We start from the raw sequence: 115343 nt of genomic DNA, 5'->3' as shown, positions 1-115343 counted from the left end.
AATCACACCAACTTTTGCATCAAACCCTTCGTGGGCCAACAATTTACCTACCAATTTTTCAAACGGAAAGCCGGATGGCCCCAATTCCATCAAGGCTTTTTTGAGCTTGTACTTTGAAGCACTAACCCTTGATTTATCCTTCAGCATCTTGAACGCCATTTGATAAATTTTTTTGGTGGAAATACCATCATATAATTGGTTTTCCACTTGCGCTACTATATGTTGAATCAATTCTTCACTTGCTTGGGAACGCCTTAAGGAATTAATAAGCTTGTCTACATTAAAAGCTACCACGTCGCCAGAATACTTCACTATGTTGATTGGGTGTTTCATTTTTTTATATGTATTGTCATTACTGGTAATGCTGAATGAATTGGTTATGACCTCGGCAATGATTTTTTAAAATAAGCTTAGAAATCCTAAAGGACTGATGTTTTAACCAAATACTTCACGCTATTGTAATTTTACCGTTCAAATAAACACTTTGGACCGCATTGATTAATTCTATCCCTTCAGCGAATGGTTTTTGAAATGCCTTTCTTCCCATAATCAATCCAGTTCCTCCTGCTCGTTTATTGACTACGGCCGTTATAACTGCTTCAACGAAATCAGACTCACCTTTGGATCCGCCTCCTGAATTGATCAATCCTATTTTGCCCATATAGCAATTGGCCGCCTGCAATCTGCATAAGTCAATAGGATGGTCTGTGGTAAGCGCTTTATACATAGCATCGTCATACTTTCCAAATCCTATTTCTCTAAATCCAAAATTGTTGGTCGGAATTTTTTGTTTGATTATATCAGCCTGAATGGTCACACCCAAATGATTGGCTTGTCCCGTTAAATCTGCAGACGTGTGATAATCTTCAGTTTCGGTTTTAAAAGCATCATTACGGGTATAGCACCATAAAATGGTTGCCATTCCCAAACTATGTGCTTCTTCGAAGGCTTCGGCTATTTCTTTAAGCTGTCTGTTACTTTCTTTTGAACCAAAATAAATGGTAGCACCCACAGCAACAGCTCCCATATCCCAAGCCGATTTAACCTTTCCAAATAGTGTTTGGTCATAGGAATTTGGATAGGTAAGCAGTTCATTGTGATTAATTTTTACAATAAATGGGATTTTGTGGGCATATTTTCGGGCGTTCAATCCCAGTACGCCAAACGTAGATGCCACAGCATTGCAACCAGCTTCAATGGCTAGTTTTATTATATTCTCGGGGTCAAAATAGTCACGGTTTTTATAGAACGAAAAAGCGGCACTATGCTCAATACCTTGATCGATAGGCAGGATGCTTAAGTAGCCTGTGCTTCCCAGATTCCCGTGTTTGTACAACTGGGAAAGACTTCGCAGTACTTGTGGATTTCTATTGCTATTTCCAAATACCTGGTCAAGACCATCCTTACCGGGGGTTTGTAATTCATCCTTCGTTATTTTTTCACAAACGTGATCCAAATAGAAGGATGCCTTTTTCCCTAATAGCTCTGCAATATTTTCGCTTATTTTCATTTTTTTAACTTTACTTAATTCATAAACTTCTATTTGTTTTGGAAAAGGACGTTGCCGTATCGGTTTCAATTCCGGAAAGTGCATAACTAGACCAACCCGTTGCTCTCAAAATCCTTTTGCTCAAGAACTTAACTGCTTCTTGTTTTTATGTGCCATTCCAAGTTGATTTTATTTATAGCTAACAGTAAAATAACCACCGTTCGCTTGTTTAAATTCCTGCTTCTGCAATAAACCCGAAAGCGTTAAATATTCCGTTACGTCATAATTAATTGTTCTTACCTGTATGCCCATTAGATAAGCTTTAATGGAAATTTTTTCTGTAATCTTCAGGTTGTTATTTTCTTTAATGAGCACACGATTGGTGACATCTACATTGTTTTTTGACCCAAGGAAATTGAGAATGCCTGTTTCCACATACATCGTCAAACTCATACTGCGTATCATTTCATCAGCCGCTAAAGCATAAAGTTTTTTAAAATCCCCGGATTTCACGGACACCCTGACCTTCCTCTTTTTGGGATTGATTGCAAAGACCGATAAAAGCACGTCAGCGTCTTCGGGACGGCACTCATAATTGGTCGTGTAGGTTGACTCTAACTTCTGTGCTTCGTCATAAAGTTCAGTTTTGATGTTTATAAAGAAAGTCCCGCCCCTTCGGGCCATTTTTCCGGCAGTAAATATTTGCTTCCCTGTAAGTTTTCCCTTTTTGTCAAAACTTTCTCTTGTTATCTTTTTGCCTTCTATTTGCTCAATCAACATTGCATTGTCCTGAGCTTTCAATGTCGCAAAAGGAAATAGGAACAGAGTGAAAAATAATATGCTATAAATTGATTTATTCATATCTCGTTTTTTTTCTTTAAGCCAGATTGATAGGCTTAGTTAACTTTTCTTTCCTGATAAGGCTTGTTGCACCAAAATCAATTCACTTATATTTTCTTTATCTACCATGCCAACCAGTACGCCTTTATCCTGTACTGGATAAACCTTATAACCCTTTGTTGTCATGTTTGAGAAAACGTCCTGCAGGCTCATCTCCGGTGAAAGTATTGTGAAGTCCGTCCGCATGCTGTTCCTTACAGGAGACGATTTTCCGAAAGCAGACAACCCCTGTATCAGTTCTTTCCGCGAAAGCACGCCCTGAACTTTGCCATCTGTAGCGACAAGAAAATCCTGCTCCTTCCCGTCGAGCAGTATCTGAACTGCTTTTTCAAGGCTGTCGTTTGGAAGCAGGGTAGTAAACCGTGTCATCAACACTTTTCGAACATCATAGCCTTCCAGTATGCTGTGTGTAGCTTCATAAGTAGCTTCGCTACTGGCTCCTAGGTATATAAACAATCCGATAAAAACAAGCCAGAAATTAAAGAAAAAGCCCAGGAAAACTAACAAAATTGCTAGAAATTGACCTACTTCGGCAGCAATTCGTGTGGCCTTGGATCTATCCATTTTGAAAGCAAGAAGCGCTCGCAATACCCTGCCACCGTCCATTGGAAAAGCCGGTATAAGGTTAAATACTGCCAAAATGATATTTGCTACAAAGAGATTGAAAACAAAAGACTCGGTTTGCATGTGATCCACGTTTTTTAGCACAGTCCAATCAGGCATCGTAGCAGAAAGCTGCATATATATCCACAGACCAGCAGCAATAACGATATTAACGGCGGGACCTGCAAATGCCACCATCAATTCCTGTTTTGGTTTTCTCGGCATGCTTTCAAGAGTAGCGACACCACCAATAGGGTAAACCGTAACATCTTTAGTCTGAATATTGTACCGCTTAGCTGTAAGAGCGTGTCCAAATTCATGAAATATCACACAAACAAACAAAGCAAGGATAAAAACTACTCCCCATATTGCTTCCGAAAAGCCATGACCCATTTGTGTGTGCATCAGGAATACCCAAGCCAGAAGTATCACAAACGTCCAATGAATAAACACCTTTATGCCTAAAATATTTCCGAGATACAAAGCCCATTTCTTTTTCATACTATTCCGTTTTAATTATATGATTGCTTATTTCTTTTGTTTTCCGACTAATAAAAACTTTGCTTTATGCCAAGGCTCGCGTTCGTCTTTATAATTGACTTTTCAGCATTAGGTTCTATTCCAGTCAATGCACGGATAGCATCTATGGTTTCGGGGATTACGATGGCCTGATTGTCCACTATGTAAGCATAAAACAATTCATCGCCCTGTACTTTCAGCATATCTTTCCATACAGCTACTTCATACATATCGCCATACGGACGACCCATTTCAAGCATCAGTTCTTTCACCGTATTGTTGGCTGGTAGCCCATCGCTGTAATTAATCATAGCTATTCTGGTGGAATTGGCGAATGCCTGCAATACTTCATCTTTTGCCGCCTGCCGGGAAAGCTGCACATTCCAGTAATGAAGGTGGCTTAGGGTTTGCGGCACTTTAATAGCGGTAGTAATTACATCCAAAGAAGGATCAATCGTTTGTGCATCCGGCCCCTGGTGGCTGGGTATATCTTTTTCAGGAACGAGGGTATTCATTATACCATTTAAATGACTTTCCCATGGGTCGGTTGCTCTTCGAAGCAATGTGCCTCTTGCTTTCTTTAGCAGTCCGGCATTTTTTAATGCCGTAAGCGTACGCACAATAGAAGTTGTATTGCAAGATACAACGCGAGTGCTTTCACGTCCGATGGCAGTTTCATAATTGTTTTCCGCGCTAAAAGAGTGCCCCGTGGTTTCATGTTTTTCTCCTCCGTGTACAATAAATTTTATACCCATTAGCCTATATTTTGGAAGGTTTTGGGACGCTATCTTTTTTGGTGTACAATCAATTACAATATCGGCTGCCTGCAACATATCATCCAAACTGCCTACTACCGGAATCCCGACTTCCTTCATTTGATTACTGACTGCTTGGTCAAAACCGTAAACAAGGTAACTTTTACTTACTGCCATTTTGATGCGCCAATCTGTAACAACATCACACACACCGATTAATTCCATGTCATCCTGAAGGCTGACAGCATCTGCTACCCGTTTCCCTATTACGCCATACCCATTGATGGCTACTTTGATCTTTTTCATAACTACAATTTGGTTTTTGAACTGATATTATAAATAGCTGCAATACACGAACCCACCAGCCAACCGATAATAAAAATTTCAACAATACCCATACATACTTCCCAAAAAGAAACATCCGTCCGGATAATTGACGTTGTGTCTATACCATGAAGAATACCGTTGAAAAATGAAACTGTGCCACTATGACCCACGGTGGCCATTACCAAAATACAACCAACATAAAGCAGTGTTGCAGTAAGCCCTGTTGCAAGGCCGAACCTTTTAACATTAATGGTGTCCATGTTTTTTTTCTGATTTAGTAGTTTCTGAATTTTGTTGCTTGTGATCGTGACTGCCATGAAGCATCGGCATTAATAAATGGCAGGCAAACATGAATACAATGAAAATAAACATTGAAACTTGTGAGCTCAGCCCTAATGCGGGAGCTAAAAAAATCAATAATAGTGGAAGGATACATCCAATAATCATCCATAGGTGTTTCATGATTTTTAGTTTAGAGTTAGAATTTCTCTTTTCTGTTTATTAATATAAAGATATTGAATCATTTACAGTGAGCTATTACATTTTTTCTTGCTTTTGTTATAACTTTTACTGATTTACTTTCTTTAAAATGTTTTTTTCTGAAGTTCTACTTAATCATATCTGGTCCATTATTTGTTTTACCTCTTTTGCCAATACATTACTCAAATCAATAGCATTTGAAGGGTGTGGAATGGTGTTACAGGTTACTATGTTGTTCACTCCGGTATCCATTAATTCCTGATAGGCATTACCCGAAAAAACAGCGTGTATGCCTATACATATCGGTGGTTTCATTCCAGCAATTTTCAAATGTTCCACAGTTTCAATCATTGTGCGTGCAGTTGAGATTATGTCATCCACTAAAACAGGGGTATGATCTTTGTATCTACCCACCTCGGGGACAGAAACCTCCACTTCACGGTCTCCATGACGCACCTTTTGCAGTACCGTAAATGGTGCTCCCGCATTCTTCGCAACTTCTGAAACCCATTGCTCGCTTTCAGAATCTGGACCTATAAGGACAGGGTTTTCGATGTTTTCAATTATCCATTCTGAAATAGCATCTGCTGCACGGACGACTTTATTTGGAATGTCATAAACTTCTTCCAAAGAACTTATTCGATGCAAGTGGGGATCAACTGTGATAATGCTATCGGCAAAACCAGAAACTAATTTTCCAAAAAAACCAGAGGTTACTCCTTCACCCTCATTAAAAACTTTGTCCTGTCGCATATATGCGAGGTATGGAACTACCAAACAGGTACATTTCGCACCTAGCGACTTTGCCGTATGGCTTAAAAAGTAAAGTGGCAACAATTTTTCATCAGGTTCATGTAAAGTACAGATTAGTACCACACGTTTGTCTTTAACATCAGATAAGATACGGGTATAGGTTTCTCCGTCTGGAAATTTGCGAAACGTCACATTGCCAATTTCCGCATTCATTTTTTTTGCCAAAAGCGCTGTGAGTTCTTCATTTCCCGGAAGACTAAATAATATCGTGTTCATAGTATGTTCTTTAAATTAAGGTTATAATATTGTCGTGATGGTTTTTATATTCCAAAGCATAATTAAGCTCGCCTTTGGATTCTGCATAAATAGTATATAGTAGCTGGCCCTTTTCAATATTTTCTCCCAGACGGACATTTAAATGAATCCCTGCGGATTTAGATTGAGGTGCACCCGAAAGTTTGGCGAGTTTTGCAATTTTTCTGTTATCAATTACTTGCAGAACTCCCGGCTTTTCGGCTCTAACTTCATTTTTATAGTGTGCTAAAACAGGTTGTGAGAAGCGACCTTGGGCTTTGCAGATGGAAATAAATTTTTTATAAGCTTTACCCGATTCTAACACTTGCTTCGCTGTTTGGTATCCGGTTCCCGAATCGACTTTTCCCGAAAGCTCCAATAGTTCTCCAGCTAAAAGCAATGATCTTTCTGTCAAGTCTTTAGGGGCATCGGCTTCATTTTTCAGCACTTTCAAGATATCAATGGCTTCAAGCGCTGGGCCAATTCCCCTCCCCACAGGTTGGGAACCGTCTGTAATTATTACTTTTACATTCAATCCCACTTCTTTGCCTATTGCTTCCATATGATCCTGTAATTCCTGCGCCATTTTTGTACTTCTCATTTTTGCAGTTTCACCTACAGGAATATCTATAACAACGTGCGTGGAACCCGCCGCTGCTTTTTTTGAGAGTACCGAAGCAATTAGCTGTCCCTCGCTATCTATATCGAGGGCTTTTTCGATTTTTATCAGCAGATCATCTGCCGGGCTTAACTGGGCTGTTCCACCCCAAACGATACACCCCCCTTCCTTATGAACCACTTCTTTTATTTTTTCAGGGGAAAGCGTTACATTGGTAAATACTTCCATGGTATCTGCAGTACCGGCAGGCGAGGTAATGGCACGGGAAGACGTTTTGGGCATTGTAAGGCCAAAGGCAGTAACAATGGCAACTACCAACGGTGTTGTTCTATTGCCTGGTAACCCTCCGATGCAATGCTTATCAACAACAATCTCCTTGTTCCAGTGCAATTGCATACCAGAAGCAATCATGGCTTTTGTAAGATAGGTGATTTCATCAAGATCCATTCTATTTCCGGCACAGGCGGTGATAAATGCTGTGAGGTCGATATTGGAATAATTGCCCTGAACTATATCCGTAATGATTTCATTGTACGCCAAGTAATCCAGTTTCTGATTGTAGATTTTTGCCCGTACGTGGCTTAAAGATTTAATAGGTTCCAAATGTGAAACATACAAAGTTTCATTTGGGGAAACATTCAGTTTTTTTGCTGCGGCGTCCGATAACCCAATTTCATCAGTCAATAGAAGATTGGATGAAATTACATTAAGACTTGCTACGATTGAGTCCGTTGCAGTGGATATTCTAATTCGGGTAAGTGCCTCAAAGCCTTCTGAAGCACAAACGTGGCAGTTTTCATGCATATATACTACATTCTCGTTTTGAGTGTAGATTCCGAGATGTTTGTATTTTAAGATATTAGATTGGTTTTCCACTTTTCCTGTTATTAAAATTTACGTTTTGAGTCTATTTCCGAAGGAACCGTCTGTACTATTAACACTCTAAACTTATTCATTATCCATCAACGAGTTAAAGTATTCAACTAACAGCTTCTTATCTTCCATGCTTAGACGAGCACCCCCATGCATCCACGTATATGAACTCAACGGCATTTTACCTTTCTCGATTTGCTCAATAATCTGGCTAAACTTTGAGTTTATCCTTCTCGGGCTGTAATTTGGCAAATCATCAAAGTTCAATTTCTCTTTTCCTTCGGTTATATGATCTGCCATGAACCAACCCAAAGGCTGAACATTAGTGTACCAAGGGTATTGGGTATTATTGCTATGGCAGTCATAGCATGATACCGACAGGATTGCATTAACTTTTGCATCGACCTTAAATGAATCAACAAAAACCTGGCCCGCAGGAACCGGGGATAGGTTCCTTTGGGGGGTTATAAATTGCATTAACACAAACACACTTAACAGAACTGTTAAAATTACTTTGTATGCTTTCGTTCGTTTTCCGTTTTTTTTCATGATCTAATATTAATCAAGTACCATTATCCCCGGTCATAGAGACAGCAACTCGGTAAGTCGTCATAAACCGCCTTGGGAGCCTTGTCCAGCTCTGTATCGTGACCAACATTAGCAATAGCTTTGCTTATGGCACTTTTTGAGGTTACTTTTGAATCGAAATCCAAATGGATAACTTTGGCATTAACATCCCAGTTTGCGGAAATCACCCCCTTGACACTTTTGGCCGCTTTCTCAATCCGGCTTTTGCACATTTCACAATTTCCTGATACTTTCAACATATCATGGGTCTTATTGACATTGGTTTGAGCATCGCCATGCTGATGTCCGGCAGCCGATGCTGCGCCATCGTTATTCATCATACTGATTTTACCTTCCAGCTGGGCACTTGCATCAACGGTGAAAGCTCCCTTGGTCACGATTTCCTCGCCATTTTCCAGCCCCGACATAACAACATATTGGTCGCCCAATGAGGGGCCCAAGACGATCTCCCGAAGTTTAAAAGCAGGCGTGGATGTATTTGGCTGTTTTACGTAAACTATGGAGCGCTTCCCTGTCCATAAAACCGCCGACTTGGGAATGACCAACTCATCGTTGTAGCCCTTTAAAGGAGCAGTGATCCTTGCTGTTGCATACATTTCAGGTTTGAGATTGCGATCCCGGTTATCGGCTTCGACCCTGATTTTTGCCGTTCTTGAATTGGCATCAAGGATAGGGTTAATAAAGGCAATCCGCCCATTATAGACTTTTCCGGGCAAACTCCGTAATGTATATTCCAGCTGATCTCCCACCTTTAGAAATGGCAGATCTGTTTCATACGCATCAAAAACCGCCCATAACTTGGAAAGGTTTGAAATGGTGTACAAGACGCTCCCTTGGCCGATATAATCGCCCGGGTTTACATTTTTTGCTATGACAACACCACTTGTATTCGCATATATATTGACGTAGGGTGAAACTTCGTTGGATGTCAATATTTTGCTTATCTGATCCTCTGACACCTTCCATAAACTCAGCTTCTCTTTCGCGGCATCCAATAGGAGGGGCTGCATATCCTGCAATTTTGCAGCTTCGAGCAATTCTTGCTGCGCCGTCAATAAATCAGGCGAATAGATTTTGGCTATCAGTTGTCCTTCTCTTACCGACTCGCCAGTAAAGGTTACGTAAAGATTTTCAATACGGCCATTGACATGCGATGTTTGGGATTGTTGTAAACGTTCGTCCACCTGAATAGTCCCATACAGTTGGACATCTTTAACAGCGTCTTGGTGGCCGACAATCGAAGTCTGGATATTCGCCAATGCTATGGCTTCTTCTGACATCTGGATGGCGTCATCGTCAATTACATCATCACCTCCCCCGGATGATTTCAAGGGAATTAGATCCATTGCACATATCGGGCATTTCCCCGGTTTATCCATTCTGATCTGGGGGTGCATGGAGCAAGTCCATACTGTTTCCCCGTCCTCGGTCACTTCCATTTCAAGGTCATGGCTGTGATCATGGGACGAATTCCCGCCAAATATCGCCCAGCCAAGCAGTAGTCCGGACAATAATATAACCCCGTAAGTTACCGCCTTATTTCTAAAAATATTTTTCAGTTTATTCATTGCTAAGAATTTCAAAATAATTGCATTATTTATGGTCTGCTAATAATTTTTTTATTGACACAACCATCGTATTATAGTTGGCAAGGGCCTCAGCTTTCCTAAGCTGATAATCCAATAATTGCCGCTGCACCTGAATAACGTTGGTCAAGTCACTTTTGCCTGTAACGAACTCTTTTACGATCAGGTTATATGTCGTTTGGGCGAGCGTAGTTTGTTTTTCGTACAGCTCGATGGCACGCTGAGCATCATCCAGTTGGCTTTTGAGACTGTAAAACTCGCTTTTCAAAGTGTTGAAGGTGTTTTTAAAGTTCTCTTCGCTTGATTTTCGCCATAGCCTGCTTTCGTTTTGCTGGGCATTGTATTTTTTACGGAAGAGTGGCAGGCTCACTGAAACCATAGGCATGACCATATCCTTACCGTTCATCCCGTCCATGGCCAGCATTGAATTATTCGTCCTTCCCACAACCATGTATTCCACACCGATACCAATCATGGGATAACTCATTTTCCGATCCATTTCCGCTTTTGCCTTAAATGCCAAGCCTTCTTCGGCAATCATTTCAAGCATGGGGTTGTTTGCCTCAATAACCCTTAGTGCCTCTTCCTCGCTATATAAAAAATTCAGCTTGTGGATCTCTTGTCCCAGCATGACCTTTTCAGTTGCTTCCCGATTCAACAATGCATTGAATTTTGCTTTTTCGGCTTTAATCTGAGCATGTAAACTTTCAATGTTATTTTCAATTTCGACAATTTCCAATTGGATACGAAGCACCTCTGACATACCCGATCCGGAGCCACCTTCCATTGCTCCCATGCCACCACCGGACGGCATACTCATATTCTGATTAGTAGCAGGAGCTGAATTGCCTCCTCCCATACTCATCCCTCCCATACCCGATGAAGCACTAGATCTGGTTGGTGAGGAAGGCGTATTACTGCTTACGACGGGTGCTACACTTGATTGTGAGGTGCTTGAGGGCGCAGAGAATTTCCGTATTGCCAATTGTTCCAATTGTTTTAGAAACACTTGGTTTTCCTGATTATTCTTGAGTTGCTCGTTCAATTTTTGCATCGTGTACCACTGTGTGCTGACCTGAAGGATCAGATTATTTATGGCTTCCCGATACTGTTGATCTTGCATATTGGCCATATGTGTAGCCTCTGTGCGAGCTGCTTTTCTCGTGCCGAACCATGGAAACATTTGCATCAAGCTCACATTTCCAATAGAACGCCCTCCTATAATTTCCATAGGCATCGTATATGCTTCCATGGACAATTCGGGGTCTTGGTATGCTCCGGCTTGCGGAATTTTTTCAAGGTATGCCTCATGCGCATACTTTTGTGATTTTACACCCGGATTATTTTCGATTGCGACTTGTATATAATAGGACAGCGAATCGGTGGGGTAGTCTTGGGCTAAAGCTTGCGAAAAAATGCTTAAGCTTGTTAATACAGCCACGGTTATATACCGATTTATCTTATTCGTTTTCATTCGCTATATTTTTATTATTTTTTCTATTTTCTTTTTTAGTGGCAGATTCCCTCCACCAGCACTGGAATACTGGAACCACAAACATGGTCATGGATTGGATCAGCATGCCGCCGAAAGTCGGGATGGCCATTGGTACCATGATTTCCGCACCTTTACCGGTAGAGGTCAGGACAGGCAGTAAGGCGATCAGTGCTGTAGCAGTGGTCATCGCTGCCGGTCTGACACGCTTTAAGCCTGCGTATATGACTGCTTCCCGTATTTCATCTTTTGTTCTGGGGTTCCGTGCTTCAAATGTATCGTGGATGTATGTTCCCATTAATACACCATCACTCGTCGCCAGTCCGAACAGGGCGATAAATCCTACCCAAACGGCAATGCTGAGATTGATGCTGTGCATCTGGAACAGATCCCTCATATTTGTCCCTCCGACAGAGAAATCCATAAACCAAGGCTGTCCGTAAAGCCACAACAAAATAAAACCTCCTGCAAGAGCTACAAAAACACCGGAAAAATGAATTAACGATGCTGTAACCGTTCGGAACTGAAAGTAGAGAATTACTAAAATGGCTAACAAACTCAGTGGTATAATAAGCATTAGCCTTTTTGCGGCACGTTCTTGCTGTTCATAATTTCCGGCAAACTTATACGTCACCCCGTTGGGTAAATCCAGTTCTCCAGACGCTATTTTTTCCTTTAGGAGTTGATCCGCTTCGTATACTACGTCGACTTCCGCTATGCCACTTTTTTTATCAAAGATTACATAACCCAACAAAAAGGTATTTTCACTTTGGATCATCTGAGCGCCCTTGGCATATTCAACATCCACCACATCCCCCAATGGAATCTGAGCTCCTGTAGCTGTCGGAATGATTATTTTTCGCAACGCATCCGGGTCATCCCGTAATTCTCGTGGGTAGCGCAGGCGAACGGGAAACCGTTCCCGGCCTTCGACTGTAGTGGTCAACGTCATACCGCCGACTGCCGCACTGATTACTTCCTGAAGCTCGGCAACGGTAATACCGTATCTGGCCATTCTATCCCGGTTCAGATGGATTTCGATATAGGGTGCGCCAACAGCCCTGTCGTAGAAAACGGTCGATGGCATAACAGATGGAACATCCTTTAAGGCTGCTTCCAAGGCCTTGCCACCGATTTCAATCGACTCCAGATCCGGACCCGAAACCTTTAGCCCCATCGGAGCCCTCATTCCCGTAGAAAGCATTACCATTCTCGCTTCTATCGGTTGCAACTTAGGAGCGGAAGTCAATCCGGGCAGATGGGAAACATTGACGATCTCTTGCCATATATCGTCGGCCTTTTTAATTTCAGGACGCCATCTGCGGAAAAATTTTCCGCTTTTATCTTCAATCAGACTGTCCCGTGGTATGGAACGGAAACCATCGGAAACAGCATAGGTCTTGTCACCTTTCAACACGAATTCTCCGGAACTGTTTACCTTGAACCTTTCACGATGCCCGTCTTCATCCAGATAAAATTCCGGGATATAATTGATCGTATTTTCAAACATCTGTGTAGGAGCCGGATCAAGTGCAGAATTCACACGGCCCCATTTTCCTACGATAAGTTCGACTTCCGGTATGTTTTGAATACGTTTATCAAGTGTTCTGATCAATTGCAGGTTTTGTTCAATCCCAGTATGCGGCATACTGGTGGGCATCAAAAGGAAAGAACCTTCATTGAGGCTTGGCATAAATTCCTCCCCGATACCGGGAAATGTTTCGGTGGATTTTTGCCAGAAGGCAGTCTCCCGAAATGATTTCCAACCTGTCTTTTCGAAGCCATTTGCAACAAAACCAAAACTCTTCTCTACGCCCATCCATGCTAACATTCCGAATAATAAAGTAATGATAGGGATGGCCATGAATTTCCACCGGTTGGAAAGTGACCATCGAAGAATCTGTTCATAATAGATCACCAATGCCCATAACATTCCCAGGATGGAACCAATGGCAAAGAATACGAACACAAAGTTAAGTGTGGTGCTTGCCTGCGTGCCGAGTGGCAGCCACTCAACCGTCAGGTAATACATCGCTACAAAAAGTGTGATAGCTACATTAACGTAGTTGGCAATTTTTTCTCCTTTCCATCTTGGTGTAAACAGGTTGTTGACTCCGATCAAAGTCAATGCGAACGCGACAAAAACACCTGTATAGATCCAAAGAGCGATACCGGCAACTACCAAAACGTAGTTGGCTATCCGGCGAACTTTACTCCCATTGATACGGATTGAAAATATATAATAAGCCAGTGTTGGCAAGATAATAATGCCTAACACAAAGGCTGAAACCAAAGCAAAGGTTTTGGTGTATGCCAAGGGACCGAACAACTTACCTTCTTGTGCTTCCATCATAAAAACAGGTAAAAAGCTGATGATCGTGGTGAGCATCGCCGTTGACAAAGCACCCGACACTTCCGCAACAGCGGTGGAAATCAAGTTTACAAAGGCTTTCCCCCGACTCTCAACACCCTTGGCTTTTTCTTCATCCATATGGCGTAGTATGCTTTCGATAAAGACAATCCCCACATCCACCATGACCCCAATGGCAATGGCGATTCCCGAAAGGGCAACGATATTCGCCTCGACCCCCATTTGTTTCATGATTATGAAGGTCGCCAGTACGCCAATGGGCAAGATACTGGATATAAGAATCGATGCTCGCAGGTTGATCACCAGCACGATCACAACGATAATACAGATCAGGATTTCGTGTGCTAAAGCATTTTCCAGCGTCCCGATGGTTTCCTGGATTAAACCCGAGCGGTCATAAAACGGAACGACGGTGACTTTTGAAATAGTCCCATCCTCTAATGTTTTTTGAGGGAAACCTGCCTCCATTTCTTTGATCTTCGCCTTGACATTATTGATGACTTCCATGGGGTTGGTTCCATGCCGGGCAACTACTACACCGCCAACTGCTTCCACGCCTTCCTTATCCAATCCACCGCGTCGTGTGGAGGGTCCCAAATTGACAAACCCAACGTCTTTTATCTTTACGGGAACATTATTGCGCACAGCCACTACGGCATCTTCAAGATCCTGGACACTTTTAAGGTAGCCCAATCCACGCACCAGATATTCCGCTTTGTTTATTTCGATCGTCTCTGCACCGATATCCAGGTTGCTGTTTTGGATAGCCGACATGATATCCATTACGGATACATTGTATGCGCGCATCGCATCTGGATTGATATCGACTTGGTATTCTTTTACGAAACCTCCGATGGAAGCCACTTCGGAAACCCCTTCCGATGCTGCCAAATTATATTTGGCATAGAAATCCTGAATCGTGCGCAGCTCATCGGGGTCCCAGCCTCCTGTAGGTTTTCCGGTTTCGGGATTGCGTCCCTCCAGTGTATACCAAAAGACCTGCCCCAAAGCAGTGGCATCCGGCCCGAGCGTGGGCGTTACATCGGATGGTAATGTGCCGGCAGGCAATGAATTCAGTTTTTCCAGAATACGGGAACGGCTCCAATAAAACTCAACATCCTCTTCAAAAATGACATAGAGGAAGGACATGCCGAACATCGAACTGCTCCGGATTGTTTTTACGCCGGGGATGCCCAGTAAGGAGGTCGTGAGTGGATAGGTAATCTGCTCCTGTATATCTTTGGGAGACCTCCCCATCCATTCGGTCGCAACAATTTGCTGGTTCTCCCCAATGTTCGGAATCGCATCGACCGGCACAGGATCGCTCGGCAACGCATTTTGATGCCAATTAAAGGGCGCTGTAATCAGCCCCCATATAAGGACAACCACAAGTAATAACAGTGTTATTACTCGGTTCTCCAAAAAATATTTGATAATTTTTTTAAGCATAACATATACATTGTTTACATTTTAATATCAGATACCAGCCTACAGAAATCGACCGGTACCTGATATTTGAATTTCAAATCTTAATCAGCGTTTTTACTTCAGTTCTTCCTGAACTTCACCACATGTTAGCATATCTTCACCATAGTAAGGGTTTTTGACCTCTTTGCTATCGCTTAACCAATATGCTCCTTTGTTGTCATCGTACATCGAGCAAAAAATCTTGTACATGGGCTTTTCGGTGCCGAATTCTTTTGTTATATCATAAAAATCCTTGCTCAAGATCACTAAATGTTCTCTTTGATGAGCGATATTGCCTATGTTATCACCTATGTGCTCCGAATGTTCCTGAATATCAGCAGCGATGTCATCGAAGGTGCTTTTCTGTTCTGCACTAAAGCCCTCGGTATTAATCTTGGGGAGTGCTTCCAGCATGCCTTTAGCTGCATTTGCGGCTTCTTTATCATTATCGGAAGACAAAGCAAAAGTCAGGTGCTGGTAATGGGAAAAAAGTTCCGAAAAAGTTCCCTGGTCGCTTGCAGCGTTGCTTTCGTTGGATACCGTTGTTTCAGTATGGACGTCGCTTTCTGATTTTTTTTCAGAAGCGCCATTGCATGCTGCCAAGGTCAATACGGATGAGGCTAGTAAGCCTACAAATAAATGTTTCATTGTCATGATTTCTGTTTTTAATAATTAAAATTGATTTATGTAATTTGTATATGTAGTATTATTTTCAAAATATGATACTTCCCCGTTGTTGCCCGTAATTGCTATTATAGCAGTCGCTTTATCTATCTGCTTTTTGGAAAATGGATCTATGGCAACGCGTGTAGAAGGATCTTTTGGAATACGTTCTTTACACATCTGGCAACATCCGTAATATATTTTTCCTTCAAAATTTACCTCAAATTGTTTTTTGCCCATGTATTCATTGTTGACCATGCATACCTCTTCCGACGGAACTACATCGCCCATTTCAAAGGCATTGTGGTCACGGGTATTTGTATTTGAGCTTTTTGAAGTATATGTATTGTCTTGCACCTTTAGTGTAGGGTTATTGTTGCATGAACTAAATATGACTACAATAGAAGTAACGATCCCAATCAATAGACATCTCATAATGGCTGACTAATTTAATTTTTCAATAGTACTACCGCAGGTCAGCATTTTTGAACCGTAATACGGGTTTTTGATATCCGTACTTTTACTTAACCAAGTTGCACCTTTGCCATCGTTGTACATCGGGCAGTTTTGGTAGTACATAGTTGTTTTTTGCTTTGATGCGTTTGCCAATTCATAGACATTCTTAGAAAGTAGGGCAAATGCCCTCCGTTGCTTTACGACGTCTTTCGATTTCGAGATGTTTTCTGTGTTTAAAGACAGTTCCTTCATGACCTTCATCCATACGGTATGCTCTTTGGGAGAAAGTTCACCCATATCCACTGTTTTAATAACTGTGGCTAATTCAGTAGCATTTGAAGATGCTATATTTACATCTGCGTTTACCAAAGCATCTTTTATGGAAAAATACTTGTCAAATACGGCATGTAATTGTGATAAATTTTGTGATGGAATATTCTTTGCTTGAGCTGTTCCACCATGGTTGTGATGTTGCTCGTTCTGGTTTTGCGCAAAGCTGTTTGCTGCGGATAGTAATACGGTGATTACCATCAATATTTTTGATATTGATTTCATTTGGAACCTTATTAAGTATTAAAAATGGTAAATAATCAAAAGCCAGATCTGGCTTTTAATAAAACATGTATTGCGGATAGGTGCAAAATCAACCGATTTCGCACACCTATGGCTATACAGTACTAATTTAACTTATTTTAGGCGGTTGCCAAATGGAAGATTCCCCTGTAGAATAAAAGGGTTCTTTGTATAAAGGGTATGATTTTTTACTTTTAGAAAAAACAGGATTTTGAGCGTTCCTAAAAAATGGGGGTGTTGCAGAAAAACTATTAGAAGAGCTGTGGCAGGACGTAGGTCCACAATTTCCAGAGCATTCATTGCTCGTGTCATCCTTAGACTTACAGCAGTCTTTCTCACATTGATCTTCTGAATGATGCTGCTTGTTGGCACTGCAACATGACTTCTCCTTGATAACAATTTCTTTGGAATGCGATTTACACGCATAGGATTGCATTGGGATTATAAAAAAGCCCAATAAGCATATAATCATTAATATGTTTATCCTTTTTAACATGTAAAAAACAAAAAAACTATTGCAAAGATAATGGTATTTTTCAAACCGGTTCGTTTTTTTTGAAATAAATGGCAGATAAGTTTCTCTTATCCGCCATTTATTTTTATTCCATGAGCATTATAGTGTCAGTTACATTTCCTGCTAGCGTTCTTTTAAATCTTTCACTCAATAATATCGAATCAGAAATTCATTATTAATTTAACACTGATATTTCGTCCCATATTGAATACACCCATACGCCCGGTTACGGGGTTTTCAGAAGCATACTTCAACCTACTTAAATGGTTCTGATAAGCTATATCAGCAAGGTTTTCGCCACTGATGTACAAAGACATAAAGTCGCTTCGGTTGAATGCCTTTATATTTGTCCCAATTCCTGCACTTAAAAGCGTGTAAGCTGGTGTTGCGGTTTCCGTTCCGTAAGCACTGAAAAATTTATCCTGCTTAAAGAAACGGTCAAGACCGAATTTGATATAGGCGTTAGAAAACGTATGATTAACCTCCTTTAATTCAGCTTTGATTTCTCCCCTGTATCGTGGGGCAGGAATAAACGGCAAATACTTTGAGCTTTCGGGCTGGTTGCTTTGGGTAGCCTGAACATAAGAAAATGAGTTTTCCAAATGCAGCCAATCCATCGGATGGGGATGTATATCCAGATAAATTTCGCCGCCAAGCAAGGTGGCATTTCCTGAAGTATAATGAAACCCAGGAGCCGGGTCTGTGGGGTCAGGAAATATCTCTGAACCATCATTCGCCGCCATTTTTTCCAAATAGATATAGTTTTGAATGAAGTTTACAAATGGGGTAAACTCTAACGTGATATGTTTGGAATTAAGGAAATATGCAACATCCACCTGATGGCTGATTTCTGATTTTAAATCAGGTCTTCCGATGATATACCGAAATGTTCCCTCGTGTCTTCCGTTGGCAGAAAGCTCTGTGCTGTTCGGTGCTCTGAAACCTCTTGATACGTTGAATTTGAATGTGGAATTTTTATCCGCTTTGTACGATAATCCCAAACTCCCCGAAATGCCATTGTAGTTCTTATCAAAGGCAGTAAATTTCAAGCTCGCATCGGAATTTGTACCGGAAACAGGATTGTCGTCTTCATCGAGGTAAAGTTCTTGGGAGTTCATATACCTGTTGTCGAACCTGATGCCTCCGGCTAAAGTGAGCCTGTCAAAAAAAGTTTTCTGTGTGAAAACAAATCCACCTGCATCAAACAGATAATAGGCAGGTATCATAAATTCCTCCCCTTTGTTGGTATTGGACTGCCACATACCACCGATACCGACCGAAGTTTCCCAATCGTTTGACTTTTCAAAATTATATCGCACATTATAATTCAGCGTGTTCAAGTCAAAGAACAAAGCCGGTTGGTCGGGAGCGGAAGGGTCTTCGTGCTCTCTTCGCTTGTTATTTTGAAAACCGAAGTCGGCATTAAGTGTTCCTTTATCCAATATGAAATAACTGTTTGAAGCTACTCCAATATGATTTATCTTCTGATGCGGAAAACCTGTTTTATACCCTTTCAAATCTTCGTCCGTTGCAACCATTTCATCACCATTGGCATTTTCGTAGATAAATCTTCCTAATTCATCTCTTTCTCCCTCTACAAGGTTAAGGGTGTTGTTATAAGAGCTTACGGTCAGGTGCGAGTGTCCCCAGCTTTTGTTTATTCCCAAAAACAAGCTGCCGTTGAGTTCCTTAAAGCCCGAATTAAACACTTTACCGTCATAGGCGTTCTGATAATTGCCCGCAAATTTGTTGCTGAACCTGCCGAGCCATTGGAAGCCGTCTTTATTCCCCGCATTGGAAACGGAGTAGCCTATGAGGTTGTTATTACTTTGGTAATTGGTAGAAACCTGTGTTTTTACCTGTCCCAACGGCAAAGCTTTCGGAGCAAGGAAATTAAGTACTCCCGCAATACCGTCCGAACCGTACATCAGGCTTCCGGGACCTTTGACAACTTCCACCCTGTCCACCGCATTCTCGTCTATCTCGATACCGTGTTCATCGCCCCATTGCTGTCCTTCTTGCCGAATACCATTGTTCAATGTGATTACTCTGTTAAATCCCAAACCCCGAATGGTCGGCTTTGAAATTCCTGCACCGGTAGTTATCTGGTTTACGCCGGGTATGTTCCGCAAGCCGTCTATCAAATTGGTGGCAGTATTCTGTTTCAAGGTATGACCGTCCACCGCTTTAACAATAACAGGGCTTAGCTTTAGCTCTGTTGAGCGGGCTACACCTGTAATAATCAATTCGTTCAGCTCTGTAACAGCTGGGCTTAACAGAAAGTCCATAACCGTATCTTTTTCAATGGTTATTTTTTCGATTATCGACTGATATCCTATAATGCTTACTTCTAAAAGATAAATTCCCCGTTTGAGATTTCTGATTTCATAATTACCGTCTGTGTTGGTTGATGTTCCTGTTTTAAGGTCGGCAATATAAATCGATACTCCTGCTAAGCTATGATTTATGTCTTTGGCTTTGATCGTACCCGAAATTTTGTTTTGTGCAAATATGTTTTCAGTTGATAGTAATATGGCGATTGCCATCAAAATTTTTGATATTGATTTCATTTGGAAACTTAAAAAGTATTAATAAGGATTCTATAAAAGCCAGACCTGGCTTTATAAAACGTGTATTGTGAATAGGCGGTAAATCAACCGACTTTGCACATCTATGGCTATACAGTATTAATTTAAGCTATTTTAGGCGGTTGCCAAATGGAAGATTCCCTTGAAGAATAAGCGCGTTGCTGGTATAGAGGATAAGATTTCTTACTTTCAAAAATTAAAGTATTTTGAACATATTTAGAAATCTGGGGTGTTGCAGAAAAACTATTAGGAGAGCTGTGGCACGACGTAGGCCCACAATTTCCGGAACATTCATTGCTTGTGGCGTCTTTAGATTTACAGCAGTCTTTCTCGCAATGATCTTCTGAATGATCTTGCTTTTTGTCACTACAATATGATTTATTCCTGGTGACAATTTCTTTGGAATGAGAATTACAGGCATATGACTGCGCTGGGATTAAGAATAACCCAAATACGCATATAATCATTAAAATGTTAATCCTTTTTAACATACAAAAATCAAAATACGTTACAAAGATAATGGTATAATTCGAATTATTTTTGCTTTAGTTCAGGCATTTATTACTGTACCATATTGAAATTAGTATCATCTGCTGTTCGCGATGAATTAATAGAATATACTTCAATTTAAATTTTAGCGTGTAGGATATAAAAGAAACTATTCTTTTTTTTCATGCAAATGCTGTAATTCAGGATCATTGTTAATCCGCTCCGTTTCCCTGTTTATAATATGAACAATGTCTGATTTTATCTGACGGTAATTACGCTCAATATCCCGTTTCATATTATCCATTCCATTTTCATCAATAAAAGATAAGATGTTCGGTATCTTCTGATACGCTTTGGTTTCGGCAGCTACCTTTTCATTATCTACAACAATTTCAGCGTGAAATATCTTTTGTTCGATGCGCTCATCGAAGTTGTCAGATACAGAGCCGACAAACAGACCCTGTGTAAGCGTTGAAATTTTGGAAGCAGGGATAAGGCTGTCTAATTGTGTGGATATAGAGGTCGATTTATCGTTACGGTTGATGGTCATGCTCTGGCGTTTCTGCAATACTTTTCCGAAGCGTTCCGAAAGGCTTTTTGCTGTTTCGCCAACCACCTGACCGCTGAAAATATTACCTACCGTATTTTGAATTACTTTGCTTTCCTTATCGCCATAATCTCGGGTTAATTGCGAAAAATCCTGAAAGCCCAAACACACAGCAACCTTATTACTACGGGCAGTGGCTATCAGGTTGTCCAAGCCCCTGAAATATATCGTCGGCAATTCGTCTATGATAACCGAACTCTTTAACTGCCCTTTCTTATTAATGAGTTTGACAATTCTCGAATTGTAGAGTCCTAAAGCTGCGGAGTAAATATTTTGTCTGTCGGGGTTATTACCTACACAAAGTATCTTAGGTTCTTTGGGGTTGTTGATGTCCAATGAAAAATCATCGCCTGTCATTACCCAATACAACTGCGGTGATATCATTCGTGACAAAGGGATTTTAGCCGATGCAATTTGTCCCTGCAACTGGTCTTGTGCTCCGCCTTGCCAAGCATCCATAAATGGTGAAAGATAGTTTTCCAAATCAGGATACGAAGTTAAAATGGTAAATACATCCGAATACTTTTTATTCAGCAATTCAATGGCGTGTGGAAAGGTGCAATACTTACCATTCTCGTAAATTTTTAAAAACCAGATGATAGCCGCTAAAAGAATAATTGGAGATTCGACAAAGAAATCTCCTTGTTTTTGTATCCAGCTTCTGTTGAGGTTCAACATAATCGTGTAAGCGGCTTCGTAAGCATCGGATATGTCAGTCATAAAATCTGGATTGAGCGGATTGCAACGATGGCTCTTGCGTGGATCGTCAAAGTTGATGACGTAGAACTTTGGTTTTATTTCGTACTTATCCTGATGTTTCAATAAATGATTATAAGCAATAGTAGAAAGGTCGTCAAACTTGAAATCGTAGATATACATCGAAAAACCTTTTTCAATTTGTTGCTTGATATAATTGTTAACGACGGCATCCGATTTACCAGAACCCGGAGTCCCCAAAACAATCGTTGCTCTGAAAGGATTTACGATATTGATCCAGCCCTTGTGTTCCTTTTTATTGTACCAAAATTTAGTAGGCAGGTTTACGGAATATTCATTTTCCATCAATTTGGTTTCCTGCATAAAACTTTCGTTCTCCATATTGAAAACATCATCCATCAGGTTGTTTTTCAATAACCTGCTTATCCAAACCCCAGCCATCAGCAAAGCAATATAACCTAGTCCGATAGTCAGTATATAAAAGAATGTGCCAATGATGGGCGACAACTTTAACAGTGGTGTATTCAGAAAGAACAGCAAAAAACCAATTCCCAAAGCCACGTAAATCTTTGACCAGGTTATCTTCTCGTTCTTCACGCCTTTGGTTCCCAAACAGCTTAAAGCCAATAACACGATTGCAAATACTTTGGTATATAAAGTATGCGAAAACAAACCGGCTGTTCGGTCAAAATTCCCTAATATTTTATTGATTACTTCTAGTGTCCAGCCACGTTCCATAAAGAAACCATAACAAAACCAATAAAGATGCATCAGTACTAATAGAATACTAACTGCTCTCATAAAAGCCATTATTTTGGCTAAACCTCTTAAATCGTCTTCTCCTTGCATTATTTTTAATTTTAATGTTCGGGCGTGAATTTAAAGACTATAAAGATTGGCTTTGGAAAAGTGGTAGTGGATGGCGGTGAGTGGCAGGGTTCGGCTGGGTCATAAGAGGTATAGCTTCTATACCCCTTTTATATAGTAATATTTATAGGTAGTAAAATAAAAATACTTTAGTTATATCGACCTTCTTTTGTTTTATACCCGTTAGCAACATTTTTTGTTTTGCTGAATAGGTGGACAAGGAACATTTCCATAACTACAATAAACACAACAGTCGCCTTGCTTTGGTTTAAGAACATGTTTGCACTTTTCACATTCGTAAAAATATTGGCAAGCATCTGTCGGCATTGTTTCTTCTTTCTTGTGTCCGCAGTTGGGGCAAGTGATTATTGATTGCAATTTGATTTCCATTTTAATTTTAATTTTTCGCGGTTACAGAATACCCTGTTGAGTTTATTGCTTTTTCAATTTCAGAAATATTTGTTTTCGAGTTGTCAAACTCTACGATTGTATTTCCATTTTCATAAGAAGCTTTTAGATTGACAATCCCTATCAATTTATTCACTTCGTGATTTATGTGTTCTTCACAACTTGCACAAGTCATTCCGCTAATCGTAAATTCTACTTTTTCAATATTGGATTTGTCCACTATTATGATTTGCTTTTCTGTCTTTGGGTAGAAAACACTTGAATAATATGGAAAAGCAAGCATTACTATTGCAAATGATGTTACAATTCCTAAAAACGTTTTCGACTGAATGAATTTTGGTTTTTCTGCTGTTTCACAATTGCAATCAATTTGCTTTTTAGGCTTTAACTTTTGATACCAAGCAAAACCAAGAACCAAAATTGTCAAACCGATAAAATACGGTCTGAAAGATTCAAGCCAAGAAAAAGTGGAGGCAAGTCCGCTTGTTCCTGCAATGAGAGCCAAAACTGGTGTAACGCAACAAAGTGAAGCTGCAATTGCAGTCAAAAGTCCTGCGCCGATAAGTTTGTTGTTTGTTTTCATATTGCTTCTATGACTTTGTTTTCATCAAGTATTTTAAAAAACGGTTTTAGCAATTTTTCATATTCCTTGGTCAATGAATAAAAAATAGTTTGGGCCTCCCTGTCTGTTTCTACTAGATTACGGTCTTTAAGTTTTCGTAAATGTTGTGAAACTGCCGAGATTGTCATTCCAAGAACGTCGCTTATATCGCAAACACAAAGTCGTTTTTCTTCGTAAAGTAGGAAGAGAATTTTAAGTCTTACGGTATTTCCTGCCAATTCAAGCCCATTCGATAAATAATCAAACGAATCGTTAAGCTCTAAAACCCGGTCTTTACAGCGGTTTATTTGTTCAATGTCTGCTTGTTGACGTATACAAGAATTATTACCCATAGTGCAAATATAGTTAATTCGTTTATTTAAGCAAATGCTAAAATACAATTTAACAAATCGTTTTAAAAGCAGATTTTAATTCCAAAAGATGACTTACTATAGTCTTCTTTTCTTTTTCTTCATCCTATTAGCAAAATCCTGTTCCTCGTAATCTTCCCCCTGTGCTTCAGGTATGAGCAAACCTCCAAAGGCTTCTATCAAACCGTCTTCGTGTTTTTCAGTATTTAAGAAGTCGAACAAATGATGTGGTTCTTCCGCAGGTAAATCCTCCGTATCAGTTGGTTTGGACAATTTTGGTAGGGGTGCAACTGGCTCTTTAATCTCCGCTTTGATATTATTGTTCCAATAATCATTAAAGGTATTGGCAGAAAGTTCTTTTGCCAATCGTGAACCGTTCCAAACGCTTTTAGAGTTGTGGTCAATGAACGACATACCGTAAATTCGTCCGGTATCGTTTCTGCGTATCACTACATTGATACCTTGCTCGCCTAACTGTTTTTTAAAGCTCAATTCGTCAACCGTTGATTGCAGGGCAATGGTAACGGCTGATTTTAAAGTCTGTTTGGTTGCGGTATCTTTCAGGGTTGTTTTGCATTTCGCAAAATGCAATTCCAAAGCCGGAAGCCCTGCGTTCTTTCCGAAAAACGAAGCCTTGAACGGATGTCCTGCTTTTTCGCCTTTCTCATTCAATGGAATGTACAATAAACCCTGCTGTGCCTTTCCGTGTAATTCTCCCTCCACTTTCTCGGTGGTAATATTGAACAGGGAAAGCAAAGCATTGTATTCTCCCAAAGTTTGGTATTGATAATAGTTCGGCAAGTGGCGAATGACCGAAGCAATCTGACTTTTTATATCACTTGCCCGATAATCCACCGGACGAAAAACCTTATCATTGTGATTACGTTCTTTGTCCGTTGCGGGTATCAGACCGTGTTTTCTTTCCAGTTCACGGCATACACTCATAGACCGCATTTTCTCAAAACTATCCGAAATTTTCACGCCCTGTTCGTCCACGCAGACCGATACGATATGGATATGACTACGGTCAATATCGGTATGTTTGAAGACCACAAAAGGCTGTTCGCCGTAACCCATTTCACGCATATATTCTTCCGCCATTTCCCTAAACTTATCATCATCTACATTATCCTTGGGATCAGGATTGAGCGAAATATGCAACGTATGTTTCTCGGTATTGCGGTTGGCGATGAGATAAGGAGCAAAAGATTGGGCTAATTGTGCTACGGAATAATGTCCGTTAGCAGTTTCAATTATCTTATTGGCGAACAAAATTTGTCCATTTTCGTTCTCCACTTTGAGCTGATTATATGCCAAGGCTCCGTATAAATTTGCGCTTCTACCAATTTTCGCAATCATTTCTGCTGTTATTTTTTCAGATATTTTACATCAAATTCTTCCGTTATCTGGACAATTTCTTTAAACAAGGCGGTCATTTCAGCCGTATGTTTTTCCAATTTATAGAGATATGCTGCTGCCTTTTTCTCCGAAAAGTTCTTATACAATAGCTTTACGACCTGATTATAATTCACGCCAATAGATCGAAATTGACTGTGAAACGAAGTCAATCGCATATAAAAATCAATTGTTCCTTTGTCTATTTTAACAGATTTTATCGTCTTATCGAAGATGCAAGAGGTTATAAAATGTGCCTTAACCTGCATACCGGACTTTTCAAATAAGTCAAGAAAACGGGCATGCTCTTCCTCATTAAAGGAAATCGTGTACCGGATTTTAGCGGGATCGTTTTTTAGAGGACGCCCGCCCTTTTTTAACTGCTTTCTGCTGTTTTCATTCATCACTAATCCATTTTTAATTCATACAAAACGCCGACTTCGGAGGACGTTTTCTGCCCCCGGCAGGGCAAGTTGTTTTGAGCATCGGAAATCTTTTCGAGATGCTCAAAACACAACTTGCCGTGTTCTGGTGAACACAAAAATCCGCCCTTCGGGACGGATTAAATGTAGCAGGGATAAACGGCTTGATGCCGTTCTGCTTTTGTCCAGTTCCTCAAGATGCCTTTGCATAAATCTGTTAATAAAATTCTATATACAAAGTAAGACACTACTTATGAGAGCATCACAATCAGACACATAGCCAAACACTGCCTTTGGGTGCCAAAGACTACCACCCATCAATAACGAGCCGATTCAATCGCTTTATTTGCCGTATAGTTTTAGTGCAGGTAATAAAAAATGTAATGAGGATAAAAAATAAATTGGGTTTTAGTACAGAAATTTTGGAATAAAAGCATAGGGTTTTAAAAACATAAAACTGTAAAAGCATAAAAGCGGTAAAGCAATTTACAAGTTGTAAGGTTTTCCAGTTGCTAAAAATGATTACCCACCAAGCGGTAATAAAAGCAAATAACAATCAAGAAAATTTCCAAAAGGGGAATACAGGCATATAGGAAATAGGTACTATTTAAATAAACCAATATTCAAACCTGCCAAACAAATAAAATGTGTAACAATAAATCTTTAAATAATGGAAACAAAAAAGAAAACTTTAAAAATTAGTTTTTCAACGCCTAAAGGCGGTGTTGGAAAATCTACTATGACCGCATTACTTTCAAGTGTATTGCATTATCGTTTAGGTTTTAATGTCCTTGTAATGGATTGTGATTTCCCACAACACAGCTTAGCCAATATGAGGGAAAGGGATTTGAAAACTATTATGCAGAATGATTACCACAAAAGAGCTGCAATGAAGTTGTATCAAAGTATCAATAAAAAAGCATATCCGATTATCAGTTGTAAACCGGAGGATGCCTTGTCAAAGGCTTTAGAATACGTAAATCAATCTGCAATAGAGCCTGATATAACTTTTTTTGATCTTCCCGGAACAGCTAATACAAAAGGTGTGCTCACGACCTTAAGAACAATGGATTTTATTTTTTCTCCAATTAGTGCTGACCGTCTAGTTATGGAAAGTACACTGAGCTTTACTAAAGCATTCCTTGGCTTGCCCGAAACGGAGGAGAGTAATGAAGATCAGAAAATGTGGATGTTTTGGAATCAGGTAGATGGTCGAGAGAAAACAGGAATATACGAGGCTTATCAAAGCGTTATTAACGAACTCGATTTATCTGTGATGAATTCTCGGATAATGGATAGTAAACGTTTCAGAAAAGAGACGGACGATACACCGAACAGTGTATTTCGGTCAAGTCTGTTACCTGCCGAACCTCAACTAATGAAAGTAACGAGACTGGATTTATTTATTGAAGAATTTTTAAAAATTGTTAATCTCTAAAATAGTTAAGTATGTCAACAGATAAGAGAAGAAAAGATTTTGATAAGCCCGATGTTGATGAAGAATTAATCATGAATATCATGAGTGGTAATCAATCTGTTACTATACCCGAAGTTATTCAACAACAGAAAATACAGAAGGAAACAAAACCAAAAGCCCGCAATAGCTCCCTAAAGAAGGTGGATTATGAGGAGACATTTCTGGTCAATCGTTTTCCTTCAGGTCGAAACGGAAAGGTCGTTTACATTCGTCCAGAATATCACGAAAGGTTGTTACGTATAGTACAATTAACAAGAGAAGAAAAGACTACACTCTATTCTTATATCGACAACATTCTTGAACACCATTTTAGAGAGTACGGGGACGATATTACAGATTATTTCAACGAACGTTTTAAACCAATTTTATAGTTATGGAAATTGTAATAGTAATATGCCTGCTGATCGTCATTGTCCTGCTTTTGCAGGATAAGATTATCATTAAGAAAAGGTCAAAACAAAAACCTCCGCAAAAGAAAGTCAATCCGGATCTGCCCGATATTATGGGACAGCCCAAACCCGTAGAACGCCTTTCAGTGCCAAACACTGCCAATGAACGCCAGATTGAGGAACCAGAGGTAAATCCCGATAATTTAGACATTGAATACGACGAAAATGAAAACAGGAGTATTCAGATTCCGCAGGAAGAGCTGGATGAAGTTTTTAGCAATCAACCTGATTTTGAAGAAGAGGAAGAAGAATGGAACAGGTACGGAATATCTGGTGGCGATAATGGTTTTGCCCAAGGGGTTACCTTTGAAGAACTAAGCTCCGTGGGGATGTTGCTTCAGCAAGAAAAACTGGAGTCATCTCAAAAGGAAACAGCGATAGCAATCGTTCAGAAAATACAGGGAACCGAATTATTTAGTCTGCTGGAAAATTCTATAGCGGGTGCATCCAGTAAAATTGCCAAGCTATTGGATAGCTCACTCTCATCTGAAACGGAAATCAGTTCTTCCACTTTGCGGAACAATGATTTAGATGATTTTGATATTGGGGAGTTTGTCTGAAACGGAATTATTTTAATTGAGCCTGAAAAACTAAATTTCAGGCTCAACTTATTTTTACATTTACTTTGCCAACTTCAATATTCTGTAAGCCCCTCTTGCTACAATTACAAATACAATAGCTCCAATAATCAAATCTGGATAACTTGAATTGAGCCAATTAACTAAAAGACCAGCAACAATAACTCCCGAATTGATAATGACATCATTTGATGTGAATATCATCGAAGCCTGCATATGCGCTTCTTTACTTTTGTTCTTTTGTAAAAGATAAAGGCAAAATACGTTTGCAATCAATGCTAAAACTGAAACGACAATCATTGTCTTGAAATCGGGCATAGCTTCAATTCCCATACAACGTCTGATTACTTCAACGAAACCTATAATAGCCAGTAAGACTTGGAAGTATCCTGCAAATCTGGCGATGTTGTTTTTTAAAGCGATTGTTCCACCCACGGCGATTAATGCCAATGCGTAAACGACACTGTCGGCAAGCATATCCAAACTATCGGCTACCAACCCCATTGAGCCTGAAAAAACACCGAATAACATTTCCAATCCAAAGAACAGGAAGTTGATAATCAATACGATCCAAAGTAATTTCCGTTGCTTGTTGCTTGTATCTGTTTCAACAACGAAATTACTTTTTTCGGTTGAAACCAATGTCGTATTTAGATTCAGTGTTCCCAGAGCCAAAAAAATTGGCTCTGGGTTTCCATCGTGATAAACGTCTAATTTTCTATTGGCTATATCGAATTCCAATCCTTTTACCGTATCAAAGTCTTGCAGTTTCATACGGATTAATTGCTCCTCGCTTGGGCAATCCATTTTAGTTATATTGAATATGGTTTTTTCCATTTATTTTAAAGCTTAAATTTTATTCCTCCGTTAATCACAAATCCGTCCAAAGGTGCATAAATGTCTTTAAAAACTGGATTGGTTATTGTTCCTGTATAAATGCTGTCAAAGCGTGTTTGTCGGGTGTCGAGGAAGTTTTCAAAGTTGATGTACAGAGAAAATCTTTCCCAAATCTTTTCAGCCATAAATCCAGTAATAAAGTAATCTTTGCCCGTAGTTCCATTATTCAGTTTTTGGCGACTGAAATAATAGGCTTCCAGACCAATTTTCCATTTGTCTTCTATTTCATACATCAGGATGGAATTAATGCGGTGTTTTGGTGTTAAAGGGCTTTCTACAGTCGTTCCATTATGGTGTAATCGGGCATCTGTATAGGTATAACCCAAAAACAATTTCAGGTCATCATAACCAATTTTAATATTGGTTTCTGTTCCTTTGGTATGGATGTAGCCAGGAGAATTAACAAACTGATACAGATTTGCCGAGGAGTTTTCAAGTAACAAGGGATTATCCAAATAGGTGTAAAAGAACAATTGATTTATGCTAAATGACCAATCTTCCCCAATGTAGGTGCGGTAATTGATGTCTGCATTTGCTCCATAACTTTTTTCCAATTTATTGGTCTTGTCGTCAATGGGCATTACATTTTGATATTGTAGGCGTTCGCTTTCTTCCGTAAAAATGGTAGGTGTTTTATAGCCAAATCCACCACCAACTCGTGAAGTTAAGCCCTCGGCAATGTGGAATAGAGCCGAAACTCTCGGTAAGAATACCACCCCATAATCCACAACATAATCCGTTCTAAAACCTGTTTCCAATTGAAACCAATCCGTAGCATTAAAAGAATTTTGTACAAAAGCACCGAATGTAGTCTGATTATAATCTCTCAACGGAGATGCCATAATCTGCTTTTCTTTGAAATTATCCGTCCAAATATTAATACCTGTGACCCATTCCGATTTTTCAGTACTGTTGGTGTAGTTGGCTTCGGTAAAACTTGCTGTTTGTGTTCCCTCAAACTGATAGTTTGGAATGGTAGTATTTCGGTTAAAATAACTTACACTATTTTTGACTTGAACAGTACTGTTTTCATTGATGATATGGTCGAAAATAAATTGTGTGGAATAGCGTTGTGTTTTATTTTCCTCAAAATATTGGTTTGTATTATCTCCATTTCCTTTGATGTAAAGCATATCACCTCCCAAACGGCTCTCGATCGTTGTGTTGATACCGAAGTTCAGTTTCGTCTTTTCATTGAAATAAACGAAGAGCTTCGGATTCAGTACATAGCGTTCGAATTGTGGAATAGCGGATAGTGGAGTTGCTACCTTTAGTGCGAGACAGATTTAATCAGTAATTTTAAATTTGATGATATGCATAGAAAATTTGATGATTCGTTTAAGATAATGGCTGTTGAGCTGAGTATTGTGAAAGGCTCAGTTTCGGAAGTGGCCAAGGAGCTGGATATCGATCCCAGTTTGCTCAGTAAATGGCGCAGGAACCCACGTTTCAATGGCAACAAAGTTCTTCCGGACAACCCCAAGATAAGCCCCCAGGAGCAGGAGTTGAGGGTTTTGCGCAAAAAACTAAAAGATGCGGAGCTAGAGCGCGACATCTTAAAAAAGGCCATCGCCATCTTCTCCAAGGGAGACGGTCCATATACCGGTTCATAGCAGCGAATCGAGAGGTATATTCCGTAGAGAAGATGTGCGATGTATTTAGTGTTAGCGCTAGTTGTTTTTACCGCTGGTTGGTTTCTCCAGAGTCCCCTGGTGAACAGCGGGTTAAAATACTTGTTGAGAAAATACAAAAAATACACAAGGAGAGTGATTGTATATATGGCAGCCCAAGAATAACAGCTGAACTGCATAAAGCTGGAGACCCGGTTTCCAGATCCTATGTAGCAAGGTTGATGAAGAAACATGGTATACGCAGTAAAGTGAAAAAGAAGTATAAGGTGACAACAGATTCCAGCCATGGCTATCGGATAGCTGAAAATCTCCTCCAAAGAGATTTTTCAGCGGATACCCTGTCGCAAAAGTGGGTCGGCGATATCACCTATATCCATACCAGCAAGGGCTGGCTTTATTTGACAACCGTTATTGATCTGGCGGACAGAAAAGTGATCGGGTGGTCTTTGAGCACCGATATGACAGCTGAAAACACCTCGGTAGCCGCCATGAACATGGCTGTTGGGAACAGAGCTCCCAAGAATGGACTGATCTTTCACTCCGACAGAGGGGTTCAGTATGCCTGTGACGAATTTAAATCGATACTCAGGGATAATAATATAACCCAGAGTATGAGTAGGAAGGCAAACTGTTGGGATAATGCGGTGGCTGAGAGCTTCTTCAAATCACTAAAAGCTGAAATGGTCTACCACAGAAGATTTATTGATCAGCAGTCCGCTAAATTAGAGGTATTCGGATATATTGAAGGCTTTTACAATACCAGAAGAACACATTCGGCATTAGGGTATAAAACACCTAAGCAAATGGAAGAAATGCTGCTGAACAAAGAAAAACTAGCAGCGTAAAAAAAGTCTCTCATTTTTAGTTGCAGTTCCATAGTCCGTTCTTAGCAGGATCATAAGCTGCGTTACGGTTATGGGAAGCAAATATAGTTGTTCCAATTTTATTAAACCTTTGTCCATAAAAGCCGTTTATATCCAAACCCCTGCCGGATGTTCCATTGAGGTGAAAACCTAAATCTCTCTCATAGGTCGGCGTTTTGGAAATCAGATTGACCAGTCCAGCTATTGCTCCGCCTCCATATAGTGTAGATGTAGAGCCTTTGATGACTTCTACTTGTTTGAGGTCAAGTGGTGGTATCTGTAACAAACCCAATCCACTTGAAGCACCTGAATAAATGGGGAAACCGTCTTTCAGGATTTGTGTATATCTTCCATCAAGTCCCTGAATACGAATACTTGCATTGGCACTGGTAGGCGAAGTGGTTTGTACGTGAATACCTGTGCTTTCCGCTAAAAGCATACGAATATCTCCCGGTTTCATGTTCCCTTTTTCGCCCAGTTCTTCACTTCCAATAAATTCAATACGGGTAGGGATATTTTGTATACTCCTTGTGCTTCTTGTGGATGAAATGACAACTTCCTCTAACTCCTCTGAACTTTCTTTGAGTAAGATTTCAATAGGACTGTTGTCAGCTAATGGAAATTCCAATGTATCTATATAGTCGTTAAAACCGATATAGCTAAAATGTATTTCCTGTATCCCATCAGGAATATTTTCTATTATGATGAGACCGTTTTCGTTTGATGTAGCGGCAAGCGAGGTTCCTTTTATAGATGCTGTCACTCCAATCAAAAGATTTTTGTTTTCACTGTTTCTAATAACAGCATTTAAAGTGTTTTGTGCAAATACACAGAGATTTAGTGTCATAAAAAATGACACAAAGACTATTTTTTTCATTGTATAAAAAAACATTAATGTTTGAAAAATGAGAATTGACGGTTTGTAGCACCGTAATCTGTTATTGTGCCGAAGACACTAAAAACATTAATTAATCTTAGGGGGTTGCCAAATGGAAGAGAGGAAGTCTGAAACAGCTGACGCTGTTATTACACCTAATTTCTTTTTAGGTTGTTGGACATAATTGGATGTTAAAGCATAAAAGGAAGTAATTACAAATCCAGTACAGGTATTGCATTTAGAAAAAGGCGAGCAACATTCCATACCGCAATCGTCGCTATCTTGTTCTTGACTATTTGTTGTTTGATTCACTAGGTCAAAACATTTATCTTCCATAAAGCTTGGCAAGGTCGATAAGACCAAAACCATTAATGCTAATATGTACGACAAGGATTTCATTTTACGAAGATAGTAAAAACCTCTCTCTTCCTGTCAACACCTCTCTATTTTCTTTAGCAATTCAGCCACCCACAGCCAAACAATTCCTCTCACTGCCACTTTGTTAGAACGCTTTGATTTCTGAAACACCTTTGTCACGAAGCTCGCAAGAAGCGGGAAGACAATAACAATTTAATGTGTTTCAATTATGAAAAAACAAAGAAAAAAAGTTTTGATGGCAGTCGTTGCAATGCTATCAGGAATGGGTGCATTCGCACAAGGAAACGGTACAGCAGGTATCACCGAAGCTACCCAAATGGTCACCTCTTATTTCGACCCTGCAACTCAATTAATTTATGCCATCGGTGCCGTTGTTGGGCTAATTGGAGGTGTTAAGGTGTACAACAAATTTAGTTCGGGCGACCCAGACACAAGTAAAACGGCAGCATCGTGGTTTGGAGCTTGTATCTTTTTAATCGTTGCGGCTACCATCCTTCGTTCATTCTTCCTGTAATCCTTTGTCCTATGAGTATTTATAACATCAATAAAGGGATTGGAAGAACAGTAGAGTTTAAAGGACTGAAAGCACAATACCTCTTCATTTTCGCAGGTGGATTGCTAGGTACGCTCATCTTCGTGATGATACTGTATATGGCTGGGGTCAATTCCTACATCTGCTTGTTTCTGGGAGCAGGCGGTGCATCACTGATTGTGTGGCAAACCTTTTCATTGAACAGGAAATACGGCGAACACGGATTAATGAAAGTGGGAGCAAGAAAAAGGCATCCTCGCTACATCATCTGTCGCAAGCCTGTACACCGCTATTTAAAATTCACTCCTAAATCGAATGCCGTATGAGAAATGTATCAAAAACGACCACATTGGAAAATAAATTTCCTTTGCTGGCTGTAGAAAACAATTGCATTCTTTCCAAAGATGCAGACATTACCGCCTGTTTTGAAGTGCGTTTACCCGAACTGTTCACGGTCGCATCTGCGGAATATGAAGCCATTCATTCTGCTTGGCATAAAGCGATCAAGACCTTGCCAGATTTTACGGTTATCCACAAACAGGATTGGTACATCAAAGAGAACTACGCACCTGATTTAGCAAAGGAAGATCAAAGTTTTTTAGCTAAATCCTATCAACGCCATTTCAACGAGCGACCGTTTCTAAACCATTACTGCTACCTCTTCCTAACCAAAACCACCAAAGATCGGATGCGGATGCAGAGTAACTTTAGTTCGCTTTGCAAAGGCACGTTGATCCCGAAAGAAATCAGGGATAAGGAAGCGATCCACCATTTTATGGAAACCGTGGCGCAGTTTGAGCGTATCGTGAACGATAGTGGTTTTGTAAGCCTAAAACGCCTCACCGAAGATGACATTATCGGCACGGATGAAAAGCAAGGATTGCTGGAACAATACCTTACCCTTTCTAGAGAAGTCGGTACACCGATGCAAGACATTGCGCTTGGGGCTGAGGAAGTCCGTATTGGAAACAAAAGATTAAGTCTGCACACCTTGTCCGATACAGATGACTTGCCTACAGCGGTTTCAGCAGATACCCGTTTTGAGAAACTATCGACCGACCGAAGCGATTGCCGTTTGTCTTTCGCTGCTCCTGTGGGATTGTTGTTAAGCTGTAATCATATTTACAACCAATATTTATTTTTGGATAATAGCGAAGCTAATCTCCAAAAGTTTGAGAAGTCCGCACGGAATATGCACTCTTTGGCTCGGTACAGTCGTGCCAACCAAATCAACAAAGAGTGGATCGAAAAGTATCTGAACGAAGCACATTCGTTCGGACTTTCTTCTATTCGAGCACATTTCAACATTATGGCCTGGTCGGAAGATCCAGCAGAGCTTAAACAATTGAAGAACGATTGCGGTAGTGCATTGGCATTAATGGAATGCAAACCTCGTCATAACACGACCGACGTAGCTACTTTGTATTGGGCAGGAATGCCGGGTAATGCCGCTGATTTTCCAAGTGAAGAAAGTTTCTATACGTTTATAGAGCCTGCCTTGTGCTTTTTTACGGAAGAAACCAATTACCACAATTCGCCTTCTCCGTTCGGTATCAAAATGGCGGATCGTTTGACAGGAAAGCCCATCCATTTGGATATTTCGGATTTACCGATGAAACGTGGGATTATCACCAATCGGAACAAATTTATATTGGGACCATCGGGTTCAGGAAAATCGTTCTTCACCAACCACATGGTGCGTCAATATTATGAGCAAGGTGCACACGTGTTGCTTGTCGATACAGGTAATTCTTATCAAGGATTATGCGAGCTGATTAAGGGTAAGACCAAAGGCGAAGACGGTGTGTATTTTACTTATACCGAAGACAACCCGATTGCTTTTAATCCATTCTATACCGACGACGGTGTGTTCGATATTGAAAAAAGGGAAAGTGTCAAAACGTTGATACTTACGCTTTGGAAACGTGATGATGAACCGCCGACCCGTTCGGAAGAAGTGGCACTTTCCAATGCCGTGTCCGGTTATATCGAACGTATCAAAAACGAGGATGTTTTTCCGTCATTTAATGGTTTTTATGAATATGTAAAAGGCGATTACCGTACGGTATTGGAAGAAAAACAGGTTCGTGAAAAAGACTTTGATATTGCCAATTTTCTTAATGTATTGGAACCGTACTACAAAGGCGGAGAATACGACTATCTGCTGAATTCGGACAAGCAATTAGACCTATTGTCAAAACGGTTTATTGTATTCGAGATAGATGCCATAAAAGACCACAAAATCCTGTTTCCGATAGTCACAATCATCATTATGGAGGTGTTCATCAACAAGATGCGGAGGCTGAAAGGTATCCGCAAGCTGATACTGATTGAGGAGGCTTGGAAAGCGATTGCAAAAGAAGGAATGGCAGAATACATCAAGTATTTATTTAAAACCGTCAGGAAGTTTTTCGGAGAAGCCATAGTCGTAACCCAAGAGGTCGATGATATTATCCAATCCCCGATTGTGAAAGAAAGTATCATCAACAATTCTGATTGTAAAATCCTCTTAGACCAACGCAAGTATATGAACAAGTTCGATGATATACAGGCGATGCTTGGATTGACTGAAAAGGAAAAGGCACAGGTGCTTTCCATCAATATGAACAACGATGCCGGTCGCTTGTACAAAGAGGTTTGGATAGGATTGGGCGGAACACATTCGGCAGTGTACGCAACGGAAGTGAGCCTTGAAGAATATTTGGTGCGCCCATAAGGGCATATAGTGAATGTGGTTTGGCAACCACTGGGCAAGTGTTTATAACGCCCATCAACAGCCGACTTATCCGAACGGGAAACCCGACGGGGAGTGTAGCATGTCGGAAAAGCCATAAGTCAACTAATTGTCGTGTTGCGACTGAATGGCGAGTTGAAAAGTTAGATATAAGGATGAAGTCTTGATTGATTGAACGACAGTCCGAACGGTCAGTTCTTAGGCAGTGACGGAAGACAGTTACCAACGTCACTTTGTGGTAATATCCTATTGACAGGTAGTAGTGATAGCATAAACAGACCACAACGTAACTGCAATAAGCAGAAAAGGGCGAACATCGCATCCGACAATCTAACGTGCCAATAGTTGCTATATGTCTAAATGGGGATTGCCTAAGTCGGAATGCCACAGGCGTGGCTATGGAAAAAGCTCCTGAATATCCGATACGGCAACGGAGTCTCCGTAGTAGTCCGAGCAGGGGAAAGCCCTGTACATGGCGAAGGGAGACAGTCAATTTAGTTTAATACGATTAACGGAAAATGTGAGAGACATTATGAGAAATCCAGAAAAAGTATTGAAAAGTCTAATAAGGCACAGCAGAAACACGGACTATAAGTTCGAAAGGCTGTACAAGGTTCTGTTCAATGAAGAGATGTACTTTATCGCCTATCAGAAAATCTACAGTAAAGTAGGCAATATGACAGCAGGAGTTGATGGAAAGACCATCGACGGAATGAGTATATCCCGCATTGAAAGGCTGATTGCATCGTTGCGAAACGAGACCTATCAGCCAAACCCATCCAAGAGGACATACATTCCGAAAAAGAACGGAAAGAAACGTCCGCTTGGTATACCATCTTTTGATGACAAATTAGTGCAGGAGGTTATCAGAATGATATTGGAAGCAATTTATGAGGGTAGCTTTGAGCATACTTCACATGGGTTCCGACCCAATAGAAGCTGTCACACAGCCCTATTAAGCGTCCAACAGTCATTCACTGCTGTACGGTGGTTCATCGAGGGCGATATAAAAGGCTTCTTCGACAATATCAATCACGAAATATTGATTGGTATCCTAAAGGAGCGTATCGCTGACGACAGGCTCATTCGGTTGATACGAAAGTTCCTCAATGCAGGGTATATTGAAGATTGGGTGTACCACAAAACATACAGTGGCACACCGCAAGGTGGGATTGTAAGCCCCATCCTTGCCAACATTTACCTTGATAAACTCGATAAATATGTCAAGGATTATATCAAGGACTTCGATAAGGGTAAAAGAACTACGGCAACACGCCAGTACAGGGTACACGAACAGAGACGATACCGCTTGGCCAAGAAACTCAAATGTGAGACAGACGAAACTGTCAGAGAGCAGATGATTAAGTACATCAAAGAGTTGAGACAGGAAAGAAACAAATATCCAGCTTATGACAAGATGGATGGCAGTTTCAGAAAGTTAAAATACGTTAGATATGCGGACGATTTTCTTATCGGGGTCATAGGTAGCAAAGAAGACTGCAAAAAGATAAAGGAAGACATCAAGGTTTACCTTGATGAAAAGCTGAAACTTGAACTGTCTGATGAAAAAACCTTGGTGACTAATGCTAAGAAACCAGCCAAATTCTTAGGCTTTGATGTCTCCGTGCGAAACTCCGATGAATCCAAGAGAGATAAGCACGGTAGAACCGTAAGATGTTTCGGAGATAAGATTGTACTCCGTGTCACAGCAGACGTGATGAAGAAAAAGCTACTGAGCTATAATGCCATGAAACTGGTAAATGAAAAAGGCACAGAAGTTTGGAAACCACGCTCACGCTATTTCATGAAAGACTTGGATGACTTAGAAATCATCAGTCAGTACAACGCTGAAATACGGGGCTTTTACAATTATTACTCAATTGCCAACAACAGCTCGTTTGTCCAGTCATTTTCTTACATCTTGGAGTACAGTATGTACAAAACGTATGCACTGAAATACCAAACTTCAATCAGTCAGGAAAAGACTAAAAGATGTATCAACGGAGTGTTTTCCATTCCCTACAAAAACAGGAAAGGAGATATAATGTACAGACGCTTTTACAAAGAGGGTTTCAAACGCCAAAAAGCTGCCCGTGGTGCTTACGTGGATAGTTTACCTGTCACGGTTACCATTACAGGAGGAAGAAACAGCCTTATAACAAGGTTGCAAAACCAGAAATGCGAATTATGCGGTACCAACGAGAAACTGGAAATGCACCATATACGCAAATTGAAAGACCTGAAAGGTAAGCAAGACTGGGAAAAACGAATGAGCGCAAGGAGAAGAAAAACCTTGGCAGTATGCTCAAAATGCCACGATAAGATACACGCAGGCAAGTTAGACTGAATAAATTGATGGAGAGCCGTATACCTGGAGACAGGTACGTACGGTTCGGGGGAGAGTTCTTGGAAACCTACCATAGTCAATATGGCAAGGCGCCGGGTCCTTATCCTACGCTTACACGACAGAAGAAACCGAAAAAATGGAAGTGATGCAACTCGCTTCCGAACTCGACGGTAACGTCGAACTCGCCATAAAGCATATCGCTATGCAACGGCGTGACAATGCAAATCAAACTACCTAACGGTAGTCAAGTAGGAATTAATCAAAATTTTAAGACAATGAAAAGAATGTTTTTAATGGCGCTTACGGCAATGATGTTTGCCGTTGCACCGTCCGCAAAGGCTCAATTTGTGGTTACCGACCCTGCAAATCTGGCATCGGGTATTCTAAACTCTGCGAACGAGATCATACAGACTTCTTCGACCGTGAGCAATGTGATCAAGAACTTCAAGGAGGTAGAAAAAGTCTATAAGCAAGGCAAGGAATACTACGATAAGCTACAGGCTGTAAACAATCTTGTGAAAGATGCCCGCAAGGTACAACAGACGGTACTCTTGGTAGGCGATGTTTCCGAAATGTATGTGCAGAATTTCGGCAAGATGATGAATGACCCCAATTTCTCCGCACAGGAACTGACGGCAATAGCAAACGGCTACTCGGCATTGCTCAACGAAAGCACCGAACTACTCAAAGAGCTGAAACAGATTATAACCTCTTCCAGCCTTTCGCTGAACGACAAAGAGCGTATGGATATTATCGACCGTGTGTACAAAGAGGTCAAAGAGTACCACAGCCTTGTCAGATATTACACGAATAAAAATATCTCCGTAAGTATCCTGAGAGCAAAGAAACAGAACAATACCAAACGAGTGCTTGACTTGTACGGAACTCCTAACCAAAAATATTGGTAATTATGGAATTTCAAAATCTGCACGAAGTCCTGCGCTCATTGTATGATGAAATGATGCCACTGTCCGCCGATATGGCGGCGGTGGCTAAAGGAGTAGCGGGCTTGGGAGCATTGTTCTATGTTGCCATAAAAGTATGGCAGGCATTGAGCAGAGCCGAACCCATTGATATGTACCCCTTGCTCCGTCCGTTCGCATTGGGTATCTGCATAATGTTCTTTCCAACTATTGTATTGGGAACTATCAACACGGTGTTAAGTCCGGTAGTACAGGGGACGCACGCCATACTCGAAAATCAGGTACTCGACCTCAATGATTTACAGGTTAAAAAAGATTTGCTGGAAAAGGAAGCGATGCTCCGCAATCCTGAAACGGCTTACCTCGTCAATAACGAGGAATTTGATAAGAAACTCGATGAATTAGGTTGGTCGCCCTCTGACTTGATGACGATGTCGGGAATGTATATGGATAGGTTCGCTTATCAAACCGAGCAAGCCATTAAGAATTGGTTTCGCAATCTGTTAGAAGTGCTGTTCCAAGCGGCTGCGTTGGTGGTCGATACGATACGAACATTCTTCCTGATAGTCCTGTCCATACTCGGACCGATTGCCTTTGCTATTTCCGTGTGGGACGGTTTTCAGTCCACGCTTACGCAATGGCTCATGGAGTTGCTACCTTTAGTGCGAGACAGATTTAATCAGTAATTTTAAATTTGATGATATGCATAGAAAATTTGATGATTCGTTTAAGATAATGGCTGTTGAGCTGAGTATTGTGAAAGGCTCAGTTTCGGAAGTGGCCAAGGAGCTGGATATCGATCCCAGTTTGCTCAGTAAATGGCGCAGGAACCCACGTTTCAATGGCAACAAAGTTCTTCCGGACAACCCCAAGATAAGCCCCCAGGAGCAGGAGTTGAGGGTTTTGCGCAAAAAACTAAAAGATGCGGAGCTAGAGCGCGACATCTTAAAAAAGGCCATCGCCATCTTCTCCAAGGGAGACGGTCCATATACCGGTTCATAGCAGCGAATCGAGAGGTATATTCCGTAGAGAAGATGTGCGATGTATTTAGTGTTAGCGCTAGTTGTTTTTACCGCTGGTTGGTTTCTCCAGAGTCCCCTGGTGAACAGCGGGTTAAAATACTTGTTGAGAAAATACAAAAAATACACAAGGAGAGTGATTGTATATATGGCAGCCCAAGAATAACAGCTGAACTGCATAAAGCTGGAGACCCGGTTTCCAGATCCTATGTAGCAAGGTTGATGAAGAAACATGGTATACGCAGTAAAGTGAAAAAGAAGTATAAGGTGACAACAGATTCCAGCCATGGCTATCGGATAGCTGAAAATCTCCTCCAAAGAGATTTTTCAGCGGATACCCTGTCGCAAAAGTGGGTCGGCGATATCACCTATATCCATACCAGCAAGGGCTGGCTTTATTTGACAACCGTTATTGATCTGGCGGACAGAAAAGTGATCGGGTGGTCTTTGAGCACCGATATGACAGCTGAAAACACCTCGGTAGCCGCCATGAACATGGCTGTTGGGAACAGAGCTCCCAAGAATGGACTGATCTTTCACTCCGACAGAGGGGTTCAGTATGCCTGTGACGAATTTAAATCGATACTCAGGGATAATAATATAACCCAGAGTATGAGTAGGAAGGCAAACTGTTGGGATAATGCGGTGGCTGAGAGCTTCTTCAAATCACTAAAAGCTGAAATGGTCTACCACAGAAGATTTATTGATCAGCAGTCCGCTAAATTAGAGGTATTCGGATATATTGAAGGCTTTTACAATACCAGAAGAACACATTCGGCATTAGGGTATAAAACACCTAAGCAAATGGAAGAAATGCTGCTGAACAAAGAAAAACTAGCAGCGTAAAAAAAGTCTCTCATTTTTAGTTGCAGTTCCATCACGAGGTATGTCAGCGTTTACCTGTGGTTGCCCGTAGCTGACCTGTTCAGCTCTATGCTCGCCAAAATCCAAGTTCTGATTATCGAAAAGGATATAGCAATGCTTGCCGACCCGACCTACATACCCGATACGGGCAATACGGTGTACATCATCTTTATGATTATCGGCATCGTGGGCTACTTCACGGTTCCGACCGTTACAGGCTGGGTAATTCAGGCAGGAGGTGCCGGAAACTTTACCCGAAATGTAAACCAAGCTGCTATGAAAGCCGGAAACGTGGCGAGTGCCGGAGCCGGTTCGGCTGCTGGAAACATCGGAGGTCAGCTACTCAAAAAATAATGTCAAACGAATAATCATTTAAAAATGGAATTTAAAACACTAAGAAATATCGAAAATAGCTTTAAGCAGATACGCCTGTATGCGATTGTGTTTGCTGTTCTCTGCACAGGAGTAGTAGGATTTGCCGTATGGAAATCCTATAGCTTTGCAGACGAGCAACGTCAAAAAATCTATGTATTGGACAATGGCAAATCCTTGATGCTTGCATTGTCGCAAGATGCAAGTATCAACCGACCTGTGGAAGCAAGGGAACACGTCAGACGTTTTCACGAGCTGTTCTTTACACTCGCACCCGATAAGAGGGCTATCGAAAGCAATATGAGCCGGGCATTTAATCTTGCCGATAAATCAGCCTTTGACTATTACAAAGATCTATCGGAAAAAGGGTATTACAGCCGCATTATATCGGGTAACGTGCAGCAACGCATCGAGGTGGATAGTGTCGTGTGCAATTTCGACAATTATCCCTATTCGGTGCGGACGTATGCAAAACAGTTTATCATCCGTTCGAGCAATGTGACCCGACGTAACCTGATCACTTCGGGCTACCTCGTAAACTCCGTTCGTTCCGATAACAATCCCCAGGGCTTTAACCTCGAAAAATTTGCCGTGGTAGAAAACAGGGATATCGAAGTTATCGAACGCTAAAAATTAAGGATATGAAACAGTTATATGATTTGGAAATGTTCGCAAAAACCCTGACGGATAAAGGCTATGACGGTTACTTCCACACGGAAGCTGCCTATGCAGATAAGTTGAAAGACAGTATCAATGGATTTTTGGAGGCTTGTGAGAAAGGTACCGACAAACCGATGCTGCCCAACATCTTATTGTTAAAGACTTACCTCCAATGGAATGGCGATGACAAGCCAAAAGTCGAATGCAACATGTGGGTAAAATACGAGAACGGCAGTTTCGATGTACAGGAAATGGATATTGAAAGAACAGACCGATACGGGCAGTTATTGAAGCAATCCAAACTGACCAACCTGACAACAGGTTCGGTTCCGACGGTAAAGGAAGCCATTGCCCAAGTATCCGAAAAACCTAAAGAACAGACGGTTTCCCGAAAACGAGGGTTCAGAATGTAATAACCCATAATCATTATGGAACTGCAACTAAAAATGAGAGACTTTTTTTACGCTGCTAGTTTTTCTTTGTTCAGCAGCATTTCTTCCATTTGCTTAGGTGTTTTATACCCTAATGCCGAATGTGTTCTTCTGGTATTGTAAAAGCCTTCAATATATCCGAATACCTCTAATTTAGCGGACTGCTGATCAATAAATCTTCTGTGGTAGACCATTTCAGCTTTTAGTGATTTGAAGAAGCTCTCAGCCACCGCATTATCCCAACAGTTTGCCTTCCTACTCATACTCTGGGTTATATTATTATCCCTGAGTATCGATTTAAATTCGTCACAGGCATACTGAACCCCTCTGTCGGAGTGAAAGATCAGTCCATTCTTGGGAGCTCTGTTCCCAACAGCCATGTTCATGGCGGCTACCGAGGTGTTTTCAGCTGTCATATCGGTGCTCAAAGACCACCCGATCACTTTTCTGTCCGCCAGATCAATAACGGTTGTCAAATAAAGCCAGCCCTTGCTGGTATGGATATAGGTGATATCGCCGACCCACTTTTGCGACAGGGTATCCGCTGAAAAATCTCTTTGGAGGAGATTTTCAGCTATCCGATAGCCATGGCTGGAATCTGTTGTCACCTTATACTTCTTTTTCACTTTACTGCGTATACCATGTTTCTTCATCAACCTTGCTACATAGGATCTGGAAACCGGGTCTCCAGCTTTATGCAGTTCAGCTGTTATTCTTGGGCTGCCATATATACAATCACTCTCCTTGTGTATTTTTTGTATTTTCTCAACAAGTATTTTAACCCGCTGTTCACCAGGGGACTCTGGAGAAACCAACCAGCGGTAAAAACAACTAGCGCTAACACTAAATACATCGCACATCTTCTCTACGGAATATACCTCTCGATTCGCTGCTATGAACCGGTATATGGACCGTCTCCCTTGGAGAAGATGGCGATGGCCTTTTTTAAGATGTCGCGCTCTAGCTCCGCATCTTTTAGTTTTTTGCGCAAAACCCTCAACTCCTGCTCCTGGGGGCTTATCTTGGGGTTGTCCGGAAGAACTTTGTTGCCATTGAAACGTGGGTTCCTGCGCCATTTACTGAGCAAACTGGGATCGATATCCAGCTCCTTGGCCACTTCCGAAACTGAGCCTTTCACAATACTCAGCTCAACAGCCATTATCTTAAACGAATCATCAAATTTTCTATGCATATCATCAAATTTAAAATTACTGATTAAATCTGTCTCGCACTAAAGGTAGCAACTCCATTAAAGCATGAAAAAGTTAAGAACAACTATGGACAGTTTTTTTGACAGGATGGACCAAAGGTGGCGGGCTTTGCCCACAGGCAAACAGCACCGATATACACTATACTTCTTTGTCGGCTATCTGCTATTGACCGCAGGGGTCGTTGCCAAAGTATGGTACGATACAGGAAAGTCAAAAAACGATATGCACATCGAGCATATCGAAAACCCTGTCCTCAAAAAAAACGAAAGCCCTACAAGATTGCAGGATACATTGACAACAATTTTAAAAAATCAGATTTATGAAAGAAAATGAGCATAAAAAGTCGGTTGTCCGGGTAACCGAAGGTAACCCGAACGAAACCGCCGATGTACTGCAAGACGGTACAGAGAACAAAACGGAAAAACTCAAAAAGCCATTGATTTTTGGTTTAATGGGTATTGTTTTCGTGGGCTGTATGTATTTGATTTTTAAGCCATCCGAAGACAAAAAGGAAATCGAAAACGTTGGTTTGAACGATGCTGTTCCCGAAGCTACCGGAGCCGGAATGCCTGAAAACAAAGGCAAAGCGTATGAATTGGAAATGCTGGAACGCAAAGAACAGGAAAAGCGTAACGCTTTGGCAACACTTTCAGATTACTGGAACACGGAAGAACCGACAGACGAATTTCCCGAAGAAGAGGAAAGCTATGGTTATGGTGGTTCTCGTAATTCTGGACAATATGGTGACAATCCTGCCGTAAACAGCTACCGCAATATGCAAAGTACATTGGGGTCATTTTATCAGGATGATAACTCGGAAACGCTGGAACTCCGCAGACAGTTGGACGAGCTAAAAGAACAATTGGCGGAACAAAATGTACCCAAGCCTGTAACGGTTGATGACCAACTTGCCCTAATGGAGAAGTCCTACGAAATGGCCGCAAAGTATCTTCCTGCGGGTACGACTGTAAATACTGCAGAACAACCTGTAACTGCAAACGGTACGACAACAGGAGCTAATCAAAAAGAGTATTTCGTGGCATTTACTTCAGCAAGAAAAAACACGGTATCTGCCTTATATGGAGATTTCGCTGAAACTGACCACCCGATTTCGGTTTAAACTGACCACCTATTCCGCTTGAAATTGACCACCCGATTTCGGGGGAAATTGACCAGTTCGAATAATGCGTGAATGCTATAGCGGCCAGCCTACTTTTGATGGATATATAATCCATCGAAATGGCCAATTCCACTATAAGCATGAGCAAGATCAGACAGATACTCAGAATGTATTCCCAAGGGCGTAGCAAGCTTTCCATCGCTACCCATACTGGTGTTTCCCGTAATACGGTCAAAGTTTATTTAAGGGCCTTCAGTTCCAGCGGCTGTAGTTTTGAGCAGATTGATTCACTTAACGATAAGGAACTGGATGATTTCTTTGGCAAGAGCCGTGAACAAGCTCCCAATAACCGGTTAATATCGCTTCAACGTTGTTTTCCCCGCATTGACCGTGAACTAAAGCGGACCGGGGTTAGTCGTATGATGCTATGGGAGGCCTATATGAAGGAGTTTCCGGATGGCTTCCAATATACCCAGTTCTGTTTCTACTACAACCAGTGGAAGAACAGGGTGAACCCCGTGATGCACTTGGACCATAAAGCGGGCGATAAACTTTTTATCGATTTTGCGGGACAGAAACTCGCCATCGTAGACAAGAATACGGGCGAGGTAACCCAGGTGGAGGTCTTCGTTGCCATCTTGGCCGCCAGCCAGCTCACCTATGTTGAAGCGGTCATGAGCCAACAGAAAGAGGACTTTATCTCGGCCTGCGAGAACACGCTCCATTATCTTGGCGGTGTTCCGGCAGCCATCGTACCTGATAACCTCAGGGCAGCGGTTACCAAGAGCAACCGCTACGAGCCTACCCTAAACGATACCTTTGCCGATTTCGCAGACCACTATGGAACAACGATCCTGCCGGCCAGGGCATACCGCCCAAGGGATAAGGCACTGGTGGAGGGAGCGGTAAAGATAGCCTATAGCCGCATCTATGCCCCGTTGAACAAAAAGGTATTCCATTCGCTGTCCGAGCTCAATTCGGCCATACTGGAGGCGCTGGAATCCCATAACACACAACTTTTGAAAGGTCGCAACTACAGCAGGAGGCTGCAGTTCGAAGAGATCGAAAAAGAGGCACTGAATCCTCTTCCGGTACTGCGCTATGCCTTCAAAAAGCAGCACTATGCCACCGTTATGAAGAACGGGCACGTGAACCTAGGAGTGGACAAACATTATTACAGCGTACCATTCCGCTTTATCGGTAAAAAGGTCAAGATAATGTACAGCAGCTCAAATGTGGAGGTATTCTATCATTATGAACGCATCGCCATGCACAAGCGGATGAAAAGCCCCTACAACTATACCACCGACAGGGAGCATATGGCCACCACCCATAGGTTCGTTACTGATTGGACACCAGAGCGTTTTCTGGAATGGGCCACCAGCATCCATGACGACGTGAGGCTCTATATCTTAAAGGTACTGGAGCGCAAGCAACATCCAGAGCAGGCCTACAGATCATGCGTGGGTATCCTTGGCTTTGCCAAAAAAGCCGGCAACGAACGTTTGATCAATGCCTGTAGAAGGGCGCTGGGCTTTGGTATCTACTCCTATAAGACCATACAGATGATATTGGAGAAGAATATGGACCAGTACCCCGAAAGCCTCTTTGCCGATGAACTCCCTATGCCCAGCCATGACAATATCCGTGGCGAAGACTATTACCAATAACCCTTAAAATAGATAAAAAATGAACACGAGCACACTTGACAAATTACAGAAACTGAAGTTCTACGGCATGTTCCATGCCTTTAAGAGCAGCATCGAAACCGGACAGACCGACCAGTACACCTCCGATGAGCTATTGGCGCACCTTATCGATTCCGAATGGGATTACCGCCAGAACCGGCGGATCGAACGCCAGATACTGTATGCCAGATTCCGTTATAAAGCTTCCATAGAGGAGCTCCACTACCATGTGGATCGGAGCATTGATAGAAACCAGGTGATGAGGTTGGCAGACTGTACTTTTATCGACAGGTTTGAAAACCTGCTCATTACCGGAAGTACGGGGATCGGAAAAAGCTACCTCGCCTCGGCAATCGGACATCAGGCATGTATGCTGGGCTACAGGGTATTATATGCCAGTACGCCAAAGCTTTTTGCCAAACTGAAAATGGCCAAGGCCGATGGCTCCTATATCAAAGAGGTTGCAAAAATTGAAAAACAGCAGCTATTGATCCTAGATGATTTCGGCATACAGCCCTTCGATGCCCAGAGCAGGGCGGCTTTGATGGAGATCATCGAGGATCGCCATTCAAAGACCTCACTTATCATTACCTCACAGCTGCCGGTAAGCAAATGGCATGAAGTGATCGGTGAAAAAACCATTGCTGACGCAATATTGGATAGGATTGTTCATGATGCACACCGTATTGAACTCAAGGGAGAATCAATGCGAAAGAAAAGGATGCCTGTGCAAGAAAATAGCTTCCAATAAAACACAACTTTTAAATCACTACTTTTGTTAACGCCTCTATAGCATTTGCAACGTTCGTTCGCCAGCGAATTAGGTGGTCAATTTGCCACGGAATTACATGGTCAGTTTCTCCGAAATCTACATACAATCCTGTTTCGCTTTCAAAAAAACGCTGTCTGCCTAAATTGGCGGTCGTGATAATATCGTCATCCCACAACCTTACGGAAAGTCCTGCGTGTCCTAAAGCTATCAGACTTTCATTTATCTCTAACAAGGCGGTCAATACTTTTGAGCCAGTGCCACCTGCCCCGATAAGGTTTACCGTTATCGGATTGGTCGGGTTTAACAGGTAGTTATCTGTAAAATGTACTTTTGTTTTTTCGGTATTCATCTGAGTAGGTTTTTAAGGATTTTATTGTTCTTTTTTAAAGCTTCTTTCGGAAAGGGTTTGCCCGTATTAACAAGGTCTTTCCATAGGTTTACAATGTTTTGGCGTGTCAGATTTGCAACCAATGAATGGCTGAAATAGGAATTGAAAAAATAATGTTCCCACGCCTGTATAAATTCCTCGACCGAAGCCGAATTTTTAATATCTATGCTTACCGATCCCATACATACGTTGCCCTTTTCGTAGATGTTGAAAAATGGGGCGTAATGCAATGGCGTTTTTTCGGTGGGTCGCCTGTCGCTTGCCAAAGCGAATACGGTAAGACTGCTTTTGTTAGCTATCCAAAGCATTGCAGGTACTTGTGCCTTTCCGTTGGTTATGCCCAGACCGTCCACAAAATACAGTTGCCTTTGCTGTGCTTTTGTGTACCATAGCACCGTGCCTTTATCGTTACTCGGGTTGATATGCAGAACATTTGTCGGCAAAATTCCCTTTGGCTTTAAAAAAGCTTGGCTCTTTTCTTCATCGGTCTGTAAAGACTTCGCCAAAACATTGGCTTCCTTTACGCTCAAGGGATGGGCGTTGATAGGGTTGCCGCCCCTGTCCATATCGAAATGCTCTACATACATTGATTTTTCTGTTCCTTTGGCTTCGTAAAAAACCAAAGCGGATTTTGGGTGGTATAATGTCCCGAAATCTTCGGTTATATCTGTTGCATCGTTCATTTTTCTACTGTTTTATAGTTGTGCAATAGTGTACATAGGTCATCCAATAACACAAAAAGACGATTTTCAAAATCAAGATTGTTTGTGGTTATTTCAATTCCGTCAAATTGTTTGGTAATGGTCGGTTCTTCTATCGCTCCGTACTCGTTAAATTCGTTGTTGATACTGTCCGAAAGACTTTCATATAGCCAACCTTTGGTATCAGCGATAAAGGAAATATACTTTTGCATTCCTATGACCTCATTTTCGTAATCATCGTCATAAGGGTCTTGCTCGGGAATGGGTGCGTTTCTGAAAACGGATGCTGTAGGGTATTCCGTATAGAGGTCAAACGCATTACAGGCTATCTGCCAACATTCCCTGTCGAATGTGTCACGGCTTTTAAAAAGGTTTAAACGCTGTTCAAATACCGTTAAATTGATACGGTTGAATAGCCTTTGTTCTACGCTGTCGCCAATATATTCAGCAATCGAAAATTCACGTTTGTAGGTTTCCATTTCTTCTGTTTCATCGTCCTGTTCTACCCAATCTTTGTGCATCTCATATAGCCAATACAGATAGCTTTCTTCTTGCCTGTAATACGGAATATCCGCAATGTGGTACAGATAACTGTAAACCGAAATAAGTAATTGGGCATTCTTCTTATGCTTCGGGTCGTGAAGCATTTTAAAGAGTGGAACAATGGGGATATAATACAGGGTCGTACCTGTATCATACTTTTCCTCACTCACAAAAAAGGTTTTCTGACTGTCCTGTATCAGTTTTAAACTATCCCAATTTGCAACGGTTCGTTTCAATTGGTTATCCATATCCCACATAGCCAATACCATATTGTAGGGATAGCTGTAATCCTGTCGGGTCTGCATCGGTTCAATGCTGTAATGCCTGGCAAGTTTGGAAAGGGACTGATAAAAATCCCTTTCCGTTTTCTGACAAACCTGTACGGATTGTGCCGTTTTCAGTTTCGGCAGAAACGTACACTTTAGAAAACCATTGGTAGCATTGCTATCGGTACGGATTTCCCTTTGTCTTCCCGAACTTCGTTTGCATCTTTTGGTCTTTGCATCCAGTCTGCGAACTCGCCCAACTGTCGGTGTAATTGCCGTTGCCTTTTCTGTTCGGGTATGCTGATTGTTCCCAATATTTTGTTGCGTTGCATAATTCATTGCTTTTAAATTTTGGTTTAACCTTTCGTACTCATTACGCTTTCAAACCTGTACTCGACTGCATCGTCTTTTATCTTGGGTGCCGATACCTTTGCAGTCGTCAGTATCGGATACAAATTGGCGTAATAATTCATCACGGCTTCCACGCTCCAACGTGGTTCGGGGTCAGTCAATGGAATATCCTGTCCTTTATCTTTGAGTATGAAAACTCTCGGTAATACTGTTGCTAATAACATAATGTTCGTTTTTAATTGTTAATATTCTACTTCTTCGTTTGTTGTATTTATTGGGCAATAGGTAGCAACCTCCTCCGTTTTTGGTGGTTCGGGTTGCTCCTCCGTTACTCCACCAAAAAGGCTCGGTGTCCCGAACTTGTCGGACAATGACGTTTTGCGTTTGCGTATCTCGTCCGCTTTTTCGGGAAACTCCGTAATGTCGGGTACTTTCATCCACGCTTCACGGAACTTGCCCTCTTTCTCCAACTCGTCCACCTTTGCCATACCGTCTTTGTACTTCTTGTCTTTGGTTTCTTTTTCCTTTTTGGCTTTCTCGGTTTTCTGCTTCTCCATTTCGGATTGCAGTTTGACGGTTTCCATTTGCTTCATAAAGGCTTCCATATCCACCATTAAACCCGATATGGCTTTAATTGGTGCGTTTATCTGCTCAAAAAATCCCTCGTCAAACTCCTGCGGAGTGGCGTTAAAAATCAATGGGGGAATGAGGTTTTTCGCACTATCTCCGCATTGCTCATTGTTGAGCAATACTGTTACGATTAGTTTGTTTTCTATCCCCTTAGAAATGTTCAGTTGCAATATTCCTGTAAAATCCAACTGCTGTACTTGATTGAAAAAATTTGTGTTCATTACTGTGAGTTTTAATGTGTTGTTACTTGTTCTTTGATGGCTGTAAGTTTCTCGTACATATCCGCCCAATAGGCTTTTTGCCTCTTGTCGAACTCGGAAAAACGCTCGTCCTCGTGGCGGTATTCTTTGTACCGCCCTGCTATTTTTATGGCTTCCTTTAAATCCGTTACTTCGATTTGGCAACCGTTTAAATCTGTTACGTACATCATTAATCGTCTTTTAGGATTACCATCGTGTTATGATTAAAGGCATAGTCAAACGCACCGTTTGATACCCTATGCCTTCTTCGCAGTTCCACGCCCTCATCATCCCAACCAAAATCGGGAAGACCGTTTACCCTTGCCACAAGCTGTGCATTGGTCAAGTGCTTAAATCGCTCCCTGCAAAACTTTTCAAGGTCTGTTTCTTTGGTAATTCTATCTGTTGTTTCCATCTTTGATTGCTTTAAGTGTTAATGACTGATTTCTGCTATTTGGTCAATCCTGCCATAGATTATACTCCGTAGGCTCGTTTTGTCGGGTGCGCTGTATTCCTGCCAACTGTCGTACTGCTTCACTACATAGGTTTTTAGAATATCATCAAACCCAAACCGATAACCCATTAGGGGAACTGCCCTGTTAAAAAAGGCGTTTCGGTTTACCGCTTCCGCAATCCAATTTTTCTCGGCTCGGCTTAGCTTCTCGCCCTTGTTCAGTTTTTCCCTTAGCTGATAGACCTTTGAGGTTTTCAGCGTTTCCAATTCGGGTACTTCGTGGCTGACAAATTTTATCGCTATGGCGTTCGTTTCCATTGTAACTGCTTTTGAATGTTATGCGTTAATCTTCGGTGGCATAAACCCCATTTACATAGTAGCCGTATAATTTTTCCCAAAGGCGTACTAAACCGTTCGTGTCTATATAGAAATGCTCTGTACGATTGCAGTAAATGATAAATACGCTTTCGCCTTTGTGCTTCTTTTCAAGGCTCTTGGCTCTCGCCAAATTTTTGGCTTCCTCTATTGTTATCGCTTTCATAAAACTTATTTTTAACAGGCTACCACCGATTGTGGCGGTAGCCTGTGATTATCTAATTGAGGTTTAGGATTTCCGCACCGTCTTTCGCAAAGGCTGTACATAGGTCAAATGCTTTTTGTCCTTTCATTTGAGCCGTTCCACCCAATACAATACTCTGTAACTTGGCTTCGTCATCCCTGTAATTGCGTACATTTTGGAAGTAGCCTGTAACAGCATTGTATGCTCCGAACAATGTGCCTTTTGTCGTGTCCATTTGTTGCGTATCACTCGTCATTGCATAGGCAAACGCATCGTTCACGGTATTTTTAAACATTGTTGATATTTCGTCTTCAGCACCTTTTTTGATGAGCTCAAGGGTTTCTTTGTTCGGGCATAGTGCCAATTGGATTAGCTTTCTGACCTCTTGGTCTGTTGCCCTTATCGTTGTCCAGTCATTGAAAATACCCTGTAGCTGGTCGCTCAATGTGTTGGCTAACCCCATTATCCTGTGTGCATTCTCGATACGCTGTTTTGCTCCCGATGTGTGCTTGATACGGACTACATTGGTCATATTCCGCAATGAAGCGTTAAGGGTGTTTTGGCAAACGATACGGATAGGCGTAAACGCTGCGGTAATACTTCCGCTTCCGTCGTGGCTTGTGGTAAGGAAGATGTATTTTTCCGTTACATCATCGCCATTGCCGACACGGATATAGTCGGGCAATTTGGCTGTGATAAAAATGCGTTCGCCTTTGCCCAATGCCCCTGCGGTTTCGTACAGAATACCCTCGCCACCGCCTACAATGGCATCAAAGAAATTGAATGCTTCACGGTTCTGTACGATATGGTAATCTTTACCAACTACGCCCAATACGGCATTGTTATCGGTGCGTATGTTGGCGAAATAGTTGGGTACTTCCAATTCGCTACTGCCTATCTCGATACCTCCTGCGGTTTCGATAATGCCCGAACCTTTGGTAAACAGTGGGGATTTTATGACTTCGTAATCCAGTCCTGCGTGTCTGATTGCTTCCTCGCTTGTGGGGTACTGCTCCACGATTTGCCCCAAACCGTGCCACGCTTTTTGCTGTACGGTAAAGAAACTGTACTTTCCTGTTCTCTCGTTGAAATTGATATTATGTGCCATAATGCTTAAAATTTTGATGTTTGAAAAATGATTGAATATTCGTTGTTAAAATGGGAGGTCGTCCTCGGTTGATATTCCTGCAATACTGTTGTTTTCTACTTTTGCAGTAGGCTGTACGGTTTCGGCTCTCTTGCTACCTCCGTGCAATTTGATTTGTGAGGTATGGAAATTAAGTCCTGCCCTTGGTTCTCCGTCTTTGTTTACCCACGCTCTCGGGCTTACACGCCCTGTGAGTTCTACCAAAGTTCCTTTGGTCAGTAGCCTTGCCACATTTGGAGTTATCCAATAGGCACAATCGAAGTAGGTGGTTTGCTCTACCCGTTCGCCCTGTTTGTTACGGTAGCCGTCGTTTACCGCTACTGAAAAGTTTACTACCTGTTTTTCGTTCGACAATGTGCGTACTTCCGCATTTCTTGTCAGTCTGCCTGTGATGTTCATTTTTGCTAATTTTTAGTGATTGATATTTGATTTAATTTTTCTGATTTATTCGGTAATGAGAGGAGGTGCTGTTTCGTTTCATTACCATTTTCAATGCTTATAATTTTCATAACTGACATTTTTTTTATTCGTCCAAAGAGCCGGAGTATGCTATGTTTCGTTTCACGAGCATAAAAGGTTCGTGTTTAGCCGACACAAGGTTTTGAAAAATAAATACTACCCAACGGGTGGAGATTTTTTTTTCAAACTTGCTTGACCTTTTGGCGGTGTTAAGAACACGGAAATACCTTTGCTCTTGAAATGGGACAATAGTGCATACAGGCTTCTTTGAATAAAAGAAATGTGGAAGCCGAGAAAATTGCATTAGAAAATGGTCTGTTTTGAATTGAAATAATACTTCCAATTCGTCGGATTGATAAATGTTTTCTTAAGGTGTGGTTCTCAAAACCACAGAACAGGGATTTTAAAAATATCTGAAAATGGGAATAGCGGAGAGGTTTTTTTTAAAAATTTCTGTTTCAGAAATAGCCGGAAAGCTCTTTTACTGCGAGGATATTGCTATGGGAGGTAAATGTGCTTTGGCTGCAAAAAGTACGGGCAAAAAAAAAGCAGGATCGTCAAATCCTGCTTGCTATCATTTATTTTTTAATATTTTAATCCCTAACTCCCATCAACACCATCCATTAGTTTCCGGATATCTTCATACCGATAATACATCAATCCACCGATTTTCGTGAAGGGTAACGTTCCGTTTAGCCGAAGGTTTTGGAGTGTCCCCGCTGAAATCCCCAATAATTCTCGGATCTCGTAACTCTTGAGCCATTCCCGAGGCTCCTTTTCGGTTTTTCTCGGATGTGGTCTATTTCTCCTGATTTCTTCAAGAAGTTCCTTTTTAAAGCTATCTAAGTCTTCTTTAGTGATAAGTTCTACTTTCATTTGCGCTGCTTTTTAATGTTTCTAAATTCTCTCCTCTAGAACAGAATTGATTTATGGTCTTTTCTGTCTTTACGGATACAAATGAACCAAAAGTATCTACGAATTTGATCAACATGGCAGTCAGTGGTTGCATTTGGCGTCCAAAGGCACTCATATAGTATTGCATCCATTAAAATTACAACCTTACCTCGTTTCATTTCAATAATGACCTAGAAGTATCTATTCCTGGGAAGCCATTCTAACCTCTAACTTGTGCATATCCTCACTTAGCTTATGTTCCAACACCTTAGCATAAATTTGGGTGGTACGTATAGATGTATGGCCAAGCATTTTACTCACCGATTCAATTGGCACACCATTGCTTAATGTCACCGTTGTAGCAAAAGTATGCCTTGCGAGATGGAACGTTAAATTTTTATTGATGCCGCAAATTTCTGCGATCTCTTTTAAATAACCGTTCATTCGCTGGTTGGATATGACAGGGAAGATCGTTCCATTCGCCTCAGCTACCGGATGCCCTCTGTACTTCTTAAGAAGATCTGAAGCCTCGGGCAGCAAAGGAACTCGAACCGTTGTATCGGTCTTTTGTCTTTTTGTCGTCAACCAATCTTTTCCGTCGATTCCTTTTGAAATATTTTCAGGGGTCAGGTTAAAAATGTCGATGTAAGCAAGACCTGTATAGCAACTAAAAATGAACATGTCCGACACGGATTGCAGACGCTCTATTGAAAAGGATTTATTAAGCAAAACAGTTAGCTCCTCTTTTGACAAATGGCCTCTTTCTACCTTTTCAAACCGAAGTTTGTATTTGGCAAATGGATCCCTAACCAGCCAATCCATCGTAACAGCCAAATTGACCATCTTCCGCAAACGTTCCATATGTTTCATCACCCCATTATTATTTATGGGCTTATGATGATCTTTAGGTTTGTAGTCATTAAGGAAGTTTTCAAAATCCAAAATGAACCGATAGTTCAGTTCATCCAACGGTATGTCTTTTTTTCCATATTTTTGTTTTATAAATTTTTGAATATAGGTTTCGGTGGTATAATAATTTTTCATGGTACCGGGGGCAAGCTTACTTACTGCCACTTGTTTATGGTATTCCACTAGCTTTAGAAGAGTCATTGTTTCCTCTATGTCCTCGCCTAGGTAGACAGATTTAACCGCTTCAATGGTAACGGTTTTATTTTGCTGCACCAACTGGTGATAACAATCGAAAATAAGGGAGCGTACCTGCTCCATGTGGCTGTTCAGCTTTACGATTTCTTGGCGTTTTCCTTTTGCTCTTCCTTTTACTTCGTCCCAATTGTTGATCGATACTTTGCTTTTTAAGGAAATTTCAGTTCTACGGCCGTTTACTGTAATCCTTGCATAAACAGTGGCCATTTCATCTTTCTTGTTCTTGGGCAACCGTAACACGAATTGAATCCCAAAAGTGTTTTTACTCTTCATATCCATTTATTTTATGTTCAACTGATACACTTTAGTGCAGTTCTCTCAATCCAACTATTGGATATGATGCAGTAAAGAAGTCAAACAATAATAAATAGCATCAAAATAAATGTTGTAAATAAATGATTTACAGTTATTTATAAGCTATCCGGTGAGTAAATATAAAACTTAAAAAGACTCACCGTTTAACTCACATTTAGATTGATATTTATTGGGGTTTCCTGATATAATATAAAACAAAAAACCCTCAAATTCATAGAATTTGAGGGTTTTTGACCTTACTTAGTGTAAGTGTTGTCGGGGTGGCAGGATTCGAACCTACGACCTCCTGCTCCCAAAGCAGGCGCGATACCGGGCTACGCTACACCCCGAAAACGAATCTTTCTTCGTTTGTGTGGCACAAAGATACAACCATTTTCATTCTTGTCAATACCTAACACAAAAGAATCTACTAATTCACTGATTTAATGGCTATTATTTTTTCAGCCCACTAAATCATGGCTATCTGATCTCATTTGTACACATATGTATCCTATGAATAGGAAACATCCTTATACATTTTCAAAATTAATTTCAAAATGTAAGAAATTGTCCGTAATATTGCATTCCGATTTTCACAGGACAAAATCGTAATATAATTACTCGAAATCATGGATTTAGTAAAATTTGTAGAAGAACAAGCGGTAGCGAAAAATGACATCCCCGCTTTCAAAGCCGGAGATACCATTAGCGTTCATTATAAAATCCGCGAAGGAAATAAAGAGCGTGTACAGGTGTACCAAGGCGTCGTTATTCAATTGAACAGCGAAGGTGCTAACGCAACATTCACAGTACGTAAGATATCTAACAGTATTGGTGTAGAGCGTATTTTCCCTATAAACTCGCCTAACATCGACAAAATTGTTGTAAACAGCTACGGTAAAGTGCGTAGAGCCAAATTGTTCTACTTACGTGGACTTACTGGTAAAGCGGCTCGTATCAAATCAAGACGTGTATAATTAATTGTATCTTTTACCTGTCTTTGGGCAGGACTGCTACAATATGCGAATATATTCAAAAGGCTGATTTCTACCGGAATCAGCCTTTTTTTCATGGCACTTACTAGTAGTTACTACCTTTAGTTATTACCTTCTGTTAGGCGAACGATTTCCCCCGTCTTTACCGACTCATCGCACGCCATTGCAATGCGCAAGCTATTGAAGGCATCTTGCATCTCTCTGGTCAAGTCTAAGTTCTCTTGTATAGCGCGCAAAAAGTATTGCTGCTCGCGGTTACACAATTCTTGATGATCTGGCTCATCTTGTAAATCGATGTACTCATCTTCGTGTAGAAATTTATTCTCAGAATTGATCGCTGCGTGATGTACGCGAATCGATTCGGTTTTGGTATGTGCATCTATGGAATGTGATTTCCCCGTAGCAGATGCTTCTTTGGCTACGATAGACACACTGCCTTTGGGTCCAAACACGTCTTTCACGAAGAAAGCCGTCTCGCTAATCATTGGCCCCCAACCCGCTTCGTACCAACCTACGCTACCATCATCAAATCGGATCTGTAATTGTCCGTAGTTGTAATTATCTGGCGAAACGTCATCCGTCAATCGTGCACCAATAGCAGATACTTGCAGCGGCTTAGCATCAGTCATCTGACACATGACATCAATATAATGCACCCCACAGTCCACAATCGGACTGATAGTTTTCATTAAGTTACGATGCACATCCCACATGTAGCCTTGGCTTTGCTGATTTAAATTCATCCGCATCACCAGCGGCGTACCCATTCCGCGTGCTTGCGAAATAAACTGAATCCACGAAGGATGATAACGTAATATATAACCAATCACGAGCTTCTTATCGGCTTTGATTGCCGCATCCATCACGCGCTGTGCACCAGTAATGGTGTCTGCCATGGGTTTCTCCAAAAATACGTGTGCGCCTGCTTCGAATGCTGCAATGGCAAAGGGCTCGTGTGTATCCGGATAAGTAGAGATACACACCGCATCGGGCTTCGTTTCGGACAATGCCCAATAATAATCACCAAATAGCGGATAATCCGCTCCCAAGCTAGCATTCAATGCTTCTTTACTCTGACCTTTGGATACTAACCCGACAATCTCAAAGTCGTCCATGTGGTGATAAGCATGCGCATGAGAAGCTCCCATATTGCCACAGCCCACCACTAACACTCTCAATTTAGATTTCATAGTATATGTTTGTTCAAAAATTCGACCAATTGGATACAAAAAAAGCTACTTTGCTAGTTCTAGCCCTGCCAGGCTGTCTAACAAAGTAGCTCCGATATTTTTCCTAAAGCAATTGCTTAGATATCTATTCGCGCGTAGCGCGCGTTCTTCTCAATAAATTCACGTCGAGGGGCTACTTCATCACCCATTAGCATAGAGAATACACGATCACACTCTGCCGCATTATCGATTGTAACTTGGCGTAGTGTTCTCAATTCGGGATTCATCGTTGTTTCCCAAAGTTGCTCTGCATTCATCTCACCAAGACCTTTGTAGCGTTGTACATGCACGCTATCTTCACGACCTCCGCCCTTCAAACGCTGAATTGCGGCAAGACGTTGCTCTTCGGTCCAGGCATACTCGCCTTCTTTTCCTTTTTTCACTAAATATAAAGGCGGCGTGGCGATGTAAATATATCCTTGCTCGACCAACTCACGCATATAGCGGAAATAGAACGTAAGGATCAAGGTAGCGATGTGGCTACCATCGACGTCCGCATCCGTCATGATAATAATCTTGTGGTAACGCAGTTTGGCTGTATTCAACGCTTTCGGATCATCTTCTGTTCCGATACTCACACCCAAGGCGGTAAACATATTCTTGATCTCTTCGTTTTCGTAGATCTTATGTTCCATGGCTTTCTCTACGTTCAAGATCTTACCACGCAATGGCATGATGGCTTGGAATTTACGATCACGACCTTGTTTGGCAGTTCCACCCGCCGAGTCTCCCTCAACGAAAAAGATCTCACAAAGTGCTGGATCGCTGCTCGAACAATCGGCCAACTTACCGGGAAGGCCAGATCCGCTCATCACGGTTTTGCGCTGCACCAACTCGCGCGCTTTACGCGCTGCTGCACGAGCCTGCGCTGCGATAACGACTTTTTGCACAATCGTTCTAGCTTCTTTTGGATTCTCCTCTAGGTAAGTATTCAAGATTTCGCCAACGGCCATATCTACCGCACCCATTACCTCGTTGTTTCCTAATTTGGTCTTGGTTTGTCCCTCAAATTGAGGTTCAGCCACCTTCACGGAGATCACGGCCGACAAACCTTCGCGAAAGTCATCTCCAGTGATTTCTACTTTTAGGTTTTTCAATAACCCAGACTCATCCGCGTACTTTTTCAAGGTACGGGTCAGTCCACGACGGAATCCCGCCACGTGAGAACCCCCTTCTACTGTGTTGATATTATTTACATAGGAATGTACATTCTCCGAAAAGGTATCATTGTATTGTAGCGCCAGCTCGACCGGGATACCTTGCTTGATTCCTTCTATGTGAATAGGTTCTGGAATCAAAGGCTGCCGTGTACCATCTAGGTATTTCACAAACTCACTCAATCCACCTTCGGACAGAAAAACATCCTGACGGAATGAGCCATCTTCTATTGTTTCCCGCTCATCAACAAGGCTCAATTCGATGCCTTTATTCAAAAAAGACAATTCGCGAAGCCGATTGGCTAGCGTATCGTAATTATAGACGGTCGTCATCGTAAAGATTTCAGCATCTGGCTGGAAGGTAACCGTTGTACCTGTCAAATCACTCTCACCAATTTCTTTTACCTCAAATTGAGGTTTACCTTGCCGATATTCTTGCACAAACACTTTACCGTCGCGCTGAATCTCTGCGCGTAAATGGATAGATAGGGCGTTCACACAGGATACACCTACACCGTGTAATCCACCGGATACTTTGTACGTGTCTTTATCAAATTTACCACCGGCATGCAGTACAGTCATTACAAGCTCTAATGCAGAACGATTTTCTTTCTTATTTATACCGGTTGGGATACCGCGGCCGTTATCACGTACGGATATAGAATTGTTTTCATGAATAGTAACATGAATATTAGTACAATATCCAGCTACTGCCTCATCAATAGAGTTATCTACAACCTCATAAACCAAGTGGTGCAAACCTTTAACTCCGGTATCACCGATATACATGGATGGACGCTTACGTACCGCTTCCAACCCTTCCAACACCTGGATATTATCTGCCGAATACGTAGACACATTTTTATTTTCTTCGCTCATGAAATATAGTTAAAGACTTCTTGAAATTATCTATCAAAAATACAAAAAATCAGCCATATTTGCAAGGCAAAAACACGTCTCCCAAGGCGGTTTTCGGCATCAAACTACGAGATGGATTAGCGTTTTATCATTTTTTATGTTAGGTTTGCTTGTTGATTTGAAAATTGAACTGAGCATGAACACATGGACAAAATTGGCCACGACCGTTGTCGCAGCCGCATTACTTGCCTCTTGTAACCAAAATGGAGATAATAAGGCCACCACTTCTACCAATGACTCTACCGCAGTAGCTAGCTCAACTAGCGCTACCACGGAGAAAATTGTATACGTTAACTCCGACACTTTGGCGGAGAAATACGAATATTACAAAGAGATCAGAACAAAACTAGAAGCGAAGGTAAAGAAAGCGCAAACCGACTTGCAGTCTAAAGGACAGGCATTCCAACGTGAGGTAGCCGATTACCAACAAAAAATGAATACGATGAGTGCATCTGAGCGTCAGGCTACAGAAGAGCGCTTAGCGCGCAAGCAAGATGAGCTAGGTAGACTAGATCAAAATGCATCTTCTTCATTAGCGCAAGATGAGGCGACTGAATTCGGAAATGTGTACACTGCCATCACAGAATACTTGAAAAAACACGCTAGCGAGCATGGTTATACTTTGGTATTAACGTATTCGCAGAAAAACCCTAGTGTACTTTATGCGGATTCAAAATTAGACATCACCAAACAAGTGGTAGATGGTCTAAACGCGGATTACAAAAAGAAGAATACAGATAAGAAATAACCGAAATAATCTTTGGTGATATAGAACCGGCAAGAGCACTTCCTTGCCGGTTTTTTATTGTTGTATCCCTGCAGATAACTTTGTAACTTCCAAAAAACAATTGCCTCATGATACAACATGTCTTAGCTATTGAAGTGAATGGGTTTGATTGGTATGACATCACTCACCCTAGCGAAGGCGATTTCAACGAACTAGCCACACGTTACAACCTGCACGAATCTACGATCAAAAACTGCTTGGAAGTCGGTCATCTACCCAAGATTGAGGTGTATCCCGATTATCAATTTCTGATCCTCCGGTCGATCGCGGCAAAATATCCTGAACATTCGGATGTACTCATAGAACTTACCGAAAGAATCTCGATTTTCTATGGCGACAAATTTATCATCACGGTACATAGAGCGCAGATCGAGTGGCTTGATAAGATCAAACAAACTCCCGCAGACAACACGAAACTTAAGGGCACTAAACACGTCGTCAACCTGTTGGTATCGCAAGCGTTGAAGACATTTGAACATGAAGTGATCCATACTTTTTCAGAAAAAATCGACCAATACGAAGAGTTTGTGTTCTTGCATAGCCGGCGCAAACCATTCATGAAGAAGCTGTATTACCTCAAGCGCCAAATCGATCTGATCCGGATCATACTCACCTTATATCAGGATCTGGTAGAATATTTCCATATTCCAGAACGCGTCAGCACGTACCATCGCAACTTGCACGATCTTTATAAACGTACAGATACTTTGTATCGCAATCTGGCTGAAAATACGTCGCAGCTGCTATCGATGTACTTCAACATCGAATCGAATCATACCAATGAGATCATGCGCACCCTCACGATCATTTCGGTATTCTTTATGCCACTCACTTTCGTGGTCGGGGTATATGGGATGAACTTTGTAGATATGCCAGAGTTAGGTTGGAAATATGGTTATCCGGCCATTTTGATTTTTATGCTGCTGCTATCGTTAGCGATCTATGTTTGGTTTAAAAAGAAACGCTGGTTGTAGACCATTTCCCTGTGGACACAGGTTATTAAAACATCTTTTTGGGCATGGTAGCCACAAAATCCTTCAGATAAAAAGGTTCAAAATAAGCCACATCCTCAAAAGATTGATCTTTGTATTTTTGCCAAGCCAATGGAATACAATGTGCTGCCGAGTTTTGAAAGCCAAGCACCACCTCGACCCTATCATGCTCCTCAAACAGTTTCTGCAACTTATCCGCGCCTGTACCAAAGAGTATGGCATGTTTCCCTTTATCAGCCCAATGATCGAACGATAAACTATCTACAATCAATGCTTTGGTTTCTTCCAATTCTTTCAGATGCGTATCAAAGGTAGCCACATAAACCTCCATTCGTCGCGCATCGATCATCGGACAAAGCACACTATTTTTTGACAATTCGCTGTTATCCTTCACATAACCTTGCGCCATAGCGAGAAGCGAATTGACCGATATCAAAGGAATATCCAATGCATAACACAATCCTTTCGCCACGGAAACACCAATCCGCAATCCGGTATACGATCCCGGGCCTTTGCTTACTGCTATGGCTGAGAGCGAATCGAATGCAATACCACAATCGGCGACTAACTCCTGAATAAAAACGGTGAGCGCCGAAGCATGCATATTAGGCTCGCGCGCTTCTCGTAAACCCAACAGCTCTTGCCCATTACTCAACGCGACGGAACAGGTAGATGTAGCAGTTTCTATACAAAGAATATAATGTTGATCTGACATGCTGGAATTAATTTATCAAAACGGATTAAGGCACCGCATCTGGACCATGACCTCCCCAAGGATGGCAGCGAGCAATTCTTTTGGCCGCTAACCAACCGCCTTTGAAAGGGCCGTATTTCAAGATGGCTTCTTTGCCATATTGCGAACAGGTTGGTGTGTACCTACAATTGGCACCTAAAAATGGAGAGATAAAAATTTGGTAAAAGCGAATGATGCCGATAAAGATAAACTGTAACGGAATCTTAATCAGATAGGTGCTGATCCAAGCGATCACTCTCATGTTGGAGTCTTTTAAATACCGTAATCATCTTTTCGCGCAGTGTGGGCACGATGGCTTCTTCCTGCTTACCGATATACTGGATAGCAAATGCTAGATACAGTTTACGCTCTTCCAAAAGGGGAAGCAGCTTTTCTCCTTTTTCCAATCGGTACGCCTCACGCAATCGTCGCTTGATACTATTTCGAGTAACAGCCAACTTGAAACGCCGCTTGGACACAGAGATTAGCACTTGTGCAGCGCCAACATCTCGTTTTTCCAAACGGTATACTACCCGAAAAGGATATACAACAAAAGAAGAACCACTGTGAAACAGACTTTGAATAAGTCTGACGCTACACAATCGTTCTTCTTTATTAAAAGTATTCATCTGCATCCGAACAATGTATCTGTTAGATCACCGAGCACGGACACAAACCGGCTACAGAAGCCCTTATCCTTTGTGACGGTACTCGTCAGATACAGTAAGGCGTTTTCTTCCTTTAGCTCTACGAGATGCCAATACTCTTTTGCCATTGGCTGTACTCATACGCTCTTTGAAACCATGTTTGTTTCTTCTCTTCCGCTGCGATGGCTGAAATGTTCTTTTCATGACGCTTTATATATGCTTAATTATTTCGACTTAAACTCTATGTTCCTCTAAAACAGGAATGCAAAAGTAAAGCTTAAATCGAAATAATACAAATTAATCCTATACTTTTTTCCGTTAAAGATAGATTATCTTTATTCCTACAATCCCCTACTTGTTTTTTAGGATATCGCGAATCTCTGCAAGAAGCACTTCCTCCTTCGTAGGTACTGGTAATACATTGTCTTCTTTGACCTCTTCTTTCTTTTTCATTGAATTGATACCCTTAATAACCATAAAGATACAGAAAGCGATGATCGTGAACTGAATAACTACATTGACAAAATTACCGTAGGTAATCGCCACCTGCGCTATACCCTCTGCTTCATTCGCTTCGCGAATTATATATTTGAGTTGCGAAAAATCAACTCCTCCGGTCAGAAAACCTATTGGCGGCATGATAATATCATCAACCAATGAAGTCACAATCTTACCGAAAGCGCCACCGATGACCACACCGACTGCTAAGTCGATCACGTTGCCTCGTAAGGCGAATTCCTTAAATTCTTTTAAAATCCCCATGAGTAGAATGATTTAGATTGTAAATAAATTTTATTACTACAAAGTTGTACATTATTTCGACATTACAAAGCCCTTTAGGCGAAAAACATCGTACCATCATATTTTTTACCTACATGACGAGTATTTTGCAAATAGCCACAGCAACTTATAAAGATTTCACTAAATTGCAGTGATTTAACCGCTTCCTTGTATTATACGCTGAATGAACAATATTTTAATTGCAGACGACCACAGTATTGTGAGGCTAGGAGCCTCTGTTATTATTTCAGGATTGATAAAAAACGCTGTCATTGTACAGGCAGAAACGTATGACGAAGTCTATTAAAAACTTACAGATCAAAGTTTTGACTTGCTTCTATTGGATATCAATATGCCTGGGGGAAATAATATTCGAGTAATTAAGGAAATCTTACAGATACAACCAGCGCTGAAAATATTGGTCTTTTCTTCCTATGATGAACACCTTTACGCACTACGTTATATCCAAGAAGGAGCTTGCGGTTATTTAAATAAAAACACCGCGATGGACGAGCTCAAAGTAGCCATTCAAAGCGTACAGGAATTGGGCAAATACATGTCTGACACTGTTCGAGACTTGTACATTCAAAAACTCATCTCTAACAAAAACGAGGTACAAAAGACAAACCCGTTGCTCAAACTATCTAACCGCGAGATGGACGTGGCTAAGCACCTAATAGACGGCTTGGGCATTTTAGAGGTGTCAAATATATTGCAGCTCAGCTCTTCGACAGTATCTACTTACAAAAGCAGAGTTTTCGAAAAGCTGAACGTAAACAATATCCCAGAACTCATCGAATTGTTTAAATTAAATGAGGATTAACTACAACAAATCTTTCATTTGTACAATCGGCACGTGATGCTGTCTAGTTACTGGATTTAGCGACTGATGAACAGGTCGTACATAACCTGCCTCACTCAAAGGCCATAGCAAGGGAGAAAGGTAATTCACACAGGATTTAATCCCTTGATCGACGGCTGCTGGCACGCCGGTATCTTTCGAATTTTTAGCTTCGTTTTCAATTTCAAATGCTCCTACATACCCCCGCTCACGCAAGGTCGTGGTGAATGCATTCCAATCCATATTATCCGTACCACCAAATCCAGGTAGCATGGCTTCGTAATGATGCCTATCCCAATCATTTTGTGGAATCGACACGCCTGCTTTTTCTGCCAAAGAAGCATCTACCTGTTGCATCGGGTACATGCCTCCCCATTGAATGCGAGCCGCATTTTTCAAGTTTCTGGTGGTTTTCACGTGTACGCGTTTCAAACGCGAAATATCGGTTTGCTGAATGACGGCCACCGGATCGGTGTTTTGCCAGATATCGTGCGAAGGATCATAAATCTCGCCATGTGCCTTGCTCTCTACCATGGCATACATCAATTGGCGAGCCGCCAATACACCGGGCAAATTATTGTATGTCGTGGTATATCGCGCGGAGCGCCAACCTTCCATCGGGCAATTCTCATACGCAATCGTAACACCTAGATCTTCTGCATAGCGTACGATCGGTCCAAATATGCGCTTGTATTCATCTAAGTTACGCTGAAATCCATCTTCCATATTGCCCAGATCATGATTGTATCCGACGAAAGTACCGACGATGACATCATTCGCATCACCGCCCAACAGATGGGCAATACGAATTAAGCGTAGCAAATGATTCTGGTTCTTCACACGTTCGCTTTCATCGCCACCAATCATATTATCAAAAGCACCAAGCGACATGCGCAACTCGTTTTTATTAAACAGTTCGATTAGCTTCGCAGCATCATCGGCCTCAAAGGATTCATAGGCCAAATGTGTTGCCGTGTGGTCTGCACGATCACTATCGGTACGAAACACGCAAAGATCAATTCCTTGCACACCCAACGTCACAGCCTTATCCACCAATTGCTGCTGGTTTAATTTATCATACGCTGAACTCATCAGCCAAATCGCATTTTCCTGCTTCATAAGTAGTTATTATTATGCTCCAAATTCTTATCCCATTCGGATTTGCTTTATTTGCTTAGCGGTTTTGCTACCGCGAATAGTTTACACCCATATAGATACCAGTTTTAACGTACAAAAGCAAGAAAGCCTGCTGAAAATTATTCAGCAGGCTTTCTATCATTGGGAATTAACGCCCTATTCTCCGTACAAATATTTATAGGTTTCGAATAGCTTATCGGCTTCCGCAATTAATTCTTTTTGATTGGTAGTCTTCAATAGATTTTGATAGCGTTGAATCGAGGCCAATCCGAATCGCATATTGCGGTATTCAAGATTTGGTTTGGTTTCGGCCACCGCCATATAATAGTGGAGATTCTCCCGAATGTACTGCAAATTGCGCTTTACAATCGCATTCGCTTTCGTAGATTCTCCTACTTTATACATCACATCTACCAAAGGCACATAACTCAATACTTCGCCCATTGTATATACGCGATTTGGTAAATTCGCATAAGCGTTGTTCACCACATCTTTTGCTTTCTTTTGCTCACCCATCATCAACAAATCTTGCGCCGTCTCTCCAAAAATACTACCCGCATACATACTAATATAGCGGTACGAATCTGGATCTAGGTAAGAGGAACCAGCAATATTACCCCAAGTGTATTTGTTCATGATATTGTCGTACACTTGTTCTGCATTAGCCACTGGTCCGCCCATTTCTTCCGACTCAGACAAAGCGACAGGCATTAGCCGTAAGGCAAAACCTTCGGAAACCAAGAAGCGATCCAAACCAATGTAATTATCGGATGGCGTGGTAGTGGTGAAGTAAATCGGGCGTTCCCAGTTATTGTTCTCCAAGATCGATAAAATGGATAGCTCAGCACGGCTGACGTACTCCATACTATAATCCCATTGCATAGTATCTACAATAGCACCTTGCCATTGCTTGGGCACGACATTATTCGCTAACACCGCATCACGATTTACCTGCAATTGCATCTTTTTCGTTGGCAATAGATTTACGTATTCGCCGCTTTGCAATTGCACCATATTTTGTTGGTTATCTGACAACATAATAGCCAGTATGTTCTGAATGTCGATGTATTCTGCAATTTGATGATCTTGGTAATAAATAACATCGCGCACACCGTCTTTTACTTTGTCTGGATCAATATTGATCGGCAAGGCTGCTGCATCGTTGACCGGATGCATCATCTGCTTCATATACCAATCCGAGCTCAGTAAACTGAGGTTGACTACGCGTACATCCGTACGGAAACCTTCTACTTCCTGCATATACCAAAGCGGATAGGTATCATTATCACCATAGGTAAATAGGATCGCATTTGGCGCACAGGATTCCAAATAATTTTTGGCCATGTCTCTTGCCAAATATTTGCCCGAACGATCGTGATCGTCCCAGTTCTGGCTCGCTAATAAAACCGGCGCTCCTAATAGAGCAACACCCACTGCGATATAACCCGCCGTTTTTGGATTGACCTTTTTAGAAAGGAATTCGGCAATACCGATCACACCAAAACCAATCCAGATACAGAAAGCGTAGAATGAACCCGCATACGCATAGTCACGCTCACGTGGTTGCAATGGCGTCTGATTCAGGTAAAGAACAATCGCTAATCCGGTAAAGAAGAACAATAAGCCCACCACACCAGCATCGCGCTGTTTGTATTTAAAATGCCATATAGCACCGATTAAACCTAAAATAAGCGGTAAAAAGAAATAGGTATTGCGTGCTGAATTTTCTACTTCGGAAGTCGGCAACTCATATTGTCCGCCTAAACGCATATTGTCGATTGGTTTGATACCGGAGATCCAATTTCCTTCGGTGAACGAAGTATGGCCTTGAATATCATTTTGGCGACCGACAAAATTCCACATAAAATAGCGGCTATACATGTGACCGATCTGATAACCGAAAAAGAATTTCAAGTTGTCGACCATGGTTGGTTGCTCATCGGGACCTAAGCCCAAAAAGTCTCTATATACCTGCACATGTGGCCCTCGCTCAGAGTAGATACGTGGAAACAAAGTCTCTCTATCGTAGCTGTATTTCATTTTGGTGCGCGCTACTACGTAGCGATCGCCATCTTTGCGGTATACTTTACCTGCTTCGAACACATCTGTTGGTTTGGCATCAAAATACTTGCCTTTCAACAATGGCTCATCGCCATATTGCTCCCGATTTAGGTAGCTCAAAAATGTAAATGCATTATCAGGATCACTGTTATTGAGTGAAGGATTGGCTTTAGCACGAATCACGATCATCGCGAAAGAGCTGTACCCGAATAGGATAAATCCTAAAGATACTAATGCAATATTCAAGATCGGTTTGGCAGCTTTTACCGAATGCCAAATACCGTAAACCAAAGCGCCAACAACCAATATAGCAAAAAATGCAGCACCAGTACCGAAGCCCATACCTAAACTATTTACAAAAAACAGATCGAAATAAGCGGCAAATTTGATCGAGAATTGAATAACGCCCCACAGCACAAAGGCTAAGATCAGTACGCCGATCGACAACGCTTTGACCACACCTTTGGTGGTGACTTGTTGGGTTCTTCTAAAATAGATGACCAATGCGATGGCGGGTATAACCAATAAATTCAGTAAATGCACCGCAATAGAAAGTCCCATCATGTAGGCGATCAGGATCAACCAACGATCTGCACCCGATTCGTCTGCGACGGCTTCCCATTTCAAAATAGCCCAGAATACGACTGCCGTACACAAAGAAGACATGGCGTATACCTCTGATTCTACAGCGGAAAACCAAAATGTATCGGAGAAAGTATAGGCCAGCGCACCAACAACACCAGCGCCCATAATACGCACTAACGCTATAGTGGAAATTTCTTGATCCTGATATGAACGCGTGTAAATTTTGCGAGCTAATGCGGTGATACTCCAGAAAAGGAATAGGATCGTCAATCCACTACATACGGCCGAACCGATGTTCATCCAGAATGCGATACGTGTGGTAACGCCCATAGCAAGATTGGAAAAAAGGTTTTGGATCATCAAAAACAATGGTGCTCCAGGTTGGTGTACAATCTGCATTTTGTAAGCAGATGCGATAAACTCGCCTGTATCCCACCAGCTCGTTGTGCGCTCGGCAGTCAATACATAGGTAAGCGTCGCTATGGCTGCACATAACCAACCCAACCAATTATTAATTTTACTATAGTTCATATCCTATGATGAGATTATTTTGCGTTTTCGCTTCGAAAATAAGGATTAGTCCTTTATAAAAGAATTTATATAGCATTTTTTAACTGTTTAGCGGCTGATGAGCCCATATCGGCATTATGCTATTGCTGATATGAAAATTTATTCATTTGGTAATCAAGGCATATACAAAAAATTAGAAAGAATAATTTTGGATAAAACAAAAACCGCCTTATATTTGCATCGTCAAACAAGGGAAACACATCCTTTATGATAACAAGCTTGCCCGATAGTATAAGGGTAGTACGACAGTTTTTGGTACTGTTTGTCTTGGTTCGAATCCAGGTCGGGCAACAAAAAGTTGAGTTTTCATAAACTCAACTTTTTGTTTTTTACACCATTTTATCCTTCCATTTCCTTTGAGTTTTATGTGACTATTAAAAAACATTTATCTAACTTTGACCCTCGATAACTTTCAAGCGCAAGACAGATAAAACATACTATACCATGCCTTTGCAATTCAATACCGTAAAATTATTCGCTGGTTCGGGATCTCTCGAACTTGCCAACAAAATTTCTAAAAGCTACGGTAAACCTCTCGGAGACGTAACCGTATCCGAATTCTCGGATGGCGAAATACAGCCATTTTACAATGAATCTGTACGTGGTAGCGACGTATTTATCGTGCAATCCACCAATCAGCCTAATGACAATCTAGTAGAGCTTCTATTGATGATCGACGCTGCGAAACGCGCTTCTGCTCATTACATCACGGCCGTAGTGCCTTATTTTGGCTACGCCAGACAAGACCGTAAAGACAAGCCACGTGTAGCTATCGGCGCCAAATTGATGGCTAACTTAGTCACGGCAGCTGGTGCGCATCGGATCATGACAATGGATTTGCACGCTGCACAGATTCAAGGATTTTTTGACATCCCGGTGGATCACCTCGATGGCGCAATCATCTTTGTGCCGTACATCAAATCGCTCAACTTACCGAATCTGACGATTGCTTCTCCAGATATGGGAGGCTCTTACCGAGCACGTACTTTTGCAAAATACTTTAATGCAGAGGTCATCATCTGTGACAAACGCCGTAAGCGAGCCAATGAGATCGAATCTATGTCTATCATTGGTGATGTAAAAGGACAAGATGTCGTATTGATGGACGATATCTGCGACACGGCAGGCACTTTATCTAAAGCTGCTGCCTTGATCATGGAAAATGGCGCGAAGTCCGTTCGAGCAGTATGTACGCATGCTGTATTGTCTGGCAAAGCCTACGAAACGATTCAAAATTCGGCATTATCAGAGATAATTGTGAGCGACACCATTCAATTGCACCCAGAAAAAAAGCACTTGTGCACCAAAATTAGGGTTCTTTCTACGGACAAACTCTTTGCTGGAGCGATTAGAAATGTGAACGAACACGGATCTATTTCCGGATTGTTCGATATTTAATCTTCGATTATAAAGACAAATCAAAAGCGATGCAAAGATATTCCTTGCATCGCTTTTGATTTGTATAGGGGATTGTGTGATATTCTTTCAATGAATTAGGTGGGTATATTGCAGATTATAAAATAATTAGATATCTTTGCACCTCAAATTTTAACAAATTAAACATGAAATCAATTGCTATTAGCGGTTCTGTAAGACAGAACGTAGGGAAAAGAGATGCAAAGGAATTGCGTTACGAGGGAAATATCCCTGCAGTTCTTTATGGAGGTAAAGAGCAAACTCACCTTTCTGTATCCGCAGCTGATTTGAAATCTGCTCTTTATACTGCTGATGTGGTATTCATTGAATTGGATATCGAAGGTAAAAAAACGAGAGCGATCATTCAAGACGCACAATTCCATCCGTTGACAGACCTAGTTACTCACGTAGACTTCTTGGAACTATCTGACGACAAAGAGGTAACTGTAAATATCCCTGTAACATTGACTGGTACTTCTCCAGGCGTGAAAATGGGTGGTAAATTAGTTCAAAAATTGCGCAACCTTCGCGTAAAAGCATTGCCTAACAACCTTCCTCAAACGATTGAAGTTCCTATGGACGGTCTAGAAGTAGGTAAATCTTACCGCGTAAGACAGGTAGAAGTGAAAGATGCGAAAGTATTAAACAATTCTGACGATACTATCGTATCTGTAATCATGTCTCGTGCATTGCGTCAAGCAGAGCAAGAAGCAGCGAAAGCAGCTGTAAAAGGCAAAAAATAAGTTTAGCACACACTAAGCTTCAAAAGGCATCGAATATCGATGCCTTTTGTATTTTAGCATATTTTGCTACAATCTGAGTTTATTTATAATTTTAAGACATGAACTATCTTATCGTCGGTCTGGGAAACATCGGACGGGAATATGCAGACACAAGGCACAATATTGGATTTATGGTAGCCGATGAGTTAGCCAATCAAGCAGGCACTACGTGGTCTACATTGAAATATGCTTACTACACCGAATTCAAACAACGTGGACATAATGTGTACGTGATCAAGCCGACCACATTTATGAACCTCAGCGGCAAAGCAGTCAATTACTGGATGCATGCACTGAAAATCCCGAAGCAGAATATTCTGGTGATCGTGGATGATTTGGCTATTCCATTCGGATCACTTCGTATAAAACCAAAAGGTAGTGCTGCTGGACACAATGGACTCAAGTCCATCGAACAGCTTTGTGGTGGGCAGGATTACCCACGTTTGAAATTTGGTATTAGCGACAATTATCCAAAAGGTCGTCAAGTAGATTATGTACTCGGCCCATTTGATAATGAGGAATCCAGAACGCTACCTGCATTGATCGAACATAGTGTCAAGATGGTGCATAGCTTTGTCAATATCGGCATCGAGCTCACCATGACCAACCTCAATACGAAGTAATAAAAAAATCCGCTGGAGTAGCGGATTTTTTTATGCAGTGTTATTTCTTGTTCTTAACGTATTTTTCTAACCACTGATCCATCTCCCACAAGGTGTGCATGATGGATTCTTTGGCGCGATAGCCATGAAATTCTTTTGGCAGGAATACCAAACGCGTGGTACCTCCATGTCCTTTGATCGCATTGTAGAATCGCTCAGACTGAATGGGAAACGTGCCAGAATTTTCATCGTCCATCCCGTGGATGAAAAGAATTGGCGTTTTGATTTTATCAGCATAGCTGAATGGCGACATGGTTTTGTAAACCTCTGGCGCTTGCCAATACGTACGCTCTTCTGCCTGAAATCCAAATGGCGTAAACGTACGATTGTACGCGCCACTGCGCGCTAAGCCTGCCGCAAACAAATCGGTATGTGCAAGCAAATTAGCCGTCATGAAGGCGCCGTAAGAATGGCCACCAACACCAACACGTTTGCGATCTACATATCCTGCCTCCGAAAGGTAATTGATCGCAGCTTCGGCATTGGCTTGTAATTGCGGCACAAAGGTATCATTCGGCTCTGCCGCCCCTTCGCCTACGATCGGCATATCGGCATTGTCCAAAATAGCATAACCCCTATTTACCCAATAAATCGGCGATCCCCAAGAAATACGGGTGAAACGATACGGCGAACCTTTTACTTGGCTGGCAGCATCGGCCGTTTTAAATTCTCTAGGATAAGCCCACATTAGCAATGGCAATGGTCCATCTGACTTCTGATAACCTTTTGGCAAATACAAGGTTCCTGTCAGATTCAAACCATCGTTACGTGGATACGAAAGCTGTTGCTTCTGCACACCATCAAAGGACGGATAAGGATTTGTAAAGTTCGTAATAGGCGTCATCTTACGCGACTTCAATGCCACACGCTGATAATTGGGCACTTCTGTTTGCGATTCACGAGAAATAATCAATGTGCCATCATTCTTAAACGAAACCGGACTTTCGTACCATTCGCCACGTGAACGGAACAAGGTGTCTTTTTGTCCGCTCATCAAGTTCCACTTCAACAAGAATGGACGATCGCCTTCGGGCGATGCTCCGTCGGAGGTGGTGAAAACGGTTGGGTTTTTCCCTTTATCAGTGAGAATGACGGAACGGTGAAAATCATTGTCCGTAAGGACAAAACGCCCCGGATCTGCATACGCATCTTCGGATGAACGTTCTTCAATTACTTTAATCTCTTGGCCATCTTTGCTAGAGATCAAACTGTTTTTCACCCGTCTATTCGCGCGCCAGCGCTCGGAAAGCACGGCGTAATCGTTAGCAAACCATGTGATTCCACCGTAACGCAATGTTGTTTTAGCAAACTGAACTGGCGCATCCGTGAATGGCGCAGCTAATTGCAACACTTCGTCACGGAAAGGCACTTCGGTGCGGCTATTTCCTTCATCCAGCGCGTTTGCCCAATAAACCGTGGCTGGCTGATCGGCTCGCCACGCAAAACTCCGATAACCGGGTACGGTAGAGTCGAAACCCAGTGGGACGCTCTCTGCTAATGGCGCAGTATATAATGCTTTTACCACAGCACCCGATTGATCCAAAACATCGATCTGATAGGGAAACGAGCCAACCGATACCAAATATGAGTAGGGTTTCTTGATCGTCGTGGCCATCAGGTATTTTCCATCTGGAGATTTAGACACATTTCTATAAATGGCAGGCGCACCAATATCTTTTACTTGACCGTCCAACTGCACTTCAGAAAGTTGTGCGTTGAGATAATAATCGAATAGGCGAACATCGGATTCATTACGCAGCAAGTTTTGGTAGGTACGTGATGGCGCTGCTTTGCCTAGATTCTCCTGCACCACTGGACCTGTTGGCGTCAAGCTAGCCGAAGGAGCTGCACCTCGCTCTGGAATGCGAAGAACATATAATGAGGTATTATCTTTCCAGAATGCACTAGCGCCCATAATATCGTTGACCAATAAATTACCAACGCGCTGCGCTTGATAAGTAGCTATGTCAAGAACCCAAAGGCTAACGCCATCCACTGCGGCATTCAAAAAGGCTAGCTTAGTTTCATCGGCATTAAACTGCAGATTGCTGATGCGCAGATTGGCCGGAAGTCCACCAATATCGTGCACTTCATTGGATTTTAGATCTTGTAATTGAATTCCAGCGTAGCTCACTCCACCGATAGCGGTGGAATTGCTTGGGTTGATCCTCAATCCAGCTAGACCTATAATCGGCTGTGCGGCATCCTCAATCGTGATAAAGTCGGGGCGTTCCAACAGAAGCATTTTGTCGCCTTGGCGATTGAATTGCACTGCTGGTGTATTCTTTGCTTCCAGCAATTCAAGGATTTCGGCTGGCGGTTTCTGGTAGCTAAGGTTCTCTTGTGCCTGGCTCTGGAATACGCCCGACACCAAAAGAAACAAGGGTAGTAAAGGAAATTTGTTCATAGTCACTCTGATCGTGTTGTTAGTCTCTGCAATCTATCAAAAAAATACCGATCTATCCGTTTGCAACCAATTCTTTACTTGACGTCACTACAGCAATATCTTATTATATTTTCCCATAATTTAGTAAATTGTTAATATATTTTCCAGTATTCAACTTTCGCACGGCACTTACAAAACTCATTTGGGCTCATTGTTTATGAAAGATACCTTTAAAATAATATCGACGCTCTTCTTTGCATGCACTTTAATATCTAGCTGTCAGAAAGAGCAAGAACTCGTTGATGACGAAAGCAAGATGAATATCGTATTTTTTGAAGATGACAATCCCGTCCGAGGTATGGTGAAATATAACCACAACCAAGATCATTGCGGACAATTGCGCATCGTCACGGCAATACAGGAAAACCAGAATAGCTCTGCCGAACTTGAAATCACCATATTGACCAACGGTGAAATAGTTAATGTGGTATATAAAACTTCGCATTCATCCAACTTCCAGCGCTATCAAGCGCCAAACATGGAAGCTGGAAAATACTTCGATATAAAAAATTTCGACTATAATCAGTCAACTAAAAACTTATCTTTCGATTTTGAGGGAACCGTTTACGTAGATAGCACAGATACAAAGAGAATTCGTGGGAAAGTCAATGTAGCCTCGGTGAAGCAAACGGATTGTACCAGTCTTATCTTCGAGGCGCGCAGTATTAGTGAAGATTTTGAATTTTCTACGCTATCATCTAATGCCACACGGTTTAATTCTGGACCAGTACTACCAATACCTTATGATAATTTTATATATCACAGTAGATCGGCCAAGGGCCAATATCTAAGTTTGCGGTTGGCGAAAGAGATCTCCGAATTTATAGGAAAACAAATCGAGTTCGATGAAGAAAATGTAGATTATCGGGTGATCTACGGAGAATATTATGGTCCAATGATGTTTGGAAACGATACCTATAGATCAATGGATCGCTACTGGAAATATTACCAAACAGAGGGAACGATAGAAGTATTTGGAAAGTATACTGGTGCCAAGGAGGATAAGATTTACCAAGGTAAAATCACCATGGATATCCTAAATGATGGTATTGTGTATAAGAAAGGAGTCGAGATACCTTTTACAGCATCATCGTGGTAAAAACATCATCCGTTTTGCCGCGGTGAAAACACGGAAGCTTTCAAAACTTTTTATGCCACACTGGTACTGAGTTTTTTGTCAACTTGCTCCGGAATACTAGGTTGCTTTATCAGCTTACGGCCTAAAGTCGCGGCCGCCATACGCGGCATGAGCTTTTGGAACAGATAATAGATCGCCGCGCATATACCTATGCAAAGTAAAGGAATGATTATATAACAGATAATCTTCACCCATCCATTTTCGTAGATCTCCAGATCATAGAAAAAACCTTTCAAGAAATTGATGATGTAAATTTCGTGTGTCACGTAGATCAAGTATGTGAGCGAACAAAAGCCCAATAAATTTCTTCGCAACTTGTTTCTCTCTTCCAAATAAGCAAACAAGTTGATGCATGAAACTACACCGGTTATCAAAAATACACGAAGAAAATATTCATGATTGGGTTGTCCGTTTGCCAAAACCGCTAGTACCAGAAAAGCAATTGCCAATAACAACGCAATGACCTTAACCCCATCCAACACATACAGCAGATCTTTTTTGTGAATGGTAAAGTAGGCACCAGCGCTGAAAAAGAATATGGCGGTCGTGCTGAGTCCTGGTATATTGGACTCTATGTTTGTAAGATAGAGTGCCGCCAAACATAGAATCCCATAATGCTTCGATAGTTTAACGAAGCAAAAAAGGATTGGAAATAAAGCAATCATACACATCAAATCTCTGACATACCATAAGGGGAAGTTAATGGGATTTGTCCAAAAATAGTGCAAAAGCGATGAGTTGGACATGTGCAGGTATTCTACGTCATTAGTAAATCCGACAAGCTCAAAAATGATATTCTTCACCGCTATAACCAATAGCGTGATGATATTCCAAGCTAAAAAGGAAATCAATAGCACGGAAAACCTGCTTTTCCATTGCAAAGCAGCGAACTGGAATAGATTGCCTGCATATTTCTGAAAGAAGAAATAGCCAAAAACAAAAAAGAAACATCGCACTGAAATTTTGGCAAGATAATGGGAAAATAGTTCAGAGATTAATGTATATAGCTCATTCCTAGCATCTGGCAGGGTCACTTCCTGGAGTGTAAACGGAATTAAATGTGCCACTACGACGAGATAAATTAATGGGAATCGCATACCATCAACTACTCGAGACAACCTTGCATCATTCATAATTATAGAATTAATAATTGGTAGATAACTGAAAAATCAACTCACCACACAGTTTAGATATACGAGGATCACTCAAAACTACCTACTGGACAACGACTTCGTATTTGCTAAAAATCATCCTGTAGTATCATAACGACAGTTATGAAACGTAAGATCGTTCTAAAGCGTCGCCAACCACATAACGAACTGATAATGTGCCCTTTTATCGATCGCAAAACTTCAGACATTTGTTTGAATATACTTTGGGAGTAATTACTTAATTTCGTGGCCATGCAAAAGAACTCCAATGCTGCGCTGATTTTTATTTTCATTACTGTCGTACTGGATTCCACTGGTTTAGGAATTATCATACCGGTCATGCCGGCCTTGATTCGAGAACTAATCCATGGTGATATTAGTCAAGCGTCCAGCTATGGAGGCTGGCTTACGTTTTGCTACGCTTGTATGCAATTTTTGTTTGCAGCGGTACTAGGGAATTTGAGTGATCGGTATGGAAGACGACCCGTGTTACTCTTCTCGCTATTGGGCTTTGGTATCAACTATATTTTAATTGGTTTTGCGCCAAGCATATTTTGGCTATTCATGGGGCGGCTTGTCGCTGGAATCACCGGAGCTAGTCACACCGTGGCCGCGGCTTATATTGCGGATGTATCGCCGGCAGATAAGAAAGCGCAAAACTTCGGTTTGGTTGGCGCCGCATTTGGTTTGGGATTTGTAATCGGCCCGGTATTGGGCGGAATATTAGGTCATTATGGTGCTCGTGTGCCTTTTTTCGCTGCTGCTGGACTGACTTTTATCAATCTTGTTTACGGGTATTTTGTTGTGCCCGAATCCTTAAAACACGAACTACGGCGTCCATTTTCTTGGCGAAATGCCAACCCAGTGGGCACTTTTAAGCACATTGCACGTTATCCAAGCATCATTCCATTAAGCATCTGTATTTTTCTCATCAACGTAGCTGCACATGCCGTGCAAAGCACTTGGTCGTATTTTACGATGGAAAAATTCGCTTGGACAGAACGCATGGTGGGTTATTCATTGGGATTTATCGGGATTTTATTAACGATTATTCAAGCTGGTTTGTTGCGTGTCATCATTCCCCGCGTAGGTATTCCCGGCAGTATTATTGGCGGCATAATCTTGTACTGCATCTCGCTGCCCTTATTCGGATTTGCGAATGCTTCGTGGATGTTATTTGCGATTTCTGTGATTTATGTATTTGGTGGAATAAGTGGGCCGGCGCTTCAAAGTGCCGTATCCAACGAAGTGCCCGACAATGAGCAAGGACAAATTCAAGGTGGCTTAACCTGTATCATTAGCCTTACGGCGATTATTGGTCCACCCGTGATGACTTCCTTATTTTCACATTACACCAAGAAAAATGCAGCCATTTACTTACCGGAAGCACCTTTTTATTTAGGTACTATATTGGTGCTGATAGCGGCAATAATTGCTTTGCTATACTTCCGAAAAAAACCGGCAAAGAGTGCCGGTTAATTCGTATTTCGATATTAATCTTTCTGGATCAGGCAAACGGCATAGGCCACCACCCCTTCCTCACGCCCGATAAAGCCCAGCTTTTCATTAGTGGTCGCTTTGATCGAGATATCTTCTACCGGCAAGCCACTATATTGGGAGATGGCGGCCTTCATTTGTGGAATATAGGGTTTGATTTTCGGTGCTTCTAGGCACAACATAGCATCGATATTTTCGATGCGCCAACCTTTCTCTTGAATCAGAGCGACAGATTTCTCCAAAAGCACCAAACTAGAAATTCCTTTCCATTGATCGTCTGTATTTGGAAAATGATAACCAATATCTTCCAGATTGGCTGCGCCAAGCAGCGCATCACAAATCGCATGAAGTAGGACATCGGCATCCGAATGACCAAATGCACCAGCATGATGATCCAATTGTACACCACCCACCCAAAAAGGATGTTGATCCTTCATCTGATGCACATCAAACCCAAATCCAACTCTTGTTTTCCCCATGTTATCTTATCTTTCGAACATCATCTCTAGGATGATCTTCCACTGGTAATCATTTTTTAATTGCCAAACTCGCACGTAATTGAATTTGACTACTTTGTCTTTCAGCCCAACGGTAGCTGTACCGGAGGTATAGGCAAACTCGCCGCTGTAAGCGCGGCCTACATCTTCTGGCTCTGTATCGATCTCGATGCGCTCTTTGGTAAACATCGCAATCACATTCTTCCGACCGATGATTTCTGGTTGCCAAGGAAAGTAATACCGCACATCGTCTGCCAAGAACTCTTCATAGCCGGTACGTGTATCTGCCTTCAACACGTGCGAAAATAACTTATCAGTCTGAAAAACGACTTCTTCTCGTTGATTTAGACGCACCATCGAGCGGTGTTTTAAGTAGTCTTTGTCGTCTGGTTCAAAGTATTCCAACGAGGCAGCTTTCTGCTTACCGTAATTCTCTACCTCCGCACGTACGTGTACGCGCCATTTTCCTTTTTTATCTCTACGCCATACCGTCACGTATTGACCATATCTTTTGATCGCTCCCGTGCGCTGATATTGCAATGGGCCAGAGGTGACTCCCCAATCCATACTGCGTGAAACTAAGGCGAAATTTGGATCCCAACTCAACACGTCCGGTAAATTTGGACGATTATTCAAATAATTAAGTGCATTCACAGATGAAGGCACAAAAAAGGAAGATTCCTTGTCTACCACGGACATCAATCCTGCATGCGGATTTTCTCTACTAGATAAGTTGGCAGCATTACGATCTACCGTAATTAGTCCTCCCACTTTATTGGGTAACTGTCCGTACACAGCACCAGCGATCAATATATTAATGACGAACGCTACTGCACTTAAAAATCTCATATACTATTTAATTAACAGCTGCTTAATATCAAATCTTATTCCAAAGTGTGCCGTCTTTACTATCCTTCAACTGAATACCCAGAGCATTGAGTTCATCGCGAATACGATCTGACGTCGCAAAATCCTTATTCGTCTTGGCTTCATTACGTATTTGAATGATCAATTGCATCAGTCCATCAGCACTGCCATCGTCCGCGCCAGATTGATCATCTTTTAGTCCTAAGACGTCGAAGACGAATGCTTGGATGTATGATTTCAGCTTGCTGTGATCTGTCTCTGAGATCGTCAGTTTTCCGTCGTACACCGAATTGATAATCCGGACGACTTCAAATAATTCTGCAATCAATACCGGACTATTGAAATCATCATCTAAAGCTGCATAGCTTCGCGATTGGATTTCATCCAAATTAGGAATAGTAGATTTTTTGCTTGGCGCAATTTTATCTAAGAGATTGATGGCCGCTAATAGCCTTTTAAAGCCTTTATCGGCCGCATCCAACGCCTCGTTAGAAAAATCTAATGTACTACGGTAATGCGCTTGCAGCATAAAGAAACGCACCGACATCGGGGAATATCCACGATCTAATAAGGGATGATCTCCGGTGAATAGTTGACCCGGCAAAAAGCCGTTGCCCGCAGATTTGGACATCCGCGCTCCATTAACCGTCAGCATATTGGTATGCATCCAGTATTTTGACGGCGTGGTGTGATTACACGCTTGTGACTGCGCAATCTCATTGGTATGATGTGTGGCCGCCAAATCCATCCCTCCGCCATGAATATCAAATAGATCTCCCAAATATTTGCGGCTCATCGCCGAACATTCGATGTGCCAACCCGGAAAACCTACACTCCAAGGTGCTGGCCAACGCATAATATGCTCTGGCTTGGCTTTGATCCACAGCGCAAAATCTAAGCGATTACGCTTCTCATCTTGTCCGCCGAGTTCACGTGTATTGTTCAACAAATCGTCCAGATTACGATTGGTTAAGATCGTGTAGTTGTGCTCTTTGGTATAGCGATCTACGTCGAAGTACACCGTTCCATTCACCTCATAAGCATATCCATTGTCGATAATTTGCTGTACCATTTCGATCTGCTCAGAAATATGGCCTGTTGCAGTCGGTTCGATGCTTGGCGGAATGGTATTGAACAGGCGTAGCATATCATGAAATCCGATCGTGTATTTTTGTACGATCTCCATCGGCTCCAATTGTTCTAACTTCGCTTTTTTTGCAAATTTATCATCCCCTTCATCATTATCACCTTCCAAATGGCCAGCATCGGTGATGTTACGTACATAACGCACTTTGTAACCAAGATGGCGCAGGTAGCGAAAGATTAAATCGAATGATACAAACGTGCGGCAATTGCCTAGATGCACGTCACCATATACGGTAGGACCACATACATACATCCCAACTAAATTCGGGTGTATGGGTTCAAACTTTTCTTTCTTACGGGTAAGCGTATTGTAGAGCGATAGATTATGCTGTAACATAAAGTGGAGAAAGTCTTCGTTATTTTTGTCTAAAATAAACCTGAATAGGCACACCAGAAAACTCAAAGTTCTCACGCAATTTGTTTTCTACAAAGCGTTTGTACGGATCTTTGATGTACTGTGGCAAGTTACAGAAGAAAGCAAACATAGGCGATCTGCCCGGTAGCTGCGTAATATATTTGATCTTGATATATTTACCTTTAGTTGCCGGAGGCGGGTAATTAGCAATAATCTCCAACATTACTTCATTCAGCTTGGAGGTAGGGATTCTTCTGACTTTGTTTTGGTATACCTCCATCGCAGTTTCAACCGTTTTGAAGATACGTTGCTTTTCCGTTACGGAAGTAAACAATACCGGCACATCACTGAAAGGTGCGAGCTTCTCTAAAATACGCTGTTTGAATTCGACGGCTGTTTTATGATCTTTCTCGATGGTATCCCATTTGTTTACCAAGATCATGATGCCTTTTTTGTTCTTTTCTGCCAAATGGAAAATATTGACATCCTGCGCTTCGATACCATCATTGGCATCCAACATCAAAATAACAACATCCGAATCTTCCAACGCTTTGATCGTACGCATCACCGAATAAAACTCGATATCTTCATTCACTTTCGATTTACGACGTAGTCCAGCCGTATCGATCATCAAAAACTCATGACCAAATTGGTTGTAGTGAATACGGATCGAGTCACGCGTGGTACCCGCAATCGGTGTTACAATGTTACGATCAACGCCTAATAGGGCATTCGTCAATGAAGATTTACCCACGTTTGGACGACCCACAATGGTGAATTTTGGCAATTCATCTTCTTCCACTTCCTCTTCTTCGGGAAAGTGTGAAACTACCGCATCCAATAGCTCGCCTGTACCAGAACCTGTAGCTGCAGATACGTTATATATTTCGCCCAATCCGAACGCGTAAAACTCGGCTGAATCATGATGCAGTTTAGCGTGGTCGACTTTGTTGGCCACCACGTATACTGGTTTCGAACTTCTTCTCAACAAGTCAGCAATTTCATCATCTAAATCGGTAATACCCGTAGTCACGTCGACCATAAAGATAATCACCGTAGCCTCTTCGATGGCGATGTGCACTTGATCGCGGATCGCTTCTTCGAAGATATCATCCGAACCATGTACGAAACCGCCAGTATCAATAGCGGTAAATTTTTTACCGATCCATTCGGCGACTTCGTAATGTCGATCTCTCGTAACACCACTAAAATCATCCACAATCGCTTTCCGACTTTCCGTCAGACGATTAAACAGAGTAGATTTACCGACATTCGGCCTTCCAACGATTGCAACAATATTTGCCATACTATTTTATTTTATTAGGGGATCGCTCCTCACAATACCCACTAAAGATATACATATTTTTAAGGAGGGCAAAGTTACGGATAATTAACAGATTATTGGGTATACTATACTATCTTACCAACAACCGCCTTCCCATCCAACGGGTCTTAAGATAAGGATACATAAATACAGCCATGAGCACCAATACGGCACCAGCATAAAAACCGGTACTCATCGCTTCTTTCTGACCAAAGATGATCAAGGCTAAGATAATACCGTAAACAGGTTCTAAATTGGTCGCTAAAGCTACCGTAAATGCCGACAACTCACGCATCACTGATACGGCCAATACATAAGCCACCGCGGTACAACCTACTCCAAGAATAAGTAAGTAAACGATATCTGATTGATTGAGCATCATTTGCGCATCAAAACCACCAAATACACCTAACAGCACACTGACACCAATCACTGCACCAACCATTTCATAAAAACTGATAATTGTGGGATCCGCCGTTTTTACCATCCGCGCATTAAAGGTGGCGAAAATGCTAGCGCACAAGGCCGCTAATAAACCGTAAACAATTCCCCAGAAATACTGAAATTCAAAGGTGAAAATGAGGTAAATTCCAAAAATAATCAACAGACCAATCAGCACGTCTGAAACTTCAATACGCTTGCGATTAATGAGAGGTTCTAACACAGCAGTAAACAGCGTGACAGAAGACAAGCTCACCAGCGTGACGGAGACAGTAGAAATCTTTATAGAGTGAAAGAAAAGCACCCAATGCAAACCCACAACCAAACCAACACCTAAAAATTGCAGCATCTGCCTGAGCGGTACTATCACCGGTTTCTTGGACCAGCATAAATAGATGAATAAGGAGATCGCAGCAATCAGCACGCGGTACCACACCAAGTGCAAAGCCGATACGGATATTAACTCGCCCAGCACACCTGTAAAACCCCAGATCAACACCGTGAAGTGCAGAATCAGCACATTGCGACTAGCGCCAGATTTAGTCATTATTAAAAAACAGAAAACAGAAAAAAAATTACTTGGGAGCCTTGAACATTAAGTAAATACTCAAGACGAGGAATAGCACATTGGGAATGAGGACAGAGATCAAGGGATCTAATCCTCCCTTTACGGAAAACATGGTAGAAAATCGTTCTAAAACTACATAAATACAGCTCAAACCAATACCCACACCTAGACTGACCCCAATACCACCACGCACCTTTTTAGAAGATAGTGATACGCCAATAAGCGTAAGGATGAAAGCAGAAAAAGGGTTGATAAAACGTTTGTACTTTTCGAGCAACAATTCGTTCATCATACCGGTACCACGCGTTTCTTCTTTTAAGATACGCTCATTGAGATCTGCCTGACTCATGGTCGTAAATACGTTCTCATAAATCTCAAAATCTTTCGGTCGCATATCTAGTGTCGTATCTCGCTGCTCGCCAGCTTCCATGCGCTCACGAAGTCCATCTATGTGTCGTACGGTATAATTATGAATGGACCATTTGCTGGCAACAGAATCCCACGTGATCCGATCGGCCATAAGTTTTTCCGTCAGGATATCGCCATCAAATTTTTCGATCGTAAAGTTATATCCTACTGCCGTTTTCGTTTCGAACGTACCCATATACACATAGGTATTCGAATCCAGTTGCATGTGCGTGGAGGTAGATGTGGTGCTCACCTTTTGCGGTTTTACGTACACATTCTCGAAATCCACTTTCACCTTGTTGGTAAATGGGATAACATACAGGTTAGACAGCAAGATCATGCCGCAGATCAATCCTGCACAGAACATATACGGGCGAAGGAGACGGTAAAAGCTCATACCGCCGTTCAGAATAGGAACGATCTCCGTCTGATCGGCCATCTTCGACGTGAAAAATATCACCGCAATAAAATTAAGCAGTGGAGTGAGCATATTGATGAAAAAAGGCAAACTACCTACCGCATAATACAGCGTAAAAACCTGCGTCATGGTGGCGCGGTTCTTATTAAAATCGTCTACCTTCTCCGAAAAATCGAAAATAACAATCACCAAACAGAAGATGCATACCGTAAACACAAACGTGGTTAGGTACTTCCCAATGATATAGCGATCAATAATTTTCATCTTGAGCTTACAAACGTTGATCTAATACTTTGACCATTTTTTCTTTCCAAGCATAGAAGGTACCGTCAATAATCTTTTCACGTGCTTGTTTTACCAACCATAGGTAGAAATGCAGGTTGTGCAAAGATGCGATCTGCGCACCCAATATCTCCTGTGAGCGAATCAAATGACGTAAATAGGCTTTGCTATGCACCTGATCCACCAAAAGATCACTATTAGCTTCGATCGGACTGAAATCATCCGCCCATTTTTTATTCTTGATATTGATAATGCCTTCTTTGGTAAATAGCATACCATTACGTGCATTGCGCGTCGGCATCACACAGTCAAACATGTCGATTCCCAAGGCGATATTTTCCAAAATATTAACCGGTGTACCCACACCCATCAAATAGCGAGGTTTGTGCTCCGGCAAGATCTTGGTGACCACCTCGGTCATCGCGTACATCTCATGTGCCGGCTCCCCGACAGACAATCCGCCAATCGCATTGCCTTCTCTTTCGAAGGAGGCAATCACCTCTGCCGACTTTTCGCGCAAGTCTTTGTATACAGATCCTTGCACGATAGGGAACAGCGTCTGATCATAGCCATACAGCGGCGTAGTAGAATCAAAACGATCGCAACAGCGTTTCAGCCAACGATGCGTCATGTCTATTGAACGGCGCGCATAGTTGTAATCACAAGGATACGGCGTACACTCATCAAAAGCCATGATGATATCTGCGCCGATAATCCGCTGGGTATCCATCACGTTTTCTGGTGTAAACAAATGCTTGGAGCCATCAATGTGCGAGCGAAAGGTAACTCCTTCCTCTTTGATTTTGCGCACCTCGGTAAGAGAATATACTTGATAGCCGCCAGAATCGGTCAAAATTGGACCTGTCCAATTATTGAATTTGTGCAATCCACCAGCCTTTTGCAAGACATCCAAACCCGGACGTAAATACAAATGGTAGGTATTGCCTAAAATAATCTGAGCTTGTATATCGTTCACCAATTCGTGCATGTGCACGGCTTTTACCGTAGCAGCAGTGCCGACTGGCATAAATATAGGTGTCTGTATCGTACCGTGTGCGGTCTCCATCTCTCCGGCTCGAGCCTTGGAGAGTTTGTCTTGTGCTTGAAGCGTAAATTTCATCTATTCCCTCTAAACGAGTGCAAAACTACGATTATTTTCGGCAGAAAACTGGCTTGCTACAGCAATCTTAAGAATTATTAACAGCGGGAAAAACAAGCTCCCCGCATGCAGTTACGGCTTTACCGTTTAGTGAGGCTTTTCAACAAATCGTTATCGATCGTGATGTAACCTGGGTAGAAGATATTCGTTCCGCCAAGAGACATAGAAGGTTTGATTTTTAGAACAACGGCTCCTTGGCCTTCTTTCGTTAGTAAATCGGATAACAAACCTTCAATACCACGGTTCTCATCGACCACGCCAAACAAGTTTGCATTAAAAGATAGTGGCACAACAGCGCTCTCTCCTTGGTTCAGGCGTACCACGCGATCCACGGTCCCTTCGAAAAAGGGTTTGCCTTTAATTTCGATCAGGTATTTAAAAGCATTTATGCCGGTCACGTTAGTCGTCGGATTACTCACCTTCATATTCACGACCGCAGCCAAAGGCAGATCCTTGCGTAGGATACCCAAAGCCAATCCGGGAAGTGCATTCATATTTAAGGACGTGCCATTACCTTCTAACAAGCCTTGCGCTGAGCGACCTGCAATCGTCAGTCCGCTAATCGATTCTACATCATAATTATAGCTTTTTAGCATGTCCACCTGCTTGGCAGGATTCAAAGATCCACAGGCAGAAAGCAATACCGAGATCATCAATAATACCAATAGAAGTGGCGTGTGTTTGTGTGTCATGAGTTGTGTGTTTTTATAGCCATCTAATATAGCAATTTTATGCTTAGACAAAGTCAAGGCAACTTGGTTTACGCACACCAAAGGTGTATTACAAACTTTTCTTACGGATAGGAGCCGTACAGCAGTAAATAGCATTATCTTTGCAGCTTATGTTTTTTCCAACCGACGCGATCTATTCTTACTGGCCGTATGCCGCATACCTATTTCTCGGGATATTTTTTTGTATTCAGCTATATTATACCCTTTTTGTATATGGTAAGCTGGCCGCTCATCGCATCGTAGAAAATGCAAACAATCAAGCTTTGCCACCGGTATCGGTGATTATCAGCGCATACAACGAACAGGATAATCTCACCAAGTTCTTACCACTTATTCTTGAGCAAGAATACGCAACCTTTGAGGTCGTCGTAGTGAATGATTGCTCCGACGACGAAACACAGTGGTTGCTCCGAGAAATGGCTTCTAGGTATTCACACCTTAAAGTCGTGGACATTGGCGAACACATCCGACTCAAGCATACCAAAAAATTCACCCTCACTATTGGAATAAAAGCGGCAAAATACGAACATTTAGTTTTTACCGATGCCGACTGCGAACCTGCCTCTCTACATTGGCTACGCGCTATGGTAGCACCATTTGCCGAAGGCAAAGAAATTATATTGGGCTATTCTCCTTACTTCAAACATCAAGGTTTGCTCAACAAATTGATTCGCTTCGAAACCACGCACACCGCTCTGGCCTACCTATCGTACGCGCTAAAAGGCGATGCATATATGGGTGTCGGAAGAAACTTGGCATACACTAAATCTCTTTTCTACAAAGGCAAAGGGTTCAATGCGCATATGCACATCAAATCGGGCGATGACGACCTTTTTGTCAATCAAAATAGTAATTTGGTCAACACGGGCATTGCTATTTCGGCAGATGCACATATGTATTCTGTACCCAAACTTACCTGGAAAAGTTATTATAAGCAAAAAGCCCGACACGCCGGTGCTTCGGTGATGTACAAAACACGTCACAAGTGGATGCTAGCGACCCAGTTAGTATCTGCCATACTATTTTACATTTCTTTAGGCGTTTCAGTAGCTTTACTACCCACTATGTGGTACGTGCCCTTATCGGTGTATTTGTTGCGCCTAATTGCACAATACAGCGTGTATAGCTATACTTTTCGTAAGCTAGCCGTGCGAGATTTGTTAGTTTGGCTGCCGCTTCTCGACCTACTCTTTTACTTTTTCATTTGCCTGAATGGCTTATTTAATAGAAACAGGAAACAAACATCTTGGAAATAATATGAATCCATCCGTAGACATTATCTTCACTTATTTCCCGCACTTGAGCGAGATACAAAAAAAGCAATTCACACAATTAGCCGAGCTCTATCCTTTTTGGAATGACCAGATCAACGTCATCTCCAGAAAAGACATGGATTCCCTTTATCTAAAACATGTGCTCCATTCTTTAGGCATTGCCGCCTATGTACACGTGTTTGCTGCTGGCACACGTATTTTAGATGTGGGCACAGGTGGCGGTTTCCCAGGTATCCCTTTGGCGATCTTGTTTCCAGAGGTACAATTTCATCTCGTCGATTCGATTGGCAAGAAAATAAAAGTCGTTCGCGAGGTAGCTCAAGCGTTGGGCTTGACCAATGTAGAAGCGGATCACATACGGGCAGAGCAATTGGATTATAAATATGATTTTGTGGTTTCCAGAGCGGTTACACGTCTCAAGGATTTTCTTCCTTGGGTAAGAAACAAGATACAAGCGCAAGATAAAAATGGTATCCCTAACGGAATATTATACCTAAAAGGAGGCGATCTGCGCGAAGAAATAAAAGAAGCCAAAGTTACTTCAGATCTGATTCCACTTACAGATTATTTCAAAGAGGAGTTCTTCGAAACGAAATACGTGCTGTATATCCCGATGTAAGAACGATTTTTGAAGCTAAAACACCATCCCTATCTATCGAAAAGTGGTGGTGTTTTGCTTATTATTGGCAAGGCCAAATATTCGCGGATATACATCGTCGAATCTTGGAAATTCTTCAATCGTTTAAATAAGTAATCTAATTGATCGTACTCTTCTGCGCTTACCCACCAGCTATAATCAGGCTGATAATACCGTCGAAAATCCTCCAGTTGCTGACCTTCTAGTTTACTAAGTTGTTGCGTTAAAGGGTACCAACTTTGCTTCACTTTATCACTTTCAAACCTGTCTTTCAGCACTTTTTGCAGGCTTCGCGCTTGCTTTCCTGTTTTGGAGAAATGATTATAAAGCTTATTAATATTAATCAGCAGTACTGGCGGAAATATATTCACAATAAACATATCCTTATTATCTCCATTAAAATAGATAATTCTGTACTTACTGCTATCACGCTTAAATTGCTCTTCGGGAGTAAGCACCTCATGCTTAATGACGACTTCTTCAATGCCAATTGTATCCTGCAGCAGCACAACTGTAGCGTTAGCAGCCACTTCTTTATTTGTAGGCGCTGCAGCAGGCGGATTCCAGTTAATCCCCAAAATGACAGGAAACATAAGAAAGAGAAGCGAACGCAACATGTCACAATCGAATTAGGCCAACCCCATCAACAAACGGCCCCGTATACTACGCTTCCTGCGCAGTAATCTCTCGGCCGATCAACAGCACTTCTTCATCCATCCCAAATAAAGGCAATCCCGTCTCTGGGTGAAGTTTCAACCAAGCAGTCTCCGTATCACGTATGATCTGAACGTACTCTTTACCGTCTTTAAAGATGGTGTAGGTATCTTTCTCATCTGGAAAAACCGAGTAATCTACTCCATTAATCGCTATGTCGAAAGGTTCTGGCGTATTCATTTCCATGGTAATCGTATTTTTTGAATAGATTTATTTTACAGTCAAAGATAAGATAAATCGATTGTTGAGTATATTTTACATATAAACTTTGATATTTCTTTAAATAAACTATATTTATCTTTAAAAGAAACTAAATGGGTTTGGTACATAAAATAGCTTTAGGCATGATTCCGGGAGTGGGCCCTCGGTTGGCAAAAAATCTCTTACAATACTTGGGCAGTGCTGAAGATATATTTAGCGCTTCAGCTCAAGATTTAATGGCAGTAGCAGGCATCGGACCAGTATTGGTAAATACCATCTTACAACGCGATTTCATGCAGCGAGCAGAGCGGGAAAACGATTTTATCGAACGTCATGATATACAACCGCTCTGGATTGGTGATCGCAACTACCCACATCGATTACAAACCTGTGATGATGCGCCCCCACTCCTGTATTATAAAGGAAATACCAATCTCAATAATCGTTATATCGTAAGCATTGTGGGTACGCGCAATGCCACCACCTATGGAAAACGACTTTGTGAAGATTTGATTCGGGAGATGACGGATCTGGAGCCGCTCATCGTAAGCGGACTCGCCTACGGCATCGATGTGATAGCACATCGTGCTGCGCTGTCTTGCGGATTACCGACAATTGGATTACTCGGACACGGACTGGATCGCATCTACCCGGCGGCGCATCGCGACGTAGCAACAAGCATGCTAGAAAACGGTGGTTTATTAACAGAATTTCCCTCGGAAACAAAACCGGAAAGGGCGCACTTCCCGATGCGCAACCGCTTAATTGCTGGATTAGCAGATGTAACCATCGTAATAGAGGCTGGCATTAAAGGTGGCGCATTAATCACTGCCGAAATGGCAAATAGTTACAATCGCGATGTTTGCGCTTTTCCAGGCGCCATTCATCATACGTATTCTGAAGGATGCAACTATTTGATCAAAACACATCGCGCTCACCTGATTCGCCATGCAGAGGATCTTCGATATCTGATGAATTGGGAAAAATTCAGTCCACATAGTCAAGCAAAACAGCTATCTCTCCTTCCACCTTCGCTTAATAAAGACGAGCAAAAAGTATTTGCGTATTTGCAGCAAATGGAGCAAGCCACTGTCGATGAAATCGCGATGCATCTGGATTGGCCGCAGAGCAAATTGGCCATCGTATTGTTAGAAATGGAAATGAATGATATCATCCTTTCGCTACCCGGAAAAATATACAGGAGCATAATCACCTAACCACCGACAGCAAACCACACAATTTTCTAACTGTAAATCAAGCAGCTAGCGACAAAGCACATTTTTAATTTCATTGCTATCATTTTTTTCCTACTTTTGCCGTGGGTAAGTCCTTTACGACCAGCTCCTGTTGACTCCCCCAGGTTGGGAACAAAGCAAGGGTATATGGTTGAGCGGTGCGATAAAGGTAGCTTACCCATTTTTTATTTTCTTTTTTGTAGCGCTTATTTCTAGCTACAGGTATCTTTTCCAGAGATTTTCTTCCCACATTGTAATTCGTACTTTTTGACGTATCCTACGCTTGGAAAGCAATATTTTTCGTTTCTTTGTAGTTCGTTTAAAAAATTGCTATGAGTTGGTTTAAAAGAAATACGGCGGGAATCGTCACTGCTACAGAAAATAAGAAGGAAGCGCCAGATGGGATGTGGAACAAATGTCCAAACTGCAAAAAAGCACTTTTGAATGTCGAGCAGGTCGAAAACAGCTATGTTTGTCAATACTGTGATTACCACATTCGGATTGGTTCAGCCGCTTATTTCTCCATACTTTTTGACAACAACGACTTCCAGGAGCTATTTGCCAATATGCAAGCAGGTGACCCGCTTAACTTTGTAGATAGCAAACCATACAAAGAAAGATTGTTGGAAAGCCAAGCAAAAACTGGCTTAAAAGACGCTATACGCTGCGGACACGGAAAGCTCGAAGGGCAAGACATCGTCATTGCTTGTATGGACTTTAACTTTATTGGCGGATCAATGGGTTCGGTCGTAGGCGAAAAGATTGCACGCTCGATTGACTATGCTTTAGAACACAAAATTCCATTTATGCTTATTTCTAAGTCTGGTGGTGCGCGCATGATGGAAGCAGCTTTTTCACTCATGCAGATGGCAAAAACATCCGCCAAATTGGCTTTATTAAGCAAAGCTAAATTACCGTATATCTGTTTATTGACCGATCCGACTACTGGCGGTGTCACTGCTTCTTACGCCATGTTGGGCGATATCAATATCGCAGAACCCGGTGCATTGATCGGCTTTGCCGGCCCACGGGTAATTAAAGAAACTATTAAAAAAGATTTGCCGAAAGGCTTCCAAACGTCTGAATTCGTATTAGAACATGGCTTCTTGGATTTCATTGTCGATCGCAGACAGTTGAAAACCAAATTGGCTACTTTCTTACGTCATGTGAACTAGGGGAAATCTATATTACATAGAAAAGGGCACTCGGTGAAGTGCCCTTTTCTATGTAATATTTACCCGCTATTCTGCTACTTGAATATATAGACAACTTTCATTAAGTTTGTTATTGATAGAAACACCGGCAATGCCATACAAAGAACGCGAAATAAACAAATTGTATTATACTATGGGTGAAGTGACCAGCATGTTTGCTGTGAATGCTTCCCAAATTCGTTTTTATGAGCGGGAGTTTGACATCATCCAACCCAAAAAAAACAAAAAAGGCAATCGGCTATTTACACAAGAAGATATCTCCAATTTGAAGATCATCTTCAATCTGGTAAAAGACAAGGGCTACACCTTGCAAGGTGCTCGGGAATTTTTACGCCAGAATAAGAATGAGGCTCGAGAAAACCAACGCGTCGTCGAATCGCTGGAAAAACTAAAGCACTTTTTACTAGAAGTGCGCGACAGCTTGTAAGTGATCGTTTGTCAACGAACATTTAACTCAATCACTTCCATATTTTCTGCCCGATCACCGACAATGTCGAAACGCATCAGCGTACGCACCTTATGCCATCCTTGCTTGCCAGCTGCGCCGGGATTAAGGTGCAACAATTGCAGTCGGGCATCATATTGTACTTTTAGGATATGAGAATGTCCACTAATAAATAATTTAGGAGGATTTCGCTGAATATCGGCTTTTACCGCCGGTGCATACCTGCCCGGATATCCGCCAATATGTGTGATCCACACATCCATCTCTTCACAGGTAAAACGCAGATGCTCGGGATACGTCTGCCGTATATCTTGCCCATCAATATTTCCATACACGCCACGCAATGGCTTAAAAGCAGCCAACTTTTCCGCCACTTCGCCATTTCCAAAATCACCCGCATGCCACACCTCATCACAACCATCAAAGTGATGAAAAACGGCATCATCTAAAAAACTATGGGTATCCGAAAGCAAACCAATTTTCATGAGGATAAAGTTAGTTTGCTTCGAGGTAGATACCAAACATGGCGGCACTTTTACACTTTAAAAAGCGAGAAAAAAATCTTTGAGCAAGGTTTTATAGGCCGTGCTATAAACCCCTTTAGATTCGTAAATTATAAAATTGGAATGATTTGTTTGAACCTCATTCTTACATCTACTTAAACGAATAATGCAGCGAATACAAGGCGAATCAACAAAAGAGGAAACAGCTATGTTTCGCTCCAGCACAAAACCTAAGTCAGATGCCTTCGCAATCACGGCATCGGATAATTCGGGTGGTAAAATCAGCTCCATCGCCCCTATCGCAGATAGGTGCACCTGCGCATAGCGTAGCAGATCATCGAAGAAAGTCATATCGGTGTGCCGCGCTTGCTTTTTGCGCGCATCGGGATTGTGGAGTGTATTCACGTAAAATGGCGGATTACTCACAATCAGATCAATCGGAGTTGCCAGTTTAAAATTCTGAAAAGCACCTTGCCACACCTTAACCTGATTCGAGAAAGGAGATTGCTGTGCATTACTTGTGGCAGCTAAGGCCGATGGTTCATCGATTTCTACGCCGGTAATCTGCGCGTTGGCAAATCGTTGCGCCAGCATCAATGCAATAACACCGGTACCTGTACCAATATCTACTATCGTATTCGCATCTTCTGCTTGAGTAAGCGCCGCAAGCAGTACACCATCTGTATTAATGCGCATGGCGCAGCCAGTTTGATCTACAGCAAAGCTTTTGAAACGAAAAATACTCATCGCTGCAAAAATACATTTTTACTGCCAGTGTAGACATTTGTATATTTGCTTAAACTTTTTCAAAGTTTACAGGTCTAAGTAGTAGTTTTTTCCATAAACAAACAACATCAAATTATATGCACCGACTATATACGCTATATAGTGTTTTCTGTCTTTCTTTTTTAGCACTAGCTGTTCCGGTTATGGGACAACAGAGCGCATCGCAAGAATCATCTTGCGAACGGGTAACCGAGGCTGCCCTTCCCAAAATTGTCAGTTTACTAAACAATAACGACTTCGACGCCATGGAGCAGGTTTTACAAACCATCGAAAGCAATTGTGGGCCAAATGAAGTGACACAACGAATTCGTATCATTGGTCAACTTATTCGCAAGCAACCGACTAAACCGGCTATTCAAAGCTATATTCAGCAAGGTAAGGATGATGAGCTCATGATCCGCTGGGATAATGCCTCGGAAAATAATTACCAAAACATTTACAGCAAAAATAAAGCAATCTATCACTATGTTCCACTGCGTCATAGCGTGGATTCGTTGATCCAACTGAAAGCTGCTGCCATTATTGGCTCGGATTTATACAATCTCAATGAGATGGAGGAAGCCATCGCTTACCTTTTCTCCGATCATATTAGCACGTACCTAATTCGCATGCAAAAAGAAAAACCGGTGACGCGCATGGAGCAAATGCAAGAGGTCGAATTATATAAAATGGGTTGGGGTTTTGCCGCCAGCATCGGATTGTATCGCCCCGTGAACGCTGTTAATCCGGTATACAATAATCTGGCTATTTACGGATTCTCTTTCATTAGCCCATTGGCCAATGATTGGGTTTTTGATGGTTTCTTTAAATACCGTCCGGCAGGGAACTCCCGCGTTTTCGAATATCAAACGGAACCAAACAGCAATCAGCCTGATCTATTAGAACCGCTGACGACTTATATGTTTGGTGGGTCCGCCGGATATAAGTTTTTGGACATGGGCAAGTTCCTGATGATTGGAAAGGCTGGAGCTGCATATGAAATGTCGTACAACAGATCTCTTAATTTGCGCTATGGTGATGGTTACCCAGTATATGTGACCAGACCGCAGACCTTTAACCTTTCTACAGGTATTTCTGCCATGCAACACGTGGGCCGCACAAGCTTTATTGGCGCGCAAATTCAATACCACTATTCGCCTTATAGCATCGATAGTAGATTGGTTACGCCAATCGCATCCGATTACGTGAGTTTCGAATTATTCTTTAAGTTTTAACGAATCCACATACCACATTACAAAAGAAGCTGGCTACATGAGGTATCCAGCTTCTTTTGCTTTACAGACTAAATTTGTAGCAACTTTAGTGCTTTAGCACGCGCTGAATCTCATCAAGCTTCATCAATGCCTCCACTGGAGTGAGTGTATTTACATCCAGATTATTCAGCATATCCCGTATCTTTTCCAACACTGGATCATCTATTGCAAACATCTGCAATTGATACGCTTGTTTTTGGATTTTACGCATGCTGTCTTTAATATCTTCACCGCCGGTACGCTCTTGTTCCAATCGGCGCAAGATATCATTTGCGCGCGCTAAAAGCTTATTAGGCATTCCTGCCAACTTCGCCACATGGATACCAAAACTATGCTCCGATCCGCCCGGCACCAGCTTTCGCAGAAAAATAATCTTATTATTCAACTCCTTCACCGACACGTTAAAGTTCTTGATCCTCGGCATCGAAGTGCTCAACTCGTTGAGCTCATGATAATGCGTGGCAAAAAGTGTTTTGGCTCTGGCCGTCGGATGATGATGTAAGTACTCTGCAATAGCCCAAGCGATCGATATTCCGTCGTACGTGCTGGTACCTCGACCAATTTCGTCTAACAATATCAAACTACGATCAGACAGGTTATTCATAATGCTGGCCGTCTCATTCATCTCCACCATAAAAGTAGATTCGCCAGATGATAGATTATCCGAAGCACCCACACGCGTAAAGATTTTATCGACCAAACCAATCTGTGCTTCCTTTGCTGGCACAAAGGAGCCGATATGTGCCATCAGCACAATCAATCCAGTCTGCCGCAATAACGCCGATTTACCGGCCATATTAGGCCCAGTAATAATGATGATCTGCTGCGATTCCTGATCTAAAAAAGTATCATTGGTAATATAATCCTCACCGACCGGCAGATTTTTCTCTATCACGGGGTGGCGACCACCTTTGATATCCAATGCCTTCCCATCATTCACTTGCGGTTTCACATAAAAATTTTTCTCCGCAATAACCGCAAAATTCAGCAATACATCCAGCTTAGCAATCAGCTGCGCATTGAGTTGGATCGGCTTGATATACGCCGCGATATCCAACAAAAGCGCTTGGTAAATCCGGTTTTCGATGGCCTGAATCTTTTCCTCTGCTCCTAAGATTTGCTCTTCGTAGGTTTTGAGTTCCTCGGTGATATAGCGTTCTGCATTGACCAGCGTCTGCTTGCGAATCCAACCTTCCGGCACCTTATCCTTATGCGTATTGGTCACTTCTAGATAGTAGCCAAACACATTATTAAACGCAATCTTTAAGGAAGGAATGCCTGTTGCTTCCGCTTCGCGGCGTTGAATTTCCAGCAAATAACCTTTGCCACCGAAAGCTATCTTGCGAAGATTATCCAATTCTTCGTCTACTCCATCGGCAATGACATTGCCTTTATGTAACAATACCGGTGGCTCTTGCTGTACTTCTCGATCGATCTTGTCACGAATAATCAGACAGTTATTGAGCTGTTCAGAGATGACTCTCAGCGATTCTGACGTGGGCAGATCGGTTTTCTCCTTCAACTTTTCCACGGCATAAAGCGCCCTTTTCAGCTGGGTCACTTCGCGCGGATTGGCTTTCTGCAAACCAATTTTGGAAATCAACCTTTCTAAATCTCCTACCTGCTTAATCTCTTTGACAAGCTCATCGCGCAACGCGCGATTCTGATCAAAATGATCCACTACATCCAAGCGTTCTTGAATAGACTTTCGCTCCTTAAGCGGCATGATAATCCAGCGCTTGAGCAAGCGCGCTCCCATAGGCGATGCCGTATGATCCAGTACATCCGAAAGCGTAATTGCATTATCATTGGCCGACCCAATTAACTCCAGATTACGGATGGTAAAACGATCCAGCCACATGTACCGATCTTCTTCTATGCGCGCAATATGGGAGATATGTTGTAGGTTACGATGTTCGGTTTCGTTGAGGTAATGCAGTGCCACACCTGCCGCAGTGATGCCCGATGTTAGCCGTTCAATACCAAATCCTTTTAAGGAATTGACCTCAAAATGCTTCAATAACGCCTCCGAAGCATAATCGCCCGTATAAGGCCACTCATCTAGCGTGTAGGTATAATAGGTCGCACCAAACTGAATGACAAAATCATTCAGCTGCTTTTTAGGAAGAATAACTTCCGTCGGCTTAAAGCTTTGCAACAACTTATCAATGTAAGAAGCTTGGCCTTGTGCGACCGAAAACTCGCCGGTAGAGATATCCAAGAAAGCAATTCCAAACGTACTTTTATCTGCAAATACGGACGCTAAATAGTTGTTGGATTTCTCCTGAACGATATTATCACTATAGGATACACCTGGTGTCACCAACTCAGTTACACCTCGTTTGACGATTGTTTTGGTTTGCTTGGGATCTTCCAGCTGATCGCAAATGGCGACGCGCTGACCCGCGCGCACCAACTTCGGCAAATAGGTTTCGAGCGAATGATGCGGAAAACCGGCTAATGCCGTTTCCGATTCGGTACCGTTTCCGCGCTTCGTCAGCACAATACCGAGTATTCCAGCTGCCTTAATCGCATCCTCTCCAAATGTTTCGTAAAAATCCCCCACACGAAACAATAATAAAGCACCGGGGTACTTCACCTTGATCGTATTATACTGCTGCATTAAGGGAGTTTGCTTCTTTTCTTTCTTTGCCAATGGTAATCAGTTTTCGGTTTTAAGCCGAGTAAAAGTAATAAGGATATTATTAATTATCTTTGTATATGCTGAAAAAAGATCGATATAAAGCCTTCGTTGACTATTTTTCCACCCACAATCCAGATGCAGAAACGGAGTTGCATTACTCCAATCCCTTCGAACTCTTGGTGGCGGTGATCTTATCTGCTCAGTGTACTGACAAGCGAATTAATCAGGTCACACCAGCTTTGTTCGCGCGTTATCCAGAACCCGAATCGCTGGCTGCCAGTTCCGTAGAAGAAGTGTTTCCCTACATACGTTCGGTGAGTTATCCAAATAATAAAGCCAAACATTTGGTTGGCATGGCGCAAAAGTTACTGACAGAATTTGATGGCATTGTACCGGAGAAAATCGAAGATTTGATCAAACTGCCTGGCGTCGGTCGCAAGACGGCAAATGTCATCTCTTCGGTAGTCTACGACAATCCCGCGATGGCGGTAGACACGCACGTGTTTCGCGTAGCGAATAGATTAGGACTTACTCAAAAAGCTACCACCCCATTGGCGGTAGAAAAACAATTGGTAAAGCACTTACCCGAAGAAACCATCAAAGTAGCCCACCATTGGTTGATCTTGCATGGCCGTTATATCTGTTTGGCTCGTAAGCCTAAGTGTGAGATCTGTCCGATCACCTATTTTTGCCAGTATTTCAGCAAAAACTTTGGCAAGCAAGCCACTATCGAGGGTTGATAATAAACTAATTATTTTAGCATTTTTTATTTGTACACATCAGTTTTGTGTGTATATTTGACGTATTAAATAGACGAAAATGAGCAATTCAGATAAATTAAAAGCGTTACAGCTAACTTTAGATAAACTAGAGAAATCCTACGGTAAAGGAACCGTCATGAAGTTAGGCGATTCTTCTGTGGAGCCGATTGAATCCATTTCTACTGGATCTCTAGGTCTGGATATCGCATTGGGTATTGGTGGTGTGCCAAAAGGCCGCGTGATCGAGATCTACGGACCTGAATCTTCGGGTAAAACCACTTTGGCAACGCATATCATCGCAGAAGCACAGAAAAAAGGTGGGATCGCGGCATTTATTGATGCGGAGCATGCATTCGACAAATATTACGCGCAGAAACTGGGCGTTGATGTAGAGAATCTTTTGATCTCTCAACCAGACAATGGAGAACAAGCTTTGGAAATTGCGGACAACTTGATCCGCTCCGGCGCTATTGATGTGATCGTTATTGACTCGGTAGCGGCGTTGGTACCCAAAGGCGAGATTGAAGGCGAAATGGGTGATTCTAAAATGGGATTGCAAGCTCGTTTGATGTCACAAGCCTTACGTAAATTGACCGGTACGATTGCTAAAACAAACTGCTGTTGTATCTTCATCAACCAATTGCGCGAGAAAATCGGGGTGATGTTCGGTAATCCAGAAACAACAACGGGTGGTAATGCCTTAAAGTTTTACGCTTCCGTACGTTTGGATATTCGTCGTACTTCGCAGATCAAAGATGGCGATGAAGTAGCCGGAAATCACGTAAAAGTGAAGATCGTGAAAAACAAAGTAGCGCCTCCATTCCGCATCGCTGAGTTTGATATTATGTTTGGTGAAGGTATTTCCAAATCTGGCGAAATCATTGATCTTGGTGTAGAATATGGAATCGTGAAGAAGTCTGGTTCTTGGTTTAGCTACGGCGACACCAAATTGGGGCAGGGTCGCGATGCGGTCAGAAATCTGTTGATGGACAACCCAGATTTGATGGATGAATTGGAAGCTAAAATCCGTGCAGAAGTGACCGGAGTTGATTTAGATCAGAGTGCACTGAAAGTGGGCGAAGAATAAGCTAACTCTCTAACGCTATTAAAATAATGAATAGACAAACAGCCTGTAACCGCTAAGAAGTTACAGGCTGTTTGTCTAAAGCGCTATTCATTGCAATAATTTTTGAATATGCGTGGAAGTAGGTAACTTTGGAGCTATGGAAAATAAACCGTTCGTTCGGGAAAAAATCAACCTACCTAATGAAGGCAAGACGCTTCTTTTGCACTCCTGCTGCGCACCGTGCTCAGGCGAAGTGATGGAAGCGCTTATCTCATCAGACATTGATTTTACCATATACTTTTACAACCCAAACATTCATCCACGGAGTGAATATGATTTGCGCAAAGAGGAAAACATTCGATTTGCAGAAAAGCATAATATTCCATTTATCGATGCGGATTATGATGTAGATCATTGGTTTGAGTTGGCCAAAGGCATGGAAAACGAACCTGAGAAAGGCATTCGGTGTACCATGTGCTTTGATATGCGCTTTGAGAAAACTGCCGAATATGCGGCTGCAAATGGATTTGATGTGATCTCCAGCTCCCTCGGCATATCCCGTTGGAAAAATATGGATCAGATCAACGATTGTGGTGTACGAGCCGCATCTCGGCACGAGAATATGGACTATTGGACATTCAACTGGCGCAAAAAAGGTGGCGGAGCACGCATGCTGGATATTAGCAAGCGTGAACGCTTCTACATGCAGGAATACTGCGGCTGCGCCTACTCGCTTCGCGACACGAATAAGTGGCGTATGGAGACTGGTAGAGAAAAAATCAAGCTCGGCGAGAAATATTACGGAGAAGAAGAACAATAAAGGTTTTAAAAAAGAGTTGCAATCTATAGTTTTAACTACTATCTTTGCAGGCTCAAATACTGGATTGTGAAGTATTTAAAAAAATATAAAATACCATTTTCAGGCCTTTCGGCTGGTAAGCACAATTTCGAATTTGACGTCGATGACGCGTTCTTTGCATGTTTTGATCACTCCTTAGTAAAGAAAGGAAATCTCATAGCTAATGTACAATTACAAAAGCAGGAGAATATGCTGATTACAAACTTTGACATAAGCGGACACATCACACTTACCTGCGATGTATGCTTGAGAGAGTTTGAGTCCCCTTTAAGCACTAAGGAACGTGTGATTGTCAAATTCACACATGATGAATGGGATCAAGAATCGGACGAGATTATTGTATTATCACACAATGATTACGAATTCGACATTTCTAACTTGCTTTACGAATACATCAATGTATGCGTACCACACTATCCGAAATGTAGTGAACAAGGCGAGAATATCGATTGTGATCCAGAGATGCTGCGACAATTGGCAGACGAAGAGGCGATTAAGAATGAATTAAAAGAGGATCGTGTAGATCCTCGCTGGGAAGCATTAAAGAATATTAAAAATAACTAAAAATACACATACGAGATGGCACATCCAAAACGTAAAATGTCTAAGTCAAGAAGAGACAAAAGAAGAACGCATTATAAAGCGGATAAACCAAGTTTGACAGTATGTCAAGAAACTGGTGCAGTGCATTTGCCACACCGCGCATACACCGTCGATGGCAACTTGTTCTACAACGGCAAATTGATCATCGATAATACAGCAGCGATCTAAGGAGCTTCCGAAACATCCCAGTGACAGTGATTAATTCGATTTATTCCCTGTACATTGGGATGTTTTTTCGTATTATTGACTCATTAAATAATAACGAATGAAGATTGGTTTAGACGTACTAGGCGGAGATTACGCCCCAAACTCTACGATACAAGGAGCTATTGAAGCTCAGCAAAACCTCCAAAGTGACCAACGTTTGGTACTATTTGGAGATGAAGAAAATACCCGAGAACTAATCTCGAACGCCGGCGGTGATATTTCCGCTTTTGACTACGTTCATGCTCCCGACGAAATCGGCATGCACGAACATCCCACAAAAGCAATCACACAAAAACCTAACTCTTCTATATCCAAAGGATTTGAGTTTCTAAAAGATGGAAAGATTGATTCTTTTGCATCTGCTGGAAACACAGGTGCTATGCTCGTGGGTTCCATGTTTAGTGTCAAAGCTATTCCTGGCATATTGCGCCCAGCTATAGCCACCAATGTACCACAACTGAAAGGTGGAACTGCGGTGATGCTCGATGTGGGTGCCAATGCAGATTGTAAACCAGAGATGCTGAACCAATTTGCCCTACTCGGCAGCTTTTATGCAGAGCATGTGCTCCGCATTGAAAAACCAAGAGTAAGCCTGATCAACATTGGTGAAGAAGAAGAGAAAGGAAACTTGTTGACCACCAGTACCTACCCCCTACTCAAAACGAACGAAAAAATAAACTTCATCGGCAACGCGGAAGGCAGAGATCTATTTTCTGATCATGCGGATGTATTTGTCTGTGATGGTTATACAGGAAATGTGATTTTGAAATTAGCGGAGTCATTTTATGTGGTTACGTTGAAAAAGGGTTTTAAAGATGAATTCTTTGATCGCTTCAACTATGAACAATTTGGTGGTAGCCCTGTATTGGGCGTCAACGCACCTGTTGTCATTGGGCATGGTATTTCCACGCCTAAGGCGATCAAAAATATGGTTTTACAGTCACGAGATATGATATCCTCGAAATTCATCGAGAGAATCAAGTCTGCAATTAAATAATAGAACATGTCAAAAATCCGTGCTGCAATAACAGCTGTGAATGGATACGTTCCCGATTATGTGTTGACCAACCGGGAATTGGAGACCATTGTAGACACCAATGATGAATGGATTGTAAGCCGTACCGGCATTAAGGAAAGACGCATCCTCAAAGGAGAAGGTAAAGCCACTTCCGACTTAGCGGTACCAGCTATTGAAGGTTTACTCAAAAAACGCGGTATCACCGCAAAAGATATCGAACTGATTATTGTGTGTACCAGTACACCTGATATGATGTTTCCGGCTACAGCGAATCTTGTCGCACACAAAATCGGAGCGACAAATGCGTGGGGTTACGATTTGCAAGCAGCCTGTTCAGGCTTCTTGTTTGGATTGACAACCGCTTCTCAATTCATTGAGTCAGGAAAGCACACAAAAGTCCTAGTGGTTGGCGCCGACAAAATGTCGTCTATCGTAAATTACGAAGATCGCAATACCTGTATCCTTTTTGGAGATGGTTGTGGTTGCGTACTTTTAGAGCCAGATACGGAAGGATATGGTTTGCAAGATTCTATCCTAAAGACGGATGGCGCTGGAGCGGAATTCTTAAACCTAAAAGGTGGTGGTTCATTACACCCTGCTTCGCATGAAACGGTGGATGCTAAAATGCACTTTGCACATCAAGAAGGACGTAGCGTATTTAAGTTTGCAGTAACCAACATGGCAGACGTGGTCGCTGAGATCATGGAGAAAAATGAACTAACTTCGGAAGACATCAGTTGGTTGGCACCACATCAGGCGAATAAACGCATCATTGATGCGACCGCCGAACGTGCTGGTTTACCAGAAGAAAAAGTAATGGTCAACATCCAAAAATTTGGAAATACGACCAGCGCAACAATTCCAATGTGCCTTTGGGAATGGGAAAGTAAGCTGAAAAAAGGGGATAATATTATAATGGCAGCTTTCGGTGGTGGATTCACCTGGGGAGCTACTTATTTAAAATGGGCGTACGATCCTAAATAATATCGTACATAACTACTACAAACAAGACTATAAAATAGAATAGACTATGAGCATGGATATCAAACAAGTACAAGATTTGATAAAGTTCGTTTCCAAGTCTGGAGTAAACGAAGTATCTATTGAAGAGAAGGATTTCAAGATTACGATCAAAACGAATCAAGAACCTACATACGTGACTGCTACTGTACCTCAGGCAGCACCTGTTGCTGCGCCAAGTGCGGCACCAGTTGCCGAAGTAGCCAGTATAGCACCACAAGCTGCGGCAAAACCTACAGCAGATGATAGCTCGAAATATATTACGGTAAAATCTCCGATGATCGGTACATTCTACCGCTCAGCAGGCCCAGGCAAACCAACTTTTGCCAATGTGGGTGATGAAGTTACAACCGGTAAAGTACTTTGTATCATTGAAGCCATGAAATTGTTTAACGAAATCGAATCCGAAGTTTCGGGTAAGATCGTCAAGATCTTGGTGGAAGATGCCCAACCAGTAGAATACGATCAACCATTATTCTTGGTAGATCCTAGCTAATTTTTTCTTCTTTAAGAAGAGAGAACAAGCTGTTCCATTGTTTACTTTATCAAGAATTTATGTTTAAAAAAATACTGATAGCCAACCGGGGCGAAATTGCACTTCGCATTATCCGCACATGTCGTGAGATGGGCATTCAAAGTGTGGCGGTATATTCTACTGCCGATAGAGATAGTTTACATGTACGATTTGCGGACGAAGCCGTGTGTATCGGCCCACCGGCCAGTAAAGACTCTTATCTAAATATCCCGAACATTATATCGGCTGCTGAGTTGACCAATGCAGATGCTATACATCCAGGATATGGTTTCTTATCGGAGAACGCTAAGTTTTCTGCCATCTGTGCAGAATACGGCATCAAATTTATTGGTGCTACCGCCGATCAGATTGAGAAAATGGGCGACAAAGCATCCGCAAAAGCAACTATGAAAGCTGCTGGTGTACCGACAGTACCAGGCTCGGTAGGATTGTTACCCGATGTAAAAACAGGTATTCAATTAGCCAATGAAATTGGTTATCCGGTCATCATCAAAGCAACAGCTGGTGGTGGTGGTCGCGGAATGCGCATCATCTGGAAAGATGAAGAGTTTGAACCTAACTGGGATTCTGCCCGTCAGGAATCGGCTGCTGCATTCGGTAACGATGGTATGTATCTTGAGAAATATGTAGAAGAACCAAGACACATTGAAATCCAAGTAATCGGAGATCAATATGGCAAGGTATGCCACCTTTCTGAGCGTGACTGTTCTATACAACGTAGACATCAAAAATTAGTTGAAGAAGCACCTTCTCCATTTATCACACCAGATTTACGCAACGCCATGGGCGAAGCTGCAATCAAAGGTGCGATGGCGGTGAAATATGAAGGCGCTGGTACAATCGAGTTTTTGGTAGACAAACACCGCAACTTCTATTTTATGGAGATGAACACCCGGATTCAGGTGGAGCATCCTGTTACAGAAGAAGTCATTAGCTTTGACCTGATCAAAGAGCAGATCAAAGTGGCCGCAGGAATCCCGATTTCGGGAAAAAACTACGAGCCAAAAATGCATGCTATCGAATGCCGTATCAATGCGGAAGATCCATTCAACAACTTCCGCCCGTCACCTGGAAAGATCACCAATTTCCATTCTCCAGGTGGGCATGGTGTTCGCGTAGATACGCATGTGTATGCAGGTTATACGATTCCACCGAACTACGATTCGATGATCGCCAAACTCATCTGCACAGCGCAAACTCGTGAAGAAGCATTGAACACGATGGAGCGCGCTTTGAGTGAATTTGTGATCGAAGGAATCAAAACAACTATTCCTTTGCATCTTCGATTGATGCGTGATCCAAACTTCCGTGCAGGTAACTTCACGACCAAGTTTATGGAAACATTCGACCTTACAGAATACCCTGACGAATCGCAATCTTAAAGACTACGTTACAAACAAAAAAAAATACCATTCTTCGGTCGAAGAATGGTATTTTTGTTTATACTAGTCTTTGAATAACATAACTACATGTCAAATAAAAACTTAAAACTTCTACAGGCATTAAAAGATAAAGGAAAGAGCATAGAGGCAGAAATGTCTTTTTTTGAACACATAGAAGTCCTAAGATGGCATCTTATCCGTTCGGTAATTGCTATTGCTGTATTTGCTATTCTCTCATTTACCTTCTACGATTTTGTCTTTAACGACATCATTATGGGACCCAAAAATTTAGATTTTTGGACATACCGAATGATGTGTAAAGTCGGTGATTTACTTAGCCTAGATGGTTTCTGTGTAGAGCGCATTCCCTTCAACATTATCAACACCGAGTTGGCTGGGCAGTTTATGTTACAGATCAACTCCTGTTTACTGATGGCTGTCGCGTTGGGTTTCCCATACCTACTATTCGAAGTATGGTTATTTATAAAACCGGCTTTGACCGATGTAGAGCGCAAAGGCGCACAAGGCTTTGTATTCTACGCGACCATTCTATTCATCATAGGTGCTTTATTTGGCTATTATATCGTTGTACCGCTTTCGGTCAACTTCCTAGCCAACGTTTCGTTGAGTGACGAGATTACCAACCAAATTACGATCGACTCTTACCTATCTACCATTGCGACCTTGAGCTTAGGCTGTGGTATCATTTTTCTATTGCCGATCTTGATTTTCATCTTATCTAAGCTGGGCATCATGACACCAGAATTCATGCGCGCCAGCAGACGGTATGCGATCGTCATCATTCTCATCATCGCGGCTATCATTACGCCTACGGCGGATGTCATTACATTGCTTACCGTGAGTGCGCCAATGTTTATCTTGTACGAGCTAAGTATCTCCGTATCGGCACGTGTAAAACGCGGCAAATTGCAACGTGAAAAAGAGTTTTATAAAAAATAGTAAGTAAAGTAATATGTCTAGAAAAATAGCCATCGGCAGCGATCACGCAGGATTTGAATACAAACAACAATTAATCAATATGCTGGAAGAATCTGGCTATGCCGTGGCTGATTTTGGCCCTTCCAATGGCGATTCGGTGGATTACCCCGACTTTGCACACCCCGTATCTAGCAGTGTAGAGAAAGAGGAGAATGAATTGGGTATTTTGATTTGCGGCAGCGCCAATGGTGTGGCAATTACGGCCAATAAGCACCAAGGTATACGGGCTGCCATCGCTTGGTTAGAAGAAATTGCTATACTGGCGCGCCAGCACAATAATGCCAACGTGATCTGTATTCCAGCGCGCTTTATCGATATCGAATTAGCGAAGAAGATCGTGCAGGCTTTTCTTACGACAGATTTTGAAGGGGGCAGACATGCCAACCGCGTGAATAAAATCGCGTGCATGTAAGCAGGCATGTACAGCAATGTATAACGAGTAACTAACCACACGAACTGTAAAACATACATGAAAAAGTACCTTTCTTTATTATTTATCGTGCCAGCTGTTTGGAGCTGCACATTTGCCCAAGATGCCACACAAAAGAAATACGCCGGTGAGATCACCGAGGAGTTGGCCCGGAAACACTTAACCATACTGGCTTCTCCAGAATTTGAAGGCCGAGGAACTGGTCAAGATGGTGGCCGTAAAGCAGCAGAATATGTAGCGCAGCAATTCGAGTCGTTTGGGTTGAAAAAACCTGTAAATGGCTCTTACTTCCAGCCGGTCAGCTTAATCAAATCGGTGTATGCCGTCAAGAACTTTAGCATTGGCGGAAAGTCTTATGCATATGGCAAAGACTTCTACGTACAAGGCGAAAACACGTTGCAAAACTACAGCGCAGAAGAATTGATCTTTATTGGATACGGTATTGAAGATGAGAAATACAATGACCTAAGCGGTGTAGACGTTTCGGGTAAAGTGATCGTATTCATTAACGAAGGCGAACCAAAGGATGCGGCTGGAAATTCATTGATCACCGGCACAGACAAAGAGTCTGACTGGACACGCAGTCGCTTGAAGCGCCTACAGGAATTGATGAAGAAAAATCCAAAGCTCATCATAGCGACTTCGTCGCAGATCGCGCAAAATATCACGCGCATCGGCGGTCGATTAACTTCAGGACGCGTCAGTTTGAAGAAATCAGATAGCCCAGAAGTGAACAATGGTGTGCCGATGGTAATTGCTACCGAAAGCATGGTGAACAGCATTTTGGAATCTAAAAAAACCAATCTAGATCAGGTAAAAAAGAAAATATCAGAAACCAAAAAGTCGAATTCTTTTGTGATCAAAGCCAAATTGAAGGCTGAGATGGGCAACAGCCAAGAAGATCTAGACGATCCAAACGTATTGGGATTATTAGAAGGATCTGATCTGAAAGACGAAATCGTCGTTATTGGCGGTCACTGGGATCATGATGGGATCTTGCCAGACGGAACGATTTTTCCAGGTGCGGATGATAACGGAACGGGCACGGTAGCTGTTATTGACATCGCTCGCGCTTTTGCGGCAGCAAAAAAAGAGGGTAAAGGTCCGCGTCGTAGCATCTTGTTCATCGCTTATGCGGCAGAAGAGAAAGGTTTGCTAGGATCTAATTACTATGTAGAAAACCCAATCTTCCCTTTGGAAAACACCGTTACTTGTATCAACATCGATATGATCGGACGGATCGACGACAAGCACTTGGAAGGCAATCACAACTATGTGCATGTGATCGGAACGAACAAATTGAGCTCGGAATTAAATCCACTGGTAGAGAAAGCAAACGAAGAATATACGGGTCTGGAATTGGATGGCATGTACAACGATCCGCAAGATCCGATGCGCCTGTATTACCGCTCAGATCACTATAACTTTGCCAAAAAAGGCATTCCATCCTTATTCTTCTTCTCGGGCTTACACCCACATTACCACACCCCAGAAGATACAGTAGATAAGATCGATTTCCCTATGATGGTGAAACGCGAACACTTGATCTTCCATACGACTTGGGATATTGTGAATCGCGATAACAGATTAGTTGTCGACATTCCCGAAGATGGCGGCACACGCTAAGCGGACGAGCAAATTATAAAAAGCGAAAGCCCTTGAAATCATTCAAGGGCTTTCGCTTTTTATAGAATCTTCTAGCTTATGGTTGATAGAACCATTCATCAGGAATCGATATTACCTCGCCCCCATCCACACTGTATTTGAGTTCTAACGTAAAACCGCCACCCGCTTCGATAAAGTCAATGGCGAAGTCGTGCAAACCTTTTTTCAGCGCAATCTGTCCGCTCTTCATCACCGGAGAGTGGTTTCCATCATTGTCTACGACCATTTGCTCTGCGATCCGCAATACACCACCATCATCACACGTAAAGTAGAAACTATAGATGCCATCTTTTGGCACGCGGATAAAGCCGCGAAGTTGTGCAGCGAAAGCCGGCATGTTGACCGTATCGGCGATATGCACATTATTCAACACTTCATCACGTACGACTGTTCCTTTTATAGTCGCTACTTTCGGGAATTTCCCTTCGTAAAACTTCGTCTGTAAACCATTATTGCGACCTTTTACCGAAGCCTTCACCGGTTTCTTCCAAGTATCCATTACAAAGTCAACTTGGTACAATTCACTCTTTGCGCCGCTTTCCGTGATGGAGGCAAAACGGATTTGGCTTGGTTCGCGTACTACCAATTCATCTTTAAATACAGGACTAGTTGGCAATGGCAAACTACCGTCTGTGGTATAATAAACTTGGGCCCATGTCAGCGGATTATTCACTTTCAATACCGCCTTGCCATCTACGATGACTTGCTTATCGGCAAAGCCTTGCAAATCGGGCATACGGAAACTATATCCCAATCGTTGCCATGCTTGGTAATGATCTACAACACGATCTTGATACGAAGCAAATAGTTCTTGATTGGTCCATACACGTTCTGCTAAGGCAGTCAATCTAGGCAAAATCATAAATTCTAAGCGTGCTATCGAAGGGATCATTTCTGTCCAAGTATTGGCTTGCGCCCCCATAATACGGGTTCGGTCTTGCTCTGGCAGATCTGTTGGAATCGGACGGAAATGATACACACTATTTAGCGAACTGCTATTCGGAAGAAAATCAAAATACAACGGATTAGTTGGCGTCATAATGACTTCGTGTCCACGAGAAGCGGCTTTATGAGGTGCATCTTTCTCCCATCCGCGCCAGTACATCACCGTCATGGATGTATCTACTCCACCATCCAATACTTCGTCCCAACCAATCGCCTTTTTACCATTTTTGGTGATAAACGTATTCACGCGATTGACAAAATAACTTTGCAACTTATCTAGATCGGTAATATTTAATTCTTTCATGAGCGCTTGGCATAGTGGCGATTTCTTCCAACTATCTTTTTCTACCTCATCAGCACCAATATGAATATAGTTGCTTGGGAACAATTCCATCACTTCAGAAAGCACATTCTCTACGAAAGTATACGCTTCTTCTTTGCAAGGACAGATCGGTGTGGAGAAGGTTTTGCCCCAGCTAGCTTCGCCCGCATCTAATAGCAACTCCGGATAAGCTTTTGTCGCCATATACATGTGTCCTGGCATATCAATCTCTAGAATGACCTCAATATGTCTTGCTTGGGCATACTGTAAGATCTCGCGAATATCTTCTTGTGTGTAGTAACCACCATATTCGACCACGCCATTGCGCTCGCGCAAGTGCTCTTTAGGCAAGTCGAAATCAGGATTAGTTTTTGCCTTTTCTAATAATGCCGTATCATGGTTATTATACGTTCTCCAACCTCCCAATTCTGCCAGCTTAGGGTATTTCTTACTCTCCAAGCGCCATCCTTGATCATCGGTTAGGTGAAAGTGGAATTTATTGAACTTGTACATAGCCAGCAAATCGATGAAGCGGAATATATATTCTTTAGAAAAAAAATGTCTGGCCACATCCAAGTGTGCACCACGCCAACCAAAACTCGGACCATCTTCCATTTTGGCAAATGGTAATGCAACCGCTTGTTTTGTTTTAGCGGTTATAAGGAGTTGGTTGAGTGATTGCAAGCCGTAGAACATCCCTGCAGGTGTACCAGCGCTAAGACGTACACCTTGTGCGTTGATTTCTAATTGGTAATGTTCGGCTTTGATCGCGGCATCTTTCAATAATAAGATGTTGGCAGAGCCTGCATTGCGTGCGAGTTGTACAGTTGTACCTGCGAATACCTGCTGCGTCAGCACGTTGATTTCTTGCTCAAAGAAAGCAAGATCATCGCTGTAGTACTGCAGTAACTCGGACTTCGGAGACCAAGTGCCTTCTTGCGTCACGATGGACTGTGGATAGGGAATCAGTGGCAAATTTTGTCCTTTATTCGTGGACTGTGCATGGCCGAATTGAAACACAACTAAAAGGAAATAGCTTAAAAATAATGATGTTTTAATCATATTTAGACACATGGAATTTATCTGAATCGGAAAGATAAACAATTTTGCTTACTTCGGCTCTTCAAAATCTATTCAGGCAGCAACGAATAACTAATCTGCGTTGCGTTTATTCCAAATTTTTTCGGCCCAGCGCCCCACTAGCCAAAATGAAACCGCCAAGAACAAAAAGAATAGCGTACGATTCATATTATCCCACAAATATTCTACATAGCGGGTATAGATATTGATGATAAAGAATACAAAACCGATTTCTCTGGTAGTATTATCTTTGAATCGCAATCCATACAACACCAAACCTAGCGCAACGGCGGTAGAGATTAAGCCCCAGTAAAACATCTCGTACTGACGAATGGATGCCCAGCGATCCCAATCACTATAATTTCCAAAAATAGACAATGCCCACAAGGATATCATCAGGTATAGTAAACCAACCACATAGCTGGTCTTTCGAAACTCCTGTAAAGCTTTAATGCGTGGTACGACAAAGATGGCAACGAGCGTAATCACCAAACCGAATAAGGTGAAGCGCAGCGGGTAATTCATCCCCCAGAATTTAAAGCCCCAATTACTGTGATGCGCAGTCTCCGTTCCGAACCAGATACCCAAACTGATGAGCATAAAGATCCAGATAAGCTGTGATTTGAATCGTACCGCCAATACGCCATAGATGATCACCGATAATAGGAAAAATAAGGAGTAATGACTGGTATCCTTTCCTAGTATTTTACCCAAGAAACCAATGGATGCTGCCGTAGCAAATACGCCAATTAACATCATGGTTTCGATAGATAGCGTTTTAGTGGGATGTCGTAGTTTGTAGCGAAATCCAAGTGCATAAAATATCACGGCCAAAGCCGCAAAGAAACCGAAGTAGATCACATCTGGTGCATCGGACAAGCTTTGTACAAATTGCACAAAGGCTTCATCGATAAAGAGCGATAAGATCGCAAATACCAAGCAGCCTAAGGCTACCCAGAAAGCATAACGAGCCAAACGACCCCAGTCGAAGCTCTTCACATCAAGCGAGTCGCGTAGCTCGGCACTTTTTTGCGGATCCAAATACCCACGCGTTTCCCAAAAATCGATTGCCTCACTCAGTGTATCATGATCTTGGCGGGTTACATCTAATTTTTTCATAGCTAGTGCTTAGCTCCTTCCAAAACGCGTACCGAAAATACGACAGGAGTCAAAGGTACATCCGATGAATTGGTGTCCGCCTGATTAATCTGCTCTATCACATCCAAACCGCTAACAACTTTACCAAAAATTGTATAATCGCCATCCAAACGTGGTATGCCGCCGATGGTGGTATAAATTTCACGATGCTTTGCTGGAATTTTTATGGATTTAGCTTTTTCTAACGCATCCAATTCTGCATTGGTAATCACCTTGCCAATGACAAAATAAATCTGTGTTAGGTACGATGCTTTCTCTGGATTATCATCCCGACCTGCTCCTAACACTCCTTTGTAGTGATAGTGCTGTGGCAAGATTTCAGCTGGCAATCGTTCTCGTTTGCGCAGCCCATCTGCTTCCTCTTGGAGAATAGGTTCATCCAGTTCGCCACCCTGATTCACGAAACCAGCAATCACCCGATTAAACAAGGCCTGCTGGTACACGCTATCTTTCACCGCTTGCAAAAAAAGATCTCGGTGCTGTGGCGTATCGTCAAATAGCTCTACTTCCACGTCACCAAGAGTTGTTTCGAAAACGACATGCGTCGTTTGTCCGAACACTCCCAGCGCAAGACAAAAGCAAATGAATAAGGTAGAAATGATTTTTTGCATGCGACCAATCTACTAAAAAATTGGCACGATCAGGAGAAAAAAGAAAAGCCTCAGAAACGAATTTCTGAGGCTTTAGATCATTGTTGCTTGCGTAAGGATTTGGAATAGTCCAGAATCGCTTCGATAGTCTTTTCGCTTGGACTTTTAGTCAGTTTTTTGATGCCTGCCTGCAAGCCTAATTCAAATTGACCATCAGTAAGCTTTTTGGGCTGCCGGTCTACGGGATAAGCTAATGATTCATCTTTTGTAAAAACTTTAACCATAAGCGTTTAAATTAAAATATACTATCTAAACGCAAGATAAACATTAATAGTATTCGTTCGGGTTAATTTTTAAAAATTACCGTTTGCTTACTAATTCTTCCGCCAATTTTACGGCCTCATAAGCATTCACAACCCCTCCAGAGACGGAAATCTCATCCAGATATGCTTTTCTGGAACGTCCTTCGCCCGGTACTTTTACTTTTTGATCTACTTTCGTGACCGTTTTTAAGATGATGTCTTTCACCTCGAGCGCCGTCAAATCGGGGTAATACGAACGCAGTATTGCTGCTAACCCCGCTACAACTGGCGCAGCCATACTTGTACCTTGCTGCTCCTTATACTCGGACTCTGGCATGGTAGAGTTGATGCGTACACCTGGTGCAAAAACGTCGACACTGCGATATCCGTAATTCGAGAACGTAGCTACTAAGTCGGCATCTTGTTTCCATCCCGTAGCACCTACCGTGATCCAGTTCTTCGCTTCACCTTGCACAGATCCTAAGCTATCCGTATAGTATTTCATCGGATAATTTTTAGTGACATCTACATCTGCGCCATCATTTCCTGCTGCATGTACCAATAGTACATCTTTAGATTCGGCATATTTGACCGCATCGTCCACCGTTTGTTTATTGTATACATAGGCTTTTCCAAAGCTCATGTTGATAATCTTAGCACCATTATCTACCGCATAGCGAATGGCATTGGCCACGTCTTTGTCGTGCTCATCACCATTTGGCACGGTACGTACCGCCATAATTTCTACATGATTTGCTACGCCATCAATTCCGATGTTGTTACCACGTTTTGCGCCGATAATTCCGGCTACGTGCGTGCCGTGACCAGCATCTGGGCCTTTCACATCTGGATTGCCATAATAGCGCTCACTCACATCATCGTAATTGTCGCCAATAATCGTTCTAGGGTTGAAATCCTTATTTAAGTGGAAGTTTACTTGCTCGTCGTAGTACTTAACACCTTCGGTAAGGCTATCGTAGAATTTATCAAACGGATCTTTATCCAATTCCTTTTTGATAATCCGAATGGCCATTTTCTGGCGATCATTGCTTGGTGTTATTTTATCTAGATCTTCCTTCGTAATGTCTTTAGGCTCTTTGCCCGTACTAGCAACGATGCCATCAATATCCTCTTTTAACCGTGAATAATTGGTAGCGCCGAACTGCGCTTCATCCATCTTTGACGTATAATCACCAATCATCTGCTGATAAGCAACAAATTCGCGACGCTCCGCTTCCGAAAGACGAGTGCTTGGTAGCACAGAGATGTATTTGGGCTCATACATACGGATCAGGCGAGTCACTTCCAGATTGTCCTGATCCACGTTTTCACCATTGGCATTGCCTAAGAAATTCCATCCGTACACATCTCCAATATAGCCATTGCCATCATTGTCTTTTGTACTGCCTGCTTTTTCCTTTGGGTTGATCCACAACACTTCTTTTAGATCTTCGTGCGCGACATCGACGCCGCCATCCAAAACGGCTACGACGACGGGTTTTGCCGTTTTACTCTTTAAAAACTCATAAGCTTTCTCGGTACTTATTCCCATAATCCCATCTTTCTGAAAATCGAGATTGTACCAGTTTGGCGGTGGCGTATCTTTGTCCTGAGCGATACTGGCATAAGGGAATATCCCCAATGCGAGATAGAGTAATGCTTTGTTTATTTTGTTCATGTGTGTGTTTAGTATTGATGACCTATATAAACAAAGATAATGCAATATTGTAGCGGGCATTGTTAAATAGTTTAAAAATGAATTTTTTCTCTTACTTTTAATGCAAGCAGGACAGTATATGACCATTTATCTGCGACCGCTTTGTGTTTCATTCACCGAAGGTGGAAAAATCACGAGCCATACCACAACAATGTTATCTTAATCGGAGACACATGAATTTTAAAACATCATTTAGTTTGATTGCACTAACCATTATCGCAGGATCCTGCGGAACCCCAGACAAAAAGAATAATGCGCCACAATGGCCAGCTGATGTACAAGCGCCGGTAGCGGAGATCAATCCATATACGCGTGCCATCCACGGCGATACGGTAATTGATAATTACTACTGGCTGAATGACTATTTCAAGGAGGGCCCAGATTCGGCCAAGGTAGTCGCCTACCTGAACGCCGAAAATACGTATACGCAAGCGATGATGAAAGACACGGAAGGATTTCAGGAATCGTTGTTTAAAGAGTTGAAAGGCCGTATCAAGGAGGCAGACGAAAGTGTACCTTATTTAAAAGATGGCTATTATTACTACCGCCGCACAGATGAAGGCAAGCAATATTACAAATTGTGCCGTAAGAAAGGATCGCTAGATGCTAAAGAAGAAGTGTTGCTGGATGTCGATAAAATGGCCGAAGGTCATGCTTACTACGCAGTAGGCGGTACATCGATCAGTCCGGACAACAATCTATTGGCTTTTGCTGTAGATACGGTTTCTCGTAGAGAATACACCTTGCAGATCAAAAACTTGACAACTGGTGAAGTGTATACGGATCGGATTGAACGCACATCGGGCAATATGGTATGGGCAGCCGACAACAAGACGGTTTTCTACACTTCCCAGAATCCAAAAACTTTGCTTTCTGAAAAGATCAAAAGACATACTTTGGGTGCTGCCGCCACAGCGGATGTAGTCGTGTACGAAGAAAAGGACAAAACCAATTATATTGGGGTATCTAAATCGAAAAACGGTGCTTATATTATGATTTACTCGGGCGGCACCTTGAGTTCGGAGGTACGCTACCTAGCATCCGACGCTCCGCAAAGCGCCTTTAAAGTTTTCCAGCCTCGTCAGAAAAATGTGCTGTACAGCGTGACAGCGTTGGAAGATAAATTTATCGTAGTCACCAATGAAGATGCGCAAAACTTCAAGGTGATGGAAACACCATTAGATAAGACCGAAAAAGGAAACTGGAAGGTCGTCATTCCACATCGTAAAGATGTGTTGGTGGAAGGCATAGAAGAGTTCAAAAATTTTATGGTCGTATCGGAAAGAAAGAACGGATTAGCTCAATTGGCCGTGCATGATATCAAAGCAGGCACACAGCACTATCTGGATTTTGGCGAAG

General features: G+C 42.0%; 114 protein-coding genes, 2 tRNA genes, 1 other RNA gene and 4 pseudogenes (2 of these 121 running past the window's edge). 51 read left to right on the top strand and 70 right to left on the bottom strand.

The window, feature by feature from the left end; all coding sequences use genetic code 11:
• The 22 genes from AC3IRT_RS03570 to mobA all read right to left on the bottom strand — a co-directional run.
• Nucleotides 1-333 carry the beginning of an ATP cone domain-containing protein gene (locus AC3IRT_RS03570; protein WP_003010073.1) on the bottom strand. 513 nt of this gene lie to the left of the window's left edge, so only the first 333 of its 846 coding nucleotides appear in the window; it begins with the start codon at nt 331-333; the stop codon falls past the left edge of the window.
• A gap of 115 nt (nt 334-448) precedes the next feature.
• Entirely contained in the window at nt 449-1579 is a 1131-nt protein-coding gene (locus tag AC3IRT_RS03565; RefSeq protein WP_489395118.1) for a class I fructose-bisphosphate aldolase, read from the bottom strand.
• Nucleotides 1580-1678: 99 nt separating this feature from the next.
• Nucleotides 1679-2350, bottom strand: coding sequence for a hypothetical protein (locus AC3IRT_RS03560; protein ID WP_147284239.1), 672 nt, complete (start codon nt 2348-2350; stop codon nt 1679-1681).
• Between the two features lie 39 nt (nt 2351-2389).
• On the bottom strand, nt 2390-3493 hold the full coding sequence (locus AC3IRT_RS03555) for a site-2 protease family protein (protein ID WP_115170704.1): 1104 nt from the start codon (nt 3491-3493) through the stop codon (nt 2390-2392).
• A 47-nt stretch (nt 3494-3540) separates the two neighbouring features.
• Nucleotides 3541-4572, bottom strand: coding sequence for a type II glyceraldehyde-3-phosphate dehydrogenase (locus AC3IRT_RS03550; protein WP_003010067.1), 1032 nt, complete (start codon nt 4570-4572; stop codon nt 3541-3543).
• A gap of 2 nt (nt 4573-4574) precedes the next feature.
• Complete coding sequence (locus AC3IRT_RS03545; RefSeq protein ID WP_003010065.1) at nt 4575-4853, bottom strand: DUF5676 family membrane protein; 279 nt, start codon at nt 4851-4853, stop codon at nt 4575-4577.
• A 355-nt stretch (nt 4854-5208) separates the two neighbouring features.
• Complete coding sequence (locus AC3IRT_RS03540; RefSeq protein WP_003010063.1) at nt 5209-6102, bottom strand: ribose-phosphate pyrophosphokinase; 894 nt, start codon at nt 6100-6102, stop codon at nt 5209-5211.
• 10 nt (nt 6103-6112) lie between these two features.
• Nucleotides 6113-7615 (bottom strand): thymidine phosphorylase family protein, encoded by a 1503-nt coding sequence (locus AC3IRT_RS03535; protein WP_115170702.1) that lies wholly within the window; start codon nt 7613-7615, stop codon nt 6113-6115.
• Between the two features lie 72 nt (nt 7616-7687).
• Nucleotides 7688-8161, bottom strand: coding sequence for a heme-binding domain-containing protein (locus tag AC3IRT_RS03530; RefSeq protein WP_002993219.1), 474 nt, complete (start codon nt 8159-8161; stop codon nt 7688-7690).
• A 23-nt stretch (nt 8162-8184) separates the two neighbouring features.
• Complete coding sequence (locus AC3IRT_RS03525; protein WP_002993218.1) at nt 8185-9768, bottom strand: efflux RND transporter periplasmic adaptor subunit; 1584 nt, start codon at nt 9766-9768, stop codon at nt 8185-8187.
• 25 nt (nt 9769-9793) lie between these two features.
• The gene (locus AC3IRT_RS03520) at nt 9794-11260 is read right to left on the bottom strand and encodes a TolC family protein (RefSeq protein ID WP_002993217.1); all 1467 of its coding nucleotides are present in this window, start codon (nt 11258-11260) and stop codon (nt 9794-9796) included.
• Nucleotides 11247-15098 (bottom strand): efflux RND transporter permease subunit, encoded by a 3852-nt coding sequence (locus AC3IRT_RS03515; RefSeq protein ID WP_002993216.1) that lies wholly within the window; start codon nt 15096-15098, stop codon nt 11247-11249. Before AC3IRT_RS03515 ends, AC3IRT_RS03520 begins: the two co-directional genes overlap by 14 nt.
• A 93-nt stretch (nt 15099-15191) precedes the next feature.
• Nucleotides 15192-15770, bottom strand: coding sequence for a DUF3347 domain-containing protein (locus AC3IRT_RS03510; RefSeq protein WP_002993215.1), 579 nt, complete (start codon nt 15768-15770; stop codon nt 15192-15194).
• Nucleotides 15771-15788: 18 nt separating this feature from the next.
• Nucleotides 15789-16136: a hypothetical protein gene (locus tag AC3IRT_RS03505; protein WP_245153192.1), complete on the bottom strand. Its 348-nt coding sequence runs from the start codon at nt 16134-16136 to the stop codon at nt 15789-15791.
• 87 nt (nt 16137-16223) lie between these two features.
• Nucleotides 16224-16790: a DUF3347 domain-containing protein gene (locus AC3IRT_RS03500; RefSeq protein ID WP_232046363.1), complete on the bottom strand. Its 567-nt coding sequence runs from the start codon at nt 16788-16790 to the stop codon at nt 16224-16226.
• 693 nt (nt 16791-17483) lie between these two features.
• The gene (locus tag AC3IRT_RS03495; protein ID WP_232279791.1) at nt 17484-19892 is read right to left on the bottom strand and encodes a TonB-dependent receptor; all 2409 of its coding nucleotides are present in this window, start codon (nt 19890-19892) and stop codon (nt 17484-17486) included.
• Between the two features lie 676 nt (nt 19893-20568).
• The gene (gene mobC / locus AC3IRT_RS03490) at nt 20569-22572 is read right to left on the bottom strand and encodes a conjugal transfer protein MobC (RefSeq protein WP_489395117.1); all 2004 of its coding nucleotides are present in this window, start codon (nt 22570-22572) and stop codon (nt 20569-20571) included.
• Nucleotides 22573-22773: 201 nt separating this feature from the next.
• Nucleotides 22774-22980, bottom strand: coding sequence for a GDCCVxC domain-containing (seleno)protein (locus AC3IRT_RS03485; protein ID WP_002993202.1), 207 nt, complete (start codon nt 22978-22980; stop codon nt 22774-22776).
• 7 nt (nt 22981-22987) lie between these two features.
• A complete protein-coding gene (gene merTP / locus AC3IRT_RS03480; RefSeq protein ID WP_002993200.1) occupies nt 22988-23581 on the bottom strand; it encodes a mercuric transport protein MerTP in 594 nt (197 codons plus the stop codon).
• A complete protein-coding gene (locus AC3IRT_RS03475; protein ID WP_002993197.1) occupies nt 23578-23952 on the bottom strand; it encodes an ArsR/SmtB family transcription factor in 375 nt (124 codons plus the stop codon). Before AC3IRT_RS03475 ends, merTP begins: the two co-directional genes overlap by 4 nt.
• 96 nt (nt 23953-24048) lie before the next feature.
• Entirely contained in the window at nt 24049-25329 is a 1281-nt protein-coding gene (gene mobB, locus AC3IRT_RS03470) for a conjugal transfer protein MobB (RefSeq protein WP_002993196.1), read from the bottom strand.
• An 8-nt stretch (nt 25330-25337) separates the two neighbouring features.
• Nucleotides 25338-25769 (bottom strand): conjugal transfer protein MobA, encoded by a 432-nt coding sequence (gene mobA / locus AC3IRT_RS03465; RefSeq protein ID WP_002993194.1) that lies wholly within the window; start codon nt 25767-25769, stop codon nt 25338-25340.
• Between the two features lie 688 nt (nt 25770-26457).
• On the opposite strand from mobA, the gene AC3IRT_RS03460 reads away from it, so the two are divergent.
• The 3 genes from AC3IRT_RS03460 to AC3IRT_RS03450 are packed head-to-tail and all read left to right on the top strand — an operon-like array spanning nt 26458 to nt 28273.
• Nucleotides 26458-27225, top strand: a complete 768-nt coding sequence (locus AC3IRT_RS03460; protein WP_148917754.1) for a ParA family protein — start codon at nt 26458-26460, stop codon at nt 27223-27225.
• An 11-nt stretch (nt 27226-27236) separates the two neighbouring features.
• Nucleotides 27237-27635, top strand: coding sequence for a DUF3408 domain-containing protein (locus AC3IRT_RS03455; RefSeq protein ID WP_002993187.1), 399 nt, complete (start codon nt 27237-27239; stop codon nt 27633-27635).
• 2 nt (nt 27636-27637) lie between these two features.
• Nucleotides 27638-28273, top strand: a complete 636-nt coding sequence (locus AC3IRT_RS03450; RefSeq protein ID WP_002993186.1) for a hypothetical protein — start codon at nt 27638-27640, stop codon at nt 28271-28273.
• A gap of 60 nt (nt 28274-28333) precedes the next feature.
• Here the strand turns inward: AC3IRT_RS03450 and AC3IRT_RS03445 are convergent, their stop codons facing one another.
• Entirely contained in the window at nt 28334-29128 is a 795-nt protein-coding gene (locus AC3IRT_RS03445) for a cation efflux transmembrane domain-containing protein (protein ID WP_094280386.1), read from the bottom strand.
• A gap of 5 nt (nt 29129-29133) precedes the next feature.
• Nucleotides 29134-30321 (bottom strand): TonB-dependent receptor plug domain-containing protein, encoded by a 1188-nt coding sequence (locus AC3IRT_RS03440; RefSeq protein ID WP_489395116.1) that lies wholly within the window; start codon nt 30319-30321, stop codon nt 29134-29136.
• A gap of 180 nt (nt 30322-30501) precedes the next feature.
• Here AC3IRT_RS03440 and AC3IRT_RS03435 point away from each other — a divergent pair.
• Both AC3IRT_RS03435 and AC3IRT_RS03430 read left to right on the top strand, forming a co-directional pair.
• Nucleotides 30502-30705, top strand: a pseudogene (locus AC3IRT_RS03435) (transposase); the annotation flags it as partial.
• Nucleotides 30618-31664: an IS3 family transposase gene (locus AC3IRT_RS03430; RefSeq protein WP_489395111.1), complete on the top strand. Its 1047-nt coding sequence runs from the start codon at nt 30618-30620 to the stop codon at nt 31662-31664. The pseudogene AC3IRT_RS03435 and the gene AC3IRT_RS03430, both read left to right, overlap by 88 nt.
• Nucleotides 31665-31680: 16 nt before the next feature.
• Here AC3IRT_RS03430 and AC3IRT_RS03425 read toward each other — a convergent pair whose 3' ends face one another.
• The gene (locus AC3IRT_RS03425) at nt 31681-32559 is read right to left on the bottom strand and encodes a TonB-dependent receptor (protein WP_489395115.1); all 879 of its coding nucleotides are present in this window, start codon (nt 32557-32559) and stop codon (nt 31681-31683) included.
• Between the two features lie 586 nt (nt 32560-33145).
• Here AC3IRT_RS03425 and AC3IRT_RS03420 point away from each other — a divergent pair.
• The 11 genes and pseudogenes from AC3IRT_RS03420 (at nt 33146) to AC3IRT_RS03370 (ending at nt 42801) form a co-directional block, all read left to right on the top strand.
• Nucleotides 33146-33451 (top strand): DUF4134 domain-containing protein, encoded by a 306-nt coding sequence (locus AC3IRT_RS03420; protein WP_115170698.1) that lies wholly within the window; start codon nt 33146-33148, stop codon nt 33449-33451.
• A gap of 11 nt (nt 33452-33462) precedes the next feature.
• Nucleotides 33463-33795 carry a DUF4133 domain-containing protein gene (locus AC3IRT_RS03415; protein ID WP_115170697.1) on the top strand — a complete coding sequence of 111 codons (333 nt, stop codon included), beginning with the start codon at nt 33463-33465 and terminating at the stop codon, nt 33793-33795.
• Nucleotides 33792-36185, top strand: a complete 2394-nt coding sequence (locus AC3IRT_RS03410; RefSeq protein ID WP_489395114.1) for a TraG family conjugative transposon ATPase — start codon at nt 33792-33794, stop codon at nt 36183-36185. Before AC3IRT_RS03415 ends, AC3IRT_RS03410 begins: the two co-directional genes overlap by 4 nt.
• Before the next feature lie 649 nt (nt 36186-36834).
• Nucleotides 36835-38550 carry a reverse transcriptase domain-containing protein gene (locus AC3IRT_RS03405; RefSeq protein ID WP_489395113.1) on the top strand — a complete coding sequence of 572 codons (1716 nt, stop codon included), beginning with the start codon at nt 36835-36837 and terminating at the stop codon, nt 38548-38550.
• Nucleotides 38551-38825: 275 nt separating this feature from the next.
• Nucleotides 38826-39458, top strand: coding sequence for a DUF4141 domain-containing protein (locus tag AC3IRT_RS03400; protein WP_115170694.1), 633 nt, complete (start codon nt 38826-38828; stop codon nt 39456-39458).
• A 2-nt stretch (nt 39459-39460) separates the two neighbouring features.
• Nucleotides 39461-40159: a conjugative transposon protein TraJ gene (traJ, locus tag AC3IRT_RS03395; RefSeq protein ID WP_489395112.1), complete on the top strand. Its 699-nt coding sequence runs from the start codon at nt 39461-39463 to the stop codon at nt 40157-40159.
• A 16-nt stretch (nt 40160-40175) separates the two neighbouring features.
• A pseudogene (locus AC3IRT_RS03390) lies at nt 40176-40379 on the top strand (transposase); the annotation flags it as partial.
• Entirely contained in the window at nt 40292-41338 is a 1047-nt protein-coding gene (locus AC3IRT_RS03385) for an IS3 family transposase (protein WP_489395111.1), read from the top strand. The pseudogene AC3IRT_RS03390 and the gene AC3IRT_RS03385, both read left to right, overlap by 88 nt.
• A 12-nt stretch (nt 41339-41350) precedes the next feature.
• Nucleotides 41351-41710 (top strand): TraJ family protein, encoded by a 360-nt coding sequence (locus tag AC3IRT_RS03380; protein WP_489396095.1) that lies wholly within the window; start codon nt 41351-41353, stop codon nt 41708-41710.
• 24 nt (nt 41711-41734) lie between these two features.
• A complete protein-coding gene (traK, locus tag AC3IRT_RS03375) occupies nt 41735-42358 on the top strand; it encodes a conjugative transposon protein TraK (protein ID WP_115170692.1) in 624 nt (207 codons plus the stop codon).
• 11 nt (nt 42359-42369) lie between these two features.
• Nucleotides 42370-42801, top strand: a complete 432-nt coding sequence (locus AC3IRT_RS03370) for a hypothetical protein (protein ID WP_115170691.1) — start codon at nt 42370-42372, stop codon at nt 42799-42801.
• Between the two features lie 47 nt (nt 42802-42848).
• Here the strand turns inward: AC3IRT_RS03370 and AC3IRT_RS03365 are convergent, their stop codons facing one another.
• Entirely contained in the window at nt 42849-43895 is a 1047-nt protein-coding gene (locus AC3IRT_RS03365) for an IS3 family transposase (RefSeq protein ID WP_489395111.1), read from the bottom strand.
• Nucleotides 43808-44011 (bottom strand): annotated as a pseudogene (locus AC3IRT_RS03360) (transposase); the annotation flags it as partial. The pseudogene AC3IRT_RS03360 and the gene AC3IRT_RS03365, both read right to left, overlap by 88 nt.
• 64 nt (nt 44012-44075) lie before the next feature.
• On the opposite strand from AC3IRT_RS03360, the gene AC3IRT_RS03355 reads away from it, so the two are divergent.
• The 4 genes from AC3IRT_RS03355 (at nt 44076) to istB (ending at nt 47589) form a co-directional block, all read left to right on the top strand.
• Nucleotides 44076-44363: a nitrogen regulatory IIA protein gene (locus AC3IRT_RS03355; RefSeq protein ID WP_148917749.1), complete on the top strand. Its 288-nt coding sequence runs from the start codon at nt 44076-44078 to the stop codon at nt 44361-44363.
• On the top strand, nt 44350-45150 hold the full coding sequence (locus AC3IRT_RS03350; RefSeq protein ID WP_489395110.1) for a hypothetical protein: 801 nt from the start codon (nt 44350-44352) through the stop codon (nt 45148-45150). The genes AC3IRT_RS03355 and AC3IRT_RS03350 overlap by 14 nt, the downstream gene beginning before the upstream one ends.
• A 140-nt stretch (nt 45151-45290) precedes the next feature.
• A complete protein-coding gene (gene istA / locus AC3IRT_RS03345; protein WP_489393026.1) occupies nt 45291-46820 on the top strand; it encodes an IS21 family transposase in 1530 nt (509 codons plus the stop codon).
• A gap of 19 nt (nt 46821-46839) precedes the next feature.
• Nucleotides 46840-47589, top strand: coding sequence for an IS21-like element helper ATPase IstB (gene istB / locus AC3IRT_RS03340; RefSeq protein WP_489393027.1), 750 nt, complete (start codon nt 46840-46842; stop codon nt 47587-47589).
• A gap of 10 nt (nt 47590-47599) precedes the next feature.
• Here istB and AC3IRT_RS03335 read toward each other — a convergent pair whose 3' ends face one another.
• From AC3IRT_RS03335 to AC3IRT_RS03270, 14 genes are all read right to left on the bottom strand, one after another.
• A complete protein-coding gene (locus tag AC3IRT_RS03335) occupies nt 47600-47959 on the bottom strand; it encodes a hypothetical protein (protein ID WP_489395109.1) in 360 nt (119 codons plus the stop codon).
• Entirely contained in the window at nt 47956-48681 is a 726-nt protein-coding gene (locus tag AC3IRT_RS03330) for a PRTRC system protein B (RefSeq protein WP_115170675.1), read from the bottom strand. The genes AC3IRT_RS03335 and AC3IRT_RS03330 overlap by 4 nt, the downstream gene beginning before the upstream one ends.
• Nucleotides 48678-49847: a hypothetical protein gene (locus AC3IRT_RS03325; RefSeq protein ID WP_115170674.1), complete on the bottom strand. Its 1170-nt coding sequence runs from the start codon at nt 49845-49847 to the stop codon at nt 48678-48680. Before AC3IRT_RS03325 ends, AC3IRT_RS03330 begins: the two co-directional genes overlap by 4 nt.
• Before the next feature lie 17 nt (nt 49848-49864).
• Nucleotides 49865-50083: a PRTRC system protein C gene (locus AC3IRT_RS03320; RefSeq protein WP_489395108.1), complete on the bottom strand. Its 219-nt coding sequence runs from the start codon at nt 50081-50083 to the stop codon at nt 49865-49867.
• Nucleotides 50084-50101: 18 nt separating this feature from the next.
• The gene (locus AC3IRT_RS03315; RefSeq protein ID WP_091100998.1) at nt 50102-50710 is read right to left on the bottom strand and encodes a PRTRC system protein E; all 609 of its coding nucleotides are present in this window, start codon (nt 50708-50710) and stop codon (nt 50102-50104) included.
• Nucleotides 50711-50721: 11 nt separating this feature from the next.
• On the bottom strand, nt 50722-50919 hold the full coding sequence (locus AC3IRT_RS03310; RefSeq protein WP_002993148.1) for a hypothetical protein: 198 nt from the start codon (nt 50917-50919) through the stop codon (nt 50722-50724).
• On the bottom strand, nt 50919-51143 hold the full coding sequence (locus AC3IRT_RS03305; RefSeq protein WP_002993146.1) for a hypothetical protein: 225 nt from the start codon (nt 51141-51143) through the stop codon (nt 50919-50921). Before AC3IRT_RS03305 ends, AC3IRT_RS03310 begins: the two co-directional genes overlap by 1 nt.
• A gap of 18 nt (nt 51144-51161) precedes the next feature.
• A complete protein-coding gene (locus AC3IRT_RS03300; protein WP_091101001.1) occupies nt 51162-51500 on the bottom strand; it encodes a molybdenum ABC transporter ATP-binding protein in 339 nt (112 codons plus the stop codon).
• A gap of 25 nt (nt 51501-51525) precedes the next feature.
• A complete protein-coding gene (locus tag AC3IRT_RS03295; protein WP_115170672.1) occupies nt 51526-51723 on the bottom strand; it encodes a DNA-binding protein in 198 nt (65 codons plus the stop codon).
• Nucleotides 51724-51775: 52 nt separating this feature from the next.
• On the bottom strand, nt 51776-52849 hold the full coding sequence (locus AC3IRT_RS03290; RefSeq protein WP_091101007.1) for a DUF932 domain-containing protein: 1074 nt from the start codon (nt 52847-52849) through the stop codon (nt 51776-51778).
• Nucleotides 52850-52894: 45 nt separating this feature from the next.
• Entirely contained in the window at nt 52895-53287 is a 393-nt protein-coding gene (locus tag AC3IRT_RS03285) for a single-stranded DNA-binding protein (RefSeq protein ID WP_115170671.1), read from the bottom strand.
• A 660-nt stretch (nt 53288-53947) separates the two neighbouring features.
• Nucleotides 53948-54223 (bottom strand): helix-turn-helix domain-containing protein, encoded by a 276-nt coding sequence (locus AC3IRT_RS03280; RefSeq protein WP_115170670.1) that lies wholly within the window; start codon nt 54221-54223, stop codon nt 53948-53950.
• Between the two features lie 219 nt (nt 54224-54442).
• Complete coding sequence (locus AC3IRT_RS03275) at nt 54443-55678, bottom strand: site-specific integrase (RefSeq protein WP_489395107.1); 1236 nt, start codon at nt 55676-55678, stop codon at nt 54443-54445.
• Between the two features lie 297 nt (nt 55679-55975).
• Nucleotides 55976-56049: transfer RNA gene (locus AC3IRT_RS03270), tRNA-Pro, on the bottom strand.
• 279 nt (nt 56050-56328) lie between these two features.
• Here AC3IRT_RS03270 and rplS point away from each other — a divergent pair.
• A complete protein-coding gene (rplS, locus tag AC3IRT_RS03265) occupies nt 56329-56676 on the top strand; it encodes a 50S ribosomal protein L19 (RefSeq protein WP_489395106.1) in 348 nt (115 codons plus the stop codon).
• 119 nt (nt 56677-56795) lie between these two features.
• Here rplS and AC3IRT_RS03260 read toward each other — a convergent pair whose 3' ends face one another.
• Complete coding sequence (locus tag AC3IRT_RS03260) at nt 56796-57884, bottom strand: Gfo/Idh/MocA family protein (RefSeq protein ID WP_489395105.1); 1089 nt, start codon at nt 57882-57884, stop codon at nt 56796-56798.
• A gap of 116 nt (nt 57885-58000) precedes the next feature.
• On the bottom strand, nt 58001-59959 hold the full coding sequence (gyrB, locus tag AC3IRT_RS03255) for a DNA topoisomerase (ATP-hydrolyzing) subunit B (RefSeq protein WP_489395104.1): 1959 nt from the start codon (nt 59957-59959) through the stop codon (nt 58001-58003).
• Nucleotides 59960-60134: 175 nt separating this feature from the next.
• Here gyrB and AC3IRT_RS03250 point away from each other — a divergent pair, with 175 nt between their 5' ends.
• Together AC3IRT_RS03250 and AC3IRT_RS03245 are read left to right on the top strand one after the other, a co-directional pair.
• On the top strand, nt 60135-60746 hold the full coding sequence (locus tag AC3IRT_RS03250; protein WP_489395103.1) for an OmpH/Skp family outer membrane protein: 612 nt from the start codon (nt 60135-60137) through the stop codon (nt 60744-60746).
• A 107-nt stretch (nt 60747-60853) separates the two neighbouring features.
• Complete coding sequence (locus AC3IRT_RS03245; protein ID WP_489395102.1) at nt 60854-61759, top strand: CorA family divalent cation transporter; 906 nt, start codon at nt 60854-60856, stop codon at nt 61757-61759.
• A gap of 25 nt (nt 61760-61784) precedes the next feature.
• On the opposite strand, the gene tsaB is transcribed toward AC3IRT_RS03245, so the two are convergent.
• The 5 genes from tsaB to mscL all read right to left on the bottom strand — a co-directional run bounded on the left by tsaB (nt 61785) and on the right by mscL (nt 63919).
• Entirely contained in the window at nt 61785-62492 is a 708-nt protein-coding gene (gene tsaB, locus AC3IRT_RS03240) for a tRNA (adenosine(37)-N6)-threonylcarbamoyltransferase complex dimerization subunit type 1 TsaB (RefSeq protein ID WP_489395101.1), read from the bottom strand.
• Nucleotides 62493-62517: 25 nt separating this feature from the next.
• Nucleotides 62518-62772 (bottom strand): membrane protein insertion efficiency factor YidD, encoded by a 255-nt coding sequence (yidD, locus tag AC3IRT_RS03235; protein WP_489395100.1) that lies wholly within the window; start codon nt 62770-62772, stop codon nt 62518-62520.
• Nucleotides 62735-63145: a ribonuclease P protein component gene (rnpA, locus tag AC3IRT_RS03230; protein WP_489395099.1), complete on the bottom strand. Its 411-nt coding sequence runs from the start codon at nt 63143-63145 to the stop codon at nt 62735-62737. Before rnpA ends, yidD begins: the two co-directional genes overlap by 38 nt.
• A gap of 57 nt (nt 63146-63202) precedes the next feature.
• Nucleotides 63203-63361 (bottom strand): 50S ribosomal protein L34, encoded by a 159-nt coding sequence (gene rpmH / locus AC3IRT_RS03225; RefSeq protein WP_082784996.1) that lies wholly within the window; start codon nt 63359-63361, stop codon nt 63203-63205.
• Between the two features lie 147 nt (nt 63362-63508).
• Nucleotides 63509-63919, bottom strand: a complete 411-nt coding sequence (mscL, locus tag AC3IRT_RS03220) for a large-conductance mechanosensitive channel protein MscL (RefSeq protein WP_489395098.1) — start codon at nt 63917-63919, stop codon at nt 63509-63511.
• 343 nt (nt 63920-64262) lie between these two features.
• On the opposite strand from mscL, the pseudogene AC3IRT_RS03215 reads away from it, so the two are divergent.
• Nucleotides 64263-64454: pseudogene (locus tag AC3IRT_RS03215) on the top strand (response regulator); the annotation flags it as partial.
• Nucleotides 64443-64760 carry a helix-turn-helix transcriptional regulator gene (locus AC3IRT_RS03210; protein WP_489396094.1) on the top strand — a complete coding sequence of 106 codons (318 nt, stop codon included), beginning with the start codon at nt 64443-64445 and terminating at the stop codon, nt 64758-64760. The pseudogene AC3IRT_RS03215 and the gene AC3IRT_RS03210, both read left to right, overlap by 12 nt.
• On the opposite strand, the gene AC3IRT_RS03205 is transcribed toward AC3IRT_RS03210, so the two are convergent.
• Both AC3IRT_RS03205 and AC3IRT_RS03200 read right to left on the bottom strand, forming a co-directional pair.
• The gene (locus AC3IRT_RS03205; protein ID WP_489395097.1) at nt 64761-65897 is read right to left on the bottom strand and encodes a sugar phosphate isomerase/epimerase family protein; all 1137 of its coding nucleotides are present in this window, start codon (nt 65895-65897) and stop codon (nt 64761-64763) included.
• Between the two features lie 174 nt (nt 65898-66071).
• Nucleotides 66072-69092, bottom strand: a complete 3021-nt coding sequence (locus tag AC3IRT_RS03200; protein WP_489395096.1) for a glycosyltransferase family 117 protein — start codon at nt 69090-69092, stop codon at nt 66072-66074.
• A 259-nt stretch (nt 69093-69351) separates the two neighbouring features.
• Here AC3IRT_RS03200 and AC3IRT_RS03195 point away from each other — a divergent pair.
• The 4 genes from AC3IRT_RS03195 to pth all read left to right on the top strand — a co-directional run bounded on the left by AC3IRT_RS03195 (nt 69352) and on the right by pth (nt 71952).
• Nucleotides 69352-69422: transfer RNA gene (locus AC3IRT_RS03195), tRNA-Gln, on the top strand.
• A 153-nt stretch (nt 69423-69575) separates the two neighbouring features.
• Complete coding sequence (locus tag AC3IRT_RS03190) at nt 69576-70529, top strand: ribose-phosphate pyrophosphokinase (RefSeq protein ID WP_489395095.1); 954 nt, start codon at nt 69576-69578, stop codon at nt 70527-70529.
• A 164-nt stretch (nt 70530-70693) separates the two neighbouring features.
• Entirely contained in the window at nt 70694-71290 is a 597-nt protein-coding gene (locus AC3IRT_RS03185; RefSeq protein WP_489395094.1) for a 50S ribosomal protein L25/general stress protein Ctc, read from the top strand.
• Between the two features lie 98 nt (nt 71291-71388).
• Entirely contained in the window at nt 71389-71952 is a 564-nt protein-coding gene (pth, locus tag AC3IRT_RS03180; RefSeq protein ID WP_489395093.1) for an aminoacyl-tRNA hydrolase, read from the top strand.
• A gap of 40 nt (nt 71953-71992) precedes the next feature.
• Here pth and AC3IRT_RS03175 read toward each other — a convergent pair whose 3' ends face one another.
• Nucleotides 71993-74398 (bottom strand): alpha/beta hydrolase family protein, encoded by a 2406-nt coding sequence (locus AC3IRT_RS03175; protein WP_489395092.1) that lies wholly within the window; start codon nt 74396-74398, stop codon nt 71993-71995.
• Nucleotides 74399-74693: 295 nt separating this feature from the next.
• Between AC3IRT_RS03175 and AC3IRT_RS03170 the strand changes: the two genes are divergently transcribed.
• Entirely contained in the window at nt 74694-75536 is an 843-nt protein-coding gene (locus tag AC3IRT_RS03170; RefSeq protein WP_489395091.1) for a hypothetical protein, read from the top strand.
• Nucleotides 75537-75586: 50 nt separating this feature from the next.
• Here AC3IRT_RS03170 and AC3IRT_RS03165 read toward each other — a convergent pair whose 3' ends face one another.
• Nucleotides 75587-76708 carry an acyltransferase family protein gene (locus AC3IRT_RS03165; RefSeq protein WP_489395090.1) on the bottom strand — a complete coding sequence of 374 codons (1122 nt, stop codon included), beginning with the start codon at nt 76706-76708 and terminating at the stop codon, nt 75587-75589.
• A gap of 270 nt (nt 76709-76978) precedes the next feature.
• Between AC3IRT_RS03165 and AC3IRT_RS03160 the strand changes: the two genes are divergently transcribed.
• Nucleotides 76979-78205 carry a TCR/Tet family MFS transporter gene (locus AC3IRT_RS03160; RefSeq protein ID WP_489395089.1) on the top strand — a complete coding sequence of 409 codons (1227 nt, stop codon included), beginning with the start codon at nt 76979-76981 and terminating at the stop codon, nt 78203-78205.
• Between the two features lie 14 nt (nt 78206-78219).
• Here AC3IRT_RS03160 and ispF read toward each other — a convergent pair whose 3' ends face one another.
• The 8 genes from ispF to AC3IRT_RS03120 form a co-directional block, all read right to left on the bottom strand.
• Nucleotides 78220-78702, bottom strand: coding sequence for a 2-C-methyl-D-erythritol 2,4-cyclodiphosphate synthase (ispF, locus tag AC3IRT_RS03155; RefSeq protein ID WP_489395088.1), 483 nt, complete (start codon nt 78700-78702; stop codon nt 78220-78222).
• Between the two features lie 6 nt (nt 78703-78708).
• Nucleotides 78709-79569, bottom strand: coding sequence for a YybH family protein (locus AC3IRT_RS03150; protein WP_489395087.1), 861 nt, complete (start codon nt 79567-79569; stop codon nt 78709-78711).
• 28 nt (nt 79570-79597) lie between these two features.
• Nucleotides 79598-81070 (bottom strand): cysteine--tRNA ligase, encoded by a 1473-nt coding sequence (gene cysS / locus AC3IRT_RS03145; protein WP_489395086.1) that lies wholly within the window; start codon nt 81068-81070, stop codon nt 79598-79600.
• A 19-nt stretch (nt 81071-81089) separates the two neighbouring features.
• Nucleotides 81090-82394, bottom strand: coding sequence for a ribosome biogenesis GTPase Der (gene der, locus AC3IRT_RS03140; RefSeq protein ID WP_489395085.1), 1305 nt, complete (start codon nt 82392-82394; stop codon nt 81090-81092).
• A 109-nt stretch (nt 82395-82503) separates the two neighbouring features.
• On the bottom strand, nt 82504-83400 hold the full coding sequence (locus AC3IRT_RS03135; RefSeq protein ID WP_489395084.1) for a DMT family transporter: 897 nt from the start codon (nt 83398-83400) through the stop codon (nt 82504-82506).
• Between the two features lie 28 nt (nt 83401-83428).
• Complete coding sequence (locus AC3IRT_RS03130; RefSeq protein WP_489395083.1) at nt 83429-84511, bottom strand: LptF/LptG family permease; 1083 nt, start codon at nt 84509-84511, stop codon at nt 83429-83431.
• A 7-nt stretch (nt 84512-84518) separates the two neighbouring features.
• Nucleotides 84519-85649 carry a tRNA guanosine(34) transglycosylase Tgt gene (gene tgt / locus AC3IRT_RS03125; RefSeq protein ID WP_489395082.1) on the bottom strand — a complete coding sequence of 377 codons (1131 nt, stop codon included), beginning with the start codon at nt 85647-85649 and terminating at the stop codon, nt 84519-84521.
• A gap of 119 nt (nt 85650-85768) precedes the next feature.
• Entirely contained in the window at nt 85769-86380 is a 612-nt protein-coding gene (locus tag AC3IRT_RS03120; protein WP_489395081.1) for a hypothetical protein, read from the bottom strand.
• Between the two features lie 149 nt (nt 86381-86529).
• Between AC3IRT_RS03120 and AC3IRT_RS03115 the strand changes: the two genes are divergently transcribed.
• Together AC3IRT_RS03115 and rsmG are read left to right on the top strand one after the other, a co-directional pair.
• A complete protein-coding gene (locus tag AC3IRT_RS03115) occupies nt 86530-87675 on the top strand; it encodes a glycosyltransferase (RefSeq protein ID WP_489395080.1) in 1146 nt (381 codons plus the stop codon).
• Between the two features lies 1 nt (nt 87676).
• A complete protein-coding gene (rsmG, locus tag AC3IRT_RS03110; protein WP_489395079.1) occupies nt 87677-88312 on the top strand; it encodes a 16S rRNA (guanine(527)-N(7))-methyltransferase RsmG in 636 nt (211 codons plus the stop codon).
• A gap of 29 nt (nt 88313-88341) precedes the next feature.
• Here rsmG and AC3IRT_RS03105 read toward each other — a convergent pair whose 3' ends face one another.
• The gene (locus AC3IRT_RS03105; RefSeq protein WP_489395078.1) at nt 88342-88923 is read right to left on the bottom strand and encodes a hypothetical protein; all 582 of its coding nucleotides are present in this window, start codon (nt 88921-88923) and stop codon (nt 88342-88344) included.
• 70 nt (nt 88924-88993) lie between these two features.
• The gene (locus AC3IRT_RS03100; protein WP_489395077.1) at nt 88994-89230 is read right to left on the bottom strand and encodes a hypothetical protein; all 237 of its coding nucleotides are present in this window, start codon (nt 89228-89230) and stop codon (nt 88994-88996) included.
• 128 nt (nt 89231-89358) lie between these two features.
• Here AC3IRT_RS03100 and dprA point away from each other — a divergent pair, with 128 nt between their 5' ends.
• The 4 genes from dprA to AC3IRT_RS03080 all read left to right on the top strand — a co-directional run bounded on the left by dprA (nt 89359) and on the right by AC3IRT_RS03080 (nt 92121).
• A complete protein-coding gene (gene dprA / locus AC3IRT_RS03095) occupies nt 89359-90462 on the top strand; it encodes a DNA-processing protein DprA (RefSeq protein WP_489395076.1) in 1104 nt (367 codons plus the stop codon).
• A 103-nt stretch (nt 90463-90565) separates the two neighbouring features.
• An RNA gene (gene ffs / locus AC3IRT_RS03090) (signal recognition particle sRNA small type) lies at nt 90566-90663 on the top strand.
• Between the two features lie 149 nt (nt 90664-90812).
• A complete protein-coding gene (gene accD, locus AC3IRT_RS03085) occupies nt 90813-91655 on the top strand; it encodes an acetyl-CoA carboxylase, carboxyltransferase subunit beta (RefSeq protein ID WP_489395075.1) in 843 nt (280 codons plus the stop codon).
• A gap of 130 nt (nt 91656-91785) precedes the next feature.
• Nucleotides 91786-92121, top strand: a complete 336-nt coding sequence (locus AC3IRT_RS03080; protein WP_489395074.1) for a MerR family transcriptional regulator — start codon at nt 91786-91788, stop codon at nt 92119-92121.
• 11 nt (nt 92122-92132) lie between these two features.
• On the opposite strand, the gene AC3IRT_RS03075 is transcribed toward AC3IRT_RS03080, so the two are convergent.
• Both AC3IRT_RS03075 and AC3IRT_RS03070 read right to left on the bottom strand, forming a co-directional pair.
• On the bottom strand, nt 92133-92624 hold the full coding sequence (locus AC3IRT_RS03075) for a metallophosphoesterase family protein (protein ID WP_489395073.1): 492 nt from the start codon (nt 92622-92624) through the stop codon (nt 92133-92135).
• A gap of 57 nt (nt 92625-92681) precedes the next feature.
• Nucleotides 92682-93389: a tRNA1(Val) (adenine(37)-N6)-methyltransferase gene (locus AC3IRT_RS03070; RefSeq protein ID WP_489395072.1), complete on the bottom strand. Its 708-nt coding sequence runs from the start codon at nt 93387-93389 to the stop codon at nt 92682-92684.
• 182 nt (nt 93390-93571) lie between these two features.
• On the opposite strand from AC3IRT_RS03070, the gene AC3IRT_RS03065 reads away from it, so the two are divergent.
• The gene (locus AC3IRT_RS03065; protein ID WP_489395071.1) at nt 93572-94642 is read left to right on the top strand and encodes a hypothetical protein; all 1071 of its coding nucleotides are present in this window, start codon (nt 93572-93574) and stop codon (nt 94640-94642) included.
• An 85-nt stretch (nt 94643-94727) separates the two neighbouring features.
• Here AC3IRT_RS03065 and mutS read toward each other — a convergent pair whose 3' ends face one another.
• On the bottom strand, nt 94728-97337 hold the full coding sequence (gene mutS, locus AC3IRT_RS03060; RefSeq protein ID WP_489395070.1) for a DNA mismatch repair protein MutS: 2610 nt from the start codon (nt 97335-97337) through the stop codon (nt 94728-94730).
• 65 nt (nt 97338-97402) lie between these two features.
• Between mutS and nth the strand changes: the two genes are divergently transcribed.
• The 12 genes from nth to AC3IRT_RS03000 all read left to right on the top strand — a co-directional run bounded on the left by nth (nt 97403) and on the right by AC3IRT_RS03000 (nt 107831).
• Complete coding sequence (nth, locus tag AC3IRT_RS03055; protein ID WP_489395069.1) at nt 97403-98065, top strand: endonuclease III; 663 nt, start codon at nt 97403-97405, stop codon at nt 98063-98065.
• A 79-nt stretch (nt 98066-98144) separates the two neighbouring features.
• Nucleotides 98145-99173 carry a recombinase RecA gene (recA, locus tag AC3IRT_RS03050; protein WP_489395068.1) on the top strand — a complete coding sequence of 343 codons (1029 nt, stop codon included), beginning with the start codon at nt 98145-98147 and terminating at the stop codon, nt 99171-99173.
• A 136-nt stretch (nt 99174-99309) separates the two neighbouring features.
• A complete protein-coding gene (locus AC3IRT_RS03045) occupies nt 99310-99972 on the top strand; it encodes an epoxyqueuosine reductase QueH (RefSeq protein ID WP_489395067.1) in 663 nt (220 codons plus the stop codon).
• A 66-nt stretch (nt 99973-100038) separates the two neighbouring features.
• Entirely contained in the window at nt 100039-100575 is a 537-nt protein-coding gene (locus AC3IRT_RS03040) for a YceD family protein (RefSeq protein ID WP_489395066.1), read from the top strand.
• A 15-nt stretch (nt 100576-100590) separates the two neighbouring features.
• On the top strand, nt 100591-100782 hold the full coding sequence (gene rpmF, locus AC3IRT_RS03035) for a 50S ribosomal protein L32 (RefSeq protein WP_489395065.1): 192 nt from the start codon (nt 100591-100593) through the stop codon (nt 100780-100782).
• 97 nt (nt 100783-100879) lie between these two features.
• Nucleotides 100880-101818, top strand: coding sequence for a phosphate acyltransferase PlsX (gene plsX / locus AC3IRT_RS03030; RefSeq protein WP_489395064.1), 939 nt, complete (start codon nt 100880-100882; stop codon nt 101816-101818).
• Nucleotides 101819-101824: 6 nt separating this feature from the next.
• Nucleotides 101825-102823, top strand: a complete 999-nt coding sequence (locus AC3IRT_RS03025) for a beta-ketoacyl-ACP synthase III (RefSeq protein ID WP_489395063.1) — start codon at nt 101825-101827, stop codon at nt 102821-102823.
• A 46-nt stretch (nt 102824-102869) separates the two neighbouring features.
• On the top strand, nt 102870-103355 hold the full coding sequence (gene accB / locus AC3IRT_RS03020; protein WP_489395062.1) for an acetyl-CoA carboxylase biotin carboxyl carrier protein: 486 nt from the start codon (nt 102870-102872) through the stop codon (nt 103353-103355).
• A 59-nt stretch (nt 103356-103414) separates the two neighbouring features.
• On the top strand, nt 103415-104776 hold the full coding sequence (gene accC / locus AC3IRT_RS03015; RefSeq protein WP_489395061.1) for an acetyl-CoA carboxylase biotin carboxylase subunit: 1362 nt from the start codon (nt 103415-103417) through the stop codon (nt 104774-104776).
• Between the two features lie 87 nt (nt 104777-104863).
• The gene (tatC, locus tag AC3IRT_RS03010; RefSeq protein ID WP_489395060.1) at nt 104864-105736 is read left to right on the top strand and encodes a twin-arginine translocase subunit TatC; all 873 of its coding nucleotides are present in this window, start codon (nt 104864-104866) and stop codon (nt 105734-105736) included.
• A 13-nt stretch (nt 105737-105749) separates the two neighbouring features.
• The gene (gene rpiB, locus AC3IRT_RS03005; RefSeq protein WP_489395059.1) at nt 105750-106187 is read left to right on the top strand and encodes a ribose 5-phosphate isomerase B; all 438 of its coding nucleotides are present in this window, start codon (nt 105750-105752) and stop codon (nt 106185-106187) included.
• A gap of 57 nt (nt 106188-106244) precedes the next feature.
• The gene (locus tag AC3IRT_RS03000; RefSeq protein ID WP_489395058.1) at nt 106245-107831 is read left to right on the top strand and encodes a M28 family peptidase; all 1587 of its coding nucleotides are present in this window, start codon (nt 106245-106247) and stop codon (nt 107829-107831) included.
• Between the two features lie 76 nt (nt 107832-107907).
• Here the strand turns inward: AC3IRT_RS03000 and AC3IRT_RS02995 are convergent, their stop codons facing one another.
• The 5 genes from AC3IRT_RS02995 to AC3IRT_RS02975 all read right to left on the bottom strand — a co-directional run bounded on the left by AC3IRT_RS02995 (nt 107908) and on the right by AC3IRT_RS02975 (nt 113945).
• The gene (locus AC3IRT_RS02995; RefSeq protein WP_489395057.1) at nt 107908-110199 is read right to left on the bottom strand and encodes a family 20 glycosylhydrolase; all 2292 of its coding nucleotides are present in this window, start codon (nt 110197-110199) and stop codon (nt 107908-107910) included.
• A gap of 90 nt (nt 110200-110289) precedes the next feature.
• Nucleotides 110290-111336, bottom strand: a complete 1047-nt coding sequence (locus AC3IRT_RS02990) for a DUF2157 domain-containing protein (protein WP_489395056.1) — start codon at nt 111334-111336, stop codon at nt 110290-110292.
• A gap of 2 nt (nt 111337-111338) precedes the next feature.
• Nucleotides 111339-111986 (bottom strand): peptidylprolyl isomerase, encoded by a 648-nt coding sequence (locus AC3IRT_RS02985; protein WP_489395055.1) that lies wholly within the window; start codon nt 111984-111986, stop codon nt 111339-111341.
• A gap of 77 nt (nt 111987-112063) precedes the next feature.
• Nucleotides 112064-112249, bottom strand: coding sequence for a hypothetical protein (locus AC3IRT_RS02980; protein ID WP_489395054.1), 186 nt, complete (start codon nt 112247-112249; stop codon nt 112064-112066).
• A 76-nt stretch (nt 112250-112325) separates the two neighbouring features.
• Nucleotides 112326-113945, bottom strand: a complete 1620-nt coding sequence (locus tag AC3IRT_RS02975) for a S8 family peptidase (protein ID WP_489395053.1) — start codon at nt 113943-113945, stop codon at nt 112326-112328.
• A gap of 212 nt (nt 113946-114157) precedes the next feature.
• Here AC3IRT_RS02975 and AC3IRT_RS02970 point away from each other — a divergent pair, with 212 nt between their 5' ends.
• Nucleotides 114158-115343 carry the 5' portion of a S9 family peptidase gene (locus AC3IRT_RS02970; protein WP_489395052.1) on the top strand. The gene runs 974 nt beyond the window's last position, so only the first 1186 of its 2160 coding nucleotides appear in the window; its start codon is at nt 114158-114160; the stop codon falls past the right edge of the window.

The sequence above is a fragment of the Sphingobacterium sp. KH_072 genome (assembly GCF_057837975.1).
The sequence above is the reverse complement of the archived record's forward strand: the minus strand, read 5'-3'. Positions and strand labels throughout refer to the sequence as shown.

Bases quoted from the DNA above. Each gene is read 5' to 3' on its own strand.
- AC3IRT_RS03560 (WP_147284239.1), bottom strand. From the start codon at position 2,350: ATGAATAAATCAATTTATAGCATATTATTTTTCACTCTGTTCCTATTT.
- AC3IRT_RS03555 (WP_115170704.1), bottom strand. From the start codon at position 3,493: ATGAAAAAGAAATGGGCTTTGTATCTCGGAAATATTTTAGGCATAAAG.
- AC3IRT_RS03550 (WP_003010067.1), bottom strand. From the start codon at position 4,572: ATGAAAAAGATCAAAGTAGCCATCAATGGGTATGGCGTAATAGGGAAA.
- AC3IRT_RS03545 (WP_003010065.1), bottom strand. From the start codon at position 4,853: ATGGACACCATTAATGTTAAAAGGTTCGGCCTTGCAACAGGGCTTACT.
- AC3IRT_RS03540 (WP_003010063.1), bottom strand. From the start codon at position 6,102: ATGAACACGATATTATTTAGTCTTCCGGGAAATGAAGAACTCACAGCG.
- AC3IRT_RS03530 (WP_002993219.1), bottom strand. From the start codon at position 8,161: ATGAAAAAAAACGGAAAACGAACGAAAGCATACAAAGTAATTTTAACA.
- AC3IRT_RS03525 (WP_002993218.1), bottom strand. From the start codon at position 9,768: ATGAATAAACTGAAAAATATTTTTAGAAATAAGGCGGTAACTTACGGG.
- AC3IRT_RS03520 (WP_002993217.1), bottom strand. From the start codon at position 11,260: ATGAAAACGAATAAGATAAATCGGTATATAACCGTGGCTGTATTAACA.
- AC3IRT_RS03515 (WP_002993216.1), bottom strand. From the start codon at position 15,098: ATGCTTAAAAAAATTATCAAATATTTTTTGGAGAACCGAGTAATAACA.
- AC3IRT_RS03510 (WP_002993215.1), bottom strand. From the start codon at position 15,770: ATGACAATGAAACATTTATTTGTAGGCTTACTAGCCTCATCCGTATTG.
- AC3IRT_RS03500 (WP_232046363.1), bottom strand. From the start codon at position 16,790: ATGAAATCAATATCAAAAATATTGATGGTAATCACCGTATTACTATCC.
- AC3IRT_RS03495 (WP_232279791.1), bottom strand. From the start codon at position 19,892: ATGAAATCAATATCAAAAATTTTGATGGCAATCGCCATATTACTATCA.
- mobC (WP_489395117.1), bottom strand. From the start codon at position 22,572: ATGCAAGGAGAAGACGATTTAAGAGGTTTAGCCAAAATAATGGCTTTT.
- AC3IRT_RS03485 (WP_002993202.1), bottom strand. From the start codon at position 22,980: ATGGAAATCAAATTGCAATCAATAATCACTTGCCCCAACTGCGGACAC.
- merTP (WP_002993200.1), bottom strand. From the start codon at position 23,581: ATGAAAACAAACAACAAACTTATCGGCGCAGGACTTTTGACTGCAATT.
- AC3IRT_RS03475 (WP_002993197.1), bottom strand. From the start codon at position 23,952: ATGGGTAATAATTCTTGTATACGTCAACAAGCAGACATTGAACAAATA.
- mobB (WP_002993196.1), bottom strand. From the start codon at position 25,329: ATGATTGCGAAAATTGGTAGAAGCGCAAATTTATACGGAGCCTTGGCA.
- mobA (WP_002993194.1), bottom strand. From the start codon at position 25,769: ATGAATGAAAACAGCAGAAAGCAGTTAAAAAAGGGCGGGCGTCCTCTA.
- AC3IRT_RS03460 (WP_148917754.1), top strand. From the start codon at position 26,458: ATGGAAACAAAAAAGAAAACTTTAAAAATTAGTTTTTCAACGCCTAAA.
- AC3IRT_RS03455 (WP_002993187.1), top strand. From the start codon at position 27,237: ATGTCAACAGATAAGAGAAGAAAAGATTTTGATAAGCCCGATGTTGAT.
- AC3IRT_RS03450 (WP_002993186.1), top strand. From the start codon at position 27,638: ATGGAAATTGTAATAGTAATATGCCTGCTGATCGTCATTGTCCTGCTT.
- AC3IRT_RS03445 (WP_094280386.1), bottom strand. From the start codon at position 29,128: ATGGAAAAAACCATATTCAATATAACTAAAATGGATTGCCCAAGCGAG.
- AC3IRT_RS03440 (WP_489395116.1), bottom strand. From the start codon at position 30,321: ATGCTTTACATCAAAGGAAATGGAGATAATACAAACCAATATTTTGAG.
- AC3IRT_RS03430 (WP_489395111.1), top strand. From the start codon at position 30,618: ATGGCGCAGGAACCCACGTTTCAATGGCAACAAAGTTCTTCCGGACAA.
- AC3IRT_RS03425 (WP_489395115.1), bottom strand. From the start codon at position 32,559: ATGAAAAAAATAGTCTTTGTGTCATTTTTTATGACACTAAATCTCTGT.
- AC3IRT_RS03420 (WP_115170698.1), top strand. From the start codon at position 33,146: ATGAAAAAACAAAGAAAAAAAGTTTTGATGGCAGTCGTTGCAATGCTA.
- AC3IRT_RS03415 (WP_115170697.1), top strand. From the start codon at position 33,463: ATGAGTATTTATAACATCAATAAAGGGATTGGAAGAACAGTAGAGTTT.
- AC3IRT_RS03410 (WP_489395114.1), top strand. From the start codon at position 33,792: ATGAGAAATGTATCAAAAACGACCACATTGGAAAATAAATTTCCTTTG.
- AC3IRT_RS03405 (WP_489395113.1), top strand. From the start codon at position 36,835: ATGTACTTTATCGCCTATCAGAAAATCTACAGTAAAGTAGGCAATATG.
- AC3IRT_RS03400 (WP_115170694.1), top strand. From the start codon at position 38,826: ATGAAAAGAATGTTTTTAATGGCGCTTACGGCAATGATGTTTGCCGTT.
- traJ (WP_489395112.1), top strand. From the start codon at position 39,461: ATGGAATTTCAAAATCTGCACGAAGTCCTGCGCTCATTGTATGATGAA.
- AC3IRT_RS03385 (WP_489395111.1), top strand. From the start codon at position 40,292: ATGGCGCAGGAACCCACGTTTCAATGGCAACAAAGTTCTTCCGGACAA.
- traK (WP_115170692.1), top strand. From the start codon at position 41,735: ATGGAATTTAAAACACTAAGAAATATCGAAAATAGCTTTAAGCAGATA.
- AC3IRT_RS03370 (WP_115170691.1), top strand. From the start codon at position 42,370: ATGAAACAGTTATATGATTTGGAAATGTTCGCAAAAACCCTGACGGAT.
- AC3IRT_RS03365 (WP_489395111.1), bottom strand. From the start codon at position 43,895: ATGGCGCAGGAACCCACGTTTCAATGGCAACAAAGTTCTTCCGGACAA.
- AC3IRT_RS03355 (WP_148917749.1), top strand. From the start codon at position 44,076: ATGAAAAAGTTAAGAACAACTATGGACAGTTTTTTTGACAGGATGGAC.
- AC3IRT_RS03350 (WP_489395110.1), top strand. From the start codon at position 44,350: ATGAAAGAAAATGAGCATAAAAAGTCGGTTGTCCGGGTAACCGAAGGT.
- istA (WP_489393026.1), top strand. From the start codon at position 45,291: ATGAGCAAGATCAGACAGATACTCAGAATGTATTCCCAAGGGCGTAGC.
- istB (WP_489393027.1), top strand. From the start codon at position 46,840: ATGAACACGAGCACACTTGACAAATTACAGAAACTGAAGTTCTACGGC.
- AC3IRT_RS03335 (WP_489395109.1), bottom strand. From the start codon at position 47,959: ATGAATACCGAAAAAACAAAAGTACATTTTACAGATAACTACCTGTTA.
- AC3IRT_RS03330 (WP_115170675.1), bottom strand. From the start codon at position 48,681: ATGAACGATGCAACAGATATAACCGAAGATTTCGGGACATTATACCAC.
- AC3IRT_RS03325 (WP_115170674.1), bottom strand. From the start codon at position 49,847: ATGAATTATGCAACGCAACAAAATATTGGGAACAATCAGCATACCCGA.
- AC3IRT_RS03320 (WP_489395108.1), bottom strand. From the start codon at position 50,083: ATGTTATTAGCAACAGTATTACCGAGAGTTTTCATACTCAAAGATAAA.
- AC3IRT_RS03315 (WP_091100998.1), bottom strand. From the start codon at position 50,710: ATGAACACAAATTTTTTCAATCAAGTACAGCAGTTGGATTTTACAGGA.
- AC3IRT_RS03310 (WP_002993148.1), bottom strand. From the start codon at position 50,919: ATGATGTACGTAACAGATTTAAACGGTTGCCAAATCGAAGTAACGGAT.
- AC3IRT_RS03305 (WP_002993146.1), bottom strand. From the start codon at position 51,143: ATGGAAACAACAGATAGAATTACCAAAGAAACAGACCTTGAAAAGTTT.
- AC3IRT_RS03300 (WP_091101001.1), bottom strand. From the start codon at position 51,500: ATGGAAACGAACGCCATAGCGATAAAATTTGTCAGCCACGAAGTACCC.
- AC3IRT_RS03295 (WP_115170672.1), bottom strand. From the start codon at position 51,723: ATGAAAGCGATAACAATAGAGGAAGCCAAAAATTTGGCGAGAGCCAAG.
- AC3IRT_RS03290 (WP_091101007.1), bottom strand. From the start codon at position 52,849: ATGGCACATAATATCAATTTCAACGAGAGAACAGGAAAGTACAGTTTC.
- AC3IRT_RS03285 (WP_115170671.1), bottom strand. From the start codon at position 53,287: ATGAACATCACAGGCAGACTGACAAGAAATGCGGAAGTACGCACATTG.
- AC3IRT_RS03280 (WP_115170670.1), bottom strand. From the start codon at position 54,223: ATGAAAGTAGAACTTATCACTAAAGAAGACTTAGATAGCTTTAAAAAG.
- AC3IRT_RS03275 (WP_489395107.1), bottom strand. From the start codon at position 55,678: ATGAAGAGTAAAAACACTTTTGGGATTCAATTCGTGTTACGGTTGCCC.
- rplS (WP_489395106.1), top strand. From the start codon at position 56,329: ATGGATTTAGTAAAATTTGTAGAAGAACAAGCGGTAGCGAAAAATGAC.
- AC3IRT_RS03260 (WP_489395105.1), bottom strand. From the start codon at position 57,884: ATGAAATCTAAATTGAGAGTGTTAGTGGTGGGCTGTGGCAATATGGGA.
- gyrB (WP_489395104.1), bottom strand. From the start codon at position 59,959: ATGAGCGAAGAAAATAAAAATGTGTCTACGTATTCGGCAGATAATATC.
- AC3IRT_RS03250 (WP_489395103.1), top strand. From the start codon at position 60,135: ATGAACACATGGACAAAATTGGCCACGACCGTTGTCGCAGCCGCATTA.
- AC3IRT_RS03245 (WP_489395102.1), top strand. From the start codon at position 60,854: ATGATACAACATGTCTTAGCTATTGAAGTGAATGGGTTTGATTGGTAT.
- tsaB (WP_489395101.1), bottom strand. From the start codon at position 62,492: ATGTCAGATCAACATTATATTCTTTGTATAGAAACTGCTACATCTACC.
- yidD (WP_489395100.1), bottom strand. From the start codon at position 62,772: ATGAGAGTGATCGCTTGGATCAGCACCTATCTGATTAAGATTCCGTTA.
- rnpA (WP_489395099.1), bottom strand. From the start codon at position 63,145: ATGCAGATGAATACTTTTAATAAAGAAGAACGATTGTGTAGCGTCAGA.
- rpmH (WP_082784996.1), bottom strand. From the start codon at position 63,361: ATGAAAAGAACATTTCAGCCATCGCAGCGGAAGAGAAGAAACAAACAT.
- mscL (WP_489395098.1), bottom strand. From the start codon at position 63,919: ATGGGGATTTTAAAAGAATTTAAGGAATTCGCCTTACGAGGCAACGTG.
- AC3IRT_RS03210 (WP_489396094.1), top strand. From the start codon at position 64,443: ATGGACGAGCTCAAAGTAGCCATTCAAAGCGTACAGGAATTGGGCAAA.
- AC3IRT_RS03205 (WP_489395097.1), bottom strand. From the start codon at position 65,897: ATGAAGCAGGAAAATGCGATTTGGCTGATGAGTTCAGCGTATGATAAA.
- AC3IRT_RS03200 (WP_489395096.1), bottom strand. From the start codon at position 69,092: ATGAACTATAGTAAAATTAATAATTGGTTGGGTTGGTTATGTGCAGCC.
- AC3IRT_RS03190 (WP_489395095.1), top strand. From the start codon at position 69,576: ATGCCTTTGCAATTCAATACCGTAAAATTATTCGCTGGTTCGGGATCT.
- AC3IRT_RS03185 (WP_489395094.1), top strand. From the start codon at position 70,694: ATGAAATCAATTGCTATTAGCGGTTCTGTAAGACAGAACGTAGGGAAA.
- pth (WP_489395093.1), top strand. From the start codon at position 71,389: ATGAACTATCTTATCGTCGGTCTGGGAAACATCGGACGGGAATATGCA.
- AC3IRT_RS03175 (WP_489395092.1), bottom strand. From the start codon at position 74,398: ATGAACAAATTTCCTTTACTACCCTTGTTTCTTTTGGTGTCGGGCGTA.
- AC3IRT_RS03170 (WP_489395091.1), top strand. From the start codon at position 74,694: ATGAATATCGTATTTTTTGAAGATGACAATCCCGTCCGAGGTATGGTG.
- AC3IRT_RS03165 (WP_489395090.1), bottom strand. From the start codon at position 76,708: ATGAATGATGCAAGGTTGTCTCGAGTAGTTGATGGTATGCGATTCCCA.
- AC3IRT_RS03160 (WP_489395089.1), top strand. From the start codon at position 76,979: ATGCAAAAGAACTCCAATGCTGCGCTGATTTTTATTTTCATTACTGTC.
- ispF (WP_489395088.1), bottom strand. From the start codon at position 78,702: ATGGGGAAAACAAGAGTTGGATTTGGGTTTGATGTGCATCAGATGAAG.
- AC3IRT_RS03150 (WP_489395087.1), bottom strand. From the start codon at position 79,569: ATGAGATTTTTAAGTGCAGTAGCGTTCGTCATTAATATATTGATCGCT.
- cysS (WP_489395086.1), bottom strand. From the start codon at position 81,070: ATGTTACAGCATAATCTATCGCTCTACAATACGCTTACCCGTAAGAAA.
- der (WP_489395085.1), bottom strand. From the start codon at position 82,394: ATGGCAAATATTGTTGCAATCGTTGGAAGGCCGAATGTCGGTAAATCT.
- AC3IRT_RS03135 (WP_489395084.1), bottom strand. From the start codon at position 83,400: ATGACTAAATCTGGCGCTAGTCGCAATGTGCTGATTCTGCACTTCACG.
- AC3IRT_RS03130 (WP_489395083.1), bottom strand. From the start codon at position 84,511: ATGAAAATTATTGATCGCTATATCATTGGGAAGTACCTAACCACGTTT.
- tgt (WP_489395082.1), bottom strand. From the start codon at position 85,649: ATGAAATTTACGCTTCAAGCACAAGACAAACTCTCCAAGGCTCGAGCC.
- AC3IRT_RS03120 (WP_489395081.1), bottom strand. From the start codon at position 86,380: ATGACACACAAACACACGCCACTTCTATTGGTATTATTGATGATCTCG.
- AC3IRT_RS03115 (WP_489395080.1), top strand. From the start codon at position 86,530: ATGTTTTTTCCAACCGACGCGATCTATTCTTACTGGCCGTATGCCGCA.
- rsmG (WP_489395079.1), top strand. From the start codon at position 87,677: ATGAATCCATCCGTAGACATTATCTTCACTTATTTCCCGCACTTGAGC.
- AC3IRT_RS03105 (WP_489395078.1), bottom strand. From the start codon at position 88,923: ATGTTTCCTGTCATTTTGGGGATTAACTGGAATCCGCCTGCTGCAGCG.
- AC3IRT_RS03100 (WP_489395077.1), bottom strand. From the start codon at position 89,230: ATGGAAATGAATACGCCAGAACCTTTCGACATAGCGATTAATGGAGTA.
- dprA (WP_489395076.1), top strand. From the start codon at position 89,359: ATGGGTTTGGTACATAAAATAGCTTTAGGCATGATTCCGGGAGTGGGC.
- accD (WP_489395075.1), top strand. From the start codon at position 90,813: ATGAGTTGGTTTAAAAGAAATACGGCGGGAATCGTCACTGCTACAGAA.
- AC3IRT_RS03080 (WP_489395074.1), top strand. From the start codon at position 91,786: ATGCCATACAAAGAACGCGAAATAAACAAATTGTATTATACTATGGGT.
- AC3IRT_RS03075 (WP_489395073.1), bottom strand. From the start codon at position 92,624: ATGAAAATTGGTTTGCTTTCGGATACCCATAGTTTTTTAGATGATGCC.
- AC3IRT_RS03070 (WP_489395072.1), bottom strand. From the start codon at position 93,389: ATGAGTATTTTTCGTTTCAAAAGCTTTGCTGTAGATCAAACTGGCTGC.
- AC3IRT_RS03065 (WP_489395071.1), top strand. From the start codon at position 93,572: ATGGGACAACAGAGCGCATCGCAAGAATCATCTTGCGAACGGGTAACC.
- nth (WP_489395069.1), top strand. From the start codon at position 97,403: ATGCTGAAAAAAGATCGATATAAAGCCTTCGTTGACTATTTTTCCACC.
- recA (WP_489395068.1), top strand. From the start codon at position 98,145: ATGAGCAATTCAGATAAATTAAAAGCGTTACAGCTAACTTTAGATAAA.
- AC3IRT_RS03045 (WP_489395067.1), top strand. From the start codon at position 99,310: ATGGAAAATAAACCGTTCGTTCGGGAAAAAATCAACCTACCTAATGAA.
- rpmF (WP_489395065.1), top strand. From the start codon at position 100,591: ATGGCACATCCAAAACGTAAAATGTCTAAGTCAAGAAGAGACAAAAGA.
- plsX (WP_489395064.1), top strand. From the start codon at position 100,880: ATGAAGATTGGTTTAGACGTACTAGGCGGAGATTACGCCCCAAACTCT.
- AC3IRT_RS03025 (WP_489395063.1), top strand. From the start codon at position 101,825: ATGTCAAAAATCCGTGCTGCAATAACAGCTGTGAATGGATACGTTCCC.
- accB (WP_489395062.1), top strand. From the start codon at position 102,870: ATGAGCATGGATATCAAACAAGTACAAGATTTGATAAAGTTCGTTTCC.
- accC (WP_489395061.1), top strand. From the start codon at position 103,415: ATGTTTAAAAAAATACTGATAGCCAACCGGGGCGAAATTGCACTTCGC.
- tatC (WP_489395060.1), top strand. From the start codon at position 104,864: ATGTCAAATAAAAACTTAAAACTTCTACAGGCATTAAAAGATAAAGGA.
- rpiB (WP_489395059.1), top strand. From the start codon at position 105,750: ATGTCTAGAAAAATAGCCATCGGCAGCGATCACGCAGGATTTGAATAC.
- AC3IRT_RS03000 (WP_489395058.1), top strand. From the start codon at position 106,245: ATGAAAAAGTACCTTTCTTTATTATTTATCGTGCCAGCTGTTTGGAGC.
- AC3IRT_RS02995 (WP_489395057.1), bottom strand. From the start codon at position 110,199: ATGATTAAAACATCATTATTTTTAAGCTATTTCCTTTTAGTTGTGTTT.
- AC3IRT_RS02990 (WP_489395056.1), bottom strand. From the start codon at position 111,336: ATGAAAAAATTAGATGTAACCCGCCAAGATCATGATACACTGAGTGAG.
- AC3IRT_RS02985 (WP_489395055.1), bottom strand. From the start codon at position 111,986: ATGCAAAAAATCATTTCTACCTTATTCATTTGCTTTTGTCTTGCGCTG.
- AC3IRT_RS02980 (WP_489395054.1), bottom strand. From the start codon at position 112,249: ATGGTTAAAGTTTTTACAAAAGATGAATCATTAGCTTATCCCGTAGAC.
- AC3IRT_RS02975 (WP_489395053.1), bottom strand. From the start codon at position 113,945: ATGAACAAAATAAACAAAGCATTACTCTATCTCGCATTGGGGATATTC.